Origin of the sequence: Pseudoalteromonas sp. APM04 (genome assembly GCF_022809815.1) — a bacterium.
Lineage (GTDB): Bacteria > Pseudomonadota > Gammaproteobacteria > Enterobacterales > Alteromonadaceae > Pseudoalteromonas > Pseudoalteromonas marina.
Genome location: NZ_CP094441.1, coordinates 1,728,632 through 1,843,974 on the forward strand (window position 1 = coordinate 1,728,632; position 115,343 = coordinate 1,843,974).

Below are 115,343 nucleotides of genomic sequence, written 5' to 3' on the forward strand. Positions count from 1 at the left end.
GATTCAGCGGCTGCATCGAATAGATAACGAGGCTCAAGCCAAGCTTTGCCGACCATAACAAGATGATCGTACAACGGCGCAAAGTGCAGACTTTCGTCCCATTTCTGATAGTTTAATAACCTCAGTATTCTTTGATATATACGGTCACGTTGCATCTTATTTATGCTGAAAGGCCTGATCCCTTTGCCTCCTTGAACTTGCGTTGAAATAAACTGCATATCGTCAAAGATGAGGTTAAAGCTAGGTGAAAGAATGACAGGCTTAGACTTAAAATACCCTAATAAAGCAATGAAATAACATCGGTGGTTCCTTAGGCGAATACTTTTCGACTCTGTTAACTCGATCTCGTTTGGCGTAAAATACAATCGTTGCTGTTCAAGTGATAATAGCGGCGGAGAATATAGATCAAGCTGCTCAGCTTTGGTAAGAATTGAGAGTTCGTTTTTTATAGCCATAGGAATTACGTTAAGTTTAAGGGGTAGTTAACCTCATAATTTGCCATACTTTGGAGAAGTAACCCACCTTTGTATGCCTTTAGATATCGTGAGTATGGCGATTTATGTTACTTTAGAGGGGAAAATCCCTAGAACCCCTTTATTGGTGATTTCAGTAAAGTATTCATGGTAGGCATAACGAAAGAAACTCTCTCTGGTGATATTCCTGAAAGTTTATTTATGTTATTTCAAATGACTTTTGCAGTAATAACTCCAGCGCTAATTATAGGTGGGTTCGCTGAACGCATGAAATTTTCCGCAGTACTTATTTTTAGTGGTTTATGGCTATTAGCTGTTTACACACCTGTTACTCATTGGGTATGGGGCGGTGGCTGGCTAAGTGAAATGGGCGTATATGATTTTGCAGGTGGTATTGTTGTACATATTACAGCAGGTACAGCTGCCTTAGTTGCTGCTATGGTTTTAGGTCCACGTAGAGGTTTTGGTACAGCCCCATTATTACCACATAACTTAACCATGACAGTAACAGGTGCTGGTATGTTATGGGTAGGCTGGTTTGGTTTTAACGGTGGTAGTGCACTAGCAGCTAACGGTGATGCTTCAATGGCGATGTTAGTAACTCATATCTCTGCCGCTGCAGGTACATTAACTTGGGCTTTTATTGAATGGAGAAAATTCGGTAAAGCGAGTGTTATTGGTGCTGTTACAGGTATGGTAGCGGGTTTAGGTACTATTACGCCAGCATCAGGCTTTGTTGGACCAGGTGGTGCATTAATTATAGGTATTTCAGCAGGTATTGTTTGTTATTATTCAACAGTATTTATCAAACAAAAGCTTCGTATAGATGACTCTTTAGATGTTTTCCCTGTGCATGGTGTCGGTGGTATTTTAGGTACATTTTTAGCGGGTATTTTGTCAGCAACAAGTTTAGGTGTATTCAGTGGTTTTGGTTTTGCCGATGGTATTAACACAATGGGCGAACAAGTTTATGTTCAAACTGTTGGTATCGTTTCAACACTTATTTACACAGCCGTAGTCACTTATGTATTACTTAAATTAGTTGGTTTGATGACTAACGGTTTACGTGTTGATGAGGAAGGTGAAGAGAACGGGTTAGACTTAGTTGATCATGACGAGTCTGGTTATAACCTTTAACTCTCACAAACATTAATATTATTACCCAAAAGGCATAGCGTTAACCGTTATGCCTTTTTCTTTTTATTGAATGTTATGACATTTATTAGCCTAAATAGAGGGTACTCAATTAAAAGACAAAAACGGTAGTATTCACTGCCCTATATACCCAATAACTTCACCTGTTGCTTGGCCAATGCCTTCAATCTGTTCTTTGTATACCCTAATTTACACATTAATCTAAAGCCCATATAACCAGACATAACGGCATCAACTTTTGATAGAATTTCTTCATCATTTTTATTTAAATCGCTAGTTAAGAAATGCTCAAAAAAAACTTGAGCCATAGGTGCAAATAATTCGCTAACTTTTTCAGCAACAGACTTATCTTTTCCTCCAAGCTCACTAGCTGTATCACATAAGAGGCATCCTCTAGAAATTGTATTTTCACTACCTTGTTCTATAGCTTTTTCTAAAATATTTTTGTAGCCTGTAGTAATTACTTTAGAATCAATCATCATACTAACAACCGCACTTATTTCTTTCTTACCGTAGTATTCAAGTACTTTAAAAAACAATGTTCGTTTATCTGTATATGCATTATACAAACTACCTCTACGAATTTTCGTCGCATTTTCAAGATCTTCAGTCGATGTAGCGTTGTAACCTTTCTGCCAAAAAATCGACATAGCATTATTTAGTACGGTTTCTTCATCAAACTTTCTAGGTCTTGCCATCTAAAATTCCTGTTCATAATTAGTTTTTATATGAATATACCAAAATAACTTTATAAAGTAGAGAAAAAGGTTTATATTGGTACGGTAATTCAAAAACAAATAAAGGACCACATTATGATTAGCTCTTTTTCACGCACTGCCTTATTAGGAGTAGTGCTTGCATTCACAAGTACAGTATCTACAGCTGATACACTAAATAACTTTGTTGCCTCTGATGGAACACCACTATTACCAGACAACTTTAGAAGCTGGGAGTTTTTAGGCAGTTTTACAGGTTTAGCTCCTGATAAAAATGGCTCACATGAAATGCATAGCGTTTATGCTAGCCCAGGTACAGTAGAGTATTATCAAGAAAACGCGAGCTATCCAGATGGAGCCGTATTAGTAAAAGAAGTTTTAGAAACAAATACTGAAAATTTAACAACTGGACGTATTTCTTATGCAACCAAAACTAAAGGTTGGTTTGTTTGGATTAAAGATAAAAAGAACAGATTTCCTGAAAGTAAGTTATGGGGTGATGGCTGGGGCTGGGCATTTTATGCTGCTGGTGATAAACCCGTGCTACAAACAACAGATTATAAAAATGATTGTTTAGGTTGTCATATACCAGCAAAAGACACTGATTATTCGTATATCCGAGGCTATCCAACGCTTCAAGCAGTGCTTAACGCACATGATAAAAATGTGTCTGAAAAAGAAAAAGCTAAATAACCTGAATTCAGAATAAGCAATTATACCTAATATTGTTATTTAACCGTCTAACGTCGTTGCCTGCATGGATGCAGGTACTTAGTTTTTATCGGGAATAAAAAAACTGTATTTTCACGCCCAATAACCATCTATTGTTTTATAGAAATGCCTTGATAATCACATAAATTTAATCACTGGAGAATTAAGACTTTTTATTTTTTTAATCCAGACAAAGATACATAATATGTTAATAAATCAATGAGTTATTCAATCCATCAATCCGAGTTGAGGTTAACTATATTGAATATTTAGAAAGCAAAAAGGTAGCTTTCGCTACCTTTTTTATATGAGTTCAGAGCTGCAATTATCTACCGCCGAACATTCCACCCATACCGCCACCGCCAGGAGGCATCATACCTTTCATGCTACGCATCATTTTTTGCATACCACCTTTGCCTGACATTTTTTTCATCATTTTTTGCATTTGAGTGAATTGTTTAAGTAATTTATTCACATCTTGTATCTGTGTACCAGAACCTAACGCAATACGACGCTTACGAGAGCCTTTAATAATTTCTGGACGTTGGCGTTCACCTGGTGTCATTGAATTAATCATAGCTTCCATACGAATAGTGATTTTGTCATCCATTTGACCTTTTACTTGCTCAGACATATTACCCATTCAGTTAGTGGATTGATATTAACTTGGCGATTGCCAATAGCCTGCTTTTTATTGTAGATTGGCAAGATGAGAGGGCATTAATCCTACTTATACTTCAAGATGAGAGGGCATTAATCCTACTTATACTTTGTCGCTTGGTCACATAACGCACGCACTTCATCTAACTTGTGTGAGATGAACAAAATGGCGCAGCCTTCTGCTTTTAGGCGATTGAGGGTGATGAATAGCTGTTCCACCTCTTGCGGCGTAAGGACGGATGTCGGCTCGTCTAAAATTAATAAGCGAATGTCTTGTAGTAAGCACCGTACGATTTCGACACGTTGACGTGCTCCTACTGATAGCGAATGCACGTAACGATCAGGATCAAGTGCCATGCCGTAGTGTTCCGATACTTGGCGAATACGATCACTGAGTGCGCGGCGATTACGGGTTTGGTCTTTCGGGAGGCTGAGAGCGATATTTTCTGCCACCGTTAAGGTTTCGAATAAAGAAAAGTGCTGAAACACCATGCCTATGCCCAATTCGCGGGCATGTGCAGGGCTGCGTATCTGAGTTGGCGTACCTTCCCACAGCAGAGTACCGGCGTCGGCCGCTACGATGCCGTAGATGATTTTCATTAGGGTACTTTTACCGGCCCCGTTTTCACCGAGCAGGGCATGGCATTCGCCCGCCGCTACGGCAAGGTGAATATCATCATTGGCAATGCAGCCGGGATATTGTTTGCGGATGCCCCGCAGTTCGAGTCTTGATGTCACGTTAGCTAAACCTGATGGTGCAAGAACAACAGCTTTTAAAAAGCTGACTAGATGGACAAGATGTTAGCAATTAACTTGCCAGTATCTATTCTTGAATAGAAAGAGGTTTCAAAATATAAGCTTGACCAGTTGGTCAGGAAATTGCAGGCTGGAAAATAAGGTAAACAAGACGGCTACTCGGGAAACTTCAATCAGCCCAGTCGCTATAGGTGATATCGCACGTTTAACGATCACGCTATGCGCGCTTTAAGCCCGAGTTTCTTGGTATTTTTAACAAGAGTGTAGGATAGACAGTGATACGTTTTAATTTAAATGGTGAATGGATCGAAGATGGGAATATTGACCCCATGTGCACCATTCTCAATTATTTGCGCACTCAAATGGCGCAGACAGACGTCAAGGAAGGTTGCGCAGCCGGTGACTGTGGCGCATGCACTGTTATGCTTGCCAGCCTCGATAACGGTCAACTTTCTTTCTATACGGTCAATGCCTGCATTGCCTTAATGGCGCACCTGCACAATCGCTATATTTTTACTGCGCAGGGTATTGCTCAACAGTCGTTACACCCAGCGCAACAAGCCATGATTGATTTCCATGGATCGCAATGTGGATTTTGTACCCCTGGTATTGTGATGTCGCTAGCGACTCTGTATCAGCAGCGACTGCAACAGGGTATTGATTTAAATATTGTGCCTAGTGATCACGATATTCATGCCGCGTTATCGGGTAATTTATGTCGGTGCACCGGTTATCAGCCTATCGTCTCTGCGGCTCGTCATATGGGTGATTATCCCAAGAGGGATTGTGCTGAGCAGGTACAAGCAGCCGCTGTTGTAGAGTTTGATCCCAATGCAGGCGTTAGCTGGCAAGATGAGAGGGCATTAATCCTTGGCAAGATGAGAGGGCATTAATCCTACTTATACTTTTGGCGATTGCCAATAGCAAATGCACCGCGCTATGTAAATAGCGATCTTGCGCGCTTAAAACAGAAAAACTATAACCCTCAACCGCCTCGACAGCTGAAAACAACGCCTCATCATTCAAACGAATCCGGCTGGTTGGCGGCACTAACGTATGGTGTAAGTCGAGTTCTATATGGCGAGCCGCATGCGTCAACGGCGGCACCTCATGCATCCAGTAGCGATAATAATGATCATCATAAGCCGTTAATGCCGAATCTTGATGCCAGCCCAAGGTAGATAAGCGTTGCTCCGCATCCTCTAAATAGGCCTTTGGGACTAATAAATCCAAATCAGACACTCGCCGCCCCTTGGCATGCGGTAAGTGCAAGGCTAAATAAGCGGCCCCCTTCAATAGCACTAAAGGATAGCCACTATCGGCAAAAGCCATCGATAAAGCCGAAAACTCACGCCGCAACTGCAAACTAAAAAAACCTGCCCGAATACGGGGTTCTAGGGATTTTCCCCTCTAAAGTAACATAAATCGCCATAACCCAAGCAGTTAGTGGCTTGTGGAGCTGGGTTACCTTTCATTTTAGACTTCATTTTGAACAATAGGCCTAGTTATTTCCTGTAAATCAGGTAGTTTGCGGTTACTAGCGAACTGATAAGTGCCGCTTAGATTAATATTCTGCCATGCAACGGGTGATACTTGTCGAGTTATTGCAGCTTTTTCCTCGTCACCAACGTCTTCAAAGTGCAGTAGTAGATGACTTAGGATCATCGAGTTAAAGTAAATAATTGCATTTGCCGTCAAACGGGCACACTCGTTCCAAACGACTATTTCTGATTCGTTTTTTCCGCGGAACTGGTCACGATTGACCGATGCAATGGCTCGCCTGAGGAAATGCCAGGCTTCGCCTCGGTTCAGTGCTCGTTGAACATATTGGCGCAGACTTGCATCATCAATATAATCAAGTAAATATTGGGCTTTGATGAGCCTATTATATTCCGTTAATGCTTGTAATATAGGGTGTCCAGATGGATAACCAGATAATTTGCGTACTAGCAATGCCTGTGTTGTGCGTTTTTCTTGAAGGGATAACACAATACGCTGAATATCCTGCCAGCCTTCCTCAATCACATTCATTTTTATCGGCTTTTTCAGCGCCAGATGCGTATTTCCGTCGTCGCTTTCAGTTACGTTAAATAGGTCATTGATCACACTGGTGAACTGAGCATACCTAGGCGCAAAACTATAACCGCATAAATCCAATAAGGCATAATTAACATGATTAACACCATGGGTGTCGGTTGAGAGTACGTCAGGCTTAAGATCACTAGTATTAGATTGTAGTAAGTCGTAAATATAATGGGACTCATGCTCATTAGATCCTATTATACGGGCATTTAACGCACTATGATTGGCAACTAACGTCATGGCCGTAATACCTTTGTTGGTGCCGAAGTATTTCGAGGAGTAGCGAGTTTTAAAAGTCTCAAGGTGAGTTTCAAATTTTTGCCCATCGGTACTGGCGTGTAGGACGTCTTCTTGGATGTGATAGTGACGGAAAATAGGGAGTGCCGCTACTGCGTTATTGATGATATCACTTGCCTCTTGCAAGGTTTCAGGCCTAATATAATTAGCTTGTATAGTGCTTAGATGCTCATAACTGCGATCAGATATTTGTGCCATCCCATATACGCCACGATGTGTCGCATTCGCAATGAGAATAGCCAATAAATCATCCTGATTGGCGCCTACTTGTTTTTGGATTGGCAGCACGTGTGCGAAGCATTGCATAAAGTTGGTTTCTTGTTCAACATAACGCAACACATCAGCAATACTGACGGGGATCATCTGTTTAAAGAAGGGGTTGTTGACAAATGATCGGGAGCCTTTAACTGGCAGTCGCCATCGTGCGCCACTTCGGCTCTTCATGATCACATTGCGGTTATCACCATTATCAATGTGACGAGCAACATCTTCTAGGGATGTTGCTAAGCGTATTTGTTTTACTTGCAGTAGCTTCTGAATCGGCTGCTTTAGCTTTTCCAACGTTGACGATGCCAATAGATCAGACTGTATTGACGATGCAATTAAGTCGTCTTCTAGCGCACGATATTTAGTGACGTTTGATAAGTAAATTCGACCATTAAGCCGAGAAGCCAGTTGACGGTAAAGCAACCATTCGTATCGCTGTGGATGAACAACATCGTTGTTGAGTAACCATGGACGATGTTTTTGTTGGATAAGTGTACTATCCATTGTTTGCAATGTATTACCTGCTAATAGTTCTGTTTTTGTGGTTCTGAGCTGTGTCACCAATACTTCTGAGCCTTTACCTGCTTGGCATTCAAGACATAGAAACACGGGCCTTAATAACTGTTCAAGTAAGGTGTTTTGATCATCATAATATTGCCATTGATATTCTTCTACTGTGCGTTTTTGCTTTTTTAAGTACAGGCATAGCGTTTCTATGTCTTGGTTATTCATTACACTCAATGCTTGTTGCCTAACCGTTGCAAATGGTTGATTATCGTCGATACTGTCATCAACAAACAGATGGAGTAATTCTGCAGCTTTGGTGACATTGTCCGCAGCTGACCTCCATGAATCAAACACTGCCTGTTGGGCAAACGCATGCGCAGCTTCTTGTTGTTTCCGGATATGATGAATAAAACCATCAGTCAGTCGCTCTAAGCTTTGCCGTATGCGTTGAGTCAGAAAACACAGCAACCATAGGTGTTGCTGTGGACGCTTAAAGCGTTTTAGTTTACTACCATAATAATCCACCATTTCACCGAAGTGTTGTTGGTTTTTAGACGATAAGGCTAAGTCCTTAACAGCATCATCAATCTGTCTTGTATAAGGCTGTAACTGATGATAAACAATCAGTTCTTTTTTTAGCTCTGTCACCATAACGCTTTTTGCACCTGCTCGAAGCTGGCTTAAGGAGAGCCCATCTTTGTCATCGATAATAGTATTTAGAAATTCGTGTAGTTCAGATGAAACATGAATACGAAGCTTATTATTTAACCCCTTCTTTACCTGTTGGATAACACGACTGATAAGCTTTTGTAAGACAGTATATTTAGGGATGGCAATTCTATGCGTTGCTAGAGATTCAGCGGCTGCATCGAATAGATAACGAGGCTCAAGCCAAGCTTTGCCGACCATAACAAGATGATCGTACAACGGCGCAAAGTGCAGACTTTCGTCCCATTTCTGATAGTTTAATAACCTCAGTATTCTTTGATATATACGGTCACGTTGCATCTTATTTATGCTGAAAGGCCTGATCCCTTTGCCTCCTTGAACTTGCGTTGAAATAAACTGCATATCGTCAAAGATGAGGTTAAAGCTAGGTGAAAGAATGACAGGCTTAGACTTAAAATACCCTAATAAAGCAATGAAATAACATCGGTGGTTCCTTAGGCGAATACTTTTCGACTCTGTTAACTCGATCTCGTTTGGCGTAAAATACAATCGTTGCTGTTCAAGTGATAATAGCGGCGGAGAATATAGATCAAGCTGCTCAGCTTTGGTAAGAATTGAGAGTTCGTTTTTTATAGCCATAGGAATTACGTTAAGTTTAAGGGGTAGTTAACCTCATAATTTGCCATACTTTGGAGAAGTAACCCACCTTTGTATGCCTTTAGATATCGTGAGTATGGCGATTTATGTTACTTTAGAGGGGAAAATCCCTAGAACCCCATCATGGCAACGCCTTTACTAAATACGTCTCCATTTTCTTCCCATTTAACAATACCAAATAGGCTAAAAATCATAACGCCTACTAAGCCGCCAAGTATCATTGAGCCACTTATATTTTGCGCAATTAACGAGGTAATAACTGCAAAAGAGCCAACTAACATGACTTTATTTGGATTTTTTATAGGTTCATGGTTGCTCTGGTTAGTAACTGTGATCGATTTATAGGTACGTTGTTTTTTATAAGTAAAAAATACAGCAATGAGTAGGCCAATAAACATTCCTAACGCAGGGATAATCATTGCTACGGGTACACTGGTATTTACAATTTGAAGGCCGTTATCTACAAGATTTTTATGTAAAATTGAATATAAGTAAATCCCACCAAAACCATAGGGGAGTACCATGTAGGACGAAGCTAAACCAAATGTTAAAATACACGCGATGGCACGTCGATCGAGTTTTAATTTATTAAATACAACCAACAAAGGCGGGATCAAAATTGGGATGAACGCTATGTGCACGGGCACCAAGTTTTGTGATGAGATAGCGCACGCTAATATAATCATTAAGATAAAATAACTAAGTAATGTTTGGCTGCCATGCCCTCTAGCATCTACTTTAGCTAATAATTTATCTGCTAATATGCGGGTTAAACCAGACTTTGATATTGCAACTGCAAATGCGCCAAGCATTGCATAACTTAAGGCAATTTCAGCGCCTGCTGACAAACCCGAATTAAATGCATCTAAACTTTCTTTTATTCCTAAACCAGCAGTTAACCCAGCAACTAAAGCAGACAGTGTCATAGCTACAATGACATTGACACGAACCAAGGTGAGCGCAAGCATTAAAATCACGCCAACAACAACAGCATTCATAGTTTTCTCTATTTTGAACTTTTAATTAATTTTATCAGATCTTTAGCTTTGGTTTTGCGCTCTTTGGTAAACGGTTTGTTAGCATAACGGCTGTTTTCGAATAAATGTTTAAATTCTATTAGCGCCTTTGATGCGTTAGGTCTTTGCTTTGCCATATGATCAAGTTGTTGTGACGGACTAAGAGAGTCGGGCGATGTAATTTTGTTTTTATTTCCCCAATCAAAAACTTCATTATAGGCTTTAACTATAGGGGGGAGTTTAACTGGTTTTGTTTTTGGCCAGTTTAAATAAACAAAGTAAATTGCAAAACTTAACCCAGCTGTTATTAATACAACTAAAGGCACCATCCAACTTTTTTTATTACCAAAGATGGATTTTAAAAAATCATTTTGTTTTTCTTGATCAAAGCCAAGCACCCAACTAGACCATTGATAATCTAGTTGCTCTAGTTCAAGCCTTAACCAGTTTATTGCTGCAAATTTACTTAAGCTAACTAAGCCGAAATCTAAATTATTTTTAAATTCTTCGTTTAGCTCTTGGTTTTGGGAAAGCGATCCATTTAACCGCTCGGGAGCAACAACAGCAGTGGCATCAAAAATAGTCCAGCCGGTATTTTGTAAATATACTTCAACCCAAGCATGGGCGTCATATTGGCGAACAGTAAGCGTGTTATTGTCGCTATTATATTCACCACCTAAATAACCACTGACTACACGTGCAGGTATGCCCGCAACCCTAAAAATATAAGCAGCGGCACTGGCATAATGCCCGCAAAAGCCACGTTTATTATCAAATAAAAATTGGTCTAGTGTATTATCGCCACTCATTGGGGTCGGCGTTAATGTATAGGTAAAGTTTTGTTCTACAAAGTACGCTAGTAATGCGTCATAAAAAGCCTGCTCATTGGTGTCTTGTTCTTTTAACTGCAAAGCAAACTTATTAGTTTTAATATTTTGCTTTAAACTTAAAAATGTATATCTATTTCTTTCAAATTCGTTAAGTGAATCTACTGAAAATTGATAACTTGCCACATCATATTGCAGGCTTTTTGCTTGGTAACTGTTTTTCCTTAATAATCCAAGCGCATTAGCGCTTACATTTTTACTATTGCTGGTTGAATAAGTTAAGCCATAAAGCCATTTTTGCGTTGCAGGTTCTGCAATGACTGAATAGTTTGCAATAAGTATGCTTTTTTTGGATATTAAGTTTTGGTTTGTTTGTTGGTTACTGTATTTTAAAAAATCAGACGCAAGCCATGCATTGCCATTAAATTCATCATGAATAATTGCACGCCAATAGTAAGGTGTTGCAGGCGGGGGATTATTAAAAGTAGCTCTAAATACTAGTTCATCTGAGTTAGACAATTTAGCAATATCAAACGGATCTACTTGCTCAGAAAGCCCAGTTTTAGCAAGTTTTGGCCCGGGTAATTGCCAAAACGCAGGCATTTTTGGTAAAAACAACAGTAAAAAAACAGCCAGTGGTAACGCCATTAATAATAACTTTGAACTTTGTTTAGCGCTTATTTTTAAATTATGTTTAGATTCTAATAAACCCATTACTGAAAAATTTATTACATATAAAAAGCTAACAACTGCAGTGGTAAATATAGTTTGGCTAAATAAGTAAACCGACGACAATGAAAAAAAAGTAAGGGTTGTAATTACCTGATAATGCTTTTTATTTTTAGCTTGTAAAAGTTTAAATAAGCTTGATAACAACAACATGGCCACAAACAATATTACAGTATCGGACATTCCTATTGTAAATATCATTAAACCCAAAGCACCAGCGGCTAGTATGTTTGCAAGCCATGCATTGGGCTTTACGATATTTTGGGCTGTAATAACTGCATTCCATAGGAATAAGCCAGCTAATACACTAATAAAAGGGAGTGGCAGGTGTGCTGTAAAAAATAGAACTAAACAGGCGTAAATAAAACACAAAGAGAAGTTAATTACTTTTTCATTTTTAAGTTCAATCATTGCTTTTCACCTGCAAATGAACTTAAGCATTCTAAACAGTGTTGCTTATGGGCTTGGCCAGTATTAATACTGATTAAAGTGCTTGGCAGTTTTAACATGAAAGGGGTGTTGTGCTCAGTGGCTTCACACACTAAATAACACAACTGGCTAAGACGTTGCTCTGTAGCTCCACTCATTAAATTAAAATCAAACAAAGCATCAGTCGCTTTAAAATCTACAAAGTCTTTAACTAATAATTGCTTTGTTTTAGCGAAATGTTTCCACGATATTCTGCTTAAGCCCATTTCGGGTTGATGAATTAATAGATTGTCGAACTCTTCAGTTCCCGACTTTTTTGTCATTCCATTTTGTGTATTTTCATCTTCTGAAGAAATGTGTGCATCGCTTAATACGTATTCGTGCGCAGGGTAAACATAAGTTTTAGTTTGTACTTGTAAATAGCTCCATACAGATACCAAACCAAAAGGATAGTTACTGGCTATTTTTATTCGTTCTAATTTGTAGCAACCTCGTGATTCATACGGAAGCGGTAAACTGCTACTAATCGATTTATTTGAAATTTCATCATGATGTGTACTTGCTTTTAAATCATTGTTATAGGTAATAGAAAGCGATTGGCAGATTGAATTACTATGTAAGTTCAATTTTAAAATGGGTTGTTGTGGAGAAAAACTAGGTAATACTTTATCAAAAGTCACAGTTAAGCCTTTCGCATTGCTGTATCCCATAAAAACAGCTAGTACAATGACCACGAACATCAGATACGACATGATCAAAATTAAATTATTTTGATAATTTATACCCATTACAAAGTTTAAAATAGCCACAATAATAAAATACCACCCAAGGGATGATGGCAAAACATAGATTGTGTTGTGCTCTAACGTAATTGAATTTTTTTGGTGTTTATGTTTTAAAAATTTATCAAAAACAGTATGTTTTAAAGATGCAAATATGTTGGGGCGTTTTGATTTTTTAGATGGCATAAAAGCTACACCGGAACCGGCACAGCATTTAAAATGTCATTCACTTGAGCTTCACCCGATTCATTATGCAAACCTAAGCGGTGCTGGCACACACTTGTAAAAACTGCTTCTATATCTTCAGGAATTACATAATCGCGTCCATCAATATAAGCCCATGATTTAGCAGCCTTAGCTAACGCAATGCTTGCTCGAGGTGATAATGAAGACGCAAACGCATTGCTGCTTCTTGTATAATTAACAAGCTCTATAATGTAATCAACAACGGGAGTACTAAGTGTAACTTCACTAATTTGTGCCTGAATTTGTTTTAATTGCTGCTTATCTATCCGTTTAGGAAGTTGGCTGTAATCGCGTTTTTGCATATTTAAAATTAAACGTTTTTCAGCTTCTTTTTGAGGAAAACCAAGGCTTATACGCATTAAAAATCGATCTAACTGAGATTCCGGTAGCGGATAAGTACCCGATTGGTATAAAGGATTTTGCGTAGCAATAACAAAAAATGGATCTGGAAGGCTATACTTTTTGCCATCAACAGTGATTTGTTGTTCTTCCATCGCCTCAAGTAATGCACTTTGTGTTTTTGGCCCTGTACGGTTTATTTCGTCAGCTAATACAACTTGACTAAAAATAGGGCCTTTATGAAACGTAAAGCTGTGATCGTTACTATTAAATACATTTGTACCGAGTATATCGGCAGGTAGTAAGTCACTTGTAAATTGAATTCGTTGGTAAGATAAGCCAAGTACTGCCGCTAAACCATGAGAAAGCGTGGTTTTTCCCATGCCAGGCAAGTCTTCAATTAGTAAGTGTCCTTCGCTAAACAAGCAGGTTAGTGCTAATTTTATCTGTTTTTGTTTTCCAAAAATAACATCTGATAAGTCTTCAATAATCGCTTTAACGGAGCTTTGCATGCTAACCTTTTATTATTCTATGTGTTCGAGACGTTTCATTACGGTATCAACTTTTTTTGCATTAAAAGGTTTTGCTATAAACCCTTTAGCTCCAAGCTCCCAAGTATTCTGAACATTTTCTAAGCTGTTATGACCTGAGCACATAACTACATGTGCGTTTGGGTAGGTTATATTAATAAATTCTAAAATATCAGTCCCATCAGAGTCGGGTAAGTCTACATCTAAAAAAATCACACTAGGGCATTTTTTATCAATAACTGGCTTGGCAGAGCTAAAATCCGTGCTTTCTAAAATATCTTCATAACCCAGTTCGGTTAATATTTGGTTTAGGTAATCACGGATTTCTTTAACATCGTCAATGATGAGGATAGGCTCTAAAGGGCGAACAAATTCCATATGTAAGTTACTTCTTTTAATACTTCTTAAGTACATTAATATTAAGCTATGACCTTAATAACCTCAAGAACGTTGCTTAAAAAATCACAATACATCCATACTTTTGTTGATTTTGTATTCTGCTTGAAAAATATCAAAACAACACTCAATTCTACTACTTTCTAATTAATTTAAAAGTTATCCATTTTATAAACACCCGCACACTCGTTTTTTCAACCACACCTAATAAATTTACAAGCTATTGATACTAAAGATTTTAAATTAACAATTCTAATTTTGTAAATGTTTTGTAATAAAAAATCGTTGACCTATTAAAATCATTCTGTGATTATGCTCAGCAGTTGAGCTAATGCTCATTGGTGGATTTTAATATAAGGTCACACCCAATGCTCATAATGCTTTTCTACACACTCACACTAAACACTACACAACACGAAGAGCTTATTATGTTAAAAAATAAAAATACAAAATTCGCAATCTCACTATTAACAGCTGCAATGGCTACTTCTATGTCAGCTCAAGCTGATGTTTCTGACTACTTAGACCGCGTTGATGTCGACTTTTTATTAATGCAAAATTTCCAGTCTATTCAAGCAAAAGAGGGGGCGTTTCGTCCTGAAGATGAAGTACAAGAATCTGGATTTGGCCGTGTAAGAGCAAATTTACAGCTTAAATTTCATATTAACGAATTTATTACAGCTGATATTGATATAGCTGAAGAACCAAATGATTTTGGTGGCGGCGACCGTGATTTTTCATTTCATAATGACTTTGCCGGTGTTGAGTTTGATTTATTTGGCCTTTATGGTACACCAAAAGAAGATGAGAATCTGACCCTTAGGCTTGGTAACATTGGTGCATCACCGTTTCAATTCAAAGGATTTCAAGATGGAGCAGATAACCAAGGTAATGCATTAATTGGTAACGGAATAACTGATTACGCTACAGCTGAAAACGGCGCGCAACTTAGTTACACAAAAACTTACGACGGCGGTTTTCTTCGCTCATACAATGTGGCTGGCCATATAACAACCTCAAGCTTTGGCGAAGCATTCCAAGAAGACCGTGGTTACAATTACCGTTTACAAGGCACATTAGAATTTGAAGGTGGTTTCAAAGCGGGTTTAAATCTTTTCAAGGCCAATCAAGGCGACCAGTTAAACTTTGAAAATGGTGTAGCTAGTTTAGACGGAGTAACTACAACAAACTATCGTTTTGGCGATGGTGAAAACTATAACTTTTCTGCCTCACCATCAAATGAACGTGACACGCATGTAGGTGCAATGCCCGGACTAGAGCAGTCAATCATACAACTAAATCTAGCATACCAACCATCTGACGAAACAAGTTTAGTGTTCATGGTTGGTAAATCATCAGATGATTACACATTTGCAGATGCTGCGGGCAATGCAGTTGCAGGAATTACATACTTTGGTACCGATGGAGTAGCCGATGCTAATGGCACAACGTACGATTCAAACAGTGTGATCAAAGGTGATACATCAGTAGAATATTTTGTTTTTGAAGCACAACAATACCTTATCCCTAAACAGTTATATGTAGCAGCTCGTTATTCAGAAGCAGAAAATACATCTGATTTAATTGAGCAAGCAGACAATACAGTAGAGCGTATTCAAGTTGCTGCGGGCTACTGGTTTAACGATAAAACGTTATTAAAAGTGGAATATGTGAATCAAGAAGAAGGCGTTAACTCTGCAGGCCAAATAGGCGCTGGTTTTGACGGTTTCACATCTGAGATTTCAGTTAAATTTTAACTTATATTCAGCAACTTAGTACTTAATATTCACGTAATTAAAGCTATTTTAATTCACTTTTATTAAGTACAAGTGCACCTTTTAATGTTAGAGATAAGGTATTTAAAATGAAAAATAAATTATTAATGCTTGCCTGTGGCATCATGGCAATGAGCAACGCTTACGCAAAAGAAACAATTACAATTGCTACTGTTAATAATGGTGACATGATCACCATGAAAGAACTAAGCAATGAATTCACCAGTCAAAACCCTGATATAGATTTGAAGTGGGTAACACTTGAAGAAAATATTTTACGCCAACGTGTAACAACAGACGTGGCCACAAAAGGCGGTCAGTATGATGTTATGACCATCGGTACTTATGAAGTACCAATTTGGGGCAAACAGAACTGGTTAACAGAGTTAGATAACCTTGGCAAAAATTACGATTTAGATGATTTACTACCCGCTATTCGAAGCGGCCTTACCGTTAACGATAAGCTATACGCCGCTCCTTTCTATGGCGAAAGCTCAATGGTTATGTACCGTACTGATTTAATGGCAAAAGCTGGGTTAACCATGCCTAAAGCACCGTCTTGGGACTTTATTAGAAAAGCAGCAAAAGCGATGACCAGTAAAGAGGATGGCGTTTATGGTATGTGTTTGCGTGGTAAAGCCGGTTGGGGAGAAAATATTGCACTTATTACATCAATGGCTAACTCATTCGGTGCACGTTGGTTTGACGAAAACTGGAAGCCTCAGTTCAGTACACCTGAATGGGAAAAAACTCTTCAGTACTATGTTGATGTTATGAATGAATCAGGTCCTGCGGGTTCGTCAGCTAATGGCTTTAACGAAAATCTAGCATTATTTCAAACCGGTAAGTGTGGTATATGGATTGATGCAACAGTAGCTGGCGCATTTGTTACAAACAAAACAGATTCTGAAGTAGCCGATAAAGTTGGTTTTGCACTCGCACCAGACAACGGGCTAGGTAAACGTGGTAATTGGTTATGGTCGTGGACACTAGCCATTCCTTCAAGCAGTAAAAAACAAGATGCTGCAATGAAATTTATCAGCTGGGCAACATCTAAAGAATATACTCAACTTGTAGCCGATAAAAAAGGCTGGGCAAAAGTGCCACCAGGTACTCGTAAATCTTTATACATTAACTCTCAGTATATGGAAGCAGCGCCTTTTGCTCAAATAACATTAGATTCAATCGAAACCGCAGATCCTAAAAACCCAACCGTAAAACCTGTTCCTTATGTTGGTATTCAGTTTGTTGCTATTCCGGAGTTTCAAGGGATAGGAACAGCAGTAGGGCAACAATTTTCAGCCGCTTTAACTGGGCAAATGACCGTTAAACAAGCGTTAAGCTCATCTCAACGTTTAGTTGAAAGAGCCATGCGCAAAGCCCGTTACCCTAAGTAGTATCAATTATAGGTGGGCAAGCTCTCAACTTGCCCTGTATTTTATGTCAGTTCTATTTATGATTTTACATATTATTAAGGGTTTCTGATTTTCACTTAATAGTGAGTAAATAGAATTGGCTTTTTTAAGGTCACCGTTATGGCAACAACTAACTCGCGTACGCTTGCTCGGTTCATGCTTCTTCCTAGCGTAACATTGTTACTCGCTTGGATGATTGTTCCGCTGTGTATGACATTGTATTTTTCATTCATTGATTACAATTTATTGGTTCCTGGAGATAAAGAATTTGTAGGTTTTTTAAACTATGAGTTTTTTCTAACTGATCCAGCGTTTTTTGAATCTTTTTTTAACACGCTTTATTTAGTTACTGGCGTGTTACTCATTACCATTTGTGGTGGTATAGGTTTGTCTATTTTATTAGACCAAGCAATATGGGGACGTAATTACGTTCGTATCATGGTACTTGCGCCATTTTTTGTTATGCCAACGGTTTCAGCCTTAGTGTGGAAAAACATGCTTATGAACCCTGTAAATGGTTTGTTTGCTCACTTTGCAATTTGGTTAGGCTTTGAGCCAATAGACTTTTTTGCTCAAATGCCGTTATTTTCAATCATTATAATTGTGTCTTGGCAGTGGTTACCATTTGCAGCACTGATTTTGCTTACAGCTATTCAATCACTAGACCGCGAACAACTAGAAGCCGCTGATTTAGATGGCGCAGGCCCATTTAGTAAGTTTTTCTATATTGTTTTACCTCATTTATCTCGCGCAGTGACTGCGGTGATATTAATTGAAACCATCTTTTTACTCTCTATATTTGCTGAAATATTGGTTACAACAAGCGGTGGACCAGGTTATTCATCAACAAATATTACTTATTTAATTTATACCCAATCATTACTGCAATTTGATGTAGGTGGTGGTTCGGCAGGTGGCATTGTTGCCGTGATCATTGCAAATATAGTAGCAATATTTTTAATGCGCTTAATTGGCAAAAACTTGGAGGGGTAAAATGAGTATTAAAAATAACACACGTTCAACACTTATTTATACCATAGCGGCATGGACAGTCAGTTCAATGATTTTCTTCCCTATTTTATGGACGTTGATCACAAGTTTTAAAACAGAATCTGAGGCTATATCAGCTACACCCACTTTGTTTGCATTCGAGTGGACGCTAATAAATTACTCAGATGTATTATCACGCTCACCATACTTTACGCATTTTTGGAATTCGGTTGTTATTTCATTAGGGTCAAGTTTATTAGGTTTATTAATCGCTGTTCCGGCTGCATGGTCTATGGCTTTTGTTCAAAGTAAAAAAACAAAAAATTTACTAATGTGGATGCTTTCGACCAAAATGCTACCGCCGGTAGGGGTGCTAATACCTATTTACTTATTATTTCGCGACTTCGGTTTACTCGATACAAAACTAGGTTTAGTTATCGTCATGACCCTTATAAATTTACCAATTATGATCTGGATGCTTTATACCTACTTCAGAGAAATACCGGGTGAAATATTAGAAGCTTCACGCATGGATGGTGCAACGATTGGCGAAGAAATATTTCATGTATTACTGCCTATAGCCTTACCTGGCATTGCTTCAACATTATTATTAAATGTAATTTTAGCCTGGAACGAGGCATTTTGGACTTTAATATTAACCGCAGCAAATGCTGCTCCATTAACTGCATTTATAGCCAGTTATTCAAGCCCTGAAGGGTTATTTTACGCCAAATTATCGGCAGCATCTGCCATGGCCATTGTGCCAATTTTAATTCTTGGTTGGTTTAGTCAAAAACAATTAGTGCGCGGCTTAAGCTTTGGCGCAGTAAAGTAGGAGAACACACATGGGCAGCATCACACTAAAACAAGTCACTAAAAACTTTGACGACGTAAACGTTATTAAACCGTTAGATTTAGAAATTAAAGACGGTGAATTTATTGTTTTCGTTGGGCCATCAGGCTGTGGTAAATCAACATTACTACGCATGATTGCGGGGCTTGAAGACACAACAAGCGGAAATATTGAAATAGATGGGCAAGATGCAACACATACACCACCTGCTAAAAGAGGCTTAGCAATGGTGTTCCAATCTTATGCGTTGTACCCACATATGAGCGTTCGCAATAACATTGCTTTTCCACTTAAGCGCGCTAAAGTAAGCGCTGCAGAAATAGAAACTAAAATCGCTAACGCCGCTAAAATTCTTAATTTAACTGATTATCTAGATCGAAAACCAGGACAGCTATCAGGTGGTCAACGTCAACGAGTAGCAATAGGGCGCGCAATTGTTAGACAACCCTCTGCATTTTTATTCGATGAGCCACTATCAAATTTAGATGCTTCATTGCGTGTAAATATGCGTCTTGAAATTTCAGAGCTGCATAAAAGCTTAGCCACTACAATGATTTATGTAACTCACGACCAAGTTGAAGCAATGACAATGGCCGACAGAATTGCCGTATTTAATGGCGGTATTATCGAGCAAGTAGGTACTCCATTGGAGCTTTATCAACACCCAGTAAATAAATTTGTGGCGGGTTTTATTGGTTCACCAAAAATGAACTTTATTGATATTCCAAATGGTGACACTAATGGAGCGTCAAGCTTAGGTGTTCGTCCAGAGCACTTTATAATATCGCAAGATACAGGCACGTGGTCAGGTAAAGTAGGGGTAATTGAGCACTTAGGGTCTGAGAGCTTTTTACATGTAACACTTACAAATGGCAGCACAGTGACAGTAAAAGCTGACGGTGATTGCTCGCTCCAATACGGTGACTCTGTATTTTTAACTGCGCAAGAAAATAAAGTACACAGGTTTGATAAAAACGGGGTAACGATTAAAGCTAGCAACTAAGTTTGAAAGCAGTAGAGCCAATACCATATTTAGTCATAATTAACTTTAAGGTATTGGTTATTAGCTCATTATTGGCTTCGGCATTATATAAATAAATGATATATTTGCATTAAAGCATAAGTTTGAAGCCATTAATAATATCAAACACAAGTTACTCCTTAATTACAGAGGTTTAAGTGGCAAAATTATCGAACACAGAAATAAGAAAACTTGATGATGCAGCAAGAGCGGGGTGGTTATATTATGTCGCCGGCCAAACTCAAGACGAAATAGCGAAAAAGCTTAATGTATCTCGTCAGTCAGCACAGCGAATGGTTGCTTTATCAGTTAGCCAAGGCCTAATAAAAGTAAGACTCGATCACCCCATTGCCAAATGTATGGATTTAGCACAAAAATTAAAAAGCCGATTTGGTTTAGCATCATGTGAAGTGGTGCCAAGCGATCCTTCTGAACCATCATCTACAGTTGGACTTGCACAAGCTGGTGCCGCTGAGATACAGCGCCATTTGAAATCAGAAACGCCAAAAGTATTGGCAATGGGAACAGGTAGAGTTTTGCGTGCTATTGTTGATGAACTACCAATACTTGATTGCCCACAACATAAAATAGTGGCTATGTTAGGTAACATGGCGTTAGATGGTTCGGCTTCGCCTTACGATGTTGTAGTTAGAATGGCTGAACACACTAATGCAAAACATTATCCGATGCCATTGCCAGTTTTACCGCGCAGTATTGAAGAAAAAAACCAACTACATGCACAACATAATATAACTGCTAACCTGAAGCTTGCTAAAAATGCAGACGTAACTTTTGTTGGTATTGGTAGTTTAGGTGAAAAGTCACCATTACACATAGATGGTTTTGTTGACGCTAATGAGTTAAAAGAGCTTCAAGACTTAGGCGCCGTTGGCGAAATGATCAGCTGGGTTTATGATAAAAATGGTAAATTGCTAGATTGCACTGTAAACCAACGCGTTGCGAGTACGCCATTAGTAACAAATGAAAACAAACAAATTTATGCAATAGCTGCAGGTGAAGAAAAAGTGTTGGCTATACTAGGCGCTGTAAGATCAAATATGATTAGTGGTTTAATCACTAACGAATATACCGCAGAACGTTTACTCAGCATTGATTGAGTTATTTGAACATTGCATTGTGTATTACAAAATTTTATAGCGAACAAAACGACCTAATGTCCGATACCGTCTAGTATTGGACATAATAAGAGTGCATTCATGCGCTCTTATTAAACAACATTTAACTACCTATAATTTATATTATGTTAAATACAGTATTTTAATTACTTAGTAAGGTAAAGTGCTTATCTATTTAACGTATAAAACGCTCTATTTCACTATTATTTATTTTAAATCATGATTAACGGCATAAACTTATATCGCTAATCATGTAGATATTTTAATTACAGCCTAACTCACTTGCTAAACCAAATACGGATGATTCTATTGTTTGTGCCTGATTACTCGTTAAATTAGGTAAAACATTAATGCCAGTTCTACTTTCAACTTCATCAATACTTACTTGGGTATTACAAAAATTATCTCTGCGGCCAGCACTTTGCTGCATAATAAATGCTGATGCTTTAATGGTGTTACCAGATTGCTTCATTACAATTTTAAAATAACCACTTGGTATAGTATGGTTTTCATTTGCTCGTGGTAAATCTGCAAAGTAATATTCGTACATTGGACCAGTAACTACGTATAAGTTATTTCCATCATCAACATGATTTCTTACCGCTGTTTCAAGCCTAACCCATGGCCCTTGGTTTAATGCTGAAGATTGTGGTGTAATATTAGAAAGCAAATTTGTTAAACGCCAATCAGCTGTATTACTAAAAGATGCCAATGGAACCTGATGCCCCCGGTCAGTATTAATTGTTGCATATGCATCGGTATAGTCACTGGGTTCAAGCGTATAATGGGAATATAAATCAGGGTCTGATTTCCAACTCCTTGATCTTGATGGCCCGCTCATTGTATTGGGCGTTACTTGGTATGCTACCCAGTCTGCAAATTTTGTGTAACGGTTATTTTTTAAAGTATAAATACTACGTTCAATTGTTTTACCGTTGTTTAATCCTGTTGGACAACCTTCTAAGCAATTGGCAGCATTGGCAGTTGAAGCTAGTAATAAGCTTGTTAAGGTTAGTGATATATTTATAAATGATTTCATTGTTGTTTTACCCTGTATAAATGAGGATAAAAACCTAACAAGTTTATGTTACAGATATATTTAACTTTATACATATATTCAATAAGTTAATTGCATATATGCATATTTAGCACTTAAGTATTGTGTTTAATTGTTAATTTATTCGTTCTAGTTAATCGCTTAATAAAAAGGTAATAAACACCCTACCAATAGTTATTTATGCATTTTAAATAAATCCTAGGCATAAAAAAACGCTGGCAAATGCCTGCGTTTTATAATTTAATAAATAAGATTAATGAAGCGCCGCTGTAAATGGAATGCTTTTACAAATTTCAGCCTCAGCAACTAATAACTCTTCTAAACGCACGTCTACTTCTTCTTTGTCAAAGTATTCGTAGGCTAGCTCTACAAATAAGTTTTTGTGCTTTTCTTCTGATTTAGCAATGGCTACATAAAACTCTTTTTCTTTACCTTCAGGTAATGCTTGCGCAACTAATGAAAAACGTTCGTGCCCACGAGCTTCAATTACACCGCCAACTAGTAACCTATCCATTAAAAAGCCATCACGTCCGTGTCTAAATAAAGCACGAATTTGCTTTATGTACGGATCTTTTTGGTCATCACCCAGTGTTGTGTCGCGTTCAGTTAATAGCTTGAGTACTTGTTTAAAATGAATAAGCTCTTCAAGTGCTAAATCGGTCATTGCTTTTACAAGTTTACGCTTGTCTGGGTAATGAGAAAGCATTGAAATAGCCATACCTGATGCTTTTTTTTCAGCAGCCGCATGATCTTGCAAAAAGGTGTTAAAGTCGGCAAGTACAGCCTCGGTCCATTCAAATGGCGTTTGGTATTTTAATTCAAACATAATAAATACTACTTAAAAAATAATGCGGGAATTTTAACGTATTTGAAAATAAAAATCTCGCAATAGGTTTTAGTAAAGCAATGCTCTTAAGGCTTAATTTAGATAATTACAGTTGAGAGGTGTAAGGTAAATGTTTATCTATGCGCCCTTTTGCTGTCGACTCTATTTTTAACGGGTGTTTAATATCGTTCCATGCGGTGACTTTTCCGCCAATATTCATTTTATCAAAATCAGTTTTATCACTTTGTATGTTCAAAAAATCACATACTTTTTGATAACTCCCCGCCTTTGCAATATCAATCGATAAAAAGTCAGCTTGTCTTTTTTCAAAATAATACTGTGCAGCATTTAGGTGACGCTTGTAACAGTCCGCTAAGTAACTATCACCACTAATGTTTTCGAGAGATAAATTAGAAAAAACATCTAAGTAACACCGTTTTATATGAATATTAAAACCGCCATCTGTACGTGTTAAATTAGTATGCATACGTGTGAGTAATTGCCTGATGGATGGCAGCCAAACATCAATTTCTCTTTCCAAATATATAAACTTAGACCCTGGGTAATGCTTATCAAGCATTTTATAATCAGTAAATATGGGGGTGTCGGCAATAGCTTGTGCATTGTCAAAACTAGCTTTTGTATATGCTGTGTGTGCGGTTGGTAATCCTAATTCTAGTAGTGCGTGGCACACACTAGTTGTGCCAGTTCTCGGTAAGCCTATTACAAATATTTTAGTCATGTACTGTACTTTAATTAGCTATTACGAGTGAGTAATAAAACAAACGCGCTTATTATCATAACCAGAAAAGTAGCTACAGTCCCTATTTGACGATACTTTAAGTTTTTTTCTACTATACCTAGGTTATGAAAAAATCGACCAATTAACAAAGATGCGCCTAGAAGGTGACAATAATGACTGGCTAGACCTTGGTATTCAGCTAAAAATAATAAAATAACGGCAAAAGGTACATATTCCATAAAGTTTGCATGTGCTCTAATTGCACGTTGTAAAACTGAATTACCGTTATCACCTAATGATATTTGCTCTGCTCTGCGAACTTTTATGACATTAAAGCTTAAATAAATATAAAAAAAAGCGAGTAATGCAGCATATGTTGAAATAATCACAGTGTGTTCCTATTAGTTTTTTTAAACGCATTAAGTATACGCAGTGTTAAGCTGTGCAGATAATAACATATAAATTAACGGCTTTATCACAAGTTTAAAGTTCAACTATGATAAGGTGATAGCCATCTTTTATACGCAATCATAGGGATTATATGTTTGTTCCTCGCAAAGTGGCCGATAGTTATCGTGAAATGATAAACAGCATTGGCTTTTACCCTTCTGTGCTTTCTGTTGGTTTTTTGTTTTTTGCCATCATTACAATGTCGGTTGAATATTTAGCCCCTGTTGAGCAGTTGAAGTCTTTTATCTCAGTGGTTTTGGTTGATAGCGCAGAAAATGCGCGAACAATTTTAAGTACGCTTGCAGGTAGTATTATCTCATTGACTGTATTTAGTTTTTCTATGGTTATGGTGGTTTTAAACTCGGCTAGTGCAAGTCTATCCCCTCGCGTTGTGCCCGGTTTAATTACTAGAAAGTCTCATCAAATGGTGCTCGGCTTTTACTTAGGCAGTATCATTTACTCTATCATCATGCTTATAAATATTAATAAGTTAGAAGGCGGCAGTACTGCAATTCCGTCTATAGGTGTTTTATTTGCTTTAATTTTTGGTTTGATTTCATTAGGGTTATTTGTATTTTTTATTCATTCTATTTCACGCGCTATCCAAGTCGATAATGTCCTCAATGGTTTGTTTAGCCAGACTAAAAAAGAAATTAAAGCGATCATTAAAAGACAAAAAGAGGCCCCTGTTAGTGAGTTTCCTGATTTTTCAACATGGCACTCCATAAGCAGTAAAACAGAGGGTTACTATAAGGGTGTGCAAACTGATAAACTGTGTGCAATTTTAAAAGAGCACGATATAAACTTATATATTTCTGTTAACCAAGGATATTTTACAGTAAAAGGTTATCCATTTTTAAAATGTAATGTCGATATAACCCACGATGAAGAGCTCTTAGAAAAAATATTAGATTGCTTTATTTTTTATATAGAAGAGTACATTAGCGACCACTACCGCTATGGTTTAACACAAATATCTGAAATAGCGGTAAAAGCAATGAGCCCTGGTATTAACGATCCAGGTACCGCTGTTAAATCAATTGATATGCTGAGTATTTTACTAATTGAGCGCCTATCTCTTAACGATATAAATTATTCGTTTAAGCACAGTGAAAAAAAACCGCTTTTATATTTACATGAAACCAGTTTTGACGAGTTACTACATGATAACTTTTCGCCGCTTCGTCATTATGCAAAAGGTGACGCCTACGTAATGACGAATGTATTGGAAGCATTTAAAAATATTTTATTTGTGGCGCACGATAATGAAAAAGCACGCGAAAGCTTATTTAATTATTTATTCGCTATTGTTGATGACATAAACATGAATGTGACTAACGAGTACGACAGGCGCGAAATTTGTAATATGCTAAATTCTATAACACGCATTAATGAACAACAAGGTAGTCAATTGGTGGCACATTTTGAGCACCACCAAAATAAATCCTACTCAATGTAATAAATAGCGTAACTAGACGCTGTTACCTTAATTTCTCCACTGTGATACGCATCCGGTACATAATTACCGGGTGCACTATCCGCCATTACCATTTCTTTTGCACGCATATAGGGCTGAGTTTGAACATTAAGTGGGCTCAACGATGCACTATATAACCCTTTTAACGATACATCAAAGTCGTCGCTTAATTCTTTAGCCGCTTTTTTAGCATCTTGTATTGCTATTTTTTGAGCTTTTTTATGAAGCTCGTTATAGTTGCTAGCTAAAAATTGGGTATTGTTAATTTGGTTTATGCCGTTATTAACCAAACTTTGTAATAACGTAGGGTATTTACTTATATCAGTAAGTTTGACCGTTAGTGTTCGGGTAATTTTGAAACCGATAAATTCTTGCTGTCCAGTTTGGCGGTTGTATTGGGTATCGCGGTGTATATTAATTTGCCCTGCGTTGATATTAGTGTCTTTAACGCCTAACTTTTTTACTAATTTGATGGCTTTTGCCATAGTGATATCTGCTTTGTTTTTTGCAGCTATTAGGTCTTTATTTACTTCAGTGATACCCACACTCATTTGTGCATAATCTGGCATGGTGGTAAGTGTCGCTTGCCCTTTCACATATATGTGTGGTGAATCAGGTGTTGAGCTGGCAAAGGCATTCAAACTAAGTGTGCTTAATGCTATGGCGCTGCCGAGAAAAAGTTTTAGTGTGTTCATCATAGAATCCTTTTTGTTTTATACTTATTTGTTTAATTAAGTATGATCGCGGATTTGCATTAGCTCTATTAAAGAGCCTAATGGGTTAACAATAAATGAACAAGCATAAAAAAACAGGCAAGCGCCTGTTTTTTGTTATGTGTTGTAACGCAGGGTTACATAAAATTACTTATACCACTTAAACGCTGCAACGTTTATAGTTACGGTATTTTGGTAACCAATAATTTTTATCAATGGCTGCCCACAGAGCATCGTCAGAAATTTCCAATGCAACACCCTCTTCTATCGCTTTTTTAGCAATAGCAAATGCAATGCGTTTACTAAGCGTTTCAATTTCTGTTAATGCTGGTAATAAACTGCCTTTACCGCTGTTTGCTCGCGGTGAAGACTCAGCAAGCATTTCACTCGACACGCTAAGCATGGCATCTGTAATGCGTGTAGCCTTAGCTGCAATAACGCCTAAACCAATACCAGGGAAAATATAACTGTTGTTACACTGTGGAATTGGGAAAGTTTCACCATTATATTCAACGGGATCAAACGGGCTACCTGTTGCAACTAATGCTTTACCATCAGTCCATTTAATGACGTCTTCTGGGTGTGCTTCTACCTGTTTAGACGGGTTACTTAACGGGAAAATTATTGGTTGTTCACACGTTGAATGCATGGCACGAATAACTTGCTCTGTAAACAAACCTGGCTGACCCGATACACCAATAAGTATGTCTGGTTTTGCACAATGCATTACATCTAACAATGACGCGTATTCACCACTGTAAGTCCAATCATTTAGCGCGTCTGTTGGTTGCGCTAAAGCTTGTTGGAAGTCGCGTAGCCCTTCCATGCCATTAGTTAACAGACCAAAACGGTCAACCATAAATACTTGGCTACGAGCTTGCTCTTCAGAGATACCTTCAAATACCATTTGGCTAATAATTTGCTCAGCAATACCACAACCTGCAGAGCCTGCACCAACAAATACAACTTTTTGTTGACTAAGAGTTGAGCCTTTAACACGACACGCAGCTAATAAAGAGCCAACTGTTACTGATGCAGTGCCTTGAATGTCATCGTTAAAGCTACAAATTTCTTCACGATAGCGCTTAAGAAGCGGCATGGCATTGGGTTGTGCAAAGTCTTCAAATTGAAGCAATACATTTGGCCAACGGCGTTTGACCGCTTTAATAAATAGATCTAAAAACTCATCGTACTCGTCTTGAGCTATACGTTTATGGCGTGCGCCCATATACATAGGGTCATTTAAAAGCTTTTCGTTGTTGGTTCCTACGTCAAGCATGACCGGCAAAGTATATGCTGGGCTTATGCCACCACACGCGGTATACAATGACAATTTACCAATAGGTATCCCCATGCCGCCAATACCTTGGTCGCCTAGCCCTAATATACGTTCACCGTCGGTCACAACAATGACTTTTACTTTACCCTTTGTGGCATTACGTAAAATGTCGTCAATTTGATAACGGTCTTCGTACGAAATAAATAAACCACGTGCGCTACGGTAAATATCCGAAAACTTTTCACAGGCATCACCCACTGTAGGGGTGTAAATAATTGGCATCATTTCTTCAAGATGATCGCGCACTAAGCGGTAATAAAGCGTTTCGTTGTTATCTTGAATGGCACGTAAATAAATGTGCTTATTTAAATTGTCGGTAAAACTTGAGTATTGTTGATAACAACGTTCAACTTGCTCTTCGATGGTTTCAAAGCGTGGAGGAAGTAAACCTGCAAGGTTAAAATTTTCGCGCTCTTTTTTACTAAACGCACTGCCCTTGTTTAGTAATGGCGTTTCAATAAGGCCAGGGCCAGAGTGATGAATATATAAGTAATTAGGATCAGTATTTGTTGTCATATTTCCAGGCTTTAATGGAGTCTTAAGTTATGATCTGTCATTATCAATGCTCAGAATTTAAATGCAATGAACATAGTACTTGTCAGACCATTGAGAATACAAACACGCACATAGGTCGTGTTTGTATTATACATAATTTAAAATTTGAAAGTGGCGTTATTGTTAGTTAAATCAGACAACGCAACACCCTCACGGCGCGGATCGGCTGCGCCATACAGCTTATTATTTTTCACTTCAACACCATGTAAACCTGAATTTAGGTCTAACACACGTACTTTATGACCACGTGAAGTGAGTGCTGGTGCAAGTGATTCAATAATGGTGCCTTTTTCAAGGCTGGTGTAATCATTACGATTAGTAGTACGCGGCAAGTTAATAGCTTCTTGCACCGATAAATTCCAATCTAAAACGCCAACAACTACTTGAGCGACGTAGTCAATAATGCGGCTACCACCAGGAGATCCTACAACTAAACGTAAGCTACCATCTTCATTAAAAACCATAACCGGTGACATAGAACTGCGCGGGCGTTTTCCTGGCTCTACACGATTAGCAACTAACTTACCGTTTTTACGTGGAGAAAGTGAGAAGTCGGTTAACTGATTGTTTAAAATATAACCATTAACCATAACTGTAGAGCCAAATGCCATTTCTATTGAGCTGGTCATTGATACTGCATTACCAAAGCTATCAACAATAGAGACATGCGATGTTGAAGGGAGTTCATACGAATCATCTTGTGCATAACTTAAGTAGTTAACGGGGTCACCGGCAACTGCATGCTGATCTTTTTCGGTTATGAGTGTTGCGCGTGATTTAATGTAGCTTTTGTTTAATAGCGCTTGAGTTGGTACCTCAGTAAAATCTGGGTCACCCATGTATACATTTCTATCGGCAAAGGCAATACGCGACGCTTGGCTGAAGTAGTGAATTGCTTGTTCGCTGTTAGGCTTTAAGGCAGAAATATTTGTATGCTCTAGTAACCCTAGTATTTGTAAAACAGCCACACCGCCACTACTTGGTGGTGCCATAGAACATACGTTATAAACACGGTATTTTATACAAACAGCATCGCGTTCTTTGCTTTTGTATTGTGCAAGGTCTTGCTGAGATAATTTACCGGGTGCAATTTTTGAATTTTGTACCGCACTTACCATTTTTTTTGCGTTTTCACCTTTATAAAACGCATCAATGCCTTCATTAGCTATGGCTTTGTATAAATCAGCAAGCGGCTGGTTTTTTTTAACGGTACCGGCCTCAATGAGTTTACCATTTGGGTAAAAGTATTCATTTATCACTGGCATACTCATAACACCTGGATTTAGCTGGCGAGCTAACAAACCATGTAATCGAGGCGATACAACAAACCCTTGTTCAGCAAGTTCAATAGCCGGTTTAAACAGCTGTTCCCAAGGTAATAAACCATAGTGCTTATGCGCATTTGCAAAGGCATGTAGAACACCAGGTACGCCTACAGAACGACCGCCTACAACGGCTTCAATCCATTTGACCGCTTTGCCATGCTTATTTAAAAATAAATTTTCATTCGCATTTTTAGGGGCCGTTTCTCTTCCATCAAAGCTGGTTAACTTATTATTTTCTTTGTTGTAGTACATCATAAATGTACCGCCACCAATACCCGATGACTGAGGCTCAACAAGTGTTAAAACAAGTTGAGTGGCTATTGCTGCATCAACTGCACTGCCGCCTTTTGCTAATATTTGCTGTCCCGCTTGAGATGCATACGGATTTGCCGCGGCAACCATGTATTTGTCACCTACAACAATCTGCTTAGAACTAATTGATGTGGTAGCTTCTGGTTCGCGAACTTCTACTTTTGTGGGTTCTTTTGACAGCACCGGCAAAGACAGCACACCTAAGCCGATAGCAAATAATGAGTTAAGTTTAAAATGCATAAAAAATACTAAAAACACTTAATTACAATAGGTAATTGGCATCTTAAAGTTAAACGGGCACAATATGCAAAAATTAATACTAAAAAAATACAATAAAATGCTTAATTTACCTATACAGCCTCGTTATATTTTACCACCTTTATTATTGATACTTTTTAGCACTATTTTTGCTGCATTTGATTTAAATAATTTACTAGAATTTAACCGAACATTAGTTAACAAAGGTGAGCTTTGGCGTATTTTTACTAGCCAATTTGTACACGCAAATTGGGCCCATTTGGGGTTAAATATAAGCGGGATTTTTTTAATTTGGTTATTACATGGTGAGTATACTACCCCTACCCGGTACTTTCTAAATACAATCACTTTAGCGCTTTGGTGCGGTTTAGGCGTGTATTTTTATTGCCCAGACATACATATCTATACAGGTTTAAGCGCGCTGTTACACGGTGTTATTATTTGGGGCGCAGTAAAAGATATTACACAAGGGCTTAAATCGGGCTATTTATTATTCATCGGTGTGTGGGTAAAAATAGCATATGAGCAATTGAGTGGTCCAAGTGCAGATATTGGCGAGCTTATTAATTCGACCGTTGCAATAGATGCTCATTTAATTGGCGCTATTGGTGGATCATTGTTAGGCATCGAGCTTGTTATTAAATATTATAAAAATAGAGCCAAAGGTTAAATAAAAACGCCACTTTAACCAAAGTGGCGTTTTACATTGTTTATTTAAAGGGTGTCTTTAAATAGTTTATAAATACGGCGGTATTCATCTAACCAACTTGACGGTTGCACAAAACCATGTGGTTCAACTGGGAAGATAGCCGTTTCAAAGTTCTCTTTTTCAAGCTCAATTAAACGCTGAACTAAGCGAACTGAATCTTGAAAAAATACGTTATCGTCTACCATTGGTGCATTGATCAATAGTGGCTTATTTAAACCTTCTGCAAAGTAAATAGGTGAGCTACGTTCGTATGCAATGGGATCTACATCTGGATGGTTTAAAATATTGCCAGTATAAGCAGTATTGTAGTGTGCCCAATCAGTTACCGGGCGAAGTGCTGCACCTGATTGAAACAACTCTGGTGCAGTAAATAATGCCATAAAGGTCATAAAGCCACCATAAGAACCACCGTAGGTGCCTACTGCTTGCGTGTCGACGTTAGCATTTTCAGCCATCCATTTAACACCATCAGCTAAATCTTGCGTTTCTGGTGTGCCCATTTGACGATAAATAGCTGTACGCCAGTCGCGGCCATACCCTTTAGATGCACGGTAGTCCATATCCATTACCACGTAACCTTCATCAGCCAATAATGAATGAAACATAAACTCTCTAAAGTACACAGACCAACCCATATGTGAGTTTTGTAAATAACCTGCACCGTGATTAAAAATAACCGCTTTACGTGTTTTACCACCTTCGCCTTCTACGTAATCAGCTGGGTAGTATACCTTGGCATATATTGGCGTATCAGTATGGCTAGACGGCACTGCAACTATTTTCGGTGCAGTTAACTTTTTAGATAAAAAAGTGCTTGATACTGTATTAGTTAAACGTGTTGGCGTTGCATTTGCTTTAGCATCCGCAATATATAACTCGCTAGGCATGGTAACTTTTGAATGAACAAGCAGTAATCTTTCTTCATCTGGACTTAACGTGTAGTCGGTCATGCCATTTAGATCAGTAATTTTTTCACTTTTAGCTGTTTGTGGATCTACACGGAAAATTTCGTATAGACCAGGGTGTTCAACATTAGCTTTGTAATAAATAGCAGAATCATCGCTTGTAACTGTTGGGTTTGATACCTCAAACTCACCCTGAGTTAACGCAATGGCGTTACCGTTTAATGGTTTTTTATAAAGCTGGCTGTACCCAGACTCTTCTGAAAGGTAATAAAGCGTGTTTTCGTTATTCAACCAGCCAAAATTATTAAATGCATAAGCGATCCATGCGTCGTCATGTAAACGATGCTGCGACACCAGTTTATTGTTTTCAAAATCTACGGTCGCAATCCAGCGATCTTTGTTGTCCCACGCTTCAAGCATAATAGCAACTTGCGAACCATCGTTATTCCAAACTATTGGGCTTTGTCCTAATCCCCAATTTGTGATCAAATTAATAGCGCGTGGTGAGTTCTTTGATTCGTAGGTTTTACCTAATCGTGCATAATTTTCTTGCTTTACACTTGCTAATACATCTTCATCAAAACCTGGCAGCGAATCAAACGCTAGTGTGTTTTGTGTCTTATCATTTAAATTAATATATATAACTTGCGATGTTTCTTCTTTTGCATCAGCTATGCGACGGCGAACTTTTTTAGGTGCTATGGTGGCGTCGTCAGTCACATAATGTGGCATTATATCGGTGTCACTTCGCCAACTTGATTGTTTTTTTACGACAACTAGTAACGCATCTCCATTGGGTGAAAGTTCTACGTTATCAACTTTATTATCTTTGCCTAAATAATAACTTGTATTTGCTACAGAGCTATTTAGTTCGTTTATTTGCGCGTTACGTGCGTGTTGGTCTTTTTTATTTTTGTGTTCAAGAGCAATGTATTCAATAAGCTTATGCTGCTCTTTTGCAATGTACGAACTTGGCTCGCTAATTCCTTTTGGTTTATCAGCAAGTTTTAAGTTAGCAATTTCTTGTGTTAACCCCGTTACTAAATCAACTTTAAAAAATATATTTCCTTGGCGATAAGCCAATGTACCATCGTTTAAAAACTGCGGATTAGATTCGTTAGCTGTGCTATGGGTTATTTGGCGCAGTGTGTTAGTTTTAATATTTTTTACAAACACATTGCCTTTAAAAACGTAGGCTTGCAGAGCTTTGTCGTTTGAATAAACCGCGTTTCTAGCACCCAGTGTATGTAGTTTATTTAATGCTATTTGTTCTGCGGTTTGTGACGTTACAGACTGGCTAAATAAGTCACGTAATGTGCTACCTTGTTGCTTTTGAGAATAAATAATTGTTGCTGAATCAGCAGCCCAAAAGGCATTTTGTGGTTGGTTGCCTATCCAATCAGGATCGGCCATTGCTTGTTTTAAAGTTATTTTTTTTGAACCAACATCGGCAGGTGTACTAACCACCGCTTCAACTTTGTTTTTTTCCAAAACATTATTTGTAGAGGCTGTGTTTGCAGTTGCACTACAACCCGCAAGCATTACGCTTGAGGCAACAGCTAATGCTACTAACGTTTTAGATGAAGAAAAATTAAAAATCATAGTGCTTCTATACCGTTATTATAATTAACGGGTATTTAAGCAGAAGCACTAAAGTTAATGCAATTTTTTAAGATAAATAGCCATTTAACAGGGTAAAGCTCAGTTTACTTAAGCCTTAATTATTTAATCACTAAATCTAACCATACTAGGCGATGATCGCTTGATGCACTTCTATCTTTAATTAAGCGATATTGTTCGTCTGATTTAACTGGCCAAAATACCCCACCTTCTTTAATATCTAAACCGTAAGTTGATGGCAATACATAGTCTACTCGTGCTTGCCAATTGGCAGTAAAGTGTTGTGCATAGGCAAGTTCATATTGCTGTTTAGCGCCTGCACTTTTAGGTACAAACTGTGCATTAATTAATGGATTTTTTAGCAATTGATCTGTTGTTTCTAAACGCGCTTTATCACCTTCTGGTGCTGCGTTTAAATCCCCTAAAATAACAAAACGTGACTGAGCATCTAGCCCACCTTTGTTGCCATTATCATCATATAGGTACTCTGCATTGGCTACGTAGTCAGCAATTAATCTAATTTCGTCATGATTACGTTTACCATTTCTATCTTCTTCGCCGTCAAACACAGGAGGCGTAGGGTGAGACGCCAATATATGCACTGCTTTATTATCAATAACAACGGGTACATCCCAAAACGATTTAGAACTTAACCTAAGAGCTTGCCACTCTTTAGCGTTATACCAATTCTCGCCTGTTTTTGGCATTAACGGCATTTTTGCATTAGGCATATCTTTGTATTTAAAAGTTTGAAGCGTTCTGATTTTGTCAAAATCAATTGGGTATTTCGATAATATGGCCATACTATAATGCCCTTCAAAAAAGCCAAAGCCTTGGGCATCACCCATTACTTTATTTTTTTTACCATCGTTATCTAGGTCAAACTCAGTCGCAAGTCCAGTATTGACGGGGGCTATATAAGAATAAGGATAATCTATGGCTTTTTGCTTGTTTTGGCTTACGGCTAAGTAATGCGTTTTAAAGTAATCAATACCTTGCTCTTTAGGAACAAAATCAAATTCGTTCAGTAAAATAATATCAGGGCGAACGCGCTGAATAATTTCTGCAATATTTTTAATCTGTTGTGTGTTTGAGGTAAGCGCGTTGACTAAGGCATCACTTTTAATAGGCTCGCCTTTGGCGGTGTAATTTGTGGCATCCATACTTACATTAAACGTTGCAACACGAATTGTATCGGTTGCGTACGCATTGAGACTCAATGAAGCAGCTGTTAGCAACGCACCAAACGTTAGATCAAATTTCATTTAATTATCCTACTTATAGAAAAGCAATTTTGATTATTTAATAATGTAACCTGTTTTTGTTTTTTCAAGCAAAAAAAAGCCGAGTTTACTCGGCTTTTATTATTTCATTTTTTATTCGTATAGTTTTGAACTAGTCGGACAGTAACTGCTTCTAAGATCTGCTCAATCCCTAAATAACATCCATGTGCAAAACAGTAAGAAGGCTTCCCTAATCATAACCTACTGGACCATAAAGCTTTAGCCATTCAAAAAACCAACCCTAACTTAGAATAAGCTTTTCTGCCGTTTTTAAAATTCCCGGGTAATCGTGTTCTGGTAAATAATCAGTTAATTGGCTTAACTTATCTGACAGGTCATTCATATTATGAGCCGATACATTTATATGACCCATTTTACGACCTGGCTTCGCCGTTTTACCGTACCAATGACTTGTCACGTCGGGTAATGTAAGTACCTCAGCAGGGATACTTGCTTGTCCGAGTACATTGATCATAGCCGTAATATGTTTAAGCTCAGTATTACCAAGTGGTAAACCTGCAACGGCACGCATATGATTTTCAAATTGCGAACAATGGCAACCTTGCTGAGTCCAATGACCTGAATTATGTACACGCGGTGCAATTTCATTAACTAATAGCGTGCCCATTACATCAAAAAACTCAATGGCCAATACACCTACATAGTTAAGTTCGTTTGCAATTTTTGTAAATGCATCGTTTGCTTGAGCTTCAACATTTTGGTTATTTTTACCCGCAACCGACAGTGTTAACACACCGTTGGTGTGCTCGTTTTCTGTTAATGGGTAAATTGCAACATTACCGTGATTATCTCGTGCGCCAATAATCGACACTTCTCGGTCAAACGGGATCATTTTTTCAGCAATAATAGTATGCGGTGCATCTTGTGTTCCCGATGCTATAAACTCAGCCATTTCAGACCAAATTTCATCAATTTGATCATCAGATTTTAAACGCCACTGCCCTTTACCATCGTACCCTGCTTGGCAGGTTTTTATAACAAGTGGCTTACCCAGGTTTTTAGCGGCCAACTCCAAATGTACTTTTTCTGTAATTAACTGATAAGGCGCGCATTCAACACCGGTTTTGTTAAGTAACGCTTTTTCTAGTGCTCTATCGCCACCCGTTTTAATCGCGGCTTTACCCGGATAAAACTTATTACTGTTGCAACATAGCGTTAATACATCATCAGGAATATGCTCAAATTCTGCCGTGATTGCATCAGCGTCGCTAATAGCTTGTTCAAGTGTAGTTGTGTAAATCTCACCCGTTAGCGGGTGCTTAATTTGTTTAGTTCCCACATCGTAGGCAACTACATTCAAATTAAGCGGTGCGCCTGCAAGGCTCATCATACGTGCAAGTTGTCCGGCACCTAAAATTAAAATATTCATTGTTACTCTGCAGGGTTTGGGTTGGCTAATATTGTGTCTGTTTGATTTTTACGAAACGCTTCGATTTTTTCAAAAATGTCGGGGTTATGGCACCCTAAAATTTGTGCGGCTAATAAGCCTGCGTTTGCAGCACCTGGTTCACCAATTGCTAAGGTACCTACTGCTACCCCTTTTGGCATTTGGCAAATTGACAATAGAGAATCAACACCATTTAATGCCTTTGATTTCACAGGAACGCCTAAAACAGGAACAGATGTAAAAGCCGCTGCCATACCCGGTAAATGGGCTGCGCCACCTGCGCCCGCAATAATAACTTTAATTCCACGTTCTGCAGCAGAGCTTGCATAATCAGCAAGTAATTGAGGAGTGCGGTGTGCAGATACAACTTTGGTTTCGTACTTAATACCAAACTGCTCTAGCATCAGTGCAGCGTGTTCCATGGTTGGCCAATCTGACTTAGAACCCATAATAATGCCAACAGTCATAAATACTCCTCAGTAATGTATTTTAAAATAGCGGACTTATGTCCGGTTTTAGGCGGGTATTATACCCAAACACGTTTAATTTGCGAGGTTCGAATGGTATTAAATGAAGATTAAAGGCTAATTTTTTATAAATAATTAACACGCAACAAAAACAAAAAAAGCCATGTTAAACATGGCTTTTTGTAAATCTGAAATTACAACGTAATTACGCTTCTTTACTTGCTAGGTACTCAGAGTAATTACCTCTAAAGTCGATTATTTTACCGTCTTTAATTTCCCATATACGGGTTGCAACAGAAGAAACAAACTGGCGGTCATGCGATACAAAAAGTAAAGTGCCTTCGTATGCTTCAAGCGCTAAGTTTAGTGCTTCAATCGATTCCATATCCATGTGGTTGGTTGGCTCATCCATTAAAAGTATGTTTGGTTTATGCATCATAATTTTGCCAAACAACATACGGCCTTGCTCACCACCTGATATTACTTTTACCGACTTTTTAATATCGTTCTGTGAAAACAACATACGTCCTAAGAAACTACGAACAACTTGTTCATCGTCGCCTTCTTGCTGCCATTGCTCCATCCACTCAAACAAGTTCATGTCTTTTTCGAATTCGTCAGCGTGGTCTTGCGCATAGTAGCCAATGTTAGCGTTTTCAGACCACTTAAATTCACCTGCCTTTGGTGCAAGTTTACCTGCTAACGTGTTAAGTAACGTTGTTTTACCTACGCCGTTTTCACCAATTATGGCAATACGTTCGCCAACTTCTACTAAACCTTCAAGGCCTGAGAATAAAGTATTGTCTTCAAAACCTTGGCTGATACTTGTCATTTCTAGCGCGTTACGGAACAGCTGTTTTTCTTGGTCAAAACGAATAAACGGTGTTTGACGAGATGATGCTTTTACTTCGTCTAACTGAATTTTATCGATACGCTTAGCACGCGATGTGGCTTGCTTAGCTTTTGAAGCATTCGCCGAGAAGCGTGATACAAACTGCTGGAGCTCGGCAATTTGACTTTTCTTCTTTGCATTTTCACTTAATAGGCGTTCACGTGCTTGCGTTGCTGCAAACATGTATTCGTCGTAGTTACCAGGATAAATGCGTAGCTCACCGTAATCTATGTCGGCCATGTGTGTACACACAGAGTTTAAGAAGTGACGGTCATGCGAGATGATGATCATAGTACAATCGCGCTGATTCAATACATCTTCTAACCACTTGATGGTGTAAATGTCCAAGTTATTGGTAGGCTCATCAAGTAGCATAATATCAGGGTCAGAAAACAGAACCTGTGCAAGTAACACTCGCAGTTTAAAACCCGGTGCAATTTCAGACATAGGACCATAGTGCTGCTCAGTAGCAATACCAACACCTAATAAAAGCTCACCCGCTTTAGACTCGGCTGAGTAACCATCCATTTCAGCAAATTCAGTTTCAAGATCGGCTACTTTCATACCGTCTTCTTCACTCATTTCAGGTAAAGAATAAATACGATCACGTTCTTGTTTAATAGCCCATAACTCTTTGTGACCCATGATCACAGTATCAATTACAGAGTATTCTTCGTAAGCAAACTGGTCTTGATTTAGTTTAGCAACACGCTCATTTGGATCAGTGCTTACGTTACCCGAAGATGGCTCCAGTTCACCACTGAGTATTTTCATAAATGTTGATTTACCACAACCATTTGCACCAATTAAACCGTAACGGTTTCCTTCGCCAAATTTTGCTGAGATATTTTCAAATAACGGTTTAGCACCAAATTGCATGGTGATGTTAGCTGTACTAATAATAGCGCTACCCTCCAAGGGAGACAGGATGTATTTAAATTGCGCGCAGTTTAAACCAAAATGGCCTATTTTTCTATCACAAATCAAACTTACCAAGCACCAAAACTTAATGATTAAGAGTATAGATTTCTTATTTTATTTTCGTATTTACCTTATGGTTAATATTAAATTTAAGGCTTAAAAGCCATGCTCATATAAATTTTTAAAAATTAAGTAAGGTTATGCTATTTAATTGAAAAACATAAGAATTAGAGTTTTTATACTAGAAACATAATTAATAGCTAACTTGAAAAATCATCACAATAATTAAATGTTTTTAAGGTTGTAAATTTTCAAACTACTTGTGTATTTACTATAAAAATACACATTCATAACAACTTAAAAACACAATTAACTCAGCGTGAATGTCTACCTATTATGTATAAAATTTCGATGATGTTTTTTCACTTTTGACAAACAAAAGTGTTTGCTAGTGTGCCCTGCACTTATGATTGACCACATCGCAAACAAGGAAACACACAATGAAATTGAAACTAACATCAATGCTAATAGCAATAATGGTTAGCCCTTCAGTATTCTCTGAAGTAAACATATACACGGACGAACGCAATTCAATGAGTGTAGGTGGTTTTATAGACGTAAGAGTAATAAATACGCAAAACCAAACTGAAGTCGTGAACGGTACATCACGTATAAATTTTAAAATTGACCGAAAACTTAAGCAAGGCTGGAAAGCCCTAGGACTAGTTGAATGGGGTGTAAACCCTGTAGGTAGTAGCGATATTATTTACAACAATCGCTTTGAATCAATTCAGGATGAATTTTTATATAACCGTTTAGGTTATGCCGGCCTTTCGCATGATAAATACGGCCAAATTACAATTGGTAAGCAATGGGGTGCATGGTACGACGTTGTTTATGGCACAAATAACAGCTTTGTATGGGATGGTAATGCAGCGGGTGTTTATACCTATAATAAAGACGATGGCGCAGTAAACGGTACGGGCCGAGGCGATAAACTTATTCAATATCGTAGTAGCTACAATGACTTAAGTTTTACACTGCAAGCACAGCTCAAAAACAGCGAGTTTTATACCTGTGACGTTAGTGACATTACAGAACAAGAATGCGAAACGCTTTGGAATGCAGGCAATACAGCTGCCCAACAAGTAGAATTTAACTACACCTTTGGTGCTTCGGTTACTTATACCCCTACTGACATGTTAACGCTTACAGCCGGTGTAAACCGAGGCGAGTTTGATTTAACTTACGGTGATGGCACCACACAAAATGTTGAAGACCTAATATATGGTGCAGGCATTATGTGGGGTCGCGTCGATCAAAAAGGTCTTTATTTTGCAGCTAATATTAATAAAAACAAAAATCATGACACAGATAATCTGGGTCGCTTAATTAAAGACGGAATAGGTATAGAAACATTTGCATCGTACCGCTTTGATAACGATGTTCGCCCTTTTATTGCCTACAACGTATTTGATGCAGGCGATGATTACGTTATTCAGCCAAACTTTAATACCGATCCGAACGATGTATTTAAACGTCAATTTACTGTTATTGGTGTTCATTATTTAATTGACGAAGACACAATTGCGTATATAGAAGCACGTAAAGATTTTAGTGACTTTGAAAGCAATGATAAAGATCAGCAAGCTCAAATGGAACTATCGGAAGATGACGGCATTGCATTTGGATTTAGATATCAATTGTAGAAAGCAATTACCCTTTCGCGCTCTAGTGACTTAGGGCGCTCTGCCCTAACCTCACTCTTGCTTATTATCTTCATATACAATCACCTGCTAAGATTACCTTTTACCATATATTGTATGATGTGTTCTTTGCTGGATTTACATAAAGTTACTTAAAGCAAATCTGAATATATATTTTGTAGGCTGTTTACAACGTTTGGTTTAGCAACATATTAAGGCCCTTTATTTAAAAACTTTTGATATCCACCTAACGCATCTGCAACACTTAGTCTTGGATTATCGTTATGTTCCGCATTGGGATTAATAATAGATTCCCACTTTAAGTGCTCGTTAGGGCTGGCCTTTAATGCTTGTTCTAAATTACTATACGCCTCTAACATAAGTGGATGCTCTTCCTCACCTACCGATAAAAACAAATACGTTGGCTTTTTAAACATTTTATTCGACGCCTTTAAAAACGAGTCAACTTTGTTTACTACCGTCATATCGTCATACCAGGCGGCAGGACTAAATGCAAAATAGCCATTAAAGAGATCCGGTTTAGCATGAAGCGTATAAAGCACAAAACTGCCACCAGCAGAAAACCCACTTAAAATACGGTTATTGTTTAATTTAAATCGATTAGTCAAATAAGGTAATAATTCTAATTCTATAAACTGTAAAAACTTATCTGCTTCTCCGTTGGGTTCTATATTGTTTGTTGCAGGCGCTTGGGTATTAACGTCTTGGCGAGCATAAGGAGGTACCAAATCACGATTTCGAGTAGCCGTAAAAAACAAGTTAGGGATTGATACCAATATAGCTTGTTCGGCCTGTCCTTTGTTTGAGAAAGACGCTAATGTTTCATTCCACGTATCTAGGTTAAAGTTACCATCGGTTTTTATTATTAACGAATAAACTTTATTGGTATCGTAGTTAACGGGTAGCCTAATAAATACCTTACGCGATTCATTTAAAATTTTTGAATCAAGTGTAATGTCTGTATAAGCCGATACATAATGATTGTAGTAGCGGCCGCCTAAAATAAGTAAGCTTAACGTAATGACAGCTAATACGAGGTTAATTAGATAGTTTTTATTAATTTTTAACGACATGTATCTCTCTTTTTACTAATTATTTTTAAGACTACAAAACCAAATATTTTCGTTATTAGTAAACCCTAGTCCCTCAAGCAACTTGCACGAAGCTGTATTAGCTTTGTTAACCTCTGCGTAAAGCATTATTAACTCGTAATGCATAACAAGCTTTGGGATTAAAGTTTTCAGCGTTTCTTTCATGTAGCCTTGTTGCCAAAATTCAGGATCTAATTCAAAACCCAAAAATGCGGTTCTTGCTTCTTTATTAATTTTATACAGACCACAACTACCTATTACTTTATTGAGGGTATTCTGGGTAATCGTAAAGCGTATAACCTCTCCCTCATAATAGCCGCTAATATCATTTTGTATTAATTGTTTGATATCACTTTTGCTAATGGGTGTTGTGTAGTCATTAAACTGGCTAACAAGAGGATTATTTAAAATAGCATGTAAACTAGTTACATCTTTATGAGATATTAAACGCAGCGATATACGAGGCGTATTTATTTTTTCAAACATGATTTAAATACAGGGCAAATAGCACTTTATGAACCTGCATTATTAACTTACCATAGTGCATTAACAAGCATTATATAACGAGCACACAAGTATGAGTGACGAATTTAAAGTAATACAACCTACCACAACAGTGTATTGTCCTAAGCGCGGCGAGGGCTGGACCCTAACCGGCATTACTAATATAAATGAGTTTACCTCAGTCATGTTTGATGGCACACGTTACACGCTTCCCGCTCGCGAAATAGTAGAAGAGCTACTCCCTAACCAGCTAGCTCGAGAACAAAATAAGTAACGCCCCATCAATAAAAAAGGCTGCAGTTATGCAGCCTTTTTTATAATTTACGCCAATTTAAAATGTATCGTCTTCACTGTATACATTTACCTTTAGCTCGCCGTCGTCTTCAAATACAACAAACGAAATAGGCTTACAGCATACTTGGCAGTCTTCTATGTATTGTTCATCAATATCTGCAGCATCTAGTAATACCTCTATAACTTCACCGCAATACGGGCAGCTAATTGATTCCTCAGTTAATTGGTTCATCTAACACCAGGTAATTTACATCATCAATGAATTAACCTTAATCAACACGGTTAAACTTTTCAACTGCGTTTTTAGTGGAATACATAGTATTAAAATATAAATTAGACACTTTTGACCAAAACCAAATTTGTTAGATAAAAATATGAAATACCTTTTGTACTTGATAGGTCTAATTAAACGTATAGTTAAATTAATTATAAAGGTGGATATTTTTATGAAAAAAACACTCTCATTAACGTTAGCGTCTACCCTCGTTTTATTTAGCACACTCTCTTACGCAGAAGAGACAAAAAAAGCAGTGCTTGCAGGGGGTTGCTTTTGGTGTATGGAATCAGACTTTGAGAAACTTGAAGGCGTAACCGACGTAATATCTGGCTTTACGGGGGGTAAAATTAAAAACCCTACATATAATGGTAATCATAAAGGACACTATGAAGCGGTTGAAATTACCTATAAACCTAGCATTGTAAGCTATCAAGACATACTCAATCATTATTGGGTTAATATTGACCCTTTTGATCCGAAAGGCCAATTTTGCGACAAAGGCCCCAGTTATCGCAGTGCTATATTTGTTGCTAATGAAGAAGAACGTAAATTAGCAGAGCAATCCAAACAACGTGTTATTAAAGAGTTTCCTAGTCAAACCGTTGTTACGCCAATTTTAAATACAACGGTGTTCTACCCTATCAAAGGAAAAGAAAGTTACCATCAAGATTACTACAAAAATAACCCTATCCGTTATAACACTTATCGCTGGCGATGCGGACGAGACAGTCGCCTAGAAGATATTTGGGGCGACAGAGTTACGCATTAAAATTAAAGGCTGCATTTAATGCAGCCTTTTTAACGCTTAAAAAGGCATTAAACGATGCTATTATTAATTTTTTATTAATACTGTTTATTTTATTGTCCAGTTTATTAATATTTAACTCTACAATAAACTTAACTCCTAGATTGTTAAACCTGTATTAAATAACTGGAGTTACATCGTATGAAAACCAAACAATTACAATTAGCCCGTGCTCTAGATTTACCAACACGCCAAGAAATGTTAAACCGTGATCACTCGGTACAGCAGTTTTGGGCAAGCAACGACGACCTAATTTCAGACGCGTGGAAAGAATGGGAAGCAAGCGAAGTTGACGCGTCTACCTTTACGCTAGACGATTCGTTACTCGATAAAAATTTACGCGAAGCCATACAACAAGCATGGGAAAATCCATCTAAAGAGCATTTAGTAAAAGCGCTTTTAGAGGAAGTGGCACCTGATATGTTTCAGTTTCAATTTTTTGATCCTGAGCGCCTAACCGTTTTACGTGGCTACCTTGATCAAGTATGGGACTCTAACATCCCAATGCGCCCACCGTACGGTATTGTATTAAACCGCCGCGGCGTTATGCTCGATAAACGATCAGAAGGCTATTTAGCAGCCCCTAGTTTTCAAACATTTTATAACGAAATGCTAAACACCTATATGCGCCCTATAGCGCGTTTATTATTTCCTGAAATTACAGGTTACGACACGCAAACATTTGGTTTTTCTATTTACTACGACCCAAGTACAGATGCGTCTATTCGCCCACATACTGATGCATCAGCGGTAACGTTAAATATTAATTTAAATTTACCGGGTGAGGAGTTTACCGGTTCTGAGCTTGATTTTTACGACCTAGTTACAGGTAAAGTAACTCAACTTAGTTTTAAGCCAGGTATCGCGATGATCCACAGAGGAAGTGTGGCACATGCTGCTAAACCCATAACGAGTGGCGATAGAACCAACTTTGTACTGTGGTTGTTTGGCGACCGCGGGCGTTTACCAGCTCAAGGCGCACAACGCCCAGTAATAGATGCTACAAAGCGCTGGACTACGCCAGTAACAACACCCGATGGCTACGCACCATTTTAATACCCCTGTATAAAACTGATATCAATCAGTCCATTAAAGCTAATTAATAATTAGTTTAATGGGCTTTTTACTTGTTGCTTTACACGTTAATAACTATCTTTTAAACATTAATAGTTAATTTATTGCAGTAGAAATGACGTTAAACAGCATTTTAATAGCCGCATTGTTATTATCACCCATCGTTAATGCATCAATCACTGAGCAAACGCTCGTAGTAGGTTTTGGTGAAAAACTTCCCCCTTTCGTATTCCCTGATTCAAATAGTGGTCTAACAGTAGATATTATTACAGCGGCTTTAACACCTTTAGGCTACACAATTGAGTCTCGATATTATCCTTACACTCGGCGTGTAAAAGAGTATAAAAAAGGAAATATCGATGTAGTAGCAGATATTAATTTAAATACTGCAAACGGAAACATCCTAAAAGGTTATTTATCATATGCGTCTTATACATACGAAAATCTTGCTTTTGCTTTAAGTAAAAACAACTTTAAATTGAGTGAAATAGCCGATTTGAAAAATTATAGTCTATTGTCATGGCCAAGTGCTGCCATTCACTTAGGAGATGAGTATGCAAATATGGCTAAAGCTAATCCATTGTATAACGAAATACACGACCAATCGCTTCAAGTTAAATTTTTGTACTTAGACAAGGTAGATGTTATACAAATGGATAAACAAAGCTTTGACTACTTTCGCGCAAATATAAAAGATATTGATACAACACAAAAAATTGATAGGTTCCCTTTATTTGGAAAAAGCCCTAATGGATATTTATTTAAGTCTAAAAAAGTACGCAATGACTTTAATTTACAACTGCAAAAACTCAAAGAATCCGGCAAGTACAAGCAAATTTTTGATGGATACTTAAAATAATTAATTTAAAAACAAATAGACTGCCTATATAAGCAGCCTATTTTTTTATATCGTTTTAATGGATACGTTTAAAACTTATAGGATGCAGAAAACTTAACGTTTCTTGGTGTACCAGGTTGTACCCACGCATCGGCAAACGAGTTTGTGTAGTACGTTTCATCAAACAGGTTATTTACCTCAACCGCAATGCCAATTTCGTTTGTCACATCGTAATTTACAAAAACACGCGCTGTTGTGTAACTTGGTAACTCAAAGTCGGTACCAAAAAAACCGTTACGCTTGCCCACATGTAATAAACCACCACCAAACTTAATGGCTTTACCGTAAAGAACAGCAGATTGCACTAACTGTAAACTAAGCTGTTGCTCAGGCACGTTTAATAGTGATGAGCCCGCTTCTACTGTGTAACCAAAGTTAGCATCAAAAAATGAGTTTTCGATTGTTGCATCAACATAGGCATACGACGCCCAAACTTCAAGCGTATCGGTAAGCTCACCCGTTAGGTCTATTTCTATGCCTTTACTTTGCGCTTCGCCAATGGCTGCATAGGTAAACGCTGTTGCATCGTCTACTACTAGCATGTTGTCTTGCTGTACTTTAAACACGGCAACAGTACCAAATAATGCGCCATCGTTTAATGGAAATTTAACTCCCACCTCTGTAGATGTAGATTGGTTTGGCTCAAAACCATCGCCATTAGCATCGGCCCCCGAAAGCGGACGGAAGTTCTCACCGTAAGCACCATAAACAGATACATAATCGCTTGCTTCATAAACCACACCAAACTGCGGGCTCACGCGTGACTGCGTTTGTTTAGTGTTAGTGTTAGCTAGGCGGTTATTTATGCGCTGCTCGTAATCATCAAAACGTGCACCAATACGTATATCTAACTTATCGGTTAGGCTTATTTGGTCTTGAATGAATACCCCTACCGATTCTTGAATTTCTACGCGGTCAGTATTTGATGTGGGCGTTGGTAATGCGTACGCGCCGTAAACGGGGTTAAATACATTAATGTATTGATCGCCACGTACACGCAGTGCAAATTGATCATTTTCAAATTTATCGCCATCTATTCCGATTATTAAACGATTTTCAAAGCCTGCTACGTTAACGTTACCGCTCACTTCAGCTCTCAGTACTTGATAAGTAGAATCGTAATCCCGATAGCGTCTAAAGCGGTTTACTTCGCCATTTATTACACCAGCAAAACCGGTCTCGGTTGCAAAGCCTTCTAAAGAAGTATCGCGGTAGTTTGCACCAAATAAAATGCTCCAGTTATCATCAAAGTCATGAATATACTCTAACTGGTGCCCCAATACATCGGCTTCAATTGGGCCATCGCCCGGCTCACCTAAAAAGCGACTTTCAGGTATAAGGCCAAGCTCGCCATCTATGGCTAATACACCTCTATCAAACGGTACTTCTTGGTCGCTATATTCAAGCTCGTATATTAATTGGCTGTTATTATTAATATTCCACACTATTGATGGGCTAAAGCCTTGTTTAGTGGTTTCGATGGTATCTCTAAAGCTTTCGGCGTCTTCGTAAAAACCAACCAATCTAATTGCTACATCGTCGTTAAGCGCTGTAGTGTAATCAACATCGGCGCGGTAAGTATCAAAACTACCTACAGAGAGCTTAATTTCGCCTGCGGTGTCAAACGTTGGGCTTTTAGTAACTAGGTTTACGGTGCCACCTGGTTCACCACGGCCAAATAAAGCCGCGCGCGGACCTTTTAAAACCTCTACCGACTCAATACCCGACAAATCACGTGAGCCACCAAAGCCACGTCCTGCATTAAAGCCATTGACTAAGTAATTACTTGGCAGGTTTTCGTCACCTACAAAGCCACGTAACGAAAAACTATTCCACAGCCCACCAAAGTTGTTTTGTCGCGCAACAGAGGCTGATAAATCAAGCGCTTGATCAAGGCTTACTGCGCCTGCGTTTTCAAGGGCTTCTAAATCAATTTTAAGCTCTGACTGCGGTGTTTCTAAAGGGCTAAAGTTACCTTGATAAGCCTGGCGAGATGAAACAACGGTTACTTTTTCAATTGCGTCATCCTTTACGCTTTTACTTTGCTGGTTTTGCTCAGCGGCCATAACGTGGCTGCTAAATAAGCTTACTAAGCAAGTACTTAAATAGGTGAGCTTAAGCCCTTTTGTATTGGTTTTCATTGTTAACCTTGTGAGAAATGTAAGTATTTTATAGTTATGTAGTAATTTTAATCGCGCTAAACAGGTACGTTTAGCGCTGTATTTTTAGTTGCCGCTTTGTGTGGTGTTTTCAAAGCGTGGCATGTTTTCAAGGGCTGCTTTAGTTGGGTCGCCTTTGTAAAATAACCACGGGTAATAAAACTCGCGTAATTGTTGATGAAAATCTCTAATTTTCTGCTCATAAGCATAAGCGGCAATTGAATCGGTATTGGCAGCACGGGTTAAGCTGCGCTGCAATAACGACGGTGGCGAAATCCAAGATACAAAACCGGCTAACTCGTATTTTTTAGCGGCTGCGTCGCGATAGGCCTTTGAAAGCTTTGCCGCTTTTAAATCGCCCATTTGCTGAAATGCGTAATACCATTTCCATTCAAATTCGCTGTTCATATCAATATATGGTGCAAGCGCTGGGTACTCTTTAATAAAAGGCTGCATAGTGGCAGATTTTGGTAAATCCCACGCATCGTTTACAGCTTCACGTTGAGTAAGCATAATGTCGCCCCCTTTAGGCGAATGCACTGACTTGTTTATAGCAAGGTCGCCTAAAATAGGAATGATAAAAGCAAACAACACCCACAAACCAATTAAGCTGGAGGCAACACGTGGCGCACTGGTGGCATTTTTACCCCACCACACGCTTAGTGCAGTCCAAAATGCAAGGTAGGCAATACACAACAGCGATACATACGCCACTTCATACGCGCTTGCCCCAGCTATAAATCCGCCTACAAAAAATGGCAGCATTAAACACACTGTTATTGCTACAAACCTTACGGTTATACGAGCGCCCCACAAAGCAAAGTAAGACTTAGCTGTAGTGACTAATAAATCGTGCCTACCGCTGGTACGCTCGCTTGCAAATAAATCATGAAACAGCAAAATAATAACCAGTGGCGCTAGCGCACTAATTACAAACACAAAATCTATTTTACCGGCTTGAGCCACCTCAGCATTTTGTGCATCGCTTTCGTAAATTTGCCCCTCAAGCGCTAATAAATTAATGCGGTGTTTCCACGGGAATATATCGCGCTCGCCTAAAGCAGCAAATGCCAGGTTAGATGGCTGCGAGTACGTTAAATGAAAGCTGTAATAAGCCAACATGCCTGCATCGCTTTGCTTTTTCTGTACTTTGGCGCGGTCGCTTTGATCTGCTGCTTTTAAGCGCTCTATTGTTTGCTGCTGTGCGCTTACTTCGCTTAACCCGCTGTAAATAGCAAACCCCGATAAAACAAGGCTACACAGTAGTAATACCACTACGTATTTTTGGCGCAGTAAAAAGCCCCATTCACGCATAAGTTGTGTAATTAAATAGCTCATAACAAACGTTTTCCTACAAATTTTGCTCCTCACCCGTTTTAGTGGACACCTCCTCATCACTTTGAGGAGGCTAACATGCCTAGATATACCCAACCTAGAAAGACTTGGTTTTACCCCGTTAATTTCAAAATCAAAGCAGTCGAACTAAGCTTACGAGACGATGTCATGTCAAAGGACGTTGCCGAGGCGCTGGATATTCATCCGTTAATGCTTAGTCGTTGGCGAAAAGAGTATCGAGAAGGTAAGTTTAAAAACACGCCGCGCCATCAAAGCAACAACAAAACAATGAGTAAACTCCCAACAAAAAAAGAGCTGGATAACATTCAAAAGCTTAAGAAAGAAAATGAGCGTCTCAAGCAGGAGAATGACCTGCTAAAAAAGTGGCAACGGTATCTGGCGGAAGTACATCAGAACGATTTGGATTCATCCAAAAGTTCGGACAAGCCTTAGGCGTCAAATACTTGTGTTCTTGGCTTAATGTGTCGCGTAGTGGGTTCTATGCTTGGCGTGAGCGTACAGTGTCAGCTAGAGCGCTGTCAGATGCTAATTTGTTGCTGAAGATAAAACACGTCTTCAATGTCAATCATCAAACCTATGGTAGCCCACGCGTATTTCATGCGCTAAAAAAAGAAGGTGTAAACACAAGCCAAAAACGTGTTGCCCGCTTAATGCGAGAAAACGGTTTAAGAGCTAGGGCGCTTAAGACTTACAGTAAACCGGCGAAGGTTAAGTTCTTTTATAAAGAGATAGAAAATAAACGCAAAGATAGTGAAAAGGCCACAGCAATCAACCAACAGTGGTCTGGCGATATTACGTATTTAAAAGTCGGGGCTCGTTGGCATTACCTTGCAGTGGTTATCGACTTATATTCACGTCGAGTAATCGGCTGGGCGTTTGGTAAAAACAAAACAACGGAGCTTACGTTAAAGGCGCTAAGGCTTGCGATAAAAAAACGACAGCCAACAGAAAGTGTATTATTTCACACTGACCGAGGTGCAGAATACCGTGCTCACGTTGTACAAAAGTATTTGGCTAGCAAAAACATCAAAGCCAGTATGAATAGGCCTGGGTGTTGTACTGACAACGCAGAAGTCGAGTCGTTCTTTCATTCGCTTAAAGCAGACTTAATTCGAGGAAATAAATTTGAGAGTAGCGGTAAACTATTATCAAAATTAAAGGTTTACCTAAATTACTTTTACAATAGACAGCGATTGCATTCGAGTTTAGGATATAAATCACCTGCCGAGTTTGAATCGGCAGTTAATTGAAACGTGGACGGTGTCCACTTTATCGGGTGAAGATCATTTAATACCGCCCACAAGTAATACAATCCACAGTAATAACTGTAAAAACGCAGGTACACTTCTTTGTGCTCGAACATCTGCACTGTCTACATTAAAATTAAAGTCTTGTAGTATTTGCCAGTTCTCTGTGCTTACACGTGCTTTTTTAGTGGCTGCGGCATCAGCATTGCGGTTCATATCATCTTTGTAATCAAGCTCTTCAATATGAATTTTGTTAAGCCCTTGCACAAAATCAAAGCGAAGTTGCTCAGTTTCGCGTAAAAAGCGATGATGCGTTTCAATACTTGTACCCACCACAATCATAGAAAGCGTGCGAATAGCCACCATAGGGGATACCCAACCAAAATAACGCGATACCTGCGTTTGCTTAAGTTCACTTTGCATACGTTGCTCAGCAAATTGGTTTAGTACGTTGGCTTGTTTAGCCTCTGATTCACTGGCTACTAAACCTCTAAAGTTTACCGGCAGCTCACCAATGCTATTTACGTTGTACTTTTTAAGGAGTGATTGTTTAAATTGCTTAAATGCAGGGTCGTTCGTGTTATGGCCATCGCCTAGTTTTCTAAGCTCGGCTTTAACAGCAAAATCGGTTTCTATTTTACCGGCAGATGGCACAGCCGTTGAGGCCTTAGTACTTGCTACGCGCGGCATAACAATACACAGTAAAATCCATACAAACGCAAGCGCCGTAAAACTACCACTGTTTTTACTAAACACGCTCGATGCGAGTAAAATCAGTAATACCCACACAGTTAAATATAAAGTGTAACCTACAACAAAACTGGCAACTGCTAATAAGCTTTCACCCGCAGATACCGTAAACAAAGCCGATACCGCTAGTGGCGCAATAACTAAGCCCACTACCGAAAGCAGTGCTAGGCCTTTACCGGCAATAAGCGTAATACCCGACGTGCCTTGCGCTAATAAGTACGACAGCGTTTGCGATTCACGCTCACGACTAATAGAGCTGTAGCCAATTAATATAAGCAGTAACGGCGCTAATGTTTGCACTATAAAAGCAGGCGTTAAGCTACCTAATTTAGTAAGCGCTGTACCTTGGCGTTGTTCGGCAAACATTGCACTATTTTGCCTATGCCCTTCTAAAAATATTGAGTTACCTGTGTATGCGTCAATACCTGGGTCGAGGGTGCTCAGTGGTGAAGGCGTTCTAAAGGCATAGTGCCCATAGTGCACCATTCTGTGTGGGTGACGATCGGGCTGCTCAATAAAACTTTGCTCGGCATTTGATTGAAGTTCATGGCGATCATGGCTTAGTTCAAGCATAGTCATTGCGGTCACCACAACCGATGAAAGCGTAAGCAGTAAGCCAATGGCTAAAACGGTCATTGCTAGTTTTGAGCGAAGCCAATAGCGCCATTCATCTTTGGCAACTATAACCACCTTTGAAAAGTTATTTATACTCATTACACGCCTCTTTGCGCAAAGGCTGCGTGCACTTGTTCGGTGTCAATACGGCCGTTTTCTGGCGCGTCAAATTCGCCCACCAGCTCGCCCGCTCTTAGTAACCCTATACGGTTAGCTACTTGGCAGGCTCCGTATACATCATGCGTAACCATTAAAATAGTAGCACCCGTTAATGCAAGCTCGCGAACTAACTGGTTAAACTCATCTATGGCAACAGGGTCAAGGCCCGAGGTAGGTTCATCAAGTAAAAATATCGGGGTTTCACGTAAAATAGCCAGTGCAATCGCGGTTTTTTGCCTCATGCCTTTAGAATACGTTTGCATAGGACGCTCCCATGCACCTTTTTGCAAGGCTACACGGTTAAACGCGGCATTAATCTGCTCGTCTGTTTTATTAATATCAGCAAGTGACAAAAAATATTCTACGTTTTCGCGTGCTGTTAAATGCGGGTATAACGTTGCAGACTCAGGTAAGTACGCCGTTTTGCCGCGAACAAAATCAAGTGCTTTGCTCACCTCTTTACCCGCTACTTTTACTGAGCCTTGCGTTGGTTTATTAAAACCTAGTAACGTTTTTAAGGTGGTTGATTTACCCGCACCGTTACCGCCAAGTAGTGCATAAATTTCGCCTGAGCCCACAGTAAAATTTAAGTTTTTTAAAATGGCGTTATTTTTAATACTAAAACTTAGCGAGTCCACTTCAATAATGGCTTCACCTTTATTTTTATGAGTACTATTTAATAAAGAATTGCTGGTATTTTCAGCTCGTTGAGGTTCTATTTGTGATGTTTGATTAATTGCAGTAGGTGTTGTCACATTCACACTCTATTAAAGAAAAATTCAATGCGAAGGATGTTATACTATAACAACTCTTAATTGCAACAATATAACATTGTATTTTTAATCAATATTTCAAGCAGCTGAGCGTGTAAAATAATATGGCACTAAAAGCGTGATCACAGTCCGTCAACCCTAGCATTCTGGCGAGTTGGTAATTTAAGATATTGTGCTATCTTTTTATTATGTTTAATTAAATAAATACCGGATAACATGCGGATCATAGGCTTCATTATCACCGTATTAATGGCAATATCTGCAACTGATAAAAGCTATGCAAATGACATTGATGTTCAATTTAGCGGATTTGCATCTTTTGCCCTTAGTTACACTGACGACTCAGATATTGGCTTTGCATCTAATTATTCAAATGTAAACAAGTCTGGTTTTTCAGCTACGCGTGATTCAATTTTAGGTGGCCAGGCAAATATATCTTTGTCAAATAACTGGGATTCTGTAGTTCAAATAGTGATACAAGATCATGCATTCAAAAGCTTTGATAATTTTTTAGAACTTGCATTTGTACGTTACCGACCATCACGTAACTGGGCCATCCGCGCAGGTAGGTTAAACAGCGACCTTTACTTACTCTCTGAGTACCCTTACGTTGGATACGCTTACTTGTGGGTGCGCCCGCCTCATTCGTATTACTCGTTTGCAAACATTGCAGGTAATTTTGATGGAATAGACGTTGAATACAGTAAAGCCATTAACGATGGCTTCTTACGCTTAAAACTCGCTTATGGTGGCTCTACAGCAAAAATACACGCTTATAATGACGATTTTTTTATTGATTTTGATAACTTAACAACCCTCAGTGCAACATACTCTTTAGATGCATGGACAATGCGCTTTTCGTTATCAAGGTCCGCTTTTGGCGATTACAAACTAACTGCATTGGATGAGTTTATATCTTCACTAGATTCAGTACCGCAAAGTATATGGCCACAAGCACAAACAATATCGAACAAATTTAATACCAAGGGAAATAGTATAAAGTACGCTGCATTTGGGCTTACTTACGATTATGATAATTGGCTTATTCAATCTGAAATGGGTATTTCAGAGTCAGATTGGATAATTGCACCATCAGTACTCAACAGTTACATTAGCGCAGGTTACCGAGTAAACAATGCAATATTTTACACTAGCTTTTCTGCAGCAAAAAACCGCCACAATGTAATTAAAGTTATTGACCCTGTTTTTTCACCAGGTACACCCGAACAAATAACAAAACCAATACAACAACTGGCTCTAGCTGCTCAAGCTTCAATTAAGATTCCCTATGTACATCAGCATTCGATAAACGTAGGTGTTAAATGGCAACTATCAGAACGGTTAGCTCTAAAAGCTCAACTAGATCGCTTTGATATAAAACCAGTTGGTGCGGGATTATGGAGCTTAAGTAATCCTGCAGATGTCGATAAAGGTCACAAAGTACATGTACTCAGCTTAAATGCTAGCATGGTTTTTTAGTTATGATAATCGCTCGTAACCTTGGCTTTAATTTAATACTTTCCATGTTTCTGCTAGTTGTTAGCATGTATGCCGAGTCTACTGAATTTGTTGTAGTGGTAAACAAAAATAATACTATTAATGCCTTATCGAAACGAGAAGTAATAGATATTTATATGGGCCGATATTCAACTTTCCCTGATGGTGAAATATCAAAGCCACTCGATCTGCCCGCGAAATCAGCATTCAAAAACGATTTTTACTTAAAATTGGTTAATAAAGATGAGCAGCAAATAAATGCGTATTGGGCCAGGTTATTATTTTCGGGCAGAGGAAAGCCCCCCACACCATCAGCCTCTTTGGAAGATGCATTAAAAACAATTGCATCATCGCAATATGCAATTGGCTATATCCCCTTGTCGCACGTTACAGATACAGTAAAAGTGGTATACACGTTTGATTAAAATTATTAGCCAAAAACTCTACTTACGAGTCGCTTTATCTATTGCCTTAGTTGCTATTGTTGTATCAATAGTGTCGGCAATGCTGTCGTATTACTCAGACCTTAAAGAAAAGAAAAACACCAACTATCTACTGGTCCAGCAGTTAGCCCATACCGTTGAAAAAGCAGCGACTATAGCTGCTTACCTAAACGATCAGGAATTAAGCCAAGAAATAATTAATGGCTTGCTAAGTAACGATATTGTGCAAGGCGCAAGCATAGAGGGTAAATCAAACACAAAAGGAGAAATGGAATTATTTATTGCAAATGGAACTATTAATAAACAAAAAGAAGCAGTATTAGTTAAGCTTGTTCACCCTTTTCTAGATGACACTTTTATAGGCGCTTTATCAATATACCCCGACGATAAATTTATACAGCAACAAGCACAAGCCGCACTAAAAAAAGAATTCATATTAATGCTAATACAATCTATCGTCATTGCTTTTTTTGTGTCGCTTGTTGTACAAAGGTGGCTTACGAAACCTATTCAAAACCTTACTGATAGCTTTGCTAAAATTAATCCATCTAAACCAGAAACCCTTAAAATGTTAAGCTTTAAGCAGGGTAAACGAGATGAAATAAGTCGATTAACACAAAATATAAATGCTTTAATGCATGAGTTGCATTTAACTATTAGCAATGAACAAACCCTACGAAAAACAACACAAGAACTGGAAGCAAAATTTAGACTTATATTTGAACAAGCCAGTGCTGGCATTTGTTTACTGGATGATAAAAATACTATCACTACCTTTAACCCTGCATTTAAGCATTACTTTACCCTACCTGGTGAAGAAAAGTTATCAACCTTGCACTTCCCTGAATTATTAAATAACGTTGAAGAATTACAAAGTCTACTGTTAGATATTCGCAGTGATATAAATCCACCTCAAACAACATTAGATGTTGAGTGTAAAATAGGCTACAAAACGGTTTGGTTTCATTGCTTATTTGTAAGGTTAACAGACCAAAGACAAAACAACCGAAGTCCCCAGCAAGAACAATTAGTAGAAGTGATTTTACATGACGTGACCGAACGAGCAGAACGTGAATTTCAAACCCAATTTGAAGCCGATCACGATCCACTCACTGACCTATTTAATCGCCGTGCCGGCGAAAAGCGCCTAAAAAAAGCACTGCGTGAATGCGCTAAACAGGGCCAACATCTTGTGCTTATGATGATTGATTTAGACAAATTTAAACCCATTAATGATACCTATGGTCACGAAGCCGGTGATAAAGTATTAATAGAGATAGCAAACCGCTTTAAAAAGCGATTTAATAACAATACTGACATATGTATCCGCCTAGGCGGCGACGAATTCATTATTGCGCAGCAAATTAATACTTACGATAAAACCGCAACACAGAACCAAGCCATAGCTCTGATCGATGAGCTACAGCAGGACATTAGTATATCTCAAACTAAAAAATGCACAGTAGGAGCAAGCATAGGTATTGCAGTGGCTCCTAATGATGGCAATGAACTACTTGAATTAATGTTCAACGCAGATCAAATGCTCTACCAGGTAAAAGAAACAGGCCGCGGAAATGTTGCCTTTTATGACGAGTTAAAAAAATAAGATCCTCTTAAGTATATTGAACAATTAAGTTTTCAATTGCTAAAATGCAAACCCATTTTCCTATCAAGATATACAATGGCAAACTTCAATACTCATCTAAATACTGCTGTTATCATCACCGGCTTAAGCTCAGCCACATTATTATCTGCAGATCACATTGATTTAAACGGCGCACTTTGGTTGTGGTTTTTAGGCTCCATTGGCGGCTTATTACCAGACATAGACTCTGATAACTCCACATCACTCGATACTATTTTTAACTTATTTGCGCTAAGTACTGTATTAATAGTAATGCATTACATTACCACGGAGCTAACTATTCAAATTAGTTTTGTCGAGTTAATTGTAGTGCCTTTGTTAGTGTATGGATTTATGAAATATATTGTCAGGCCCATTTTTGAATGGATCACAGTACATAGAGGCAGTTGCCACTCTTTATTATTTATACTGCTTTGCGCGTTGTTAACAACACAAGTAACATGGCAATTGAATGACCAATCAACCCTTTATTCGGCAACTTTTGCCTGGTTAACAGGTGGGTTTATTTTACTCGGCGGCTTCATTCATTTATTGCTCGATGAAATTTACAGCGTAGATTTAAGTAATGTGGAAATAAAACGGTCATTTGGATCGGCTCTAAAAGTGGCTGAATTTGATAATAAATTAATTACATTGGCTTCGATTATAGCTATTACATGTTTAATCTATGTGGCCCCACCTACAGCGCAAACTATATCGGCCTTGAGTGACTGGTCTCATTTTAGGCTTTTATCTAGTTAGTTTAGTATTAAGGCAGTTTGCAATGTTACTAACTTTAACTAGTTATAACATTGCTAAATTAGTTGCCATTATTTGATACAAAATATTTTTATAATTTTAAACGAAATAATTAAATAGTTTCACCTGTCTTATACCTGCAAGTTCGAAAGCTTTTGCATCATTTAAAGCGTCAAATATAAATTATAAGAGGTCCTTAATGGAATTTACGAATAAACGCACCACCCTAATTGCAGCATCTTTATTGTTGGCGTTAGCGATAACACAGGCTATTTTTACAGCGCTTTACAGTGGCGGAATTAGCTTTTCAAGGCAGTACGCATGGGGTCTAGAAGCGGTGCTGTTCACAGTACTTGTTGCATTTGCAGGTGCAGCTATGCTGCAAGCAAAAAATTCTCAACTAGGCTGGTCGGCAATCACATTTAGCGCTGTTCTTAACATAATACAAGTAAGTATTGGCCTAACTTTATTTTCAACATTTGGAAAAGTAGCGGGCGCAGTAGAAGGCGCACAACCATTAATTGGTGGTGTAGTGTCTTTATCATTCATGATTTACTATGCAGCTAAATTATTATTAGGCTTAGCAGCCCTTGTATTTGGCCTATCTTTTATTGCTAAAGGTGGCAAAGCCATTGGTAGCCTTACAGCCCTTGCAGGCGGTGTTGCAATACTTGCCAATGCTTTATTAATTATTTTTGGCCGTGATGGATTTCTACCATCAGGCGTTGCTGGCGCTTCTGGTATGGTTGCAACATTACTTTTATCAATATGCTTAATAAGCCTTTACCGCAAAGCAGACTAAGGCCTAATACCTTACAAGCAAGGTATATATTTTATAGGTTATAAACATCGGCTAATATTTTATATAGGCCGATGTTTTACCTTTAACCCACTCGCCCAACGTATTCCAAATTGTTTATCTCTAAACCTATTTATCCAATTGACTAAAAAACAAAATATACCAGCCCTCATGTTTATTTAAATCGCCTGTAAAAGAGACCTTGAATCTATTAAATAAAAATTGCACGTAAACAAAGCTATATTTCTGTAGGCTTTAAATTGGTAGCACTATTTATTATTTATAACTTTGCTTTTTTACCCACCTCATTAGTATGCTAAAGTGCCAATACAAGCTAAATTTAATTATTTAGCATACCCTACTTCGCTAATAGATTAATAATAAAGAGAAAAAATGACAAAATCTAATACCGGTGTTGTTGTATTAAGTGCCGTAAGAACAGCAATTGGCAGTTTTGGCGGAACCCTTAAAAACTTTACCCCTGCAGAGCTTGGTACACTTTGCGCAAAAGAAGCCATTAAAAGAGCACATATTCCCTTAAACCAAATAGGTTCATCCGTAATTGGTAAGGTAATACATAATGGCCCAAAAGATGCCTACCTATCTCGTGTTATCGGTTTAAATGCCGGGCTACCTATCAGCAGCCATGCAGTTACACTTAATCGCTTATGTGGCTCGGGTCTAGAGGCAATAATACAAGCAGCACAACAAATTCAATTGGGTGATGTGGACGCAGCCCTTGCTGGTGGTTCAGAAAGTATGAGCACATCGGCTTATACACTTCAAAGTAACCGCTGGGGACAAAAAATGGGCAACAGCGTAATGTTAGACGAGCTCACAACAACATTACAAGATCCGTGGGATAACAATCCTATGGGGATCACCGCAGAAAATGTCGCAGAAAAATATAAAATCAGCCGCGAAGAACAAGACAATTATGCAGCGCAAAGTCACAATAAAGCAGCTAAAGCAATTGAAAAAGGTCTTTTTAAGTCTCAAATAGTGCCAATCGAAATTAAATCGCGTAAAGGGAGCCAAATATTTGATACAGATGAACATGTTCGTGCAGACACATCAACTGACAAACTTGCCACACTTAAGCCCTACTTTAAAGAAAATGGCACAGTAACAGCGGCTTCATCTTCAGGTATAAACGATGGCGCAGCAATGCTTGTACTTATGTCTGAACAAAAAGCCCACGAACAAGGGCTTCAACCTATTGGACGACTTATTGGCTATTCTCGTGCTGGTGTTGAACCCTCATTAATGGGAACTGGACCTATTCCCGCTGTACAGCAAGTATTTGAAAAAACGGGCTTAACAATCGACGACATTGATATAATTGAGTCTAATGAGGCTTTTGCAGCGCAAGCCTTATGCGTAGCAAACGAGTTAAACTTTCCTGCACATAAGGTGAACCCGAATGGCGGCGCCATAGCGCTAGGTCACCCCGTTGGTGCAACGGGTGCAATTTTATCAACAAAATGCTTATACGAACTAAAACGCATTGACGGTAAATATGGGCTAGTTACTATGTGTATTGGCGGCGGACAAGGCATAGCAGCCATTTTTGAAGCGCTTTAAATTTTTGAAGCGCTTTACTTAGTTTAATAAAAAGCTCTATTCACATAGAGCAAAAAAACACTTTGCTTTTAGAGGAAGTAAGAACGTGTAAGGCTATATATTTGCGCGAACTTCCTCTTGAGTCTTTATTTGCGAAAATTTATTATTTAAAAACTCTTCAAACAGGAAAATAAGAGTTACCTCATTTTATAGTTTAACTATTATCGTTGGCAAAACTCGATTTATAAAACGTGTTTACAAGTTAACTTTCTTACCCCCAAAAAAGCACCACCAAATGATATTAAAAATAAAATCGGTAAAAACAGTAATGTATTTTTGTTACCAATGTTTATAGCTGGGCTGCCAATAACTGCCAGCGTATTAATTAGTAGCAATATTAAACTTGATTGAAGGTAGCCTTTGTACCCTATAGCCCCTGCAAACAACAACATAAAAAATGAACCTAAAATCGCAGGCGTAAATGGTGCAACGGCGAGTAACATGCAAACGAATGAAAATATAACAGCACATCCAATTATTATTTTAAACATAATAACCTCAATGATAAGTGGCGTTTAATCCAAGTAATTAAAAGAGGATTAAACCAAATTAACTTTGCCGGGTCTGCTTAACATCCGCAATTTCTAATGTTAACGAACTCATGTTGTAAAAAAGCGTATTTTGGCTTCTTTTATTGTGGTTAAAAATATAGAAAATGCACAAATTCCACCAGCCATAAACACAATTTGAAAGCTAGATAACGAAGAAAGGCTATATTGAGGCGAATACAAATACTCCCCTAATAATTGTGCAAAAGTCGCTACACCTAAAATTATTAATAATGGGCACACAACTAGCGTAAACCAAAACCAAATACGTTTAATGTCTTTCATAAAAATTTCCTTTGTATTCCTTTAAATTTAACTTAAAAATAAATTAGCTTGTAGGCTGTCTGTATTTTAAAAGGCTACTCGTTTTTGAGCACGAACAAAGTCTCTAACTTCTTAATATACAATAAGCAGTAATAACAATAGCTTTAAAAAAATCTTAATATGTGTTCCTTACTAAGCTTTTATTAGGTCCCTAAACATTTACATGTACTCTGTTTTTAACAACCCAAAGCATTTAAGATCATGAAATTGGTTTTTCCAATAGCCACTTTGGCGCCTTATACCCTCTTCTTTAAAACCTACTTTTAATAATACCGCCTCAGACGCGGCATTACCTAAAACAGTATCGGCTTGTATTCGGTGTATGCTACACGGTAATTTACCTTCAAAAGCTGTTTTTACAATACAATTTACTGCGTCTGTTACATACCCTTTCCCCCAATAATCGGGGTGTAAATCATAACCAATAACAGTACTTTGCATTTTGGCGTTCCATTAGTTAAACCCACAAGTACCAATCAGTTTATTAGATTTTTTTAACCTAATAGCCCAGCGTATTCCTAAATTTTCATTAAAACGATCATTAAATAACGTGATTAAATTGCTCGCTTGGGTTAAATCAGTCATAGCTTCTAAATCGTAATATTTTATAACCGACTGGTTTGAAAAAAGCTCAAACAGGGCAATAGAATCTGCTGCTGTTACTTGGTCAAGCACAATGCGTGGGGTGTTTAATATTGGAAAATCCATTTCATTCCTATTCAATGCTTATAATTGTGCGTTTGTTAATACAAACCTAAATTTGAATTCGTAATATGCCAAAATACACACAAACACACAAACACACAAACACAGCTTCTAATATAATAAACACAACGCCAATTAAACTTGCTGTTTGTACATAATATAAAGCAATAAAAATGCATATACATACCGCGTTAGCTATTGCCAATACAGTGATTGTGTAAACAGGCTTAGTGACTAAAAAAGCAAGGGTTAAAGCGTAAATCCCATAGATAACATTGGCACTGGCAAGTAAAATTACAATATTTACTGGTAGGTTATATAAAACCGAAACCCACTCTAATAAAGCAAATAACAATACACCTACGCTAAAACCAGCCGCGCCATCTACATGTAATATGTTTATAGCTAAACCCTCTATTTAGTAATTAACGAGTGTTAATCAGGCTCTTAAGCTAAAACACATACTATTATATCTAGCAGTAAACTTTGTATAATCACTAAGCCTTTAACTTATACAGTAAGTTTAGGTTTCACATTTATTAAAAAAACAACCTCAATGCAAAACCAAATGCGCATAGCAATACACCTGAGAACATAATCCATTGCTGTACTTTGGGAATACCTATAGTTGGTGTTTCTTTTGATTTAAAAATATCAGCAAAAGGTAAGAAAAATATTTTCGGCATTAACGCTAAACTAAGCAGCATTAAACATGCCCCAATACTCATTAATAAATCTTGTGCTTTAAATTCGATAATCCAAAAATCGTAAATACCGCTAATTAATAATAAAAAAGCAAAACTAACACACAACGTGAACACTACTTTTTCTCTCATTGATAAATTACTCATAAAAATCCTTTTTACATAAAACTTTAATCAATAAACTAAATGACTTACGGTAATAAAACCAACTTTAATTTGTAACTATTTATTAGTTAATATTAATATTTGGCTTAAAGCAAATGACTTATTTGCTCTTTTTTGGCTGGCTTACATTTATTGTAAACAGAATGACGTGATTTGCTTTCCTGTAATTGTTTTGAAGAGTGCGTGTCTAATAGAATATAAAAAGTCGTACTCGTTCTAATTAAGTAAATTTTGCAAATCATTAGCACAATTATAGTTTTTACTATGCTTAGCGAGTTCCAGCATTTCCTCGTTAAAAATACGTGAATAAGCAATGGCGTGTTTTTCCAGCTCAATTTGTGCAGAACAATTACCGCTGTCTGCACCAACCCACAAAACATCCCATCTAGTTTTCAATATAATACATGCTGTCATTTGAATATGTTCAAACCCAGGGCGAGCAGGACCTAAACCATTAGCAACGGCGATAAAAGACACACCTTTAGCCTCAAAACTTTGTTTTGCATCAATCTCTGCACTTTCAGTAATAAAGTCATTGCGTAGGTGTTCAAAAGAGCAATCATCTGCAAAAACAAGAGGGGAAAAAAGAAAAATAAAAAGTATAACTATCTTCATGGGACCTTGGTAATTATCAGCCAAAATGGGCCGTCCTTTCTTGTTATATTATTTTATTAGCTAAACCTTGGTTAATTTTATATTGCATATAAATAACATGGAAAATTGATGTCATAAAAGGATTTAACCAAAGATTGTCACCTTTATGGGTGCCTGCTATTAAATTAATACGTTTACGAACCATGACAATCCAAGTGATATCGAAAGCACTCGATATTACATGAACGCCAATTGTGCTTTTTAAGATACTAAGGTCATGATAGTTAACTAAACTGTAAATTAAGCTACTTAAAGAAATAACAAACAAAATGATTGCTGTAGTGATAAATAAGCATGATATTTTTAGGTGAGTATGTTGATTTATTCTACTTGTAAAACGATACAGCTTATAAATCAAATACGCTCCTAAAGTTAGGACACATAATACGAGAGTCTTTAGTACAGAGTCTGTTTCAAATACATTCGAAAAACTGTGTTTCATTTATTTCCTCGTTATGAAGCTTGCTTTATTTACTCAGTAAATCTTTTGTACTTTATGGCAACGAGAAGTCATTATTATTTGCCAGTAAAGATAATCTAGCTGAATCTAGAAACCCAAATAAGTAATTCTCACAATGTGTAGTAACATCATCTCTATAACTACTTTCTTTGTCGCATCCTTCAAAAAGTATTTTAATGCTCAGATACGTAACTAATGAAGTAAAAATAAGCAGTAATACTAAGGTCTTCATCGACAACCCCATATTTCACTAATGCTTCTCTAAACGGCAATAAGATTGTTAACTTAAAACAGCGAAGTCCGAGGGGTAGTCAACTGTTATTATCTGTATGAGCGCCTTGTATTTAATTAGCCACATGCTAATTTTGCTTGTTGCTTACAAACCATTTCAGCTGCTGTGTAGATTCTCCACCCATACAAAAATCTAACCTCAATGTTCTTTTTTCTGAGGTTGTTTCTGCGACTGTTGCTGAAGGAACCCACTTCCATTTTTTTAGCATTTTACGTGAATATTTACCAATATGCTTTTTAGGGAAAGAGTTGATAACCTCAACATTTTCAGTTTTCCCAGAGTCTGAGATATTGAAAGATAAGACAGCACAGCCCCTTATCCCTGATCGAGCAAGTTCAACTGGGTATTTTGGAGTGTTTTTATTCTCACGCTCCCAAATAAAGTCACTAGTTGGATCCATATCAGTGACTTGTACGTCGGCATAAAAGGTTTTGGTATTCGCTAAAACAGCTGCTGAAGTAAAGAAGAGAAAGACTGGAATTAATTTTAAAGTATTCATATACACTCCATTGTAAGCATTATTCACAAAACGCTTCACCTAAGAGGAGGAAAGTTCTTGGCTATAATTAGTGACGTTGGAACCTAAACTAATTATTTTACGTATTTTGCTTTGGATTATTTCAACCTAAAGAACGCCACTTTGGGGTTTATACCTCCCCAAACGCCGCATGTATTTTCTTAATAATCGCACCAAAAAACCTCAATGTAAACAAGTGATTATGTAAGATAAAAATGACTATTGTTAAAATACACCAAAAAGGCTATTAATAATTTTATAGGGTAAAAAAATTAACTGTGCAAATACGCATTACTTATGAATATATCAATTGATGTGTATAAAACACTTAACTCACTGGCTGTTAATTTAGCTAGGTGGTTTTAATTTTTGCTGCTGTTGATTATGATGATGCAAAGTCTGCTTTTATAAATTTATTTAAATTTTTCATTCATTTCATTAAGGATCACCGCATGTCTCAGTATGACGAATCTCCAGAGCAAATTGCACAGGCCACTGAAGGCTATGTAATGCAGCAAACTATGTTACGTATAAAAGATCCAAAACCGTCGCTGGCATTTTATCAAAATGTATTAGGTATGAAGCTATTAGGTAAGTATGACTTTCCTGAAATGAAGTTTACGCTGTACTTTTTAGGCTACGAGCCAACACAGCCCGAAGGTGATGATAAGACAAAAGCAAAATGGGTATTTGGTCGCCCTGCTCTTATAGAGCTCACTCATAACTGGGGCACTGAAAACGACGATAGTTTTACAGGCTACCACAGCGGTAATGACGAGCCAAAAGGGTTTGGCCATATTGGTATTAGTGTACCCGATGTTTACGCAGCGAGTGAGCGCTTTGCAAAATACGATGTAGAATTTGTAAAAAAGCCAGACGATGGTTCAATGAAAGGCTTAGCTTTTATTAAAGACCCTGATGGCTACTGGATAGAAATACTCTCACCAGATGGCATAACCGATATTATTTTTGGTAAATAATCTCAACTCTTGATAAACCGGTTACCACATACTAAAAAGCCAGCTATTACGCTGGCTTTTGTATTTTAAAGTAAAATTACTTACTCAGTGCACTTATTCGTGACTCAAGTGGTGGGTGAGATGAAAACAGCTCAGCCATGCTTTTACCACCAGCAATACCAAATGCCATCATTGAACCTTGCAATTGTGAAGGATGGTTTTGCTTTAACCTTTCTAGGGCAGAACGCATTTTATCTGCACCAACTAATTTAGCGGCACCGCTGTCGGCTGCAAATTCACGCTGTCTGCTGTAATGCGCTACAACTATACTTGCCAACACACCAAACAGGACTTGGAATAACATATCGAACAAAATGTAGGTCCAGCTTATTCCGCCCTCTTCTTCATCGCCATTAAGAAAATTATCTACAATATTTGCCAACACTTTTGCAGCAAATATAACAAAGGTATTTACCACACCTTGTATAAGCGTAAGCGTTACCATATCGCCACTAGCAATATGTGACACCTCATGAGCAAGCACTGCTTCGGCTTGATCTTGGGTCATACTTTGCATTAAGCCTGTACTTACAGCAACTAGTGAATTGTTTTTACTTGGGCCTGTTGCAAAGGCATTCATTTCAGGGCTGTCGTAAATTGCCACTTCAGGCATTGCAATGCCAGCTTTTTTAGCTTGTACTGCCACCGTGTTTACAAGCCATTGTTCGGTTTGGTTACTTGGTTGAGTAATAACCTGCGCACCCGTTGATTTTTTAGCAATCCATTTAGACATATAAAGTGAAATAAACGACCCACCAAAACCAAATACGGCCGCAATAAGTAATATACCACCTAGGCTACGATGACTTAAGCCTAGCGCGCTCATTATAATTGAAAGCACCACACCTAATACCAACATAACCGCGAGGTTAGTTAATAAAAACAAAAATACACGTTTCATTCGCGTTCTCCAAAAATAACATTCATTGCTGAGCGATTTACTAAAATTTGATCGGCTGTAAGCAACACTATCGCAATGACACACTATGTCATTTGCGATAGTGTTATTCTGTGACAAACTATGTCACAGCGCAAGTACTATTTATGGATTTATTGATAAATTTTCAAGAAGTGTTTTATAGATTTGTAATTTTGGTGTTTGTTCGCTGTACGGGCTAATAGCAAGAATGGGAAACGGTAAGCGTGCCTTTAAACTATCAAGGTTTGCTTGGTATTCATCCATGTGTTCATCAACCTGGTTGGCTATCCAACCTATACAGTTAATACCTAAGCTTTGTATGTGTGCTGCGGTTAAAAGTGCATGATTTAAGCAGCCCAACTTCATACCAACCACTAATATAACCGGTAGTTTCTCAGCTTTTACCCAATCGTATAAATACTCGGTATTATTTATTGGCAAAGCCCAACCACCAGCACCTTCTGTAAGCAGGTAGTCAGCGCCTTGCTGTTTTACCGTTTTATAGGCTGAAGTAAGTTTGTTTACATTAATAGTTACACCCGCCTGCTCTGCAGCTATGTGGGGGGCTATGGGTGGTGCAAAAGTAAAGGGATTTACCACGTCATACTTTGCGCTTACTGTTGCACTTTCCATTAGCATAAGTGCATCAGCATTAACAAGCTGGTCGAACGCCATTTCAGACCCAGCAGCTAGTGGTTTATAGCCTATTGCCTTTTTTTTATGTTGTGCAAGCAGTTTTAACAATAAACTTGTTACATGTGTTTTTCCCGCATCGGTGTCGGTACCAGTAATAAAAAATTCTTTCATAGCTTTGCCTTGTAACAAACGATGTTTACGCTTTAGTTAATGATAACAATACTACATGATAAGAAACACACGCTTTTTGGTTTATTAGCGGATACGCTGCACAGGCCGTTTTAAGCGCCGATTTTGTTAATAACCCTGGGCGTGTTTTTCCTGTATTCTGAGTGGTTGCGCCAATTGCTTTTATTGAGCGAATTGCTTGCAGCGGTGTCGGATATTTATCTGTATACATTGTGCTTATAGTGTTTGTAATATTAAAACCAGAACTTTGGACCGATTGGTTTATATAATCAACCGAATTAAATGTATTAATATGGCTGTGGCTATCTACCGCAGCAAACGCTGTTTTTATTTCGTTTAGTGAGCCTTCAACTACAGTGCTAATAAAAGCTTGCCCGCCCGGTTTTAATACCTCATAAAGTGACTTTAAAAGCACGTTAAAGTTAGCTGACCATTGCACCGCAAAGTTACTAAAAATAATATCTACACTGTTTGATTGTAATGGTAAATTGTCCATATCTGCGCATACTTTGTAATCGCCTTTATTACAACTATTGAGCATATTAAAACTTAAATCCATGGAAAGCACATTACCGTAAAGGCTTTTAAGCTGATGAGTGTTTACAAGTGGGCCTGCACCTAAATCAACACACACCTTATTTTTATTACATGCTGAAGGCGCTATTAATTTGAACAAGTCATCCGCTGCTTTTTTTTGAACATGTGCATGCGTATTGTAATCACCCGCCGCTTTTGAAAAGTTAACTTGCGCTCCTTTTTTAAGTGCTGGGTTAAACCTTTTTAAATGGCACATTGTTGCGGGCTTTGTAACCGGCTTACTATCAAGTGCATGGGCTATCATAATAGTGCCTCTGCTAAATGTTTAACTAGATAAGTAATATCATCAAGGGTGTGCGCTGCCGTTAACGTCACTCTTAAGCGTGCAGTATTGTAAGCAACCGTAGGTGGGCGAATAGCGGTTAGCCAAATTCCTTGTTGCTTGAGTTTATTAGCCGCTTTTAATGTTTGCTCTGCACACCCTAATACAATAGGTTGAATAGCCGTATCGGACTCCATTACCGCTATGTTGTGCTGTTGTGCAAGGTGCTTAAATGTAGCAATGTTTTTATTTAACATTTCTCGTTGCGTGTTAGCTTTTTTAATGTGCTTTAAGCGCACTAGTGTATTATCTGCCAATAATGGCGACATAGCCGTTGAGTATGTGTAATCTCGGTTATATTGCAGCATGTAATCAATAAATGCGTGTGAACCCAATACACACGCGCCACTACTAGCAACAGCTTTACCAAATGTGATGACGAGAATATCGGGTAAAATATCGCCAATAAATGTTTCGCAACTACCCAGCCCTGTATTACCTAACGCGCCAAAGCCATGTGCGTCGTCTATCATCAGCCATGCATTGTGTTGTTTTGCAAGGAGCAGTAGGTCTTTGATAGGGGCCGTATCACCATCCATCGAAAAAACACCTTCGCTAATAATTAACTTATTTTGTGCTTTTGACTTTTCGAGCCGAGATCGTAAATGATTTAAATCGTTGTGGTTAAACCGTATTAAAGCTGCATTTGAATGAAGTGCCCCATCTATTAAGCTAGCGTGGTTTAACTTATCTTGAAAAATAGCGCTGTTTTGCGCTGCTGCTTTATCCTGAAACAACGCTTTAATTACACTGCTATTAGCACTAAACCCAGAATTAAAAAGCAACCCAGCTTGATAACCTAACTGATTGCATAAGTACTGCTCTAACGCTTGTTGCTGTAATTGATACCCTGTTACTAATGCAGAGCTATGGCTACCTAACGTATTAATATTTTCGCTCTTAATAGTTAAATCACCAAAGCCCAAGTAATCATTACTGGCAAAATTTAGGTAGGTTTTATCATTTACCATAATGGTTCGTGCTGTGGCGCTTTGTACCACGTGGCGTTTGCGTAAAAGCAATTGCTCTGCCCGTTCATTAAGGTGTGCGCTAATAAATTCAAATGGCATGAGTAACGCTTACTTAGGCTTCGTAAAATAATTCAGACGTTGCTTTATCTGCAACTTGCGATGAAAGCGACGCTGCTACAGCTTCATCTGAATAATCTTCACGCGTTTCTGGGTTCATTCCTAGCTTTTTAATTAGGTTCATATCGGCATCCGCTTCTGGATTTTCGGTGGTAAGCAGCTTGTCGCCATAAAATATAGAGTTAGCACCTGCAAAAAAACACATTGATTGCATTTGCTCGTTCATGGCGTTACGCCCTGCCGACAAACGTACATAGCTGTGTGGCATCATTATTCGTGCAGTAGCAATAGTGCGTATAAACTCAAAATGGTCTAAATCGTCAACGTTTTCAAGTGGGGTACCTTTTACTTTAACTAGCATATTAATAGGTACACTTTCTGGCTGTTGTGGCAAGTTAGCCAATTGCATAAGTAACCCATAACGATCGGCTGCTTGCTCGCCCATACCGACTATACCGCCTGAACATACTTTCATACCGGCATCGCGTACATGATCTATGGTGTTTAATCGATCTTCAAAGGTACGGGTTGATATAATTTGCTCGTAGTATTCAGGTGATGTATCTAGATTATGGTTGTAGTAATCTAAACCTGCACTGCTGAGTTCGTGTGCTTTTTCGTTTGTGAGTTTGCCCAGCGTCATGCAGGTTTCAAGGCCAAGCTCTTTTACTTCTTTTACCATTTTCGAAATGTAAGGCATGTCTCTGTCTTTTGGATCTGACCACGCAGCGCCCATACAAAAACGTGTTGCGCCTTTTTGTTTAGCTAAACGCGCTTGCTCTACTACTTTTTCTACTTCAATAAGTCGCTCGCGCTCTAGGTCGGTTTTATAGTGCCCTGACTGTGGGCAATACTTGCAATCTTCTGGGCATGCCCCAGTTTTAATTGATAACAGGGTAGAAATTTGCACTTCATTTGGGTTGAAGTTAGCACGGTGAACCGACGCCGCCTTAAAAAGTAAATCGTTAAACGGCATTTCAAATAATGCTTTAACTTCGCTATGGGTCCAATTGTGGCGAACAGGTGCAAGTTCCATAATTCTCTCTTTATTTTTTTCATATCGGTGATGTTGGATTAGTCTAAAACTTCAAGTACCATTGTCAACGAAGCCCATCCAGTTAAAGTTTACATATGAACAATAAACACTCAATTGATTTAAATTTTGATCGTGAACACATTTGGCATCCATACACATCAATGACAAAGCCTATTCCCGTTTACCCTGTAACCCACGCTAAACACAATATAATTTATCTCGAAACAGGCGAGCAACTTATAGATGGCATGGCTTCGTGGTGGAGCGCTATTCATGGTTACAACCACCCTGCTATTAACAAAGCAATGGTTAATCAAATTAATAACATGAGCCACATTATGTTTGGAGGTATTACACATTCAAGTGCAGTTGAGCTGTGTAAAAAACTTGTAGATATCACCCCCCCAAGCTTAACTAAAGTATTTTTAGCTGACAGTGGCTCAGTAAGTGTTGAAGTAGCTATTAAAATGGCTCTGCAATATTGGTTAAGCCAAGGTATTAAAACAAAACAAAAATTAATGACTCCTTATAAGGGTTATCATGGCGATACGTTTGCTGCAATGAGCGTATGCGATCCTGTTAACTCTATGCATAGCCTATATAAGGGTTTTCTACCTGAGCACGTATTTGTACCAGCCCCTACCAGTAAGTTTTCAAGCACTTTTGAGCAAAGTGAAGCGCTTGAACTTGAACAGTACTTTAAAAATAACCACCAACACGTAGCTGCTTTTATTATTGAACCCATAGTACAAAATGCGGGAGGTATGAATTTTTATCATCCCGATTATTTAGCCTGCGTAAGGCAATTATGCAATCAATACAATGTACTTTTAATTTGCGACGAAATAGCCACAGGCTTTGGCCGTACGGGTAAGTTATTTGCGGTTGAACACGCTAATATCCAACCCGATATTTTATGTATAGGTAAAGCACTTACCGGTGGCTCAATGACTTTATCGGCAACGCTTACGAGCGATAAAATTGCCACAGGCATTAGTGAAGGTGAAGCCGGAGTTTTAATGCACGGACCTACCTTTATGGGCAATCCGCTAGCATGTGCAGCTGCATGTGCCAGCATAGACTTATTACTTGAGCAAAACTGGCAACAACGCGTAAAAGAAATAAATAATCAACTTCAGCAATTACACAAATGTGCGGAGCTTAAAGACGTAGCTGATGTAAGAGTGCTCGGCGCGATAGGTGTTGTAGAGCTTAATAAAGAGGTTAGCAATATCGATGTTGCGACTATTCAGGCCTTTTTTGTAAAACAAGGTGTATGGATCCGCCCTTTCGGTAAACTAATTTACCTTATGCCACCGTATATAAGTGACGAAAACAGTATTAAAACGCTTTGCGATGCAATTTATAGTGCAATTAAAGGCAAACATTACGCTTAAGCAAATTGATTTTTTAAAATTTAATAGTGGTATTAATTAGTCAATAGCTTCATTAATTTTAAGCAAAAAGCGGATTTAACTTGATATAGATCATTTGTATTAATTAAATTCGTCCTCATGCCTTCAAATACGTGTTTAGCAGTTTTAGTATATTGCTCTTCGTAATATTTACGGATATGATAATACCTATCATTTACAATTACCTTTTTGGACTTCTTTCATGAACTTATTTTTTAAACCAGCCAAAACATTAGGTGCCTCTTTATTAATAGCGTCTGCGTTTATTGCGCAACCTGTATTTGCTAACGGCCCTATTGGTGAACATGTAAATCACCTTCAAGCTAACCTTAAAAGTTATAACGAAGAAGTTGAATGGATGGTAGGCAAAGTAGACACGCTTGTTAGCACCTACGAAAATAAAGGCGCTAAGGCCGTAAATACCGACGATTTAATTGAATATTGGGAATCGGTAAAATTTCACAGTGCAATTGAAACTAATTTAGTGCCTGTTTATGCCTCTATTTGGCAGGGTTTGTACGGTGTAAAAATGGCAATTGACGGTGGTAAAGCAGCCGCTGAGGTTCGTGTACAACAAACCGCAATGAATAATGCTTTATGGCAAGGTTTAGGTGCTGTTAAATTAGCGGCTAAATTTCAACAAAAAGGCTTGTTAGAGTCTGTTACAGCTACAGCAAGTAAAGAAATGACACAAAGTGCAACAATAGACGAAATAAAGCACAAACTAGACCGCGTCATCGCAAAACTTGCTGAGCGCCTTCAGGACGAAGCCACAGAAATTGTTCACGATACGTACCTACACTTATTCGAAGGCGTTGAAGGAACACTTATCGAGCAAGATGCAAATTTAGTCGAGGCACTTGAAAAAGATTTTAACGTCACGCTTCCAAAAGCAATCGCAGATAACAAAAGTGTTGATGAAGTACGCGATGTAGTTACCAGCATGCAAACAAAATTAGACCGCGCCAAACGTTTAATTGAAAAAGCAGAAAAAAACCGTAAGGACGTTTTTTAGTGGAACGCAGAACCTTTATACAAGGGTTAGCAGCATTAGGGGTAATTGGCTCATTACCATTACCTCTATCGCAAGCTTTTGCTAATACAGTAACCAACCCCGTCTCGGTTGACGATTTACCTAAGCTTAAAGGTGATTTAACCTTATATTTAGGCCGAGGTGAAGGTGGTTTATACGAAAACGTATTACAAGCTATCCAAAAAAATAACCCTGATTTTAATTTAGCTATTCGCCGTGGACCAACAGCTGCACTTGCCAACACAATTGTTGCAGAAGCCAAAGCGGGTGTTAAACGTGCTGATTTATTTTGGGCTGTGGACTCAGGTGCAATTGGTTTAGTGACCGATGCAGGTCTAGCAAAACCACTGCCAGACGATTTATCGTCTCAACTGCAGCCGCAATTTAAATATAAAGACTGGGCGCCAGTAACGGGACGTATTCGCACATTGCCTTTTAATACGTCGCGTTTAACTAAAGATCAAATTCCAACCAGCATTATGGAAATTGCTGACAGCGACTTGAGTATTGGTTGGGCCCCTGCTTATGCGTCTTTTCAATCGTTTGTTACAGCAATGCGTATTTTACAAGGCGACGATAAAACGGCTAAATGGCTTAAAAAAGTTAAAAAACGTGCAAAAACATACGCAGGTGAATTAGGCGTTGTAATGGGTGTGGAACGGGGTGAAGTTGATATTGGCTTTGCTAATCATTATTACACTTTACGTTTAAAATCAGGCAAGCCGGATGCAAATCTTGATTTAGCCTTTACCCAAAACGATGCAGGCTGTTTAGTAAACGCCTCGGGTATATTAACGCTTAACAGTGATCCGCTTGCAACTAACTTTATGCGCTATTTGCTCAGCAAAGAAGTACAAGGCTATTTAGCACGTGAAGCCTACGAAATACCCCTTGTAAACGGTATTGCTCAGCCTGATGGTTTACCTTCGCTTTCGAGTGTTTCACCACCTAAAATTGATTTAACACAGCTTGCAGATTTGCGACCCACTATTGACTTAATGCGCAGCAACGGCGTTTTATAATGCGATTACCCCCATCTTACCCAATGGCGCTGCTTGCAGCGCTCATTACGCTTACCCCTATTTGTATATTAATGGTGCTTGCTAGTGACTCAAGTTCCTATTTTGATAGCCATAATTTAACCATATTAGGTAATACACTGGCTTTAATGGGCTTAACTGTTTTAGGCTCAATTTTAATCGGCGTACCACTTGCGTTTATAAGCGCCTATGTACACTTACCATTTAAAAAAGCATGGCTTGTATTATTTGCAGCTCCCCTTGCTATACCCAGTTATATTGGTGCGTTTACGCTTTATGCTGCATTTGGCCCTGGGGGTGAAATAAATAATTTACTCGGATTTGAAACACCGTCTATGTATGGGCTATCCGGCGCTGCAATAGTTATGACCCTGTATACATTTCCATTTGTGATGATGACTACCCGATCATCTTTACTCAGTTTAGACGCCAGCATGGTAAACGCAGCTCGCACATTGGGTATGTCGATGACGCAAAGTGTATTCAAAGTTATTCTACCCCGCGTGGTAAATGGCATTGCTGCTGGGTCATTATTAGTGGCACTTTATACTTTATCTGACTTTGGCACCCCAGCCATGATGAGACTTGATACATTTACCCGTGTTATTTATGTTGAATACAATGCCTTTGAACTGGGTCGCGCAGCGATGCTGTCGCTTCAGTTAATGGTTATTGTAGGCTTTTTATTACTTATAGAGTCGCAAATAAAAACAGCGAGTGAGCGTCATGGCCGCCCCCTTATTTTATTCCCGAATAAACTTCAATTGAGTGCGTTATTTACTCTGTTCTCTCCTGTGCTGTTGCTAGCAATCGGCTTACCCTTGGCAATATTTTTTATATGGCTTGCACGAGATGGCTTAAGTAATTTTGATTTTACCATTGCATGGCATTCAACCTATGCGTCTGCACTTGCTGCTATTGTTGCAGTAATAGTAGCGGTCCCTGTTGCGCACGCGGCTCTCAGTGGCAAAGCAGGCAGAGTTATGGAGCGCGTTACTTACTTTGGCTTTGGCATACCCGGTATTGTAATGGGCACAGCGCTGGTTTATGGTGGGTTGCAATTACCATTTTTGTATCAAACTTTGGGGTTACTTATTATTGCCTACATGCTACGTTTTTTGCCTCTCGCGGTTGGTTCAATTCGTACTAGTACCGAACATTTAGACCCTAGCTTGGTAAAATCTGCTCGAGTGCTTGGTGCAAGCCCGCGCGAAGCCTTCACACGTATTACTTTGCCTTTAACCATGCGTGGTATCGTCGCTGGTAGTGCATTGGTGTTTTTAGAGTCAATGCGTGAACTTGAAGCCACTTTATTGCTAGGCCCTACTGGGTTTGAAACCCTGTCTACTTATTTATGGCGTGTTTACGAAGCTGGCTATTTTGGCCGTGCCGCTATACCTGGGCTGTTATTAGTGGTGATCTCTGCTTGTGGTTTAGCTATTATGATGTCTGGCGAAAAACGTAACCAGTTTGAACATTAAGGATTTGAAGTAAATGCTATCTGTAAGTCAGTTGTCTATAGATTATGGCAGTAATCGCGTTGTGAGCGATTTGAATTTAACGCTTGGTGAAAACGAAATCCTAATGCTTGTAGGCCCCACCGGTTGCGGTAAAAGTACAATATTACAAGCACTCGCAGGCTTAATACCCATTTCTGAAGGTGAAATAAACGCAGATAAATGGCGTGCAACCCCTAATAAATCAGTGCCTCCTGAGAAGCGCAGTGTCGGTATGGTTTTTCAAGACTTTGCGTTATTTCCGCATTTAACGGTTGAGCAAAATATTGGTTTTAAATTAAAAGATCACAGCGTTGCAGATCAATGGATTAACCTACTTGGTCTTGAAGAGTTTAGGGCTAAGAAACCTGCGACCCTGTCTGGCGGTCAAAAGCAACGTGTTGCATTAGCACGTACTCTTGCTCACCAGCCTGACTTTGTATTACTTGATGAGCCGCTGTCGAATCTAGATGCCGCGTTAAAAGACATGCTGCGTTGGGATATCCGAAACGCACTAAAAAATGCAGGTGTACCTGCTATTTGGGTTACCCACGACCAAGAAGAGGCACTATCGGTTGGGGATCGTGTTGGTGTTTTAAAAGGTGGGCAAATACAACAAATTGACACTCCCGAAAAATGCTTTAGCACCCCAGAAAACCGCTTTGTTGCGCGTTTTTTAGGTGAAGCTAGCTTTATAAAAGGTACATTAAATAACGGCCAAGCACTTACCGATATTGGTAATGTGCCCGCGCATGGTGTTGACTGCGCTCAAGGCAATGTTGATGTATTGCTTCGCCCCGACGATGTTTTATTAGTACAAAGCAGTATAGGTAATAATGGTGAGGTTATTTGGGTCCGCTTTGAAGGCGGTAGTCGATTATGCGCAATAAAACTTGCCTGTGGTACAGTAGTCACTAGCCGCGTGAGTCATGAACTGGTTGTACACCCTGGTGACAACGTACATGTTTCGCTAAGTACCTCTCATCCGCTGGCGGCATTTAAAAACTAGCTTATTAAATATTTAACTTTAGAGGAAACCATGAACGGACCAAATCCAAATAACCCATCTCCAATGCAAGGGTTTCCTCAAGTAGGTTATTTAAAAAATTTTATTACGTCGCCTAATATAGAAGTTGGTGATTATACGTATTACGACGACCCTGATGGGCCCGAACACTTCGAAAAAAACGTACTTTATCATTTCGATTTTATTGGCGACAAACTTATTATTGGGAAGTTTTGCGCCATAGCAAAAGATGTAACGTTTATAATGAATGGGGCTAATCATCAAAGTGCTGGTTTTTCTACCTACCCATTTTTTATATTTGGTAACGGATGGGAAAAGTCTGCACCTCAACCAGGTGACTTACCATTTAAAGGAAATACAGAAATTGGCAATGATGTGTGGATAGGCTATAACGCCACTATTATGCCAGGGGTAAAAATAGGAAGTGGTGCAATCATTGCCAGTAAATCGGTAGTGACCAACGATGTGCCTGCTTATGCTGTCGTTGGTGGTAATCCAGCAAAAATAATCAAACAGCGTTTTGACGATAAAACGATTGATGCACTGCTATCTATTGCATGGTGGGATTGGAGCAATGACAAAATCACTGCTCATTTAGATGCTATAACTCAAAATAATTTAGACTTACTGTCTAAACTATAACACTACCATTCAAACATATACGCCATTTTACTTATGGTTTTAAGCGGCACGTTATGCGAATTGCGTTTAGCGTATAAGTGCTGCATGGATTTATCTTTTACTTCACCCACTATCACTTCTTTAACTTGGTAACCTAATGCAACAGCTGCTTGAGTGTATGCAACAAACTCCCATTTTTTTATATTGGTGTTGTCTACAATCACGAGCGGAATATCTTGTGCGAGCGCTTGTATAAAACGCGCTAAATTTAAATTATGGTATTGCGGTAATTTAAATTTATCAAAATGATATTCGCCCTGCTCATTTAAAAAATAATCGTCTGTTGAGCAAATTAAATATTGGCTTTCATCTGCAGTCGCTAATTCGTCTGCTAAATTTTGTGCATAATACGACTTACCGCTTCCAGGTAGTCCACGTAAAATAAAAACTTGTTTCATAGCATCCATTTCTAAAGTAATGGTCAGTATTGAGAAATCAAAGAATATATAATGCCACAAAATCACTAAATTTCAGAGCAGCAAATGACAAACTTAGTCATTTGTGCCTAAAAATCGACTAAAAATAAACCGCATTGATAAAAACTTATAAAGAGTTGCCCGCAATAGTTTTTTTATTTTACTTTACTAGGTAAGATACAGGGTTCTAGTACAGCACCATCTATAAATAAAATATGGTTTATATACTGTACATATTTAAATAAATAAAGTTAGGCAACTTATATCATTGGAGTGAAGATGAGCCATTTAGCGATTTCAGAGCTATTAAAAGGCAATGTTGCGGTAGACAGCCAAGTAACAATTAAAGGCTGGATCCGTACTCGCCGCGATTCAAAAGCAGGAATATCATTTTTAGCCGTTCATGACGGTTCGTGTTTTGATCCTATTCAAGCGGTAGTTCCTAATTCACTAAATAATTATGATGAAGTTACTAGCTTAACAGCCGGTTGTTCTGTATCGGTTACTGGTGTTTTAGTTCAATCTGCTGGCAAAGGCCAATCGTTTGAAATTCAAGCGAATACGGTCACTGTATTAGGTTGGGTAGAAAACCCAGATTCATATCCAATGTCGGCAAAACGCCACAGCATTGAATACTTACGTGAACACGCTCACCTTCGCCCACGTACTAATATGATTGGTGCAGTAACACGTGTACGTAACTGTTTAGCACAAGCCATTCACCGTTTTTATCACGAGCAAGGTTACTACTGGATCAGCACACCTATTATCACAGCAAGTGACTGTGAAGGCGCTGGCGAAATGTTCCGTGTATCCACACTTGATATGCAAAACTTACCGCGTACAGATAAAGGCGATGTTGATTACAGTGAAGACTTTTTTGGAAAAGAAGCATTCTTAACTGTATCTGGCCAGTTAAACGGTGAAACTTACGCATCTGCAATGTCAAAAATTTATACGTTTGGCCCTACTTTCCGTGCAGAAAACTCAAATACTTCACGCCACTTGGCTGAGTTTTGGATGGTTGAACCTGAAGTAGCGTTTGCAGATTTAGAAGATATTGCAAAGCTTGCTGAAAACATGCTTAAGTACGTATTTAAAGCGGTACTTGAAGAGCGCCGTGACGACATGGAGTTTTTTGCTCAACGTATCGAAAAAACTGCGATTAGCCGTTTAGAAGAATTTGTTGAAAAAGACTTTGCACAAGTTGATTACACAGACGCAGTCGAAATTCTTAAAAACTGCGGTAAGAAATTTGAGTTTGATGTTGAATGGGGTGTAGATTTACAGTCTGAGCACGAACGTTACCTAGCAGAAGAACACTTTAAAGCACCGGTAGTAATTAAAAACTACCCACGTGATATTAAAGCATTTTACATGCGCCAAAACGAAGATGGCAAAACCGTTGCCGCTATGGACGTAGTTGCTCCGGGTATTGGTGAAATCATTGGTGGTTCTCAACGTGAAGAGCGCCTTGACGTACTTGATGCACGCCTTGAAGAAATGGGCTTAAACAAAGAAGATTACAGCTGGTACCGCGACCTACGTAAATACGGTAGTGTGCCACATTCAGGCTTTGGTTTAGGCTTTGAACGCTTAGTTGCTTATGTAACAGGTATGGGTAATGTACGTGATGTAATCGCCTTCCCTCGTACGAAAGGCAGCGCAACTTACTAAACAATTATTTAGTAAATTGTTTAAAAATTAAAACCAGCCAATTGGCTGGTTTTTTTATGGCTAAAACTTAACGTATAAAAAAAGCCGCAGCACCCATCAAGCACCACGACTTTCAACCAGAATAAGGTTTAATAAATGGTTATAGTGCGCTTTCTAATTGCGGTAACACATCAAATAAATCGGCTACGAGTCCGTAATCTGCGACTTGAAAAATAGGTGCATCGGGGTCTTTGTTAATTGCAACAATCACTTTTGAATCTTTCATACCCGCTAGGTGTTGAATGGCACCGCTAATGCCCACTGCGATGTATAAGTTAGGAGCGACAATTTTACCTGTTTGCCCTACTTGCATATCATTAGGTACAAAGCCTGCGTCTACCGCAGCGCGCGATGCACCAATAGCAGCACCTAATTTATCGGCTATACCGTTTAAAAGAGCGAAATTTTCGCCATTTTGCATACCACGACCACCAGATATAACCACCTCAGCAGCGGTAAGCTCTGGGCGCTCTGACTCAGTTTGCTCAATGCTTACAAACGTACTTAACTGTGAGTCCGATACTGTATCTAAAGTATTAATGCTTACAGCGGCTTGCTCGCCTTGTAAATCAAAACTACTTGCGCGTACGGTAATCACCTTTTTAGCATCAAGTGATTTAACAGTCGCAATAGCGTTACCGGCATAAATTGGGCGTTTAAACGTATCAGCATCTATTACATCAATAATTTCCGATATTTGCGCTACATCTAAAAGGGCCGCAACACGTGGCATAAAATTTTTGCCTGTGGTAGTTGCACTTGCCACAATATGACTGTAGCTGTCAGTTAACGACATAACTAAATCGGTCATGCTTTCTGCTAGTTGGTGTGCATAAGCAGCATTATTTGCAACAAGCACACTCGCAACGCCTTCTATACTTGAAATAGTCTCGCTCATATTGGCGATGTTTTCACCGGCCACTAATACATCAACAGGAAAACCCATTTGAATAGCCGCATTAATTGTTTTTGAGGTTTCTGGTTTTAAGGCACCGTTGTCGTGCTCTGCAATTACAAGTGTTTTCATTTAAATCACCTTTGCCTCTGTTTTTAATTTTTCTACAAGTTGTGCAACGTCTTCTACAATAATGCCACCACTACGTTTTGCCGGTTCTTCTACGCTAACAAGCTGAATACGAGGTGTTAAATCTACACCTAAAGAGTCTGCAGCTATTACATCAAGCGGCTTGCGTTTTGCTTTCATTATATTGGGTAGTGATGCATAACGTGGTTCGTTCAAACGTAAATCTGTAGTGATAATGGCTGGCAATGAAAGTGCGACCGTTTGCAAACCGCCGTCTACTTCACGCGTAACATTTACTTTTCCATCAGCAACAACCACTTTAGACGCAAACGTACCTTGCCCACGATTAGCTAATGCTGCAAGCATTTGACCCGTTTGGTTATTGTCTGAATCAATCGACTGCTTTCCTAAAATAACAAGCTCTGGCGCTTCTTGCTCAACAATTTTTGCGAGTAATTTTGCAATGTGTAATGACTCTAATTTTTCATCGGTTTCGATGTGGATTGCTTTATCTGCACCCAGTGCAAGCGCTGTGCGTAGTTGTTCTTGCGATGTTTTAGCGCCAATAGTAACAGCTACAACTTCAGTGGCTGTACCGGCTTCTTTTAAGCGAATAGCTTCTTCAATTGCAATTTCACAAAATGGGTTCATCGCCATTTTAACGTTCGTTAAATCTACATCGCTGTTGTCACTTTTGACACGCGCTTTTACGTTGTAATCTATAACGCGTTTTATTGGTACAAGAATTTTCATAGGAACTCCATAATTATTTAAACCTACAACCTAACGTGTACGTCAACCTATTTATTTTATGAAATCAGACTACTTCCTGTTGACGTAAACGTCAACCTAAAATAACCTTTAACTATTCACAGCCTGTAACGAAAAATTGGCATTGTAATAAATAGGCTGAATACCTTATTCAAATACTGAGGCAGTATTGAGTGAGTCCGTCATAAATAAAGAGGTTATTATGGTCGAACGTGAAACCATGGAATTTGATGTAGTTGTTGTAGGCGCTGGACCTGCGGGACTTGCTAGTGCAATAAAACTCGCACAACTTGCACAAGAAAAACAACAAGAGTGCATGATTTGTGTTGTAGAAAAAGGCTCAGAAGTTGGCGCGCATGTTCTATCGGGCGCTGTATTTGAAACAAAAGCGTTAGATGAATTACTACCAAATTGGCAAGAGCAAGGTGCGCCAGTAACTACGAAAGTAACCAATGATGAAATTTATTGGTTTAATAACGAAGAAAAAGCAACATCAATCCCCCACTTTACTACGCCTAAAACATTTCATAATAATGGTAACTACATTGTTTCAATGGGTAACGTATGCCGCTGGCTAGCAGAGCAAGCTGAAAGTTTAGGCGTAGAAATATTTCCAGGCTTTAGCGCACATTCACTTATAATTGAAGACGACGCAGTAAAAGGTATTGTTACGGGTGACATGGGCGTTGATAAAGATGGTAATGAAAAAGATGGCTACATGCCAGGCATGGAGCTAAGAGCTAAATATACTATTTTTGCTGAGGGCTGCCGAGGCCATTTAGGCAAACAACTTATAAACCAGTTTGCACTTGATGCTGACTCATCGCCTCAACATTATGGCTTAGGCTTTAAAGAAATATGGCAAGTAGATGAGTCTAAGCACCAACAGGGTAAAGTAGTTCATGGCACAGGTTGGCCGTTAAGTGGTGATACGAGCGGTGGTGCATTTATGTATCATAGCGAAAATAATCAGGTCGTTGTTGGCTTAATTGTTGATTTAAATTACACAAACCCGCATTTAAGCCCGTTTGATGAATTCCAGCGAATGAAACATCATCCTGTTTTTAAACAGGTACTTGAAGGCGGTGAGCGTATTGCTTATGGCGCGCGCGCTATTGCAAAAGGTGGATTACACTCTTTGCCTAAAATGCATTTTCCTGGCGGGTTATTAGTAGGCTGTGATGCAGGCACATTAAATTTTGCAAAAATTAAGGGAAATCACACAGCAATGAAATCGGGCATGATAGCCGCTGAAGTCATTTTTGAAGCATTAGAAAATGAACAAGCTAATACTGATTTAGTAAATTACCACACGCAGTTTGAACAATCTTGGGCTTATAAAGAGCTTTATCAGTCTCGTAATTTTGGTCCCGTGATGCATAAGCTAGGTAAATTTTTAGGGGGTGCATATAACACGCTCGATCAAAATGTATTTAACGGTGCTTTACCATTTACCTTTAAAGATGATGTACCAGATTACTCTACGCTGGTTGATGCTAACATTGCTGAAAAAATAGCTTACCCTAAGCCTGATGGTTCACTGAGTTTTGATAAACTTTCAAGTGTGTTTTTATCAAACACTAACCATGAAGAGTCTCAACCTTGTCACCTAAAACTTAAAAACACAGCAATACCAATAAAAGTTAATCTTGTGAAATTTGATGAACCTGCGCAGCGCTATTGCCCAGCAGGTGTTTATGAGGTGCAAGAAATAGAAGGTAACAACGAGTTTGTAATTAATGCACAAAACTGTGTTCACTGTAAAACCTGTGACATTAAAGATCCGAGCCAAAACATCACGTGGGTTACCCCAGAGGGCGCTGGCGGCCCTAATTACCCCAATATGTAATATCTTTTACATATAAATTATAAACATATCCTAAATTGCAGGGGCTTCGGCCCCTTTTTTGCGCTATGCTGATTGTATAATTAATAAAAAGAGTAAAGCTTATGCCGTCGTCAAATGTTGTTTTTCGTTTTTTAGCAGAACCTACCGACGTTAATTTTGGTGGGAAGGTACATGGTGGTGTGGTTATGAAGTGGATTGACCAAGCTGGCTATGCCTGTGCTGCTGGCTGGAGTGGTCATTATTGTGTAACCGTATCGGTGGCAGGTGTTAAATTTAGACGCCCTATTCTGGTTGGTCAAATAGTAGAAGTGGAAGCTAAAATTGCACATACCGGTAAAACAAGTATGCAAATATTTATACAAGTTCGGTGTGGCGACCCTAAAACACAGAACATGGTTGAAACAAATCACTGTGTAATAAGCTTTGTTGCCATGGATGAAACAGGTTACCCCGTTGCAGTGCCAGAGTTTAAAGCGGTCACCAATGAAGATGTAAAATTAGAAAACTACGCAATTAAAATGAAAGAAATTGCGATTGAAACTGAAAACTTACTTCATCAAGTGTAAATACGCATTAGCTAATTTTTGTACTGTAAAAATCACCTAATGCTTTGTAAAAAATACAATTTATTTAAAATCGCTAAGCCCCAGTAGTTAGCGATTTGTTTAATAAAAAACCTAAACAACCCAAATAACTAATCCAAAAATACTAGTTCAGCTGTTTTAGTAATCAATTTAATCATTGGCATGTTCACTGCAAATAAGTAATTGAAGTTTGAAAAATCAAACCATTTTATTTTTTAAAGGAGCTATTTAATGATTAAATCACTTTCACTTTCAGCACTAGCGCTAGCAACACTTGGTTTTAACTCTGCGGCGCAGGCAGATATTTCCGATTTTGATTCTCCACGTATTTATACCGGTATAGGTTACGGACAGTACTCTTTTGAATTTGAAGACAGTGAAAACGATACTGATTTTGATGATGACGCACAAATGCTCAAAGGATATGTTGGTACGCAATTTAATGAATATTTAAGTGTAGAGCTGGCTTATCAAAACTTTGATGAAGTTAGCGATATTGATAGCAAAGCTGAAATTGACGGCGTGTCATTGGCCGCGCGTTTAGGTATCCCATTAACTGAGAGCTTTTCAGTTTATGCCAAAGGTGGTTGGTTAGAATGGGATGCAGATATAAAACAAGAACTCCCTGTTGGAAGCGTTTCTACTTCACAAGATGGCGGTGACGCATTTTATGGTGCTGGTTTAGAGTTTGCTTTTTCTAGCAATGTGCAAATGCGTTTAGAGTACGAGCGTTACAAACTAGACGATGATATTGATCCTGATATGGATGTAGCATCAGTGTCACTGCAATACATGTTTTAAACTATAAACAGGTTGTTTAACAAAGGTAAGCTTAGGCTTACCTTTTTCTGCTTTATATAAACCATTCAGTCTAAAAGCTATTTTAAACCATTTAGTCTAATTAAATAAATTGCTATGCTGTGATGCGATGGCCTGCAAATAAAGGTAGAATGCCCGCCTATTCTATTTGTACTTGAGTAACATGAGCGACTACAGCATTTCGGCCGTTGGCCACATACAATCTCCCTATAAACAAAAGTTTGCCATACCAAGACAACCTCGTTTAGTACCTGAAGCCAAAGCAAAACTTATTTTTGCGCCTGATTTTAACCGCGAAGAATTTGTACGCGGTATTGATGAATTTACCCACATTTGGTTATTGTTTCGCTTTCATGAAACCGCAGATAAAGGCTACTCGCCCATGGTACGCCCTCCTCGCTTAGGCGGTAATGAGCGCAAAGGTGTATTTGCTACTCGTGCTACTTTTAGACCAAATGCCATTGGTATGAGTGCAGTAAAGCTTGAGGGCATAGAATATAAAAATGGCCAACTCAGTTTATTACTTGCCGGAATAGACCTGCTTGATGGCACGCCCATCATTGACATAAAACCCTACTTGCCTTATTCAGATGCCATGCTTGACGCAAGTGCTGGCTTTGCAGATACACGCCCAGAAACACAAATGAGTGTAGAGTTTACCCCCGAGGTGACATTATTCATTGAGCAACAAACTCAATACCCTGAATTATTAAACTTTATTAGTAATGTTTTAAAACAAGATCCACGCCCTGCTTACAAAAAACAAAAAGACGGCGAGCAGAGCTATGGAATGACATTGTATGATTACAATATACGCTGGCAAGTTAATGGCGAGCACAACCTAGTAACAAGTATAGAAAAAAGCTAAATAACTCACTTAGCGCTTTTGTGTAAAAGCAACCGCTGGTAAACTTAAGCTCTATTAAAAGAACATATTACTCTATTTCGGAAAAATAATGCGTACCAGTCAATATATACTCGCAACACTTAAAGAAACGCCTTCAGATGCTGAAATTGTATCGCATCAGTTAATGCTTAGAGCCGGTATGATCCGTCGCGTCGCTTCGGGTTTATACACTTGGTTACCCTCTGGTTTACGCGTTTTGCGTAAAGTTGAAAACATTGTTCGTGAAGAAATGGACAAAGCAGGCGCAATAGAAATGCTGATGCCTGTCATACAGCCTGCTGATTTATGGGAAGAGTCAGGCCGTTGGAGCGAGTTTGGTCCAGAGCTAATGCGCTTTACAGACCGTCATAATCGTGAATTTGCACTTGGTCCAACGCATGAAGAAGTAATCACCGATTTTGTTCGCAAAGAAGTGAATAGCTATAAACAGTTACCACTTACTTTATATCAAGTACAAACTAAAGTACGTGACGAACGACGCCCTCGTTTTGGTGTTATGCGCGCCCGTGAATTCACCATGAAAGACGCTTATTCATTTCATTTGAGTGAAGAATGTTTAAATAATACGTATCAAGCAATGCACAAAGCATACTGTAATATTTTTGAACGTTTAGGCCTAGATTACCGCCCAGTAATTGCCGATACAGGGTCTATTGGTGGTAGCGTGTCTCATGAATTCCATGTTTTAGCCGAATCAGGCGAAGACGCTATCGCATTTAGCGATGGTAGTGATTACGCCGCTAATATTGAAAAAGCCGAAGCTCTTGCCCCAACACAGCCTCGTGCTGATGCTACAAAAGAATTAAAAGCTTTCCCGACTCCAGATGCTAAAACAATTGAAGAGCTTAAAAAGCATTACGGTGTTAAACCACACCGTAGTGTTAAAACGTTAATCGTTTATGGTGCCCCAGATGAAAACGAACAACGTGGTTTAGTTGCCCTTATTATTCGTGGCGATCACGAGTTAAACGAATTGAAAGCGGAAAAGCACCCTCTCGTTGACTCACCGCTTGAAATGGCAAAAGAAGCAGACATCATAGCTGCAATCGGCGCAAAGCCTGGTTCACTGGGTCCTGTAGGATTAACAATGCCGATTATTGTTGACCGCACAGCCAACGTAATGGCTGACTTTGTTGCCGGTGCTAATAAAGACGATGAACACTTTAGCGGCATAAATTGGGACCGTGATGTAACTAACTACGACGTTGCTGATATTCGTAACATTGTAGAAGGCGATCCTAGCCCTTGCGGCCAAGGCACATTACAAATTAAACGTGGTGTTGAAGTAGGACATATATTCCAACTTGGCACAAAATACTCAGAAGCCATGAAAGCAGGCGTATTAAACGAAGATGGTAAAAACCAAGTAATGACCATGGGTTGTTACGGTGTGGGTGTATCGCGTATTGTGGCTGCTGCTATTGAGCAAAACAACGATAAATACGGTATTATTTGGCCACAATCTATCGCGCCGTTCGACCTTGCTATTGTACCAATGAATATGCACAAGTCGCATCGTATTCCTGATATTGCAAACAGTCTTTACCAAGGTTTAAAAGATGCAGGTGTGGATGTGTTATTTGACGATAGAAAAGAGCGCCCAGGTGTCATGTTTAATGATATGGAGCTTGTAGGTGTGCCTTTCACACTTGTAATTGGCGAACGTAACCTAGACGAAAATAAAGTAGAACTTAAAAATCGTCGCACAGGTGAAAAGCTAATGATTGACATAGATACCGCTATTGAAAGCATTAAAGCAGCTATGCAAGCCTAAACTCTTATTCGTTATTCAATAACGTGAATGCAAAAACCGCTTTTTAAGCGGTTTTTTTATGCCTAAATTTTGTGTCATATAGCTTTACTAAAAATGTCGTATCACTGTCATTTTTTCTCTCTAAAGTAATTTATAGCTAACAAAACTAACGAGGGACAATATGAAAAGTGCTGATCAAAAGGCTAAATACCCTGCTATATGGATATCAGATGTTCACCTAGGATATAAAGATTGCAGAGCTGATTATTTACTCGATTTTCTAAGCGCTGTTGAGACTGACGTTTTATATTTAGTTGGCGACATTATTGATTTATGGTCTATGAAGCGCCAATTTTATTGGCACCCCTCTCACTATCAAATACTTAATTGCATTCAACAAAAAGCGGCCAACGGAACACGCGTAATTTATATACCAGGAAACCATGACGAAACCTTTAGAAACTATATAAATCAAACCCTATTTGGTATAGAGGTCCACCAGCAGTATATTCATGTAACTCAAGCCAATAAACGCTTTTTGCTCGTTCACGGCGATGACTTTGATAGCGCAACTCGTTATAACAAAATTATTAGCATTGCTGGCGATGCAGGCTACGATTTGCTTTTATTTTTAAATCGTTGGAGCAATAAAATAAGAAAGTTGTTTGGGGGTAATTACTGGTCGTTAGCGTCGTGGATAAAAGCACGAGTTCATAAGGCACGCGAAGCAATAAATGCATTTGAAGACGCAGCTATTCATGAGGCAAAAAAACAAAACGTAGACGGAATTATTTGTGGGCATATACACCACCCTAAAATAAAAGTGTGCGACGGCATAGTGTATTGTAACGACGGCGATTGGATAGAAAACTGCACCGCCTTAGTGGAACAAGCCGATGGAAAAATAGAACTGCTTCACTGGTCAGATACACACACAGTTTTAGACAGCGCCGACATATCTAACATTTCATCGCCACTAATGAGTAATGACGATGCAAAACCTAAAAAGTCGGCAGCCTAATTACTGACTTTAAACCAAGTCATAAATTTTAACCCTTGTTGACGGCCTTAAACAAAAAAGCATCACTTAAGTGATGCTTTTTAAAGATGAGTAGCACACTATCTAAATAGTACATCTTCTCGGTTAAACCATTTAACGCAAAATGCGAGTAACGCACCTGCAATAAGAGCGGTTGCTAAAAATATGAGCCCTACAAACGTGTAATCTACAGTGCCTTTAATTATGTCTTTAATGGCTAATGCAACGTTGGTTACTGGAATAAACGCGGTTTTAGCAGTCAATTCCATATTTGGCATTATTGAAATAATAATAGGGAAAAACACCCCCATACTTAAAGGAGCCATGTAGTTTTGTGCTTCTTTAAACGTACGCGCATAAATAGATATAGCTAACGCTAAAGAAGAAAATATGGCAGCCAATGGCAGTAATAATACAAAAATCATCAGCAAATCGGTAACCGCCAAAGTACTAAATGCCGTTTTTATAAAGTCTAAGTCTGCGAACGCCAGTGCAACAGCAACCCAACACCCCATACTCACAACCGTAATAGTGGTTGATGCAATAGAGGTGGTCAGTAATGTTATAAATTTACCTAATACCAGCTCTGTGCGTGTTATGGGTGTAAGTAAGAGTGTTTCTAGTGTGCCGCGCTCTTTTTCACCGGCCCCTAAGTCAATTGCAGGATATGTAGCGCCCATTAACACCAATGGAATAAGTAAATATGGTAAAAAGCCACCTATTTTTTCACCTAAGTTTTCACGTTTATCGGCCGTATCTACTTTAACAACTTCAATAGGGGTAAGGATAGCTTTGTGCGTAGACTCTTCTATCCCAAAGCTTTTTAATTTTTTGGCTTGCAATACGTCGCTGTATTCTTGAGCTAGTTCTTTGACCCGGTCAAATAAAAAATTTATTGATTTTGCGTCGTTAAATACCACTTCCCATTTGCTTTGTTCACCACTGTCGAGTGTATCTTCTGCGTTACTTGGCAAATAAATACCCATATCTATATCGCCGGCAGTAACACCTGCTTTGAGCTCTTCTATTGTATTAAAGGTTTTACTGCCCTTATAAAGTTCAAAGCTTTTGTGGTAAAACACTTTGTTGGTAAATTCTGGTGCGTATTCACCATTAATAATTACGTAAGTATTAACTTTTTGGTCAGCTTCAAGTGCCGCTTGCGAACTAATAAAAGCCATAACGGCAAAAATTATTGGGAAAATAAGTACTGGCAGCGCCACAACAAACATAAGCGTTTTTTTGTCGCGAAGGAGCTCTTTTAATTCCTTTTTATATACTTCAAACATTATGCTTCTCCGTTAATATGTTCATAAACGCTTGGTTTAACTCTTCACTGTTTCCGGCTTGTTTAAACTCTTCAACTGTGCCATCAAAGCAGCTTATGCCTTCGTTAATTACCGCTACACGGTCACATAACAATGCGACTTCATCTAAATGATGGGTAGAAAAAATAACCGGTGTGCCTTGTGCTTTTAAACCTTTGATAAATTCGATCACTGTTTGTGTGGTCATGATATCAAGGCCTGTTGTAGGCTCATCGAGCACAACTACTTTTGGGCGATGTACAACTGCACGGGCTATATTTGCTTTTTGTTTCATACCAGTTGATAAATTTTCAGCGCGCTTATCTATAAATTTATGCATATCGAGTAATGTAAAAAGCTCATCACAACGTGATGCTATATCGCTTTTTTTCATCCCGTGAAGTTTTGCAAAGTACTCTATGTTTTCTTTAACGGTCAGACGACCATACAAGCCAGTAGAGCCTGATAAAAACCCAATCGACTTTCGCCCTAAAAGAGGTTTTTTAACAATATCGTTGCCAGCAATTGTAATAGAGCCTTCATCGGGCTTTAAGGCTGTTGAGATCATTCTTAAGGTGGTTGTTTTACCTGCGCCATTAGGGCCTAACAACCCTAATACTTCGCCTTCAGCGCAGCGAAAACTGACATCTCGTACTGAATGAAAGTAGTCTTTATCTTCACGCGGATCGATATCATCTACTTTATTTTTTTTATGGTCTTTCGTCAGCTTAAAACGTTTTTTAAGCCCGGCAACTTCTATCATGCGCATGTCCTTCGTTTGGGTCTAAAGTAATCCGTATTATTGTAAAATGTGTCGTTTTTATTATCTTCATGCCAGCCAGGCACACCTAATAATGGTAAAGGCGAAAGGTGTGAGTTATCGGCTAAGCAATGTTCTATTTTAATCTTCTCATAAAGTACTTGATCAAGGTACTGGTATTGCATTGCTAAATCTTTACAAAATATTTCGTCGGGCACATTTATAAATAATGCTTTTCCTGTGAGCCCTATATAAGGGCGAGTCAACATTTCGTAATTGGCATGACCAAACATAAAAGCCTGAATTGACTCTCCCCACTCATGGCGGTGCTCTACAAATGCTTTGTGCCATTGATGATCGCGCAGCCAGGTTTGCCATTTACTTTCACTAATGGCCAGTACAACACCACATTCATCAAATAGTGTGAGTGCGTTTCTGTGTTTGGTGCGCTTAGTTAAACCATATTCGGCAATGTCCTGAACATGCCGATGATTTATAAGTGATTTTGTTTTAGGAAATAAGCACCAAATAAAACCACCGAATAGATCGTGCCAATTTTCTGTCCGTGTGGGTACTTCACCAGTTTCAAAAATTACTTGTTCGTAATAGCGCTCAGCAAAGTCTATTTGTGCATCGTCAACAAACTGTATCGGTAAATTATTCTCGTTCGTTGCATTTAAATAAGGAGTAAACCATTTTGGTGAAGGCCATTGAGTTTGCTCATTAAGTTTAAACAAGCTGTTTAGGTGATTAAATGCACCCGTTTTTAGGCAATTGGGTTGCCATTGTTCAGGAGGAGTAAAACGCTTCATTATTATAAATTTCTAACTTGTATAGGCCTTTAATTTTGTAACAGTTTACCGCAAAAGCTAGCCCTACTTAATAGAAGTTAATATACTTATTTAATCTTAAAACAATAATCGAGTTAATATGAAACGCAATTTATCTCTCACACTTCTTGCCAGCGCTGTTTTAGCTGGCTGTGCAGCAACAAGCATAACTCCTTCAGATGTAACTAATGGCTATAACAGTATTAAAGCCGATGAGTTAGCAAAACACATAAAAGTATTGGCATCTGACGAATTTGGTGGCCGAGCGCCTTCGTCACCTGGCGAAAAGCTAACATTAGATTATTTAACAACCCAATTTAAAGCATTGGGTTTTGAGCCTGGCAATGGTGATAGCTTTTTACAAGAAGTCCCCCTTGTATCACTAGAAGCTGATTCAAACATGGTTTTATCAATTGGTGGCAAAGATTACCAATACAAAAAAGACATGGTTATGGGCAGTAGCCGCATTAGTGAAAAAGAAGGCATTGAAAACTCTGAGCTCGTATTTGTAGGCTACGGCGTTAATGCACCAGAGTATAACTGGAACGACTACGAAGGAATTGATGTTAAAGGTAAAACCGTGGTCATGCTTGTAAATGATCCTGGTTTTGCAACTAAAGATCCAGCTTTATTTACTGGCGACGCAATGACTTATTACGGTCGTTGGACCTACAAATATGAAGAGGCAAGTCGCCAAGGTGCTGCAGGCGCTATTATTATTCACGAAACAGCACCCGCTTCATATCCTTGGTCGGTTGTTGAAAATTCGTGGAGTGGCGAGCAATTTGGTTTTCAAAAAGAAAACTACAATATGGACCGTGTTGCTGTAGAAGGCTGGGTTACTAGTGATGTGGCTAAAGAGCTTTTCAGCAAAGCTGGTTTAGATTTCGATACCGTTAAAGAAAATGCCGCAAAAGGTGCTTATCATGTTGATATGGGTGATTTAACCGCCTCTGTTAATGTGACTAATACAATTAAAACGTCAGTGTCTTACAACTTTATTGCGACCTTACCGGGCAGCGAATCGCCAGACGAACATGTAGTATATTCAGCGCATTGGGATCACTTAGGCACAGATACAAGCCGCAAAGGTGACCAAATTTATAACGGTGCTCACGATAACGCAACGGGTACTGCAGGCTTAATAGAAGTTGCAGAAGCATTTACTAAATTGCCAAAGCACCCTAGCCGCTCAATGACATTTTTAGCAGTAACCGCTGAAGAGCAAGGGTTACTTGGCTCTAAGTATTACGCCGCAAACCCTGTTATTGCAGCTAACAAGACGGTTGCTAATATAAATATGGATAGCTTAAATTTATTAGGCAAAGTAAAAGATATGAGTGTGGTAGGCATTGGTAAATCTCAAATGGATGAGTTTTTAGCTAATGCAGCAAAAGATCAAGGTAGAACTTTATCAGGCGATCCTAAACCATCGTCGGGTGGTTATTACCGTTCTGATCATTTTGCGTTTGCCAATATGGGCATACCTGCAATGTACGCTGGTGGTGGTACTCAAGCAGCGGATGAAGAAACAGCCAATTATCGCAAGCGAATGAGCTTAGTATTACGCGGTTGTTACCACCAGCCTTGTGACCGTTACCGCGATGAGTGGGATTTATCGGGTGCTGTTCAAGACTTACAATTATTTTATAAAGTAGGTTTTGATATTTCTGAGCAAGAGCAATGGCCTACTTGGAATGCAAATTCAGAATTTCAACGCAAATAGCCTAGAATTTAATATCGAAAGTCTCAATGTGAGTAATCGATTTAAACACAATTAAATGATATTGATTATCATTTACTAAAATTATACAGTGTTACCCTGTTTATTAATTTGGTAACACTGTATGAACTCAATTACACAAATAGGACTAATTACCCCCGCTTCACAACGCTTTGTTAGCCAAAATAAACGCTTATTACTCCCTCTTTTTTTGTTGGTGTGTTTTGCTGCGCCATCACTTCGTGATATTGCAGTTACCGCACTAAGCGACGCGTTTTTTCAAGTCAGTGTATTTGTTGCTGCTACGTTACTGATTTATTACTACGCTATTGAGCGTTTACCTCAGTTAGAGCTTAGTTATCTAAGTGCCAAGTCACCGGCTTTAGAGGTCTTTTTTGCGGCTTTACTAGGTGCCTTACCCGGCTGCGGGGGCGCTATAATAGTGGTTACACAATTTACCAAAGGCCAAGCAAGCTTTGGTGCTATTGTTGCCGTACTGACAGCAACAATGGGCGATGCTGCATTTTTACTTTTAGCTACACGCCCTACTGAGGGAGCTGTAATAATGGCTATAGGATTAGTTGTTGGAACTATATGTGGTGCTTTTGTAAATACAGTTCATAAACACGACTTTTTACGCCCTTCTTTAAAAGAACAAACGCACCAAGTTAAAATATTGCCTACCCGCATTATTAGAGTCAGTAAACCTGTTTGGATGTTGGCGATTTTTCCAAGTTTAATCATCGCGTTTTTAATCGCATTCAACGTGGACTTTAACCAATTTGGAAGGCACACAAGCACTGGAATACATTTATTTGGTGCGGGCATGGCTCTATTTATCGTAACGGTATGGGCTTACTCGTCTAAGGGCGAAACATATAAACAAATTACCAGTGAAGAGGATGAATGTAATCCACCATCTAAAGTGGTTAAAGTGCTCCAAGACACACACTTTGTGACTGTATGGGTAGTGGCGTCGTTTATGTTATTTGAAATACTCGTGAATGTAGCCGGACTTGATTTAAAAACATGGTTTGCCCACTACGCTTATTTAGCACCGCTGATTGCTGTAATCATAGGTTTTTTACCCGGTTGTGGGCCGCAAATAATAGTTACCACGCTTTATATACAGGGCATCATTCCATTTAGTGCTTTAACATCCAATGCAATTTCAAACGACGGAGATGCGTTATTCCCTGCAATTGCGTTAGCCCCCAAAGCCGCAATAATAGCTACTTTATATACCGCACTTCCTGCACTCGGAGTTGGCTATGGCTTGTATTTTATTTCGTATTGAATTTTAGGCATAAAAAAGCTCAGCGAACACTGAGCTTTTTTAGGTTAAAACTTTACTTTATACAGTAGCAGGTTCTGCAGCTAACTCTTTTGGATTAGGACCAAAATCGTTCTCGCCCTCGTGTGAGTCTTGTACAAGGAACACAATTAATACAATCCAACCAATAATTGGCACTAACCACAGAAGCTGCCACCAACCAGAGCGGCCAGTATCGTGTAAACGACGTGCACCAGCACTTAAACCAGGTATCAATAGCGCTAAACTATAAATAGAACCAATAAACATAGTACCTAATGCGCCATCAATAACATTACAGATAATTGAGAAGATGGTATTAAATAATACAAACATCCAATAAGCTTTGCGGCGGTTACGACCTGAAAAATCTGCGTAGCTACGCAGTGCGTTCATATAATGTTCCATAATATTTCCTTAGTGTTATTTTTTATATTCCCTAACGGGGTTAGTTTTATTACTTTTTAGCAACAGGTGTATCTTAAATAAAAACAAGTCCTTTTAAAACAAAAAACCAGCAAATTGCTGGTTTTTTATAAGTTTAATTTTTAGCTCATTGCCATCATCATTGCCGACGGATTTTCTAAGTACGATTTCCATAAGTTATTAAAGCGAGCAATTGTTCCGCCATCAATAACACGGTGGTCACCAGACCAACTAACTTGCATAATGGCCTTACTTACAACATGCCCGTTTTCATCAAAGCGCGGTAGATGTTGCAACTTACCTAGCGCAACAATTGCTACTTCTGGCTTATTAATAATTGGTGTGGCAATTGTGCCGCCAATTGCACCAATATTCGAAATGCTAATTGTACCGCCTTTTAAGTCTTCAGGTGGTACTCGCCCTTCGCGAGCAGACTCAGTAAGCCGTGTAAGTTCATTAGCCACATCAACAATATTTTTACTTTGGCACGACTTAATATTAGGCACCAATAAGCCAATTTTAGAATCGACGGCTATACCAATATTATGATCATTAAAATAAGTAAGTTCAGAGCAATCTTCATTTACTTTAGAGTTAAGAACAGGGAATTCTTTCATCGCAAGTGAAAGGGCTTTAATAAAGAAAGGCATCATAGTGAGTTTAACGCCTTGTGCTTTATACTGCTCCTTCATTGAAGCTCTTAGTGCAATAAGGTCTGTTAAATCAATTTCATCACAAAATGTAAAATGTGGAATGGTTGAAACAGAAGCAACCATTTGTTTTGCCATCGCCGCTTTTATGCCTTTAATTGGCTCGACACGCACGCCAGAGGTATGTGTTTTACTTTGTGTGTTTACTGCACTGGCATTAAGTGGTGACGTATCAATACTGTTTGGTACTTCACCTTTGATAAACTCTTCTATATCTTGCTTATAGATACGTCCATTTTTACCACTACCCGGTACTTGTGTTAAATCAACATCAAGCTCACGGGCTTTACGTCTAACAGCCGGTGATGCAACCGCTTTTGTGTTGACCACTTTTGCTGGTTTATTCACTTTTACTGGTGCTGCTTGCTCTGCTGCATTTGTTTGCGCTTTTACTACGGCTTGGTTTACATCTATATTTTGTTTAGGTGCAGTTCCAGCAATAGTCATCTGAAACAATGGGCTATGTACTTTAGCTATTTCACCTTTTTGATAATACAGCTTTTGAACAGTACCTGTGTATTTTGCTGGTATTTGCACAAGGGCTTTATCAGTCATTACATCACAAACAGCCTGATCTTCTTCAATTTCATCGCCTTCGGCGACTAACCAGTCGACTATTTCACATTCGACAATCCCTTCGCCAATATCTGGTAAAATAAAATCTTCTAATTGTTCAGTTGCACCATTATTGCTTTGTGGTGCATTACTGGGCTGTTGTTTTTCAACACTGGCCTCTTCGCCAGCTACATTCATTGCAAACAAGGGTGCATGTACTTTGGCAATTTCGCCTTTTTGATGGTAGAGCTTTGTAATTACTCCATCGTGCACAGCAGGTATTTGTACCAGTGCTTTATCAGTCATTACATCGCAAATAGGTTGATCTTCACAAACGCTATCACCCTCTTGTACCAGCCATTCAACCACTTCACACTCAACAATGCCTTCACCAATATCGGGTAATATAAAATCTTTAGCCATGGGAACCCCTAAAAATCCATTGATTGTTTAATTGCGGCTAACACTTTGAGCGTATCAGGCACATACTCTTTCTCTAGTGCCAGTGGGTATGGTGTATCTAAACCACACACACGTAGAATAGGTGACTCTAAATGAAGGAAGCATGCTTGTTGAATTGAAGCTGCAATCTCTGCGCCAAACCCATTTGTAATAGGTGCCTCATGGCTTATTACCAAACGACCTGTCTTAGTCACTGATTTAGCAATTGTATCTATATCCCAAGGTAAAATACTTCGTAGATCAATTACCTCACAATTTATACCTTGCTCGCTTGCTTGTTTTGCAGCGTCTTGAATAATTTCCATTTGAGCACCCCAAGCCAGGACTGTAATGTCAGTGCCTTCTTGCACAACTTCAGCTTTACCTAACTCTATTGAATAATCTTCTTCAGGTACTTCACCCGTCGATGCACGGTATAAACGTTTAGGTTCAAAAAATATAACCGGATTATCATCTTTAATACTTGCACGCAGTAAGCCTTTAGCTTGATATGGATTACGTGGTACGACTATTTTTAAACCAGGTGTATGTGCAAAGTAAGCTTCTGGTGATTGCGAATGATACAAGCCACCTGCAATACCACCACCATATGGGGTACGTATAGTTAAGTTACCAACATTAAACTCGTTTCCGCTTCTATATCTAAACTTAGCCGACTCGTTTACTATTTGGTCAAATGCTGGAAAGATATAATCTGCAAATTGGATTTCTGCTAGTGCTGGTGCACCAAAAGCTGCTAAACCATTGGCAAAACCCAGTATACCTTGCTCTGTTAGAGGCGTGTTGAATACACGGTGTTTACCGTATTTTTCTTGTAAACCTGAGGTTGCTCTAAATACACCGCCAAAATACCCGACATCCTCGCCAAATATGCACGCTTGCGGGTGTTCATTCATGGTTATATCAAGAGCAGAATTAATTGCATGTAGCATGTTCATTTTAGCCATTACTTAATTCTCCCTGCAGTAACTGGGTAAGCATCTGGGTGCTTTTGTATATGTTCTTTTAGTTCATTATATTGACGAACAAGTGATGGGATAGGCGTGTCGTAAACATCTGACACCAATTCCTCTAAAGCAGGCTTTTGCACTACTTCTGCACGCTTTAGGGCGGCTAAAATATCTTCACGTATAGACTCTTTCGCTTTTAAATCGTCTTCTTCGTTAAGCCACTCTTGTTTTACTAGCCACTTTCTAAATTTTTCTATTGGGCATGTTTTATAATTCGCTTCTTCGTCTTTTGAACGGTAACCACTTGGGTCATCAGACGTAGAGTGAGCGCCTAAACGATAAGCTATTGATTCAATTAAAACAGGTTCGCCTTGTGTAGAGGCAATTTCACGGGCTTTTTGCGTTGCTGCAAACACAGCTAGTGCGTCTGTGCCATCTACCCTAATTGTTTTGATACCATAACCTACGCCACGCGAAGCAATACCATCACCTTTAAATTGCTCATCTGCTGGGGTCGAAATAGCATAACCGTTGTTACGTGCAAAAAATATCACGGGTGCTTTATGCACTGCAGCCATGTTTAATCCGGCATGAAAGTCACCTTCAGATGCAGCACCTTCGCCAAAGTAACAAATAGTTACGTTGTCAATGGTGCTTGCAAGTTCGCCTGTTTTTGCATCTATATGATTTACTTTTTGTCCATATGCATACCCTGTCGCTTGTGGTATTTGTGTGCCAAGTGGAGAAGAAATTGTCATATAATATAATTCTTTAGAACCATAATGAATTGGCATTTGACGACCTTTGCCTAAATCTAATTCATTTGAAAACATTTGGTTCATAAATTGGTCTAGCGTAAAACCACGGTAATGCAGTGCAGCTTGCTCACGGTATTGCGCCATTATCATGTCTTCTTGGTCAAGCGCAGCAGCGGATGCCGTAACGGCAGCTTCTTCACCTAAACATTGCATGTAAAAGCTTACTCGGCCTTGGCGCTGAGCACCTTGCATACGTTCATCTAATAAACGTATAAAACGCATAGTCTCATAAAGTTTAATTGCGGTATGTTTTGAAATAGAGGGTGCTGTCGCACTTGGGTGAATGTCGCCATCCTCAGTTAAAATACTAAGGGTTGGAATATTAAGCGCATTGCCGTCAATAAATTCTAGCGCATGGTTAATATTCAGCGATACGTTATTTGGATTACTCATAACCTACCTTCTGTTGTTGTCAGTAACATAGTGCCCCTTTTACATTATTATTATGGGTGATCATTGCTGAATAAACTTTGCAATATCTGCACTATATTTAATTAAAGCTGCCAACACTTTACGTTAACGTAAAGTGTTATTCAACAAATCTGTGACGAAACAAAAGTAAATATTGGTTAAATAAGTGGCAAGTTAACAATACAGCTACTTAAATTATTAGTAATCAGTTAGTTAACTTGCAGGACAAAGAGGTCTAATGAGTTGAATTATACAAAGTTACTGTCTATAGCCATTGGAACAACGGTGAGTAATGCACGTTGCCCTAAGGCTACTTTTGCATTTGGGAATATGATTGCTTCTCCTTCAACGTCCGCATAATAAGGAGTATTACCATCGGTTGCGAGCAGTTCTCCTTTTGCAAAGCCAGTAAAATTCTCTGCATCATCAGAAAATGGAAAACTAAAATCTTCTTGAGTACGATTAATTGTACGATGAACAGCGAACAGCTCAAAGTCGTTTGCATTAAATTGTGGGTATTCAACATCTTTTTGACTAATTAATGCAGTTAACGTTTGTTTTGTTTTTTCAAAACGTGTCATATCGTTTTGGCCAAATGGTTTTACTTGCCCAAGCTCAACTGTAAACGAATCTGCACCATGAACAAAGGATGAGTAATAACTAAACGTTGTCGCTGGCGACTTCATCATTAATACAGTATTTACACCACAACTTAATAAAAACTGTAGCTGTGATTTTTTCCATGGTTTACCGTGCAAAAATGGATACACAGCAAATTTTTCATTTTTTGAACCACGAATAGCCGTGTGCAAATCGTAATGACTGCGCTCACTGCCCTTTTCCCCTCTGGCAAAAAAGTCAGTGACGTAGCGTTCAAGTTTTGCCGCTCGAACGCGCTCGTCATTCATTTCAACACCATCAACCGTGTGGTGTCCATTAAATAAACGATTAAGATTTTCTTCTACAAAGCGCAAACCAATATTAATTGATTTAGGGTTACCGTATATAAAAAGGACTCGCTGATTGAGCTCAAGGTTTTGGGAAATAATTTGCTTTATTAGCTCATCACAAATTTCAATAGGCGCCGTTTCGTTACCGTGTACAGCACTTGATAACACAATATCTTTTGAGGTAGTAACCGCTGGCTGAAACTCAATAACCCCAGTATCGTGTACATTAACTTGGGTTCCATTGTTGAGCGTAAACTGGCTCGGTGCTAAGTGCCATTCATTATCTCGGCTAATGGTTAGAAAATCACCGGTTGATTGCAATAAATTTAAATAATCGGGTGTGGCTGACATAATAAAAGCCCTTTATAGTGTGAGAGATACAAAAAAACGGCTGAATAATTCAGCCGTTTTTAAATAGTTTAAGCAGGTTTAGCTAATAACTGAATCAACTAATTGTTTAGCTTCTTTTTCTAAAAGAGCTAAATGTGCTTCGCCTTTAAATGATTCTAGGTATATTTTATAAATATCTTCAGTACCTGATGGGCGAGCAGCAAACCAGCCATTTTCTGTAACAACTTTTAAGCCGCCAATCGCTGCATTGTTACCAGGAGCATGAGTTAATTTTTGTAAAATAGGCTCTCCAGCTAACGTTTCGGCTTTCACGTCGTCTGCACTTAAAGCTTTTAAACGCGATTTTTGTGCACTACTTGCTGGCGCATCTAGACGCTTATAAAGTGGCGATCCAAATTCTTGTTCTAGCTCTTTATAAAGCGCTGATGGTGTTTTACCCGTTACTGCAAGTATTTCAGCTGCAAGTAAACCCATAATAAAGCCGTCTTTGTCAGTACACCATACGCTGCCATCAAAGCGTAAAAACGCAGCGCCTGCACTTTCTTCGCCACCAAAAGCAAGATTACCTTTGTTTAGGCCTTCAACAAACCATTTAAAGCCTACCGGAACTTCTTTTACCTTTCGCTTATTGCGCGCTACAACACGATCAATCATCGAACTCGAAACAAGCGTTTTACCAATCTCTACGTTAGTATTCCACTCGCGATGGTTTAATAGGTAATCAATAGCAACAGCTAAAAAATGATTCGGATTCATCAGGCCATCGGGTGTAACAATGCCATGACGGTCGTAATCAGGGTCGTTACCAATCGCTATATCAAAATCGCCTTTTAATTTAATTAAATTAGCCATCGAGTAAGGCGATGAACAATCCATACGTATCTTGCCATCTTTATCAAGTGGCATAAATGCAAAACGCGGATCAACGCTGTCGTTTACTACGGTTAGATCTAAATTATATTTTTGCGTAATGACTGGCCAAAAATTTATACCTGAACCACCTAATGGATCAATGCCTATTTTAACGCCCGCATCACTAATGGCTTTTAAGTTAACGATATTCTCTAAATCGTTAATATACGGAGTCATTAAATCTTCGTAGCGGATAAACCCTGAGCGAGAAGCTTTAGCGAACGGGAAAAGCTCAACCTCGACTAAATCTTCAAGTAATAACTTGTTAGCCCTGTCTTCAATCCAGTTAGTTACGTCTGTATCAGCAGGCCCGCCGTTAGGTGGGTTATATTTAAAGCCGCCATCTTCAGGAGGGTTATGTGAAGGCGTAACAACAATGCCATCTGCAAGCTCATTAGGATTGCGTTTATTGTGACAAACAATTGCATGGCTAATAACAGGAGTTGGAGTAAAGTCGCCATCTTGCTGAGTAATTACTTGCACTTCGTTAGCGACAAGCACTTCAATTGCAGAGTTAAAGGCAGCTTCACTAAGCGCATGGGTATCTTTACCTAAAAATAATGGTCCAAAAATATCGTTTTGTTTACGGTAATCACAAATGGCTTGTGTAATTGCTAAAATATGGGATTCATTAAATTTTACATCATAAGAGCAGCCGCGGTGTCCAGATGTACCAAAGGCAACGCCATGCTCTGGGTTTTGCTCTAAGTCTGGCTCATTTAAATAATAAGCCGAAACTAATTTAGGAACATTAACAAGTGCTGATTGTGGAGCAGTTTTGCCTGCGCCTGAGTGAATAGCCATTATATTTCCTTACAGGTAATCGCGAATTTTTTCAGCTTGCTCTGCACTGTAACCTAGGCAAAGAGCTACTTCATGAAGCATCATTTTTTTACGTGTTGTATTAGAGTTAGTCATTACCCAATATTCACTGTCGGTGATATTTTTAGGGTTCATGCTACTTCCACTATTTACTAAATCTTCTTTGCTCGTTGCGAAATAAACACGGTCACGGCCTTTAATATCCAACACAGCAGAAAAATCAGATTTATGAGTGCGATAAAAAGCACTTAAAATAAATAAGAAGCGACCCACCACGCCTTTTTGCATTGCTAGTTCTTCTTTATTTAATACATTAAAAACGTTAGCATTTTTTTGCTTCACTGGTGTGACAGTTTTTGGAACTTCAGCTTCTGCTACAGCGTGCTTTAATTCTGGCGCAGTAGATGGCGCAGATGTAGTTGTTGTTTGTTGATTTTGTGTTATTTCTACGTCAGCGGTTAATTGTTTTTCGCCGCTCATGTTTAATAAACGACGCAAAATTGTGGATGCACTTTCACCAATACTTTGCGTGTTGCTGGCAATGTATTGATATAACTCGTCGTCTATGTCGATTTGTTTCATGGTCTTCCTGTCATTACGGGTCACATTTTTTTCTCACGCCTGATTATACCCAATCCAATAATAAATGCGAGTTACAACAAGCACTCGCAGGCATTTCGAAAATCTATAACTAGTTAGGTAAATTTTTAGTCAATAAATTTCTCTAATTTTCGAATATCATTTAATAAAATGGTTAATTAGACACTATTTTTTGCTTTTTTAAGTATTGCTCGGCAAACTAAGGCGAAATTTTTAGGAGCAATGTATGCAGCTAAATTATAAGCAACTGGGACAAGGTCCTGATGTTATTTTAATACATGGACTATTTGGTTCATTAGAAAACCTGAACGTAATTGCTAAACCGTTAAGTGAGCATTTTACAGTTACCAATGTAGATTTGCGAAACCATGGCCTCTCCCCTCACAGTGATGAGATGAGTTATCCTGCTATGGCAAAAGACATTGTTGAGTTACTTCGACACTTGAATATAAAAAAAGCACATATAATTGGTCATTCTATGGGTGGCAAGGTTGCTATGGAGCTTGCATTAACTCAACCCGAGTTGATTGAAAAATTAATTGTGCTTGATATAGCACCCGTTACCTACCCACCGCGGCATACTAAAATATTGCAGGCGCTCAACGCAGTTGCATCTGAGCATATAGAAGACAGAAAGCATGCTGACGATTTAATGCAGCCTTATATTGACGAACTTGGCGTTCGTCAGTTTTTATTAAAAAGCCTAGCTAAAAATGAAGCAGGAAAATTAACGTGGCGATTCAACTTACCTGTTCTAGATAAGAAATATTCAAATATACTCTCAAACGTTAATGAAAACAATTCTTGTTTGTGCGATACTCTTTTTATCAAAGGTAACGATTCAGATTATATTTTACCCGAGTACCGCACTGCAATTGTCACGCGTTTCAAGAATACGAAAGCAAAAATCATTCACGGTGCTGGTCATTGGTTACATGCGCAAAAACCTATGGCTGTAAATAAGGCAATAAGTGACTTTTTAATTCAAAATTAAAGTAATTTTAATCGCTTGTTTTTGAATGCACGTACTAAATATATGAATATTTTTGTGCTATAGTACGCGCCGTTTAATTTAAAGGTTATACGTTGATGGTCAGTCAGTTAATTAACGAATTTGATACCCTAGGGTTGTATTTTGGCTTAGCCGGTATTTTGATATTCATCGGCTTGGCAATTAAAGACGTACTTAAAAGTGGTAATGTACCTAAGTTTGGTCGCTATATAGTATGGACTGTACTCTTTTTAGGCTGTTCAGGCTTTATTGCTAAAGGACTTATTCAAGTATTTTGGCAAGGCGCAGGTGTAGGTTAGGCATGGCGAAGTCAGAAACAGATAGAACAACACTCGATTTATTTGAATACGAAAAGCGTCCAGGCCGACCTAAGACCAATCCTCTTTCGCGGGATATGCAGTTAAAGGTTAATAAACGTAATCAAATAAAAAGAGACAAAGCACGTGGTTTAAAACGTGTTGAATTTAAAGTTTCATCGCAGTTGTATCAAGCGTTAAGTGATATGGCAGATGCACAAAATATTAGCCGCAGTGCGCTGATTGAAACGATTTTACAAGAAAGATTGGCTATTGATACATAAAAGGTTATAAATCCATGGCAAGTGTAGGCATTTTTTTCGGAAGTGACACAGGTAACACAGAACACGTAGCAAAAATGATCCAAAAAGAATTGGGTAAAAAGCTTGTGGCTGTGCATGATATTGCAAAAAGCTCTAAAGAAGAGATTGCAGATTTTGATTTAATCTTATTTGGTATTCCAACGTGGTACTACGGCGAAGCACAATGTGATTGGGATGATTTTTTCCCTGAGCTTGAAGAAGTAGACTTTGAAGGCAAACTTGTTGCTATTTTCGGTTGTGGTGATCAAGAAGATTATGCTGAATACTTCTTAGACGCTATGGGCATGATCAACGATATTGTTACTGAACGTGGTGCTATTGTTGTAGGTCACTGGCCTACTGAAGGCTACGATTTCGAAGCCTCAAAAGGTATGGCAGACGATAATCACTTTGTCGGTTTAGGTATTGATGAAGATCGTCAACCAGAACTCACAGAGCAACGCGTAAAAGCATGGTCTGCTCAAGTATTTGATGAAATGTGTTTAAGCGAGCTTGCCGACTAATCCATCCGATATACCGCTAACTGTTTAAATAGTTATCAAACAGTTAGCGTTTTCTTTATTTACTGCAATATAAATCATTTCTTCTTTGCACTTGAGGCCTAGGCACGTTATCCTATTTGTTGCTTATGTATCGTGAGCATCTTTGCAAGATGTCTAGTATAACCAAATAAAATTGAGACAGATTTAATGACTGATCATAACTTGGAACTTAAAAAAGCCGGTTTAAAAGTGACTTTACCGCGTATTAAAATTTTAGAGATTTTACAGTCTCCAGATAACCAACACATCAGTGCTGAAGATGTTTACAAAATTCTTTTGGATTTAGGTGAAGAAATTGGCCTTGCAACTGTATATCGCGTACTCAACCAATTTGATGATGCAGGCATTGTAAGCCGTCATCACTTTGAAGGCGGGAAATCGGTATTTGAATTATCGGGCAGTACTCACCACGATCACTTAGTATGTTTAAAGTGTGGAAAAGTTGTTGAGTTTGAAGATGAGATGATTGAACGTCGCCAGCTTGAAATAGCTCAAGAAAACGGTATTACTTTAACAAACCACTCTTTATACCTTTACGGAGAGTGTGATGATAAAGCTGCATGTAAAGCGTTTAGTGATGCAAATAGTTAGTATATCCTAGCTATAAAAAAACCTGCTATTTGCAGGTTTTTTTGTGCCTATTATTTAAAGTATTACTACACCCACAAGTGAGCGGGCGCAGTAAAAATAAGCTTATTGTGTTTTAGACCATGAGTCACGAAGACCTACTGTTTGGTTAAACACAACATTTTCTGACTTAGAATCTCTTGAAAAGTAACCGGTACGTTCAAACTGGAACCCCTGCTCTGCTTGTGAATTAGCAAGCGAAGGCTCAAGTTTAGCATTAGTTAAAACAACTAATGATTCTGGATTTAATGTTGTTTCAAACTCATCAGCTGCAGCTGGGTTTGGCACATTAAATAAACGATCGTACAGACGAACTTCAGCTGTAATAGCCTCAGAAGCTGATACCCAATGAATAACGCCTTTAACTTTACGACCATCACTTGGGTTTTTGCCTAGTGTTTCATTATCGTAAGTACAATAAATAGTGGTTATTTCACCGTTTTCGTCTTTTTCTACACGATTAGCTTTAATAACATAAGCGCCACGTAAACGAACCTCTTTATCGAGCACTAAACGTTTAAACTTATTATTTGCTTGCTCTTTAAAGTCTTCTCGTTCAATGAATATTTCACGCGTAAATGGCACATCGCGGCGAGCCATTTCTTCCTTATTAGGATGATTAGCCACCGATAACGTTTCTATGGTATCTGCATCGTAGTTTTCGATGATCACTTTAACCGGATCCAGTACAGCCATCGCGCGAGGAGCATTTTCATTTAAGTCATCACGAATACACGCTTCTAGCATACCCATTTCAACCATATTCTCTTGCTTTGTAACCCCTATTCGTAAACAAAATTCACGAATTGAAGCCGGTGTATAACCACGGCGACGTAAACCTGCAATCGTAGGCATACGTGGATCATCCCAACCTTCAACGTAGTTATTTACAACAAGGTCATTTAACTTACGTTTAGACATAATTGTGTATTCGAGGTTTAAGCGAGAAAACTCAATTTGCTGTGGATGACATTCAATGCTGATGTTATCAAGTACCCAGTCGTATAAACGGCGATTATCTTGGAACTCTAATGTACATAGTGAGTGCGTAATACCCTCGATTGCATCAGAAATACAATGCGTGAAATCGTACATTGGGTAAATACACCATTTATCGGCAGTTTGATGGTGATGAGCAAAACGAACACGATAAATAATTGGATCGCGAAGCACCATAAACGAGCTTGCCATATCAATTTTTGCACGAAGAACACATTCGCCTTCTTTGAAACCACCCGCACGCATTTTTTCAAATAATGCTAAGTTTTCTTCAGGAGATGTATCTCTGTATGGGCTATTTTTACCTGGCTCCGTTAAAGTTCCGCGGTATTCACGTGCTTGGTCTGCTGTTAAAAAACAAACATAAGCTAACCCTTTGTTTATAAGCTCAACAGCATAGCCGTATAAAATATCAAAATAATTAGAAGAATACTTTATATCACCATCCCAGTTAAACCCTAACCATTGAACGTCCTCTTTTATAGAATTAACGTAGTTAATGTCTTCTTTTTCTGGGTTTGTATCGTCAAATCGTAAGTTACATAAACCGTTATAATCTTTTGCAATACCGAAATTTAAGCAAATTGATTTTGCATGGCCTATGTGTAAAAAACCATTGGGCTCAGGTGGAAAGCGCGTGTGCGTTGCAGCATGCTTTTTACTTGCTAAGTCTTCATCAATTCGGGTTCTAATAAAGTTACTTGGGCGATTCTCAATTTCCGCCATAGGAGTACGATCCTCTAAATATTACTTAATTACAAAACTAATGCATTATTACAAAAACAGTCACTAACATACAGCAATAGATTACGGTTTATCTTACTTATTGATTAACTTTAATTCATCTAATCTGTTTTTAACGAATAAAGTTTGTTTTAGCGCAATATTTAATTCATAGAAGCGCTTTATAGTGCGTCAATACCGTACTTTATAAGGATTAAGAGATGGCTACACTTAACCAGCACCGTGTTTATATACCTAGTAATGCACGTGCTAATCATTACTTACTCGCAGAAATTACCCCTAACGATAGTTTTTACTCAAGCTTCAACTCAATAAACTGTTGTTACGAAAGAATAGCACGCCAATTATTTGCAGCATGCGATGAATATGAACTCCATAACGTGCATATTTTAGCAAACGACAAACTTCCTGTTGTCAGATTTCATGATGAGTCATATCAGTTAGAAACTAATAAGCAAATGCTTATATTTTATAACCCACGCTATCACGAGGCACATAAACTCTATTATTCAACGAACACGCAAAGTAAAAAGGTACGCTTACTCTTTTTAGCTACGGGTGATGATATACGAGCTAACTCCGCTGTATTTCACAAAAAAGTCCAAAAAGTATTAACAGTGATGCAAGAACAATTATTTATTGATCAACCCCAATTTAAAGTGCGTGATCATCAACATTTAACTTACGACTTATTTGCTAAAGATAAAGGTAACAAAGAAACCTACGGCTACAAATTAAGAAGTTTGTACCCAAGATATCAAAATCGCCAATGTGAAATACCTATAAACCATGCCGAGATGACATACACGACATTTTCTATCCCTGTATCAAGGGCTATTAAAACTCAATTTCAAACTTTAATTAATAATGGCGATTTTAAACAATTTTATAATTACTTTTTAGATAGCTTCAAACGGTGCTGCGAGCTTAATAAGCTAACACATGGGGCATTAATAGCTAATGGTGCCAAACCTATTGTTAGAAATAGTAAAGTGGATATTAACGAAGGAAACGAAGAGCTTCAAAAGCTGAGCTTTGACATAGACTCAAATAAAACACAGCTAAAGTGCTTTTACGATGAACAAAGATTAGTTGAAACAATTCATTTTGTTATTGCAGCTGCCAATCATAACAAGCAAGAAATTGGTTATGGCAAATTTATGAATCAGGTTGAAAAAACGATTTTTCAACTTTGTGATGAGCTAGATATAAATAAAGAAAGACAAGATCTAACTGTCAGGTTTTTTCAACATATCAGTTACCCGTTTTAATTAAGTGCTCAAAACAAAAAGGCTCGCAAATGCGAGCCTTTTCAAAGATTAAATAAACTGATTACCAGCCTGTTTTCTCTTTAAGTGCTTTACCGATATCAGCAAGTGAACGTACAGTTTGTACGCCAGCAGCTTCTAATGCAGCAAATTTCTCATCTGCAGTACCTTTACCGCCTGCGATGATTGCGCCAGCGTGACCCATACGCTTACCTTCTGGTGCAGTAACACCAGCAATGTAAGATACAACAGGTTTAGTTACGTTAGCTTTGATGTACTCTGCAGCTTCTTCTTCTGCAGTACCACCAATTTCACCAATCATTACGATTGCTTCAGTTTGTGGATCTTTTTCGAACATTTCTAAAACGTCGATAAAGTTAGTACCTGGGATTGGATCACCACCAATACCAACACACGTAGACTGACCAAAACCAGCATCTGTAGTTTGCTTAACCGCTTCGTACGTTAAAGTACCAGAGCGAGAAACAATACCTACTTTACCAGGCTTGTGGATGTGACCAGGCATGATACCAATCTTAGTCTCACCAGGAGTGATAACACCTGGACAGTTAGGACCGATCATACGAGTACCTGTTTGATCTAGTTTAACTTTAACGTCAACCATATCAAGTGTAGGGATACCTTCAGTGATACAAACAATTAGCTCAATGCCAGCATCGATTGCTTCTAAGATTGCATCTTTACAGAAAGGTGCTGGTACGTAGATAACTGAAGCAGTTGCGCCAGTTTCTTGTACTGCATCACGTACTGTGTTGAATACAGGAAGACCAAGGTGCGTTTGACCGCCTTTACCTGGGCTAACACCACCAACCATTTGTGTACCGTACTCAAGCGCTTGCTCTGAGTGGAAAGTACCTTGGCCACCAGTGAAACCCTGACAGATAACTTTTGTATCTTTATTGATTAATACAGACATTATTTGCCCTCCGCAGCAGCAACAACTTTTTCAGCAGCGTCTGTTAATGATTCAGCAGCGATGATGTCTAAGTCAGAGCTCTTAAGAACTTCACGACCTAATTCAGCATTAGTACCTTCTAAACGTACAACTACAGGTACGTTTACGCCAACTTCTTTAACTGCGCCAATGATACCTTCAGCAATCATGTCACAACGTACGATACCGCCAAAGATGTTAACTAAAACAGCTTTAACATTGTCGTCAGAAAGGATGATTTTGAATGCTTCAGAAACACGTTCTTTAGTCGCGCCGCCACCAACATCTAGGAAGTTAGCTGGCTTGCCACCGTGTAGGTTTACGATGTCCATAGTACCCATTGCTAGGCCTGCACCGTTAACCATACAACCTACGTTGCCATCTAGTGCTACGTAGTTAAGCTCAAAGCTTGCTGCATGTGCTTCACGCGCATCTTCTTGAGATGGATCGTGGAACTCACGGATTTTTGGTTGACGGTAAAGTGCATTACCATCGATACCGATTTTGCCGTCAAGACAGTGAAGGTTACCTTCGTCTGTGATTACTAACGGGTTGATTTCAAGTAATGCGAAATCGAAATCGTTAAACATTTTACCAAGACCCATGAAGATCTTAACGAACTGTTTCATTTGTGTTGGGTTAAGACCCAATTTGAAACCAAGTTCACGTGCTTGGTAAGCTTGAGGACCTACTAGTGGATCGATCTCAGCTTTGTGGATAAGTTCTGGTGTTTCTTCAGCAACAGTTTCAATTTCAACACCGCCTTCAGTAGACGCCATGAAAACAACTTTGCGAGAAGCACGATCAACTACTGCACCTAAGTACAATTCGTTGGCGATATCTGTACAGCTTTCTACTAAAATTTTAGCAACTGGCTGACCATTTTCGTCTGTTTGGTAAGTAACTAGGTTTTTACCTAACCAGTTAGCTGCAAACGCTTTAACTTCATCGATAGTTTTAACTAGCTTTACACCGCCAGCTTTACCACGTCCACCTGCGTGAACCTGAGTTTTAACAACCCACATATCACCGCCGATTTTTTCAGCAGCTGCTGCAGCTTCTTCAGGTGTATCGCAAGCGAAACCTTGAGAAACTGGTAAACCATATTCGGCAAAAAGTTGTTTTGCCTGATACTCATGCAAATTCATGATGCTTTATCCAATTTTTTATACTAAAAGAGCTGAATATTTATTCAATAAACAACTATCCCAAATTGCGCACCTAGTATAGTTGCCAAGGCTTAACATGAAAACCCCAGTACGACCAAAGGCGCAAAAAAAAAGCTGTGAATTGTGGTTCACAGCTTATATTTCATACTACTTGATTAAACATCCAGTAATAAGCGAGTTGGATCTTCAAGTAACTCTTTAATAGTTACTAAGAAACCAACAGATTCTTTACCATCTATTTGGCGGTGATCGTAAGAAAGTGCCAAATACATCATAGGAAGAATTTCAACTTTACCATTTACTGCCATTGGACGGTCTTGAATTTTGTGCATTCCCAAAATTGAAGACTGTGGCAAGTTAATGATAGGTGTAGATAGTAATGAACCGAATACACCACCATTTGTAATAGTGAAGTTACCACCTGTCATGTCGTCAAGCGTTAGCTTTCCGTCACGGCCTTTAAGTGCTAATTCACGAATGCCTTTTTCAATTTCAGCAACTGATAACTTATCACAGTCTTTAAGAACTGGTGTTACTAGACCACGAGGTGTAGAAACAGCAATGCTGATATCAAAGTAATTGTGGTAGACAATGTCGTCCCCATCAATTGACGCATTTACATCAGGGAAGCGTTTAAGTGCTTCAGTAACTGCCTTCACGTAGAAAGACATAAAGCCTAAGCGAATACCGTGACGTTTTTCGAATACTTCTTGGTACTGCTTGCGAAGGTCCATGATTGGCTTCATGTTAACTTCGTTAAACGTAGTTAACATTGCAGTAGAGTTTTTAGCTTCTAGAAGACGGTTAGCAATCGTTTTACGTAAACGTGTCATAGGAACACGCTTTTGAGTACGATCACCCATTGGCGCAACTGGAGCAGCAGCTTCTGCTTTCTTCGCTGATGGTGCCGGTGCTTTCAAGAACGTATCAACGTCTTCTTTAGTTACACGACCATTTTTGCCAGTTCCTTTGATTTTAGAAGCATCTAGTCCTTTTTCAGCAATTAAACGACGAACAGATGGAGTTAATACATCTGAGCTATCAGTTGAATCTGCAGCAGGAGCCGCCTCTTCTTTAGCAGCAGGAGCTGCAGGTGCACCACCTGCTTTTACTGAGCCGATTACTTGCTCACCAAGAACAGTATCGCCTTCAGCGTTAATGATGTCGCCCATGATACCGTCTTCTTGAGCTACTACTTCAAGAACAACTTTATCTGTTTCGATATCTACCAGGTTTTGATCGCGCGTTACTGCGTCTCCTGGTTGAACATGCCATGTAGCAATTGTTGCGTCTGCAACTGATTCTGGGAGTACAGGTACTTTGATTTCCACTTCTTTACCTTCTGATGCTGGTGCTGATGGCGCCGATGGCGCGTCTTCTAATTTTTCTGCTTCACTTGAAGATGTGCTTTCGCTTGAAGGCGCTGCATCAGCATCGCCAAGTAAACCCATAACTTGATCACCAAGTACGGTAGCACCCTCTTCTTGAGAGATTTCTGTAATTACACCGTCATGTTGTGCAACTACTTCTAACACTACTTTGTCTGTCTCAATATCTACTAAGTTCTGATCACGAGTTACCTTGTCGCCAACACTTACATGCCATGTAGCAACGGTAGCATCTGCAACCGACTCAGGAAGAACAGGAACTTTAATTTCTGTGCTCATCGCTTATCCTTTATTTTCTATAGTAAGCGCGTCAGCAACGAGCGCTTGTTGTTCTTTAGTATGTACTGACATGTAACCACACGCTGGTGATGCAGATGCTTTACGCCCAGCGTATTTCAACTTAGCACCTTGTGGAATTGCGTCAACAAAATGGTGTTGAGAACAGTACCATGCACCTTGGTTTTGTGGCTCTTCTTGACACCATACAAAATCAGTAACGTGTTGGTAACGTTCCATAATAGTTTTCATTTCGTCATGTGGGAACGGGTATAATTGCTCTACACGAACGATGGCAATATTATTTTGTTCCAGCTTACGACGCTCTTGTAGTAACTCGTAATAAACTTTACCACTACAGAAAACAACGCGTTCAACGTTCTCAGGTTTAATATCATCAACTTCGTCGATCATATTATGGAATACACCGTTTGAAAGTTCTTCAAGTGATGAAACTGCAAGAGGATGACGTAGTAACGATTTAGGCGTCATAACAATCAATGGACGACGTAGAGGTCTTACTGACTGACGTCGTAACATTGCATATACTTGCGCAGGTGTAGACGGAACACAAACTTGCATGTTGTGATCAGCACAAAGCTGTAAAAAACGCTCTAAACGTGCAGAGCTATGCTCTGGACCTTGGCCTTCATAACCGTGTGGTAACAAAATAGTAAGACCACATAAGCGACCCCACTTTTGCTCACCTGAACTCAAAAATTGGTCAAATACAACTTGCGCACCATTTGCAAAGTCACCAAACTGAGCTTCCCAAAGTACAAGAGAAGTTGGTTCGGCAGTCGCATAACCATACTCAAATGCAACTACTGCTTCTTCAGACAGTACAGAGTCGAAAACTTGGAAAGCGCCTTGATCTTCACTTAAGTGTTGTAAAGGAAGATAAGTCGCACCATCTTTTTGACTGTGAACAACGGCATGTCTATGGAAGAAGGTACCGCGACCAGAATCTTGGCCTGTCATTCTAATGTCAGTGCCTTCGGTTGCGATAGTTGCATAAGCAAGTGTTTCTGCCATTCCCCAATCAAGCGGTTTTTCACCAGTGGCCATTAACTTACGATCATCGTAAATCTTTTTAACGCGCGACTGAGCTTTATATTCTTCAGGGTAGCTCGCTACCTTTTCGCCAAGTTCTTTGAGCTTTTCAACCGAAACACTTGCGTCGTAATCAACATCCCAATCGTGGCCCACGTATTTAGCCCAATCTGAAGAATGAGAGGTTTCTGGTTGAATTTCAGATACAACGCAATTACCGTCATCTAACCCATTACGGTATTCATCGGCAAGTGCTTTAATTTCTTGTTCTGAAAAAGAGCCTTCAGCGATTAGTTGATCTGCATAAATAAGTCGCGGAACTGGGTGTTTTTTGATTTTTTGGTACATCAAAGGCTGAGTAGCATTTGGCTCATCAGCTTCATTGTGGCCATGTCGACGATAACAAACTAAGTCAATAACTACGTCACGCTTAAATTTGTTTCTAAAATCAAGTGCTATTTGTGTAACAAATGCAACCGCTTCAGGATCATCAGAGTTAACGTGGAAAATTGGTGACTGAACCATTTTGGCGATATCAGTACAGTAATCTGTAGAACGAACATCGTCTTGTTTAGAGGTAGTAAAACCAACTTGGTTATTAACAACAATTCGAATACTGCCACCACAACTAAACGCATTAGTTTGAGACAAGTTAAACGTTTCTTGTACTACACCTTGACCTGTTACAGCAGAATCACCATGAATTGTGATCGGTAATGCTTTTATTCCCGTAGTGTCACCTAAACGATCTAAACGAGCGCGTACAGAACCCATAACTACAGGGTTAACTATCTCAAGGTGAGAAGGATTAAAAGCAAGTGCCATATGAACGTTGCCGCCTTTAGTGGCAAAGTCCGATGAATAACCCATGTGGTACTTAACATCACCAGAACTTAATGTATCTTTATGCTTGCCAGCGAATTCATCAAAAAGCTCTGATGGATTTTTACCTAAAACGTTCACTAAAACGTTCAAGCGTCCGCGGTGAGCCATACCAATTACGGCTTCTTGTTGGCCACTTTCACCAGCTCTGTGAATTAGCTCTTTAAGCATAGGTACTAATGCATCCCCACCTTCTAGTGAGAACCGTTTTGCACCAGGGAACTTAGCACCCAAATATTTTTCAAGACCATCAGCTGCAGTTAACCCCTTGAGGATACGTAGCTTTTCTTCTTTTTCGAATTTAGGCCTAGATTGAACAGATTCTAAACGTTGTTGTAACCAACGCTTTTCTTCTGTAGATGTGATGTGCATATACTCTGCACCGATAGAACCACAATATGTAGTTTTAAGTGCTTGGTATAATTCACCTAAAGGCATAGAGTCTGAACCAACTGCAAAAGACCCTACATTAAACTCTCGCTCAAAATCAGCTTCTGACAAGTCGTGGTAATCTAGCTCTAAATCTCGAACACGCTCTCGTTCCCAAATACCTAATGGATCTAGGTTTGCATTTTGGTGTCCACGAAAACGGAAAGCATTAATAAGTTGCAGAACTTTAACCTGTTTAAGGTCACCGCCGCTACCCTCTGCTACCACTACTTCTCTATGCTTGTTTTTTGCAAGCTGTGCAAACTGTGCACGAACTTCTGAATGCTTAACTTCAACATCCACACCATTAACTTTTGGTAATTGTTCGAACACTTCTCGCCATTCATCTGGCACAGAAGTCGCATCATCTAAATACGCTTCATAAAGCTCTTCTACATAAGCAACGTTACCGCCGTTTAAATGTGAAGATTCTAACCATGCCTTCATCACACCTTCGTGCATTTATAAGCCCTTTTCTTTAGCGCAGAAATTAATAGTTATAATAACAAGATGGCTAGTAATGAAAACTAGCCATCTTACGTTTCTATGTAGTTAAACCGAACGGTTTAATAACATAGATTTGATTTGCCCAATCGCTTTGGTCGGATTAAGACCTTTAGGACAAACGCTAACACAGTTCATGATACTGTGACAACGGAACACACTGAACGCATCGTCTAGGTCTGCTAAACGCTCTTCTGTTGCTGTATCTCGGCTATCAGCTAAGAAACGGTAAGCATGAAGAAGGCCTGCTGGACCAATGAACTTGTCTGGATTCCACCAGAACGAAGGACACGATGTTGAACAACATGCACATAAAATACACTCATATAAGCCGTCTAATTTATCACGTTCTTCAATAGACTGAAGACGTTCACCTGCAGCAGGCGTGTCATTAATTAGATAAGGTTTAACTTTTTCGTATTGAGTGTAGAACTGACTCATGTCAATAACAAGGTCACGCACCACAGGTAATCCTGGAAGAGGACGAACTACTATTGTACCTTTACCGTTATTTTGTAACGTAGATAAAGGAGTAATACATGCTAAACCATTCTTACCATTCATGTTAACACCGTCAGAACCACACACGCCTTCACGGCATGAACGACGGAATGAAAGTGAAGGATCTTGCTCTTTTAATAATAAAAGTGCATCCAGAACCATCATGTCGTGACCATCGTCAATTTGCAAGGTGTAATCTTGCATACGCGGTGCGTTGTCAACATCTGGATTGTAACGATAAACTGAAAATTGTACTTGTGCCATCGTCTCGCTCCTAGTATGTACGTGCTTTAGGTGGAAATGCTTCACGCGTCTTAGGCGCGTAGTTTACGTCACGTTTACTCATTTCATCCGTAACAGGATTGTATACTGAGTGACATAACCAGTTCATGTCATCACGATCTGGGAAGTCAAAACGAGAGTGTGCACCACGGCTTTCTGTTCGGAAGTTTGCAGCTACTGCTGTTGAGTAAGCTGTTTCCATTAAGTTATCAAGTTCAAGACATTCGATACGCTGCGTGTTGAAGTCTGACGATTTATCGTCAAGACGAGCATGTTGTAAACGCTCACGAATTTCTTTAAGTTCTTGAAGACCAGTCGCCATTGAATCACCTTCACGGAATACCGAGAAGTTAAGCTGCATACATTGTTGAAGATCTTTCTTAATTTGAACAGGATCTTCACCTTGACCAGCTGTTGAGTTTTCCCAACGATTATAACGTGCAAGAGACGCTTCTAAGTCTGATTCAGAGGCAGCTTTTGATACTTCAACATCTCTTAGGTATGTACCTAAGAAATTACCTGCAGCACGACCAAACACTACTAAATCTAGTAATGAGTTACCACCAAGACGGTTTGCACCGTGCACAGATACACATGCAATTTCGCCTACAGCAAATAAACCTTCAACTACTTTTTCATCGCCTTGAGCGTTGATTTGAAGCACTTGACCATTCACGTTAGTAGGTACACCACCCATCATATAATGACATGTTGGTATAACTGGAATTGGTTCTTTAGCTGGGTCTACGTGGGCAAATGTTTTTGCAAGGTCACAAACACCAGGAAGGCGTAGGTTAAGTGTCTCTTCACCTAAGTGGTCAAGCTTAAGCTTGATATGAGGACCCCAAGGACCATCACAACCACGGCCTTCACGAATTTCTGTCATCATTGAACGTGCAACAACATCTCGAGAAGCTAAGTCTTTTGCGTTAGGTGCATAACGTTCCATGAAACGCTCGCCATCTTTATTTAAAAGATAACCACCTTCACCACGACAACCTTCAGTTACAAGCGTACCTGCTCCTGCAATACCTGTCGGGTGGAACTGCCACATTTCCATGTCTTGCATAGAAATACCAGCACGTGTAGCCATACCAACACCGTCACCAGTGTTAATGTGAGCATTTGTGGTTGAAGCGTATATACGACCAGCACCACCAGTAGCTAGTACAACCGCCTTTGATTTGAAGTAAGTGATTTCACCTGTTTCAATCTCAATTGCAGTACAACCAACAACATCGCCGTTATCATTTTTAACTAAATCAAGTGCATACCACTCAGA

General features: G+C 38.8%; 104 protein-coding genes and 4 pseudogenes (2 of these 108 running past the window's edge). 45 read left to right on the forward strand and 63 right to left on the reverse strand.

Annotated features, from left to right (window positions below; translation table 11 throughout):
• Positions 1-455: the 5' portion of a Tn3 family transposase gene (locus tag MTP24_RS08100; RefSeq protein ID WP_243530463.1), read on the reverse strand. The gene continues 2,530 nt to the left of window position 1, outside the view; only the first 455 of its 2,985 coding nucleotides appear in the window; its start codon is at positions 453-455; the stop codon falls past the left edge of the window.
• A 138-nt stretch (positions 456-593) separates the two neighbouring features.
• Here MTP24_RS08100 and MTP24_RS08105 point away from each other — a divergent pair.
• A pseudogene (locus MTP24_RS08105) lies at positions 594-1,610 on the forward strand (ammonium transporter); the annotation flags it as partial.
• Positions 1,611-1,750: 140 nt separating this feature from the next.
• On the opposite strand, the gene MTP24_RS08110 reads toward MTP24_RS08105, so the two are convergent.
• Positions 1,751-2,326 (reverse strand): TetR/AcrR family transcriptional regulator, encoded by a 576-nt coding sequence (locus MTP24_RS08110; protein ID WP_243530453.1) that lies wholly within the window; start codon positions 2,324-2,326, stop codon positions 1,751-1,753.
• A gap of 114 nt (positions 2,327-2,440) precedes the next feature.
• Here MTP24_RS08110 and MTP24_RS08115 point away from each other — a divergent pair, with 114 nt between their 5' ends.
• Entirely contained in the window at positions 2,441-3,037 is a 597-nt protein-coding gene (locus MTP24_RS08115) for a cytochrome P460 family protein (RefSeq protein WP_243530454.1), read from the forward strand.
• Positions 3,038-3,380: 343 nt separating this feature from the next.
• Here MTP24_RS08115 and MTP24_RS08120 read toward each other — a convergent pair.
• A pseudogene (locus MTP24_RS08120) lies at positions 3,381-3,698 on the reverse strand (signal recognition particle protein); the annotation flags it as partial.
• Positions 3,699-3,814: 116 nt separating this feature from the next.
• Positions 3,815-4,453: an ATP-binding cassette domain-containing protein gene (locus MTP24_RS08125; RefSeq protein ID WP_243530456.1), complete on the reverse strand. Its 639-nt coding sequence runs from the start codon at positions 4,451-4,453 to the stop codon at positions 3,815-3,817.
• A gap of 293 nt (positions 4,454-4,746) precedes the next feature.
• On the opposite strand from MTP24_RS08125, the gene MTP24_RS08130 reads away from it, so the two are divergent.
• The gene (locus MTP24_RS08130; RefSeq protein ID WP_279388981.1) at positions 4,747-5,364 is read left to right on the forward strand and encodes a 2Fe-2S iron-sulfur cluster-binding protein; all 618 of its coding nucleotides are present in this window, start codon (positions 4,747-4,749) and stop codon (positions 5,362-5,364) included.
• Here MTP24_RS08130 and MTP24_RS08135 read toward each other — a convergent pair.
• From MTP24_RS08135 to MTP24_RS08165, 7 genes and pseudogenes are all read right to left on the reverse strand, one after another.
• On the reverse strand, positions 5,312-5,836 hold the full coding sequence (locus MTP24_RS08135; protein WP_347814582.1) for a nucleotidyltransferase family protein: 525 nt from the start codon (positions 5,834-5,836) through the stop codon (positions 5,312-5,314). The two genes, MTP24_RS08130 and MTP24_RS08135, sit on opposite strands and share 53 nt — an antisense overlap.
• A 111-nt stretch (positions 5,837-5,947) precedes the next feature.
• On the reverse strand, positions 5,948-8,932 hold the full coding sequence (locus tag MTP24_RS08140) for a Tn3 family transposase (protein WP_243530463.1): 2,985 nt from the start codon (positions 8,930-8,932) through the stop codon (positions 5,948-5,950).
• A gap of 137 nt (positions 8,933-9,069) precedes the next feature.
• A pseudogene (locus MTP24_RS08145) lies at positions 9,070-9,948 on the reverse strand (Na+/H+ antiporter NhaC family protein); the annotation flags it as partial.
• A gap of 8 nt (positions 9,949-9,956) precedes the next feature.
• The gene (locus tag MTP24_RS08150; RefSeq protein ID WP_243530465.1) at positions 9,957-11,933 is read right to left on the reverse strand and encodes a DUF3488 and transglutaminase-like domain-containing protein; all 1,977 of its coding nucleotides are present in this window, start codon (positions 11,931-11,933) and stop codon (positions 9,957-9,959) included.
• Positions 11,930-12,919, reverse strand: a complete 990-nt coding sequence (locus tag MTP24_RS08155; protein ID WP_243530469.1) for a DUF58 domain-containing protein — start codon at positions 12,917-12,919, stop codon at positions 11,930-11,932. Before MTP24_RS08155 ends, MTP24_RS08150 begins: the two co-directional genes overlap by 4 nt.
• A gap of 5 nt (positions 12,920-12,924) precedes the next feature.
• Positions 12,925-13,830 (reverse strand): MoxR family ATPase, encoded by a 906-nt coding sequence (locus MTP24_RS08160; protein ID WP_008133000.1) that lies wholly within the window; start codon positions 13,828-13,830, stop codon positions 12,925-12,927.
• A 12-nt stretch (positions 13,831-13,842) separates the two neighbouring features.
• On the reverse strand, positions 13,843-14,226 hold the full coding sequence (locus MTP24_RS08165) for a response regulator (protein ID WP_006792946.1): 384 nt from the start codon (positions 14,224-14,226) through the stop codon (positions 13,843-13,845).
• Between the two features lie 446 nt (positions 14,227-14,672).
• Between MTP24_RS08165 and MTP24_RS08170 the strand changes: the two genes are divergently transcribed.
• The 6 genes from MTP24_RS08170 (at position 14,673) to MTP24_RS08195 (ending at position 21,416) form a co-directional block, all read left to right on the forward strand.
• Complete coding sequence (locus MTP24_RS08170; protein ID WP_243530470.1) at positions 14,673-16,001, forward strand: hypothetical protein; 1,329 nt, start codon at positions 14,673-14,675, stop codon at positions 15,999-16,001.
• Between the two features lie 107 nt (positions 16,002-16,108).
• On the forward strand, positions 16,109-17,416 hold the full coding sequence (locus tag MTP24_RS08175; protein WP_243530472.1) for a sugar ABC transporter substrate-binding protein: 1,308 nt from the start codon (positions 16,109-16,111) through the stop codon (positions 17,414-17,416).
• 138 nt (positions 17,417-17,554) lie between these two features.
• Positions 17,555-18,427, forward strand: a complete 873-nt coding sequence (locus tag MTP24_RS08180; protein WP_243530474.1) for a sugar ABC transporter permease — start codon at positions 17,555-17,557, stop codon at positions 18,425-18,427.
• Position 18,428: 1 nt separating this feature from the next.
• The gene (locus tag MTP24_RS08185; RefSeq protein ID WP_008133015.1) at positions 18,429-19,259 is read left to right on the forward strand and encodes a carbohydrate ABC transporter permease; all 831 of its coding nucleotides are present in this window, start codon (positions 18,429-18,431) and stop codon (positions 19,257-19,259) included.
• 10 nt (positions 19,260-19,269) lie between these two features.
• Positions 19,270-20,280: a sn-glycerol-3-phosphate ABC transporter ATP-binding protein UgpC gene (gene ugpC, locus MTP24_RS08190; protein ID WP_243530476.1), complete on the forward strand. Its 1,011-nt coding sequence runs from the start codon at positions 19,270-19,272 to the stop codon at positions 20,278-20,280.
• Between the two features lie 176 nt (positions 20,281-20,456).
• Entirely contained in the window at positions 20,457-21,416 is a 960-nt protein-coding gene (locus tag MTP24_RS08195) for a sugar-binding transcriptional regulator (RefSeq protein WP_008133018.1), read from the forward strand.
• Between the two features lie 280 nt (positions 21,417-21,696).
• Here the strand turns inward: MTP24_RS08195 and MTP24_RS08200 are convergent, their stop codons facing one another.
• The 4 genes from MTP24_RS08200 to MTP24_RS08215 all read right to left on the reverse strand — a co-directional run bounded on the left by MTP24_RS08200 (position 21,697) and on the right by MTP24_RS08215 (position 24,448).
• Positions 21,697-22,473: a DNA/RNA non-specific endonuclease gene (locus tag MTP24_RS08200; protein ID WP_010556505.1), complete on the reverse strand. Its 777-nt coding sequence runs from the start codon at positions 22,471-22,473 to the stop codon at positions 21,697-21,699.
• Between the two features lie 271 nt (positions 22,474-22,744).
• Positions 22,745-23,317 (reverse strand): tRNA-(ms[2]io[6]A)-hydroxylase, encoded by a 573-nt coding sequence (locus MTP24_RS08205; RefSeq protein WP_008133023.1) that lies wholly within the window; start codon positions 23,315-23,317, stop codon positions 22,745-22,747.
• Between the two features lie 106 nt (positions 23,318-23,423).
• Entirely contained in the window at positions 23,424-24,059 is a 636-nt protein-coding gene (locus MTP24_RS08210) for a sulfotransferase (protein WP_243530478.1), read from the reverse strand.
• 14 nt (positions 24,060-24,073) lie between these two features.
• Entirely contained in the window at positions 24,074-24,448 is a 375-nt protein-coding gene (locus MTP24_RS08215) for an MAPEG family protein (protein ID WP_006792956.1), read from the reverse strand.
• Between the two features lie 152 nt (positions 24,449-24,600).
• Between MTP24_RS08215 and MTP24_RS08220 the strand changes: the two genes are divergently transcribed.
• Positions 24,601-25,968, forward strand: a complete 1,368-nt coding sequence (locus tag MTP24_RS08220) for a DUF2254 domain-containing protein (protein WP_243530480.1) — start codon at positions 24,601-24,603, stop codon at positions 25,966-25,968.
• Here MTP24_RS08220 and MTP24_RS08225 read toward each other — a convergent pair.
• The 3 genes from MTP24_RS08225 to ggt form a co-directional block, all read right to left on the reverse strand.
• Positions 25,956-26,681, reverse strand: a complete 726-nt coding sequence (locus MTP24_RS08225; RefSeq protein WP_243533694.1) for an SIMPL domain-containing protein — start codon at positions 26,679-26,681, stop codon at positions 25,956-25,958. The two genes, MTP24_RS08220 and MTP24_RS08225, sit on opposite strands and share 13 nt — an antisense overlap.
• Positions 26,682-26,859: 178 nt before the next feature.
• Entirely contained in the window at positions 26,860-28,554 is a 1,695-nt protein-coding gene (locus MTP24_RS08230; RefSeq protein ID WP_008133030.1) for an NAD-dependent malic enzyme, read from the reverse strand.
• 137 nt (positions 28,555-28,691) lie between these two features.
• Positions 28,692-30,470, reverse strand: a complete 1,779-nt coding sequence (gene ggt / locus MTP24_RS08235; RefSeq protein ID WP_243530482.1) for a gamma-glutamyltransferase — start codon at positions 30,468-30,470, stop codon at positions 28,692-28,694.
• 64 nt (positions 30,471-30,534) lie between these two features.
• Between ggt and rrtA the strand changes: the two genes are divergently transcribed.
• On the forward strand, positions 30,535-31,158 hold the full coding sequence (gene rrtA / locus MTP24_RS08240; RefSeq protein ID WP_235591539.1) for a rhombosortase: 624 nt from the start codon (positions 30,535-30,537) through the stop codon (positions 31,156-31,158).
• 44 nt (positions 31,159-31,202) lie between these two features.
• Here rrtA and MTP24_RS08245 read toward each other — a convergent pair whose 3' ends face one another.
• From MTP24_RS08245 to MTP24_RS08265, 5 genes are all read right to left on the reverse strand, one after another.
• Complete coding sequence (locus MTP24_RS08245; RefSeq protein WP_243530484.1) at positions 31,203-33,704, reverse strand: prolyl oligopeptidase family serine peptidase; 2,502 nt, start codon at positions 33,702-33,704, stop codon at positions 31,203-31,205.
• A gap of 119 nt (positions 33,705-33,823) precedes the next feature.
• Positions 33,824-34,987, reverse strand: a complete 1,164-nt coding sequence (locus MTP24_RS08250; protein WP_008133034.1) for an endonuclease/exonuclease/phosphatase family protein — start codon at positions 34,985-34,987, stop codon at positions 33,824-33,826.
• A 259-nt stretch (positions 34,988-35,246) separates the two neighbouring features.
• Positions 35,247-36,395, reverse strand: coding sequence for a 5-(carboxyamino)imidazole ribonucleotide synthase (locus tag MTP24_RS08255; RefSeq protein ID WP_008133035.1), 1,149 nt, complete (start codon positions 36,393-36,395; stop codon positions 35,247-35,249).
• 2 nt (positions 36,396-36,397) lie between these two features.
• Entirely contained in the window at positions 36,398-36,880 is a 483-nt protein-coding gene (purE, locus tag MTP24_RS08260; RefSeq protein ID WP_006792966.1) for a 5-(carboxyamino)imidazole ribonucleotide mutase, read from the reverse strand.
• A 205-nt stretch (positions 36,881-37,085) separates the two neighbouring features.
• On the reverse strand, positions 37,086-38,675 hold the full coding sequence (locus MTP24_RS08265; protein WP_083830945.1) for an ABC-F family ATPase: 1,590 nt from the start codon (positions 38,673-38,675) through the stop codon (positions 37,086-37,088).
• A gap of 518 nt (positions 38,676-39,193) precedes the next feature.
• Here MTP24_RS08265 and MTP24_RS08270 point away from each other — a divergent pair.
• Positions 39,194-40,402: a porin gene (locus MTP24_RS08270; RefSeq protein WP_243530486.1), complete on the forward strand. Its 1,209-nt coding sequence runs from the start codon at positions 39,194-39,196 to the stop codon at positions 40,400-40,402.
• A gap of 209 nt (positions 40,403-40,611) precedes the next feature.
• Here MTP24_RS08270 and MTP24_RS08275 read toward each other — a convergent pair whose 3' ends face one another.
• Positions 40,612-41,493, reverse strand: a complete 882-nt coding sequence (locus tag MTP24_RS08275) for an alpha/beta hydrolase-fold protein (RefSeq protein ID WP_008133040.1) — start codon at positions 41,491-41,493, stop codon at positions 40,612-40,614.
• 15 nt (positions 41,494-41,508) lie between these two features.
• Positions 41,509-41,997 (reverse strand): GNAT family N-acetyltransferase, encoded by a 489-nt coding sequence (locus MTP24_RS08280; protein WP_008133042.1) that lies wholly within the window; start codon positions 41,995-41,997, stop codon positions 41,509-41,511.
• Between the two features lie 91 nt (positions 41,998-42,088).
• Between MTP24_RS08280 and MTP24_RS08285 the strand changes: the two genes are divergently transcribed.
• Entirely contained in the window at positions 42,089-42,289 is a 201-nt protein-coding gene (locus MTP24_RS08285; protein WP_008133044.1) for a hypothetical protein, read from the forward strand.
• A 57-nt stretch (positions 42,290-42,346) separates the two neighbouring features.
• Here the strand turns inward: MTP24_RS08285 and MTP24_RS08290 are convergent, their stop codons facing one another.
• On the reverse strand, positions 42,347-42,541 hold the full coding sequence (locus MTP24_RS08290) for a CPXCG motif-containing cysteine-rich protein (protein WP_008133045.1): 195 nt from the start codon (positions 42,539-42,541) through the stop codon (positions 42,347-42,349).
• 214 nt (positions 42,542-42,755) lie between these two features.
• On the opposite strand from MTP24_RS08290, the gene msrA reads away from it, so the two are divergent.
• The 3 genes from msrA to MTP24_RS08305 all read left to right on the forward strand — a co-directional run bounded on the left by msrA (position 42,756) and on the right by MTP24_RS08305 (position 45,324).
• Positions 42,756-43,355, forward strand: coding sequence for a peptide-methionine (S)-S-oxide reductase MsrA (msrA, locus tag MTP24_RS08295; protein ID WP_138740961.1), 600 nt, complete (start codon positions 42,756-42,758; stop codon positions 43,353-43,355).
• A gap of 177 nt (positions 43,356-43,532) precedes the next feature.
• Entirely contained in the window at positions 43,533-44,447 is a 915-nt protein-coding gene (locus MTP24_RS08300) for a 2OG-Fe(II) oxygenase family protein (RefSeq protein ID WP_243530488.1), read from the forward strand.
• A gap of 133 nt (positions 44,448-44,580) precedes the next feature.
• Positions 44,581-45,324 (forward strand): transporter substrate-binding domain-containing protein, encoded by a 744-nt coding sequence (locus MTP24_RS08305; RefSeq protein WP_008133049.1) that lies wholly within the window; start codon positions 44,581-44,583, stop codon positions 45,322-45,324.
• 68 nt (positions 45,325-45,392) lie between these two features.
• Here MTP24_RS08305 and MTP24_RS08310 read toward each other — a convergent pair whose 3' ends face one another.
• Together MTP24_RS08310 and MTP24_RS08315 are read right to left on the reverse strand one after the other, a co-directional pair.
• A complete protein-coding gene (locus MTP24_RS08310; RefSeq protein ID WP_008133050.1) occupies positions 45,393-47,504 on the reverse strand; it encodes a TonB-dependent siderophore receptor in 2,112 nt (703 codons plus the stop codon).
• Positions 47,505-47,588: 84 nt separating this feature from the next.
• The gene (locus tag MTP24_RS08315; RefSeq protein WP_243530491.1) at positions 47,589-48,860 is read right to left on the reverse strand and encodes a DUF3526 domain-containing protein; all 1,272 of its coding nucleotides are present in this window, start codon (positions 48,858-48,860) and stop codon (positions 47,589-47,591) included.
• A 75-nt stretch (positions 48,861-48,935) separates the two neighbouring features.
• On the opposite strand from MTP24_RS08315, the gene MTP24_RS08320 reads away from it, so the two are divergent.
• Positions 48,936-50,128, forward strand: a protein-coding gene (locus MTP24_RS08320) for an IS3 family transposase (RefSeq protein WP_086007403.1) whose coding sequence is annotated in 2 segments (ribosomal slippage) — positions 48,936-49,241 and positions 49,244-50,128 — 1,191 coding nt in all. Because the reading frame shifts where the segments join, the coding sequence is not laid out codon by codon here.
• A 33-nt stretch (positions 50,129-50,161) separates the two neighbouring features.
• Here MTP24_RS08320 and MTP24_RS08325 read toward each other — a convergent pair.
• Both MTP24_RS08325 and MTP24_RS08330 read right to left on the reverse strand, forming a co-directional pair.
• Positions 50,162-51,589 carry a DUF3526 domain-containing protein gene (locus MTP24_RS08325; protein WP_243530493.1) on the reverse strand — a complete coding sequence of 476 codons (1,428 nt, stop codon included), beginning with the start codon at positions 51,587-51,589 and terminating at the stop codon, positions 50,162-50,164.
• Positions 51,589-52,404: an ATP-binding cassette domain-containing protein gene (locus MTP24_RS08330; RefSeq protein WP_243530495.1), complete on the reverse strand. Its 816-nt coding sequence runs from the start codon at positions 52,402-52,404 to the stop codon at positions 51,589-51,591. The genes MTP24_RS08325 and MTP24_RS08330 overlap by 1 nt, the downstream gene beginning before the upstream one ends.
• A gap of 234 nt (positions 52,405-52,638) precedes the next feature.
• Here MTP24_RS08330 and MTP24_RS08335 point away from each other — a divergent pair, with 234 nt between their 5' ends.
• The 6 genes from MTP24_RS08335 to bktB all read left to right on the forward strand — a co-directional run bounded on the left by MTP24_RS08335 (position 52,639) and on the right by bktB (position 59,128).
• Positions 52,639-53,901 carry a hypothetical protein gene (locus MTP24_RS08335; RefSeq protein ID WP_243530497.1) on the forward strand — a complete coding sequence of 421 codons (1,263 nt, stop codon included), beginning with the start codon at positions 52,639-52,641 and terminating at the stop codon, positions 53,899-53,901.
• Positions 53,902-53,903: 2 nt separating this feature from the next.
• The gene (locus tag MTP24_RS08340) at positions 53,904-54,344 is read left to right on the forward strand and encodes a hypothetical protein (RefSeq protein WP_243530499.1); all 441 of its coding nucleotides are present in this window, start codon (positions 53,904-53,906) and stop codon (positions 54,342-54,344) included.
• Positions 54,337-55,968, forward strand: a complete 1,632-nt coding sequence (locus MTP24_RS08345; protein ID WP_243530501.1) for a sensor domain-containing diguanylate cyclase — start codon at positions 54,337-54,339, stop codon at positions 55,966-55,968. The genes MTP24_RS08340 and MTP24_RS08345 overlap by 8 nt, the downstream gene beginning before the upstream one ends.
• 75 nt (positions 55,969-56,043) lie before the next feature.
• Entirely contained in the window at positions 56,044-56,748 is a 705-nt protein-coding gene (locus MTP24_RS08350; protein WP_243530503.1) for a metal-dependent hydrolase, read from the forward strand.
• Positions 56,749-56,944: 196 nt separating this feature from the next.
• Positions 56,945-57,547: a thiamine biosynthesis protein ThiC gene (locus MTP24_RS08355; RefSeq protein ID WP_154944491.1), complete on the forward strand. Its 603-nt coding sequence runs from the start codon at positions 56,945-56,947 to the stop codon at positions 57,545-57,547.
• 390 nt (positions 57,548-57,937) lie between these two features.
• Positions 57,938-59,128 carry a beta-ketothiolase BktB gene (gene bktB / locus MTP24_RS08360; protein WP_243530505.1) on the forward strand — a complete coding sequence of 397 codons (1,191 nt, stop codon included), beginning with the start codon at positions 57,938-57,940 and terminating at the stop codon, positions 59,126-59,128.
• Positions 59,129-59,349: 221 nt separating this feature from the next.
• On the opposite strand, the gene MTP24_RS08365 is transcribed toward bktB, so the two are convergent.
• From MTP24_RS08365 to MTP24_RS08400, 8 genes and pseudogenes are all read right to left on the reverse strand, one after another.
• Positions 59,350-59,658 (reverse strand): DUF6419 family natural product biosynthesis protein, encoded by a 309-nt coding sequence (locus MTP24_RS08365; RefSeq protein WP_243530506.1) that lies wholly within the window; start codon positions 59,656-59,658, stop codon positions 59,350-59,352.
• Between the two features lie 108 nt (positions 59,659-59,766).
• Positions 59,767-60,000 (reverse strand): hypothetical protein, encoded by a 234-nt coding sequence (locus MTP24_RS08370; RefSeq protein WP_243530508.1) that lies wholly within the window; start codon positions 59,998-60,000, stop codon positions 59,767-59,769.
• A 198-nt stretch (positions 60,001-60,198) separates the two neighbouring features.
• Positions 60,199-60,747 (reverse strand): annotated as a pseudogene (locus MTP24_RS08375) (GNAT family protein).
• Positions 60,748-60,793: 46 nt separating this feature from the next.
• Positions 60,794-61,099, reverse strand: a complete 306-nt coding sequence (locus MTP24_RS08380; RefSeq protein ID WP_243530511.1) for a hypothetical protein — start codon at positions 61,097-61,099, stop codon at positions 60,794-60,796.
• 184 nt (positions 61,100-61,283) lie between these two features.
• Positions 61,284-61,595: a hypothetical protein gene (locus tag MTP24_RS08385; protein WP_243530514.1), complete on the reverse strand. Its 312-nt coding sequence runs from the start codon at positions 61,593-61,595 to the stop codon at positions 61,284-61,286.
• 234 nt (positions 61,596-61,829) lie between these two features.
• Complete coding sequence (locus tag MTP24_RS08390) at positions 61,830-62,252, reverse strand: hypothetical protein (protein WP_243530516.1); 423 nt, start codon at positions 62,250-62,252, stop codon at positions 61,830-61,832.
• A gap of 19 nt (positions 62,253-62,271) precedes the next feature.
• Complete coding sequence (locus MTP24_RS08395) at positions 62,272-62,709, reverse strand: hypothetical protein (protein WP_243530519.1); 438 nt, start codon at positions 62,707-62,709, stop codon at positions 62,272-62,274.
• Positions 62,710-63,086: 377 nt separating this feature from the next.
• Positions 63,087-63,518: an energy transducer TonB gene (locus MTP24_RS08400; protein ID WP_243530523.1), complete on the reverse strand. Its 432-nt coding sequence runs from the start codon at positions 63,516-63,518 to the stop codon at positions 63,087-63,089.
• A gap of 470 nt (positions 63,519-63,988) precedes the next feature.
• Between MTP24_RS08400 and gloA the strand changes: the two genes are divergently transcribed.
• Positions 63,989-64,516 carry a lactoylglutathione lyase gene (gene gloA / locus MTP24_RS08405; RefSeq protein WP_008131158.1) on the forward strand — a complete coding sequence of 176 codons (528 nt, stop codon included), beginning with the start codon at positions 63,989-63,991 and terminating at the stop codon, positions 64,514-64,516.
• Positions 64,517-64,592: 76 nt separating this feature from the next.
• On the opposite strand, the gene htpX is transcribed toward gloA, so the two are convergent.
• The 5 genes from htpX to bioB all read right to left on the reverse strand — a co-directional run bounded on the left by htpX (position 64,593) and on the right by bioB (position 69,342).
• On the reverse strand, positions 64,593-65,456 hold the full coding sequence (gene htpX / locus MTP24_RS08410) for a protease HtpX (protein ID WP_243530526.1): 864 nt from the start codon (positions 65,454-65,456) through the stop codon (positions 64,593-64,595).
• Positions 65,457-65,597: 141 nt separating this feature from the next.
• Positions 65,598-66,281, reverse strand: a complete 684-nt coding sequence (gene bioD, locus MTP24_RS08415; RefSeq protein ID WP_243530529.1) for a dethiobiotin synthase — start codon at positions 66,279-66,281, stop codon at positions 65,598-65,600.
• Between the two features lie 25 nt (positions 66,282-66,306).
• Positions 66,307-67,140: a methyltransferase domain-containing protein gene (locus MTP24_RS08420; protein WP_243530531.1), complete on the reverse strand. Its 834-nt coding sequence runs from the start codon at positions 67,138-67,140 to the stop codon at positions 66,307-66,309.
• Positions 67,137-68,288 carry an 8-amino-7-oxononanoate synthase gene (locus MTP24_RS08425; RefSeq protein WP_243530535.1) on the reverse strand — a complete coding sequence of 384 codons (1,152 nt, stop codon included), beginning with the start codon at positions 68,286-68,288 and terminating at the stop codon, positions 67,137-67,139. The genes MTP24_RS08420 and MTP24_RS08425 overlap by 4 nt, the downstream gene beginning before the upstream one ends.
• A gap of 13 nt (positions 68,289-68,301) precedes the next feature.
• Positions 68,302-69,342 carry a biotin synthase BioB gene (bioB, locus tag MTP24_RS08430; RefSeq protein ID WP_006793000.1) on the reverse strand — a complete coding sequence of 347 codons (1,041 nt, stop codon included), beginning with the start codon at positions 69,340-69,342 and terminating at the stop codon, positions 68,302-68,304.
• 95 nt (positions 69,343-69,437) lie between these two features.
• On the opposite strand from bioB, the gene bioA reads away from it, so the two are divergent.
• The 6 genes from bioA to MTP24_RS08460 all read left to right on the forward strand — a co-directional run bounded on the left by bioA (position 69,438) and on the right by MTP24_RS08460 (position 75,995).
• The gene (gene bioA / locus MTP24_RS08435) at positions 69,438-70,739 is read left to right on the forward strand and encodes an adenosylmethionine--8-amino-7-oxononanoate transaminase (RefSeq protein WP_243530538.1); all 1,302 of its coding nucleotides are present in this window, start codon (positions 69,438-69,440) and stop codon (positions 70,737-70,739) included.
• Positions 70,740-70,959: 220 nt separating this feature from the next.
• Positions 70,960-71,772 carry a hypothetical protein gene (locus MTP24_RS08440; protein ID WP_039037055.1) on the forward strand — a complete coding sequence of 271 codons (813 nt, stop codon included), beginning with the start codon at positions 70,960-70,962 and terminating at the stop codon, positions 71,770-71,772.
• Positions 71,772-72,812, forward strand: coding sequence for an extracellular solute-binding protein (locus MTP24_RS08445; RefSeq protein ID WP_058428859.1), 1,041 nt, complete (start codon positions 71,772-71,774; stop codon positions 72,810-72,812). Before MTP24_RS08440 ends, MTP24_RS08445 begins: the two co-directional genes overlap by 1 nt.
• On the forward strand, positions 72,812-74,311 hold the full coding sequence (locus MTP24_RS08450) for an iron ABC transporter permease (protein WP_243530541.1): 1,500 nt from the start codon (positions 72,812-72,814) through the stop codon (positions 74,309-74,311). Before MTP24_RS08445 ends, MTP24_RS08450 begins: the two co-directional genes overlap by 1 nt.
• A 13-nt stretch (positions 74,312-74,324) precedes the next feature.
• Positions 74,325-75,335, forward strand: coding sequence for an ABC transporter ATP-binding protein (locus MTP24_RS08455; RefSeq protein WP_243530543.1), 1,011 nt, complete (start codon positions 74,325-74,327; stop codon positions 75,333-75,335).
• Between the two features lie 30 nt (positions 75,336-75,365).
• Complete coding sequence (locus MTP24_RS08460; protein ID WP_243530546.1) at positions 75,366-75,995, forward strand: Vat family streptogramin A O-acetyltransferase; 630 nt, start codon at positions 75,366-75,368, stop codon at positions 75,993-75,995.
• A 2-nt stretch (positions 75,996-75,997) separates the two neighbouring features.
• On the opposite strand, the gene MTP24_RS08465 is transcribed toward MTP24_RS08460, so the two are convergent.
• A complete protein-coding gene (locus tag MTP24_RS08465) occupies positions 75,998-76,432 on the reverse strand; it encodes an ATP-binding protein (RefSeq protein ID WP_008131176.1) in 435 nt (144 codons plus the stop codon).
• A gap of 297 nt (positions 76,433-76,729) precedes the next feature.
• On the opposite strand from MTP24_RS08465, the gene asnS reads away from it, so the two are divergent.
• On the forward strand, positions 76,730-78,127 hold the full coding sequence (asnS, locus tag MTP24_RS08470; protein ID WP_006793019.1) for an asparagine--tRNA ligase: 1,398 nt from the start codon (positions 76,730-76,732) through the stop codon (positions 78,125-78,127).
• A gap of 139 nt (positions 78,128-78,266) precedes the next feature.
• Here the strand turns inward: asnS and MTP24_RS08475 are convergent, their stop codons facing one another.
• Together MTP24_RS08475 and MTP24_RS08480 are read right to left on the reverse strand one after the other, a co-directional pair.
• The gene (locus MTP24_RS08475) at positions 78,267-79,193 is read right to left on the reverse strand and encodes an FAD-binding protein (protein ID WP_243530548.1); all 927 of its coding nucleotides are present in this window, start codon (positions 79,191-79,193) and stop codon (positions 78,267-78,269) included.
• A complete protein-coding gene (locus tag MTP24_RS08480; protein ID WP_243530550.1) occupies positions 79,194-79,943 on the reverse strand; it encodes an electron transfer flavoprotein subunit beta/FixA family protein in 750 nt (249 codons plus the stop codon). It abuts the gene before it with no gap.
• 220 nt (positions 79,944-80,163) lie between these two features.
• Between MTP24_RS08480 and MTP24_RS08485 the strand changes: the two genes are divergently transcribed.
• The 6 genes from MTP24_RS08485 to MTP24_RS08510 all read left to right on the forward strand — a co-directional run bounded on the left by MTP24_RS08485 (position 80,164) and on the right by MTP24_RS08510 (position 86,894).
• A complete protein-coding gene (locus tag MTP24_RS08485) occupies positions 80,164-81,810 on the forward strand; it encodes an electron transfer flavoprotein-ubiquinone oxidoreductase (RefSeq protein WP_243530553.1) in 1,647 nt (548 codons plus the stop codon).
• 101 nt (positions 81,811-81,911) lie between these two features.
• A complete protein-coding gene (locus MTP24_RS08490; RefSeq protein WP_008131184.1) occupies positions 81,912-82,376 on the forward strand; it encodes an acyl-CoA thioesterase in 465 nt (154 codons plus the stop codon).
• Positions 82,377-82,625: 249 nt separating this feature from the next.
• Positions 82,626-83,195, forward strand: coding sequence for an outer membrane beta-barrel protein (locus MTP24_RS08495; protein ID WP_008131186.1), 570 nt, complete (start codon positions 82,626-82,628; stop codon positions 83,193-83,195).
• A 181-nt stretch (positions 83,196-83,376) separates the two neighbouring features.
• The gene (gene tsaA / locus MTP24_RS08500) at positions 83,377-84,081 is read left to right on the forward strand and encodes a tRNA (N6-threonylcarbamoyladenosine(37)-N6)-methyltransferase TrmO (protein WP_243530555.1); all 705 of its coding nucleotides are present in this window, start codon (positions 83,377-83,379) and stop codon (positions 84,079-84,081) included.
• An 88-nt stretch (positions 84,082-84,169) separates the two neighbouring features.
• The gene (locus MTP24_RS08505; protein ID WP_243530558.1) at positions 84,170-85,894 is read left to right on the forward strand and encodes a proline--tRNA ligase; all 1,725 of its coding nucleotides are present in this window, start codon (positions 84,170-84,172) and stop codon (positions 85,892-85,894) included.
• A 160-nt stretch (positions 85,895-86,054) separates the two neighbouring features.
• The gene (locus tag MTP24_RS08510) at positions 86,055-86,894 is read left to right on the forward strand and encodes a UDP-2,3-diacylglucosamine diphosphatase (RefSeq protein WP_243530562.1); all 840 of its coding nucleotides are present in this window, start codon (positions 86,055-86,057) and stop codon (positions 86,892-86,894) included.
• A gap of 98 nt (positions 86,895-86,992) precedes the next feature.
• On the opposite strand, the gene MTP24_RS08515 is transcribed toward MTP24_RS08510, so the two are convergent.
• Genes MTP24_RS08515 through MTP24_RS08525 form a run of 3 tightly spaced genes read right to left on the reverse strand, consistent with a single transcriptional unit; the run spans position 86,993 to position 89,791 of the window.
• On the reverse strand, positions 86,993-88,201 hold the full coding sequence (locus MTP24_RS08515) for an ABC transporter permease (protein ID WP_006793028.1): 1,209 nt from the start codon (positions 88,199-88,201) through the stop codon (positions 86,993-86,995).
• Complete coding sequence (locus tag MTP24_RS08520) at positions 88,194-88,982, reverse strand: ATP-binding cassette domain-containing protein (RefSeq protein ID WP_008131198.1); 789 nt, start codon at positions 88,980-88,982, stop codon at positions 88,194-88,196. The genes MTP24_RS08515 and MTP24_RS08520 overlap by 8 nt, the downstream gene beginning before the upstream one ends.
• A complete protein-coding gene (locus MTP24_RS08525; protein WP_138740978.1) occupies positions 88,979-89,791 on the reverse strand; it encodes a DUF3025 domain-containing protein in 813 nt (270 codons plus the stop codon). Before MTP24_RS08525 ends, MTP24_RS08520 begins: the two co-directional genes overlap by 4 nt.
• A gap of 118 nt (positions 89,792-89,909) precedes the next feature.
• On the opposite strand from MTP24_RS08525, the gene MTP24_RS08530 reads away from it, so the two are divergent.
• Both MTP24_RS08530 and MTP24_RS08535 read left to right on the forward strand, forming a co-directional pair.
• Positions 89,910-91,535 (forward strand): M28 family metallopeptidase, encoded by a 1,626-nt coding sequence (locus tag MTP24_RS08530; protein ID WP_243530565.1) that lies wholly within the window; start codon positions 89,910-89,912, stop codon positions 91,533-91,535.
• A 121-nt stretch (positions 91,536-91,656) separates the two neighbouring features.
• The gene (locus MTP24_RS08535; protein ID WP_243530567.1) at positions 91,657-92,829 is read left to right on the forward strand and encodes a putative manganese transporter; all 1,173 of its coding nucleotides are present in this window, start codon (positions 91,657-91,659) and stop codon (positions 92,827-92,829) included.
• Between the two features lie 57 nt (positions 92,830-92,886).
• On the opposite strand, the gene MTP24_RS08540 is transcribed toward MTP24_RS08535, so the two are convergent.
• The 7 genes from MTP24_RS08540 to seqA form a co-directional block, all read right to left on the reverse strand.
• A complete protein-coding gene (locus MTP24_RS08540) occupies positions 92,887-93,252 on the reverse strand; it encodes a DUF805 domain-containing protein (protein WP_243530569.1) in 366 nt (121 codons plus the stop codon).
• Positions 93,253-93,392: 140 nt separating this feature from the next.
• A complete protein-coding gene (locus MTP24_RS08545; protein ID WP_243530573.1) occupies positions 93,393-94,958 on the reverse strand; it encodes a dihydrolipoyllysine-residue acetyltransferase in 1,566 nt (521 codons plus the stop codon).
• 8 nt (positions 94,959-94,966) lie between these two features.
• Positions 94,967-95,944 (reverse strand): transketolase C-terminal domain-containing protein, encoded by a 978-nt coding sequence (locus MTP24_RS08550; protein ID WP_243530575.1) that lies wholly within the window; start codon positions 95,942-95,944, stop codon positions 94,967-94,969.
• Entirely contained in the window at positions 95,944-97,158 is a 1,215-nt protein-coding gene (locus MTP24_RS08555) for a thiamine pyrophosphate-dependent dehydrogenase E1 component subunit alpha (protein WP_243530578.1), read from the reverse strand. Before MTP24_RS08555 ends, MTP24_RS08550 begins: the two co-directional genes overlap by 1 nt.
• A 266-nt stretch (positions 97,159-97,424) precedes the next feature.
• Entirely contained in the window at positions 97,425-98,477 is a 1,053-nt protein-coding gene (astE, locus tag MTP24_RS08560; RefSeq protein WP_243530580.1) for a succinylglutamate desuccinylase, read from the reverse strand.
• A gap of 78 nt (positions 98,478-98,555) precedes the next feature.
• A complete protein-coding gene (gene pgm / locus MTP24_RS08565; RefSeq protein WP_243530583.1) occupies positions 98,556-100,193 on the reverse strand; it encodes a phosphoglucomutase (alpha-D-glucose-1,6-bisphosphate-dependent) in 1,638 nt (545 codons plus the stop codon).
• A gap of 9 nt (positions 100,194-100,202) precedes the next feature.
• Positions 100,203-100,793: a replication initiation negative regulator SeqA gene (seqA, locus tag MTP24_RS08570; protein WP_006793039.1), complete on the reverse strand. Its 591-nt coding sequence runs from the start codon at positions 100,791-100,793 to the stop codon at positions 100,203-100,205.
• A 244-nt stretch (positions 100,794-101,037) separates the two neighbouring features.
• On the opposite strand from seqA, the gene MTP24_RS08575 reads away from it, so the two are divergent.
• From MTP24_RS08575 to fur, 5 genes are all read left to right on the forward strand, one after another.
• Complete coding sequence (locus MTP24_RS08575; protein ID WP_058428843.1) at positions 101,038-101,805, forward strand: alpha/beta fold hydrolase; 768 nt, start codon at positions 101,038-101,040, stop codon at positions 101,803-101,805.
• 95 nt (positions 101,806-101,900) lie between these two features.
• Positions 101,901-102,122 (forward strand): DUF2788 domain-containing protein, encoded by a 222-nt coding sequence (locus tag MTP24_RS08580; protein WP_006793041.1) that lies wholly within the window; start codon positions 101,901-101,903, stop codon positions 102,120-102,122.
• 2 nt (positions 102,123-102,124) lie between these two features.
• The gene (gene ybfE / locus MTP24_RS08585) at positions 102,125-102,403 is read left to right on the forward strand and encodes a LexA regulated protein (protein ID WP_002962928.1); all 279 of its coding nucleotides are present in this window, start codon (positions 102,125-102,127) and stop codon (positions 102,401-102,403) included.
• A gap of 14 nt (positions 102,404-102,417) precedes the next feature.
• The gene (gene fldA, locus MTP24_RS08590) at positions 102,418-102,945 is read left to right on the forward strand and encodes a flavodoxin FldA (protein WP_039037073.1); all 528 of its coding nucleotides are present in this window, start codon (positions 102,418-102,420) and stop codon (positions 102,943-102,945) included.
• A gap of 186 nt (positions 102,946-103,131) precedes the next feature.
• Positions 103,132-103,575 (forward strand): ferric iron uptake transcriptional regulator, encoded by a 444-nt coding sequence (gene fur / locus MTP24_RS08595; protein WP_006794887.1) that lies wholly within the window; start codon positions 103,132-103,134, stop codon positions 103,573-103,575.
• A 102-nt stretch (positions 103,576-103,677) separates the two neighbouring features.
• On the opposite strand, the gene glnS is transcribed toward fur, so the two are convergent.
• On the reverse strand, positions 103,678-105,336 hold the full coding sequence (gene glnS / locus MTP24_RS08600) for a glutamine--tRNA ligase (protein WP_243530588.1): 1,659 nt from the start codon (positions 105,334-105,336) through the stop codon (positions 103,678-103,680).
• 218 nt (positions 105,337-105,554) lie between these two features.
• On the opposite strand from glnS, the gene MTP24_RS08605 reads away from it, so the two are divergent.
• On the forward strand, positions 105,555-106,625 hold the full coding sequence (locus MTP24_RS08605) for a DUF3083 family protein (RefSeq protein ID WP_203983587.1): 1,071 nt from the start codon (positions 105,555-105,557) through the stop codon (positions 106,623-106,625).
• A 61-nt stretch (positions 106,626-106,686) separates the two neighbouring features.
• On the opposite strand, the gene sucD is transcribed toward MTP24_RS08605, so the two are convergent.
• The 6 genes from sucD to sdhA form a co-directional block, all read right to left on the reverse strand.
• Positions 106,687-107,559: a succinate--CoA ligase subunit alpha gene (gene sucD / locus MTP24_RS08610; protein ID WP_008127375.1), complete on the reverse strand. Its 873-nt coding sequence runs from the start codon at positions 107,557-107,559 to the stop codon at positions 106,687-106,689.
• Positions 107,559-108,725, reverse strand: a complete 1,167-nt coding sequence (gene sucC / locus MTP24_RS08615) for an ADP-forming succinate--CoA ligase subunit beta (RefSeq protein ID WP_006794719.1) — start codon at positions 108,723-108,725, stop codon at positions 107,559-107,561. The genes sucD and sucC overlap by 1 nt, the downstream gene beginning before the upstream one ends.
• A gap of 176 nt (positions 108,726-108,901) precedes the next feature.
• Entirely contained in the window at positions 108,902-110,413 is a 1,512-nt protein-coding gene (odhB, locus tag MTP24_RS08620; protein ID WP_138740986.1) for a 2-oxoglutarate dehydrogenase complex dihydrolipoyllysine-residue succinyltransferase, read from the reverse strand.
• A gap of 3 nt (positions 110,414-110,416) precedes the next feature.
• Positions 110,417-113,236, reverse strand: a complete 2,820-nt coding sequence (gene sucA / locus MTP24_RS08625; RefSeq protein WP_010556434.1) for a 2-oxoglutarate dehydrogenase E1 component — start codon at positions 113,234-113,236, stop codon at positions 110,417-110,419.
• Between the two features lie 90 nt (positions 113,237-113,326).
• A complete protein-coding gene (locus MTP24_RS08630; RefSeq protein WP_006794722.1) occupies positions 113,327-114,043 on the reverse strand; it encodes a succinate dehydrogenase iron-sulfur subunit in 717 nt (238 codons plus the stop codon).
• 10 nt (positions 114,044-114,053) lie between these two features.
• Positions 114,054-115,343, reverse strand: the 3' portion of a protein-coding gene (gene sdhA / locus MTP24_RS08635; protein WP_243530591.1) for a succinate dehydrogenase flavoprotein subunit. 483 nt of this gene lie beyond the right edge of the window; only the last 1,290 of its 1,773 coding nucleotides appear in the window; the start codon falls outside the window, past its right edge; its stop codon occupies positions 114,054-114,056.

Bases quoted from the DNA above. Each gene is read 5' to 3' on its own strand.
- bioB (WP_006793000.1), bottom strand. From the start codon at position 69,342: ATGGAACTTGCACCTGTTCGCCACAATTGGACCCATAGCGAAGTTAAA.
- MTP24_RS08305 (WP_008133049.1), top strand. From the start codon at position 44,581: ATGACGTTAAACAGCATTTTAATAGCCGCATTGTTATTATCACCCATC.
- gloA (WP_008131158.1), top strand. From the start codon at position 63,989: ATGTCTCAGTATGACGAATCTCCAGAGCAAATTGCACAGGCCACTGAA.
- MTP24_RS08155 (WP_243530469.1), bottom strand. From the start codon at position 12,919: ATGCCATCTAAAAAATCAAAACGCCCCAACATATTTGCATCTTTAAAA.
- MTP24_RS08520 (WP_008131198.1), bottom strand. From the start codon at position 88,982: ATGATAGAAGTTGCCGGGCTTAAAAAACGTTTTAAGCTGACGAAAGAC.
- MTP24_RS08140 (WP_243530463.1), bottom strand. From the start codon at position 8,932: ATGGCTATAAAAAACGAACTCTCAATTCTTACCAAAGCTGAGCAGCTT.
- MTP24_RS08325 (WP_243530493.1), bottom strand. From the start codon at position 51,589: ATGAGTATAAATAACTTTTCAAAGGTGGTTATAGTTGCCAAAGATGAA.
- fldA (WP_039037073.1), top strand. From the start codon at position 102,418: ATGGCAAGTGTAGGCATTTTTTTCGGAAGTGACACAGGTAACACAGAA.
- MTP24_RS08170 (WP_243530470.1), top strand. From the start codon at position 14,673: ATGTTAAAAAATAAAAATACAAAATTCGCAATCTCACTATTAACAGCT.
- MTP24_RS08575 (WP_058428843.1), top strand. From the start codon at position 101,038: ATGCAGCTAAATTATAAGCAACTGGGACAAGGTCCTGATGTTATTTTA.
- MTP24_RS08425 (WP_243530535.1), bottom strand. From the start codon at position 68,288: ATGCCATTTGAATTTATTAGCGCACACCTTAATGAACGGGCAGAGCAA.
- MTP24_RS08180 (WP_243530474.1), top strand. From the start codon at position 17,555: ATGGCAACAACTAACTCGCGTACGCTTGCTCGGTTCATGCTTCTTCCT.
- MTP24_RS08340 (WP_243530499.1), top strand. From the start codon at position 53,904: ATGATAATCGCTCGTAACCTTGGCTTTAATTTAATACTTTCCATGTTT.
- MTP24_RS08270 (WP_243530486.1), top strand. From the start codon at position 39,194: ATGAAATTGAAACTAACATCAATGCTAATAGCAATAATGGTTAGCCCT.
- ggt (WP_243530482.1), bottom strand. From the start codon at position 30,470: ATGCATTTTAAACTTAACTCATTATTTGCTATCGGCTTAGGTGTGCTG.
- MTP24_RS08440 (WP_039037055.1), top strand. From the start codon at position 70,960: ATGAACTTATTTTTTAAACCAGCCAAAACATTAGGTGCCTCTTTATTA.
- MTP24_RS08450 (WP_243530541.1), top strand. From the start codon at position 72,812: ATGCGATTACCCCCATCTTACCCAATGGCGCTGCTTGCAGCGCTCATT.
- ybfE (WP_002962928.1), top strand. From the start codon at position 102,125: ATGGCGAAGTCAGAAACAGATAGAACAACACTCGATTTATTTGAATAC.
- MTP24_RS08165 (WP_006792946.1), bottom strand. From the start codon at position 14,226: ATGGAATTTGTTCGCCCTTTAGAGCCTATCCTCATCATTGACGATGTT.
- MTP24_RS08385 (WP_243530514.1), bottom strand. From the start codon at position 61,595: ATGAGTAATTTATCAATGAGAGAAAAAGTAGTGTTCACGTTGTGTGTT.
- MTP24_RS08475 (WP_243530548.1), bottom strand. From the start codon at position 79,193: ATGAAAACACTTGTAATTGCAGAGCACGACAACGGTGCCTTAAAACCA.
- MTP24_RS08310 (WP_008133050.1), bottom strand. From the start codon at position 47,504: ATGAAAACCAATACAAAAGGGCTTAAGCTCACCTATTTAAGTACTTGC.
- MTP24_RS08550 (WP_243530575.1), bottom strand. From the start codon at position 95,944: ATGGCTAAAATGAACATGCTACATGCAATTAATTCTGCTCTTGATATA.
- MTP24_RS08350 (WP_243530503.1), top strand. From the start codon at position 56,044: ATGGCAAACTTCAATACTCATCTAAATACTGCTGTTATCATCACCGGC.
- MTP24_RS08220 (WP_243530480.1), top strand. From the start codon at position 24,601: ATGTTTGTTCCTCGCAAAGTGGCCGATAGTTATCGTGAAATGATAAAC.
- MTP24_RS08315 (WP_243530491.1), bottom strand. From the start codon at position 48,860: ATGAGCTATTTAATTACACAACTTATGCGTGAATGGGGCTTTTTACTG.
- bktB (WP_243530505.1), top strand. From the start codon at position 57,938: ATGACAAAATCTAATACCGGTGTTGTTGTATTAAGTGCCGTAAGAACA.
- MTP24_RS08185 (WP_008133015.1), top strand. From the start codon at position 18,429: ATGAGTATTAAAAATAACACACGTTCAACACTTATTTATACCATAGCG.
- MTP24_RS08290 (WP_008133045.1), bottom strand. From the start codon at position 42,541: ATGAACCAATTAACTGAGGAATCAATTAGCTGCCCGTATTGCGGTGAA.
- sucA (WP_010556434.1), bottom strand. From the start codon at position 113,236: ATGCACGAAGGTGTGATGAAGGCATGGTTAGAATCTTCACATTTAAAC.
- MTP24_RS08495 (WP_008131186.1), top strand. From the start codon at position 82,626: ATGATTAAATCACTTTCACTTTCAGCACTAGCGCTAGCAACACTTGGT.
- MTP24_RS08280 (WP_008133042.1), bottom strand. From the start codon at position 41,997: ATGTTTGAAAAAATAAATACGCCTCGTATATCGCTGCGTTTAATATCT.
- MTP24_RS08530 (WP_243530565.1), top strand. From the start codon at position 89,910: ATGAAACGCAATTTATCTCTCACACTTCTTGCCAGCGCTGTTTTAGCT.
- MTP24_RS08175 (WP_243530472.1), top strand. From the start codon at position 16,109: ATGAAAAATAAATTATTAATGCTTGCCTGTGGCATCATGGCAATGAGC.
- MTP24_RS08285 (WP_008133044.1), top strand. From the start codon at position 42,089: ATGAGTGACGAATTTAAAGTAATACAACCTACCACAACAGTGTATTGT.
- MTP24_RS08465 (WP_008131176.1), bottom strand. From the start codon at position 76,432: ATGAAACAAGTTTTTATTTTACGTGGACTACCTGGAAGCGGTAAGTCG.
- MTP24_RS08225 (WP_243533694.1), bottom strand. From the start codon at position 26,681: ATGAACACACTAAAACTTTTTCTCGGCAGCGCCATAGCATTAAGCACA.
- MTP24_RS08535 (WP_243530567.1), top strand. From the start codon at position 91,657: ATGAACTCAATTACACAAATAGGACTAATTACCCCCGCTTCACAACGC.
- MTP24_RS08525 (WP_138740978.1), bottom strand. From the start codon at position 89,791: ATGAAGCGTTTTACTCCTCCTGAACAATGGCAACCCAATTGCCTAAAA.
- MTP24_RS08335 (WP_243530497.1), top strand. From the start codon at position 52,639: ATGCGGATCATAGGCTTCATTATCACCGTATTAATGGCAATATCTGCA.
- MTP24_RS08455 (WP_243530543.1), top strand. From the start codon at position 74,325: ATGCTATCTGTAAGTCAGTTGTCTATAGATTATGGCAGTAATCGCGTT.
- MTP24_RS08365 (WP_243530506.1), bottom strand. From the start codon at position 59,658: ATGTTTAAAATAATAATTGGATGTGCTGTTATATTTTCATTCGTTTGC.
- MTP24_RS08245 (WP_243530484.1), bottom strand. From the start codon at position 33,704: ATGATTTTTAATTTTTCTTCATCTAAAACGTTAGTAGCATTAGCTGTT.
- MTP24_RS08505 (WP_243530558.1), top strand. From the start codon at position 84,170: ATGCGTACCAGTCAATATATACTCGCAACACTTAAAGAAACGCCTTCA.
- seqA (WP_006793039.1), bottom strand. From the start codon at position 100,793: ATGAAACAAATCGACATAGACGACGAGTTATATCAATACATTGCCAGC.
- MTP24_RS08460 (WP_243530546.1), top strand. From the start codon at position 75,366: ATGAACGGACCAAATCCAAATAACCCATCTCCAATGCAAGGGTTTCCT.
- MTP24_RS08110 (WP_243530453.1), bottom strand. From the start codon at position 2,326: ATGGCAAGACCTAGAAAGTTTGATGAAGAAACCGTACTAAATAATGCT.
- MTP24_RS08545 (WP_243530573.1), bottom strand. From the start codon at position 94,958: ATGGCTAAAGATTTTATATTACCCGATATTGGTGAAGGCATTGTTGAG.
- MTP24_RS08490 (WP_008131184.1), top strand. From the start codon at position 81,912: ATGCCGTCGTCAAATGTTGTTTTTCGTTTTTTAGCAGAACCTACCGAC.
- sucC (WP_006794719.1), bottom strand. From the start codon at position 108,725: ATGAATTTGCATGAGTATCAGGCAAAACAACTTTTTGCCGAATATGGT.
- MTP24_RS08400 (WP_243530523.1), bottom strand. From the start codon at position 63,518: ATGAATACTTTAAAATTAATTCCAGTCTTTCTCTTCTTTACTTCAGCA.
- msrA (WP_138740961.1), top strand. From the start codon at position 42,756: ATGAAAAAAACACTCTCATTAACGTTAGCGTCTACCCTCGTTTTATTT.
- htpX (WP_243530526.1), bottom strand. From the start codon at position 65,456: ATGAAACGTGTATTTTTGTTTTTATTAACTAACCTCGCGGTTATGTTG.
- MTP24_RS08300 (WP_243530488.1), top strand. From the start codon at position 43,533: ATGAAAACCAAACAATTACAATTAGCCCGTGCTCTAGATTTACCAACA.
- MTP24_RS08250 (WP_008133034.1), bottom strand. From the start codon at position 34,987: ATGAAATTTGATCTAACGTTTGGTGCGTTGCTAACAGCTGCTTCATTG.
- purE (WP_006792966.1), bottom strand. From the start codon at position 36,880: ATGACTGTTGGCATTATTATGGGTTCTAAGTCAGATTGGCCAACCATG.
- MTP24_RS08480 (WP_243530550.1), bottom strand. From the start codon at position 79,943: ATGAAAATTCTTGTACCAATAAAACGCGTTATAGATTACAACGTAAAA.
- odhB (WP_138740986.1), bottom strand. From the start codon at position 110,413: ATGAGCACAGAAATTAAAGTTCCTGTTCTTCCTGAGTCGGTTGCAGAT.
- bioA (WP_243530538.1), top strand. From the start codon at position 69,438: ATGAACAATAAACACTCAATTGATTTAAATTTTGATCGTGAACACATT.
- MTP24_RS08555 (WP_243530578.1), bottom strand. From the start codon at position 97,158: ATGAGTAATCCAAATAACGTATCGCTGAATATTAACCATGCGCTAGAA.
- MTP24_RS08420 (WP_243530531.1), bottom strand. From the start codon at position 67,140: ATGATAGCCCATGCACTTGATAGTAAGCCGGTTACAAAGCCCGCAACA.
- ugpC (WP_243530476.1), top strand. From the start codon at position 19,270: ATGGGCAGCATCACACTAAAACAAGTCACTAAAAACTTTGACGACGTA.
- MTP24_RS08580 (WP_006793041.1), top strand. From the start codon at position 101,901: ATGGTCAGTCAGTTAATTAACGAATTTGATACCCTAGGGTTGTATTTT.
- astE (WP_243530580.1), bottom strand. From the start codon at position 98,477: ATGTCAGCCACACCCGATTATTTAAATTTATTGCAATCAACCGGTGAT.
- MTP24_RS08630 (WP_006794722.1), bottom strand. From the start codon at position 114,043: ATGGCACAAGTACAATTTTCAGTTTATCGTTACAATCCAGATGTTGAC.
- MTP24_RS08115 (WP_243530454.1), top strand. From the start codon at position 2,441: ATGATTAGCTCTTTTTCACGCACTGCCTTATTAGGAGTAGTGCTTGCA.
- MTP24_RS08275 (WP_008133040.1), bottom strand. From the start codon at position 41,493: ATGTCGTTAAAAATTAATAAAAACTATCTAATTAACCTCGTATTAGCT.
- MTP24_RS08210 (WP_243530478.1), bottom strand. From the start codon at position 24,059: ATGACTAAAATATTTGTAATAGGCTTACCGAGAACTGGCACAACTAGT.
- MTP24_RS08485 (WP_243530553.1), top strand. From the start codon at position 80,164: ATGGTCGAACGTGAAACCATGGAATTTGATGTAGTTGTTGTAGGCGCT.
- MTP24_RS08605 (WP_203983587.1), top strand. From the start codon at position 105,555: ATGGCTACACTTAACCAGCACCGTGTTTATATACCTAGTAATGCACGT.
- sucD (WP_008127375.1), bottom strand. From the start codon at position 107,559: ATGTCTGTATTAATCAATAAAGATACAAAAGTTATCTGTCAGGGTTTC.
- MTP24_RS08200 (WP_010556505.1), bottom strand. From the start codon at position 22,473: ATGAAATCATTTATAAATATATCACTAACCTTAACAAGCTTATTACTA.
- MTP24_RS08150 (WP_243530465.1), bottom strand. From the start codon at position 11,933: ATGATTGAACTTAAAAATGAAAAAGTAATTAACTTCTCTTTGTGTTTT.
- fur (WP_006794887.1), top strand. From the start codon at position 103,132: ATGACTGATCATAACTTGGAACTTAAAAAAGCCGGTTTAAAAGTGACT.
- glnS (WP_243530588.1), bottom strand. From the start codon at position 105,336: ATGGCGGAAATTGAGAATCGCCCAAGTAACTTTATTAGAACCCGAATT.
- asnS (WP_006793019.1), top strand. From the start codon at position 76,730: ATGAGCCATTTAGCGATTTCAGAGCTATTAAAAGGCAATGTTGCGGTA.
- MTP24_RS08230 (WP_008133030.1), bottom strand. From the start codon at position 28,554: ATGACAACAAATACTGATCCTAATTACTTATATATTCATCACTCTGGC.
- rrtA (WP_235591539.1), top strand. From the start codon at position 30,535: ATGCAAAAATTAATACTAAAAAAATACAATAAAATGCTTAATTTACCT.
- MTP24_RS08160 (WP_008133000.1), bottom strand. From the start codon at position 13,830: ATGCAAAGCTCCGTTAAAGCGATTATTGAAGACTTATCAGATGTTATT.
- MTP24_RS08510 (WP_243530562.1), top strand. From the start codon at position 86,055: ATGAAAAGTGCTGATCAAAAGGCTAAATACCCTGCTATATGGATATCA.
- MTP24_RS08255 (WP_008133035.1), bottom strand. From the start codon at position 36,395: ATGAATATTTTAATTTTAGGTGCCGGACAACTTGCACGTATGATGAGC.
- bioD (WP_243530529.1), bottom strand. From the start codon at position 66,281: ATGAAAGAATTTTTTATTACTGGTACCGACACCGATGCGGGAAAAACA.
- MTP24_RS08355 (WP_154944491.1), top strand. From the start codon at position 56,945: ATGGAATTTACGAATAAACGCACCACCCTAATTGCAGCATCTTTATTG.
- pgm (WP_243530583.1), bottom strand. From the start codon at position 100,193: ATGGCTATTCACTCAGGCGCAGGCAAAACTGCTCCACAATCAGCACTT.
- tsaA (WP_243530555.1), top strand. From the start codon at position 83,377: ATGAGCGACTACAGCATTTCGGCCGTTGGCCACATACAATCTCCCTAT.
- MTP24_RS08540 (WP_243530569.1), bottom strand. From the start codon at position 93,252: ATGGAACATTATATGAACGCACTGCGTAGCTACGCAGATTTTTCAGGT.
- MTP24_RS08395 (WP_243530519.1), bottom strand. From the start codon at position 62,709: ATGAAACACAGTTTTTCGAATGTATTTGAAACAGACTCTGTACTAAAG.
- MTP24_RS08370 (WP_243530508.1), bottom strand. From the start codon at position 60,000: ATGAAAGACATTAAACGTATTTGGTTTTGGTTTACGCTAGTTGTGTGC.
- MTP24_RS08205 (WP_008133023.1), bottom strand. From the start codon at position 23,317: ATGTTTGAATTAAAATACCAAACGCCATTTGAATGGACCGAGGCTGTA.
- MTP24_RS08515 (WP_006793028.1), bottom strand. From the start codon at position 88,201: ATGTTTGAAGTATATAAAAAGGAATTAAAAGAGCTCCTTCGCGACAAA.